Genomic DNA, 114,103 nt, shown 5'->3' with positions numbered 1-114,103 from the left:
TCCCGATCAACATGTCGGCGTTCGGCACGACGCTCCAGAATGCGGCCTGGCGCTCGAAGCCAAGTTGGGCCGTGATCGCCACCGAGGACAAGGCGTTCGATCAGGCGATGCTGATCCATATGGCAGAGCGCATCAAGGCACAGGTCACGAAGGTTTCGGCGAGCCATGCTCTCTTCATGACGCAGCCTGGCGTCGTTGCGGACACCATTGACCAGGCCGCCAAGGCCATCTCGACGAAAGTGTCACGCTGATGAACCCTGCCTCACCGGAGCAGTCGATCCTGTTCCGTTAGCGACAAGCAAGTTCTCTCAAGGGTGGCTAGGTGGGACCACGCTAAGCATGGCCGTGCAAAGTAACGCACGCCCAAAGCGAGACGTCCGACCGAGCCGCCGATCGACAATGACAATCCATCCCTCGTTCCATTCACGGAGGTCCGTCACGTGAAGCCGAAGACCTGTGACCAAAATCCATCCGATCATTCCGCCCTTTCGAACGGCGAGGTCAGCGACGTTTTCGACTTTATCGTCTGCGGCGCCGGCTCCAGCGGCTCGGTTGTCGCCGCGCGGTTGGCAGAAGATGGGTGCGCCCGCGTGCTGCTGCTCGAGGCGGGAGGAGACGACGCGGCCGAAACGGTTACGAATCCAGGGCAGTGGCCGCTCAATCTCGGCTCCAGTCGGGACTGGGGGTTCACGGGAGAGCCAGCGCCGGGACTCGACAATCGGCGTCTCCCTCTCAGCATGGGAAAAGGGCTTGGTGGAGGGTCGAGTATCAACGTCATGGTATGGGCGAGGGGGCACAAGGAAGATTGGGACCATTTTGCCGCCGAGGCCGGTGATGAGGCGTGGGGTTACCAATCCGTCCTTCGCTACTATCGCCGGATCGAAAATTGGCAGGGAGAGCCTGACCCGATCCGACGCGGCGGGGAAGGGCCAGCCTATGTTGCACAGCCTCACAAGCCCCAACCGATCGCCGAGTCTTTGTTGAGGGCAGCATCCACGATTGGAATTCCCGTCTTCGACACACCGAATGGTGAGATGATGGAGAGCCCTGGTGGTGCATCGATCGCCGAATTGCGGATTCGCGACGGCAAGCGGGAATCCATGTTCGGCTCCTATGTACGTCCCCTTCTGTCGCAACCGAACCTCACGGTTCTCACCGGTGCGCTGGTGACGCGCCTGACCTTCGATGGAAAGCGGGTGACGGGGGTAGAGGTTCTCATCGATGGCCGGCAGTTTCGCCTGATCTCCCGATGCGAGACGGTGTTGTCCCTCGGCGCGATCCATACACCGAAAGTGCTGATGCAATCAGGGATCGGGCCGGAGCAGGAGTTGCGGGCTCACGGTATTTCCATCATTCAGCATCTGCCGGGTGTCGGCCGCAATCATCAGGACCATCTCGCCTTCGGCTGCACCTGGGCCTACAAAAAGCCCGAGGGGGTCGGCGGGGGCGGATGCGAAGCCAAACTGTACTGGAAAAGCGACGCGCGGCTAACCCAGCCTGACATCCTGCAGTGTCAATTGGAGTTCGCCGTTCCTTCGCCGATCGAGACGGGACTCGATACGCCCGAACACGGCTGGACGATGTTCGCTGGCCTCGCTCAGCCCAGGAGTCGAGGTCGGATGCGGCTGTCAGGCGCGAACTCCGCAAATCCTATCTTGATCGAGCCGAATTCACTCAGCGAACCGGAAGACATGGCTGCGGCCTTGGTCGCCGTGGAATTGTGCCGCGATCTTGGGAATAGCGAAGCGTTTGCGCCCCTGGTCACAGGCGAGACGGCTCCAGGCGCGCGGGACCGAGCCGGTATGGTGGATTTTATCCGGCGATCCGCGGTTACCTACTGGCATCAGTCCTGTACAGCGAAGATGGGCAGGGATGAAATGTCGGTCGTCGATAACCAACTGAAGGTTTATGGCATCGAAGGTCTTCGCATCGCCGACTCGTCGATCATGCCCCGGATCACCACTGGGAATACAATGGCGCCCTGCGTGGTCATTGGGGAACGGGCCGCAGATTTGATTCGGGCACAGCATGGTCTAACGCCTACCCGGGAGGATTCTCAGCCCGTCTAATGACCGTTCATGCTCATCGCTGCTCAATGGTCCGCATGAGCGGGTCCTCGAGCAGCTTTCTTCAAGATCGATAGATCACGCCTTTCGACCCAGCAGGTGATGAAGACGTTGGTTCTCGGCGCGCAAGGTCTCGATTTCCTCACGTATGGGGGCGAGCATGGGCTCCAGTTCCTCTTGCGTGAAGCGTGGCGTGATGTGCTGAGGGCAGTTCCAGTCGAAAGCCTCGACCCGGATCAGCGCCGCACGCTCCCAACGCGCCGAGTACTCGGATGAAGCGAGGCTTGCAACCAGTTCGGGGTCCGCAGTCCGATCGATCATCCGCAAATGTCCGAAGATCTTGAGGCGCCGCCGATGGGCGTAGTCCATCAGGAAGAGCGAAACCCGGTCGTTCGTCGCGATGTTGCCAGCCGTTACATATTGACGGTTGCCCCGAAAGTCCGCGAAGCCAAGGGTACGATCATCCAAGACCCGCAAGAATCCTATTGGGCCACCCCGGTACTGCACATAGGGCCAGCCGGTCTCCGACACGGAGGCGAGATAAAACCCGTCGCGTCCCGCGATGAATTCTGACTCTGCGTCGCCGAACCGGTCATTTCGGACTGGCCCAGTTCGGTCCAGTGTCCCGTCCACGCGCGCATACTGGGCCGCACTGCCGTTGCGCTCACGCTCGGCCTTCACAGAAGGGGTCGAAGCGATCTCCAGCCATCTGTGTAGCATGGTCAACCTCGTCGAGAGCTAGAGGATGTGGGGTCAGTCCTGGTAAGCCCAATCCGCGACATTCCACGTCAGGCGACCTTGGTCGGACACGATCCGGCCGAGACCGGGGAAGGGCATGTGCGTGGCTGCGATGAGCACACCCTCCTCGGCCGCCCGAGGGAAGAAGCGCGCCCGCATGGCCTGAGCCGCCGGTCGATCCGCTTCCATTAGGAAATTCACGTCGGTGCCCATGGTCGGGTGCACCACGGGAAAAAGCATGTCGGAAACCATGATCAGGCTCTGTCCTCCGTCTTCGATCCGCACACCGATATGGCCTGGGGTATGTCCTGCAAGATCGACAAGCGACACGCCGCGGGCGATCTGGTGGTCGCCCTGCGTCGCCTGGAGATTTGGATACAGGCGGACGAGGTCGGCCGAGAGGCGAAAGCTAGGCTGAAGATAATCGGGCGCACCGGCCTGCTTGGCCGGATCGGTCCAATGCGCAATATCGCGCCGGTCGACATACACCTCCGCTCTCGGGAAGACACGGCGCCCGCCCGCGACAAGGCCACCAAGGTGATCCTGGTGCATATGGGTGACGATCACGGCCTCGATTTGATCCAATCTCAGCCCGCAGGCGGCGAGCGCCTGGGGGAGGCGCCCGGTTTGGCCCAACGTGCCGGCGGGTCCGGCATCGATCAAGATACGGCTGGATCCGTCCTCGACGAGATACTGATTGAACAGGAAGCGCACACCGCCCGGCCGCGCTGTGAACTGGGCCTTGGCGGCAGCTTCAACCTGCTCTGGCGTCCGGCCTGGGAAGTAGACGTAAGGCATGTCAGCATAGCCGTCCGACAAGGCCGTCACGGTGAAGCGACCAACCCTGACTTGCGCAAGCGGGGTGATAGCGGGAGCGGACTGACTGCTGGCGGCTCGCACAGGAAGGGATTGCCCGGCGGCCAAGAGACCGGCCGTTGGGAGGCCTAAGGCAAATGCGCGGCGGGAGAGCGAGAGGGGCATGGGATAAGCTCCAGCAATGGATGAGCCGGACGATCGATCTCAATCAATATCGGTGTCCGGACATAAGTGGACACTAGACCTTCCAATTTACCAGCGATATCCTGAGAATATGAGACATTGCCTCTCATCTTATGGAAGGATTGATGGATCGCTTCAATGCCATGACTGTTCTGCTCACTGTCGTAGAACAGGGCAGCCTTTCGGCTGCATCGCGACACCTGCGCGTGCCGCTAGCCACAGTGAGCCGAAGGGTGGCGGACCTGGAACGGCATCTGAGCGCCCAGCTCCTGGTGCGCACAAGCCGACAGGTGGAGCTGAGCGATGCGGGCCGCGCCTATGTTGAGGCGGCCAAGCGCATCTTGGAGCAGGTCCGGGAGGCAGAGCGCGAGGCGGCGGGCGAGTACACGGTGCTCAGGGGCGAACTCCATGTGACGGCGCCTACCATGTTCGGTCGAACGCATGTTCTCCCGGTCGCCCTCGACTTCCTGAAGGACCACCCTGACATCGACCTGCGGCTCCTGCTCAACGACCGTCAAGTGAACCTCATCGAAGATCACATCGATGTTGCCGTTCGCATCGGCCATTTGATCGATGGCGGCTTACGGGCGGCGAAGGTCGGTGCCATACGCCGCATTGCCTGCGCCAGCCCTACCTACCTAGCCCAACGCGGGTTTCCTACCACGCCTGGTGACCTCGCTGGGCATGACGGCATCACGTTCCAAGGCTTCGAACGTGCGCCCGAGTGGCGCTACCGCGGCGACAGCTCCGCATGGACCACCGAGCCGCGCACGCGCCTCGCCGTGAACTCGACGGAAGCTGCAGTCGCCGCAGCGGTTGCGGGTTTGGGGGTTGCAAGGCTCCTGTCATATCAGGTCGAGCGGGAGTTGCACTCAGGTGTCCTACTCGCCATCCTCGAGGATTTCGCCCCCGAACCCATGCCCGTAACCCTCGTTTATCCCGAACGTGGCCGCCTCGCATCTAAGGCTCGTGCTTTTATCGACTGGACGGCACCGCGGCTTCGCGCACGTCTGTCATGAAGTTGACCCTATTCGGTTCAGCTCCAACCCAATCTGTCATCGCGCGTTGGAGGGCTCACCCTTCGATCAGTTCGTTTCCAAGGTGGGCCTTAATCGGGAGGCGCGACTGCGTCGCAAACGAGAGGTTTCGTTCCTCCAGATCTGAAATTCCGCAGGTTTAACCTAGTCCCCATGTTCGGTTTCACAAAGGCTCAGCTGAGCCTGGGCATAATTCATCCGCCCTGTTTCGCGACTGTAGACGAGTGTCTCTTTCGGCCAAGCTCGACCGCCGTCACGTAGGCGATGACATGCCCGAAGGATATGGCTGCAAGTATGAGCAGAAGTGCCTTGTACCCGCCATTGAGGTCGTAGGCGTATCCCGCGATGAGGGGGCCGACAGCCATTCCGATACCTGAAGCCATGCGACAGATCCCAAGGATACGGGCAAAATCGGTCTGATGGGTCATGAGCTGGACGGTGGCGGCGAGCATGACCTGTTGTCCGCCAAAGGCGATGCTTCCTGCCAATGGGAAGATGAGCAAAGGACCCAACGCCATAAACGACGCACCGATCGTTATCGACGCAAATGTCATGATGATTGCCGTGGCAGCGATCATCATGACCCTTTCCGGCCCCCATAGATCGCAGAGATAGCCCGACCCAATGCGCCAGACGAAGAGGATCAGGCCCGCGAGAGCGACGACCCAAACAGCGAGATTTTCAGCGACACCGTAATCGTCCAGCAGGGCGACCTGTTGTGTGATAAGCCCCTGATAGGCTGCAGAACCGCAAAAATAGGCAGTAGCGATCGCAAGAAGCAGAACGAGAGGCATACCGATGGAGAGGTGTCTCGTGCTCGCTGTCTGTTGAACTCTGCGAACCGGGTCCATTGCAAGAAGATGCAGAGCTCCTCCAACGACGGCAACCAGCAACCCTAATGCCAGGTAAGCCGACCGCCATCCGGAAGTCACGATAATCCAATGAATGATAGGAAGTCCCAGGAAGGTAGCAAAGCTCGACCCCGCATCCGCGATGGCCATCGCCGTCGCAGGACGGTCGCGGAACCGGCCGGCCAGAACCGCGAAGACGGCATAAGAACTCGTGCAATGACTTCCGAGGCCGCCGATGAAACCGAATACTATCCAATAGGCGCGCGGTGTCTCCACTAATGAGAGGCCGCACAGAGCCAGGCCGAGGACAAGCGCCGCTGCAGCAAGAAGGCGGCGGCTATCCCAGCGGCTTAGGGCGTGACCGAATGCTGGAGCCGTCAACGCGTTGGTGAGCGCAAAGACACTGAAGGCCCCTGCGATCTCGACCCTCGACCAGTGGACATCTCCTTCAATGGCAACGAGAAAAAGACTGAACGACGTCCAGACGAGGCCGGAGATAGCCATGAGACCGAAGGCTGTCGCTAGGCGAACACGCTTCGCGAGGCGCACCCGCTGACTGCGGACCTTATGGCCTAACGAACTGACCTGATCGATAGACGTCACATCGGGCTCAATGCACTTGGAAGCGCTTGATCATGTCCCAGTTCAACTCAAGTCCAAATCCAGGTCCCTGAGGGACCTGAATGATGCCGTTCTTTGGATTGGGACGGTTGGCAATCATCTCTGCCCAGATAGGGTCGCGGGCCGGTTCGAAGCACTCGACACATAATCCGTTCGGAATGGCAGCGATCATATGCATGGCGATCTGGGCCTCTTCATGATGGCCGACACGAATGTCGTTGAGGTAGCATAGCGCTGCAGCCCGTCGCCACTCGGTAATGCCTCCAGCTTCCGACGCGTCAAAGTTCACGATGTCCACTGCTCCTTCCGCCACAAGACGCCGAACTCCGGCGCTGGTTGCTTCGCTCTGGCCTGCATCGATCGGGATACGCGTAGAACGGCGCACCTGCGCCATCATTCGCGCGTCATCGTGCCAGTGGCACGGCTCCTCGAACCAAGCAATGTCATACTGCTCGATCATGCGTGCGAAGCGCACCGCCTCGGAGACCGGCCAGCCGCGGTTAGCGTCGACCGCAATCATGAAGTCGTCGCCAGCCCCCTTGCGGGCGGCTTCCACACGCTCGGCATCCTTCTCAGCCGTCATGCCGCCGACCTTGACCTTGCAGCCAGCGAGCCCCGCCTCCTTGAGGCGCTCCATTTCGCGACCGAGATCCGAAAGGGTTTTGCCTTCCTCATAATACCCGCCGATGCAGATGATCGGCAGTTCTTGGCGATAGCCTCCGAGGAGCCGGCAAACATTCACGCCGGCGGCCTTGCCCATGAGATCCCAGACTGCACTGTCGATGCACGCGATCGCCTCCATGACGAGCTTGCGATCACGATTCCATTCGGCTTGCTTGAAAAGCTTTTGCCAAATGCGCTCGATGGCAAACACATCCTCCCCGATCACGAGAGGCGTCAGCTCCTTCTCGATGATCTCGACAACCTCATGCATATGATCCCGGTTGTCGCCGTTATAGACCTCGCTGATCAACCCTGCGTCCGTTTCCATGCGGGTGATGATCGTGCATCGCTTCGTGACGTTGTACCGGCTGCCACCGAAGTTCTTCGAGAGCGGAATCTCAACGGCAATGACGGTGACATTCTTGATCTTCATGATGACCTCAGGTCTAGAAAGAGCGGCGACAGTTACTCGCCCTTGGCACCGCCATCGGACAGTCCGACGACCAGTTTGCGTTGAACGAGCAGATAGAAGAGTACGACAGGAATCGTGACGAGAACGGCCCCAGCGAGCAGCATCCCCCAAGAGTAGATGTTGTCCTGCCCAATCCATGTGGCGAGACCGAGCGGCAGTGTCTTGTTCCGCTCTGAGGAAGTGAAGACAAGAGCGAAAAGAAACTCGTTCCACGCATGGTTGAAGGCAAAAACACCGACGGAGATAATGCCAGGAAGCGCGAGCGGCACTGTGACCTTGTACATGGCCTGCAGTCGTGTGCAGCCATCGATCATCGCGCTCTCTTCCAGGCTGACAGGTATGGCGTTGAAGTAGGATCGCATGAACCAGAGCGCGAGCGGAAGCGTAAATGCCGTGTTGGCGATGATGAGCGCGATCAGGGTATCGGCAAGGCCGAGTTTCACTACATAGATATAGAGCGGAAGAACGATCAGAACCTCAGGTAGCATGTAGCAGATCAGTGCCGCATTTGAGAAAGCGGCTATCCCGAAGAACTTGAATCGGCTGAGGCTATAGGCGCCGAGGCCTCCAATCACAAGCGATAGAACGGTCGCTCCTCCCGCCACGATGAGGCTATTCGCGAAGTAGGTCGGAAAGTTAGTCTGAACGAAGAGGTCTCGGTAATTCTGCAGTGTCCATTCCCGTGGTAGGAAGCTTGGGGGGGTCGCATAGAGTTCGCCACCAGGCTTAAAGGAACATAGCACCATCCAAAAGAGCGGGAATCCGACAACGGACACGGCCGTGAAAGCCAGAAGATAGACCATCATGCGCGAGGCAAGATGATGCACGTCCGCCAGCTCATGGTTACGTCGCGGTCTATCCGGAGCCGTTGCGATGGACAGGGTTGCCGATGTCATTGGTGAGCCTCCGCGCGCTTGATGAGGAGGAAGTACAGTCCGAGGAAAACGATCAGAATCGTGAAGGTCAGAATGGCGACAGCCGCTCCACGTCCAAACTCGAAATCCGAGAAAGCCTTCAGGTATACAAGGATCGGCAGCGTCGTCGTCGCGTCGAGGGGACCGCCTCCTGTCATCAGATAGATGATCTCGAACTTATGGAAGCTCCAGATGGTGCGCAGGAGCGCCGTCAGGAGGAAGACCGGCATCACATAGGGGAGGGTGATACGCCAGAACTGCTGAAAGCCACTGGCACCGTCGATTTTAGCGGCTTCGTACTGCTCCTGAGGGATCGACTGAAGGATGCCAAGAAGTGCAATGACCACGAAGGGAAAGAACTTCCAGACGCCGACGAGAATGACCGATGTCATGGCCAGGGACTGGCTGTTGAGCCATAGAAGCGGCTTGTCGATTACACCGACGGTGATAAGTCCAGCGTTGATGATGCCGACGATATCGTGGAACATGTAGCGCCAGACAAGAACGGCCACGACCGTCGGCACCAGGTATGGTGCCAGGATGACTGCGCGGGCGACGCCACGAAACAGAAATGTCTTGTTGAGAAGGAGCGCCAGTCCAAGACCGAAAATCATCTCTATCGCTACGCTTCCGAAGACCCAGACAAACGTGTTCCATAAGGCTGTGTAGAATGCTTGGCTTTCGAGAGCCCAGGCAAAATTCTCAAAGCCTACATAAGGACCGGACATGTCTCCCATGCCGACATCCTGCATGGCCGTCGCGAACACGGTGACTGTTGGAACGGCCGCAAGAAGAACCAGCAGGAAGAAACTTGGGGCCAGTGTCGCATAGGCGAGCGTGCGATCGCCATCCATTGCCGCGCGGGCGTCAGCCATGGGCAAGCCTCCGCTCGACGACTATTCCGTCAACCGGTAATGCCCTGCCGCTCGATGTTTCGAAGCGTCGTAGGTCTGCCGTGGCGACCGCGAAGGGCGTCTCCGATCCGACGACAGGGGAGTAGGAGACGCTCGACGGTATCCGGGCTATCGCCGGCGTCTCGGGCAAGCCCCCGCAGACATGACCATAGAGGAGCCGATCGCCTCCAAGATACTCCACCCTATAAACACGAAATGCGATGCGGGTAACATCGCTTCCCGACGGATAATTGCTCTCGGGCAGGAAGTTCTCCGGGCGAAAGCCCAGGGTGATATCGTCTTGCTGAATCAGGTTCATGGGCGGGGAACCCATGAAGGTCGCCACGAAGGTGTCCGCTGGATACTGATAGATCTCTTCGGGTGTGCCAATCTGTCTTACGGTCCCACCCTGCATCACGACGATCCGGTCTCCGAGACCCATGGCCTCCACTTGATCGTGGGTGACGTAGACTGACGTCACGCCAACGCGGTCTTGAAACTGACGCAATTCCTCCCGTGCCGAATGTCGCAGCTTGGCATCGAGGTTTGAGAGCGGCTCGTCCAGCAAAAAGACATCAGGGTCCCGTACAAGCGAACGCGCAAGTGCCGTCCGCTGCCTTTCGCCACCCGACATCTGACGCGGCTTGCGCTTCAGGAGACTGTCGAGCCCTACGAGACCTGCAGCCCATCTCACTTTCTCGTCGACGTTCTTTGTATTTGCCCCCCGGACGCGAAGCGGAAAGGCGATGTTCTCGTAGACTGTCAGGTGAGGGTAAAGTGCATAGTTCTGGAACACCATGGCGATGTTCCGATCCTTGGGCTGTAGTCGCGTGGCTAAACGTCCGCCGATGACGATGTCACCATAGGTTGGCAGCTCGAGCCCTGCGATCATGCGAAGCAACGTGCTCTTGCCGCAACCGGATGGGCCCAGCAGGACTAGGAATTCGCCGTCGTTCACGGTGAGGCTGACATTGGAGACCGCCGTGTGGTCCGTGAAGACCTTGCTGACCTGTCGAATTTCAAGCTGCGCCATTGAGTTAACTCACGATCTTTGATGGAGCGGTCGGACTGGAGCTGGCCACTAAGTGCCGAGCTTGGTCTTCGAGCCGCGCATCCGCATCCGCCACCCTGCGGACGATCTCGTCGACACCGTGAGAGTCTCGGTCGAGATCGCTTGTCCGTCTAGCAAGCATCTCGGCCATTCGCTCCGGCGCAGGGCCACCCGTGACGGTACGCGTTTTCAGGTTTTCGGCAGGATCGAGTGCCGTCGCAACCTTATCCTCGGAGATGTTGAGAGCGTGTCCGAACAAGGATTGAGAGGCCGCGTCAAGGTCGGACGCGGTAATATCGGTTGCGATGCGGCCTGCCTCGATCGCTTCGCGAACGACTTTACCCACGACATTGTGAGCCATGCGGAACGACAGCCCCGTCTCTCGGACGATGATGTCGGCAAGCTCTGTTGCCGTCCCGAAGCCAATCTCTGCTGAATGCAGCATGACGTCTGTGCGGACTTTCAGGGTAGAGAGAGTCCCTTCAAAGACAATAAGTGATCGGATGACGCGTTCGATGGCTTCCAATGCAGGAGCGTTGGGTGCCGAAACGCCGTCATTCACATCAGCGAGATGAGTGTTCTTGCTGCAGGCCAGTACAGTCGTGAGAGCGCCGATGGCGATCGCAGCAACACCTTTCACGTGCTCGAGCGCCTGCGGATTTTTTTTCTGCGGCATGATGCTGCTCACGCTGGAGTAGGCATCATCAAGCTCGATGAAACCAAACTCCATCGTATTCCAAGTCTGCAGATCGGTCGCCGCCCGCGAGATCCCCGTCATGAGGATGGCGACGGCGGCGGCGGTTTCGTGCACGTCGTCGCGAATGGCAACTCCGTCATATCCGACCTCGACGAGTTCCGCGAAACCCAACAGGTCGCGGGTCATGTCCCGATCGATGGGGAACCCTGTTGTCGAGAGCGCACCCGCGCCCAAGGGGCTACGATCGACATGCGACAGGGCGCCGGCGAGCCTTGCAAAGTCTCTTTCGACAAGATCGGCAGCGGCCAGGAGATAGTACCCGAAGGAGATAGGTTGAGCATGCTGGGTATGAGTGTATCCCGGCATCACGGTATCGACATGCTGACCGGCAAGACGGATCAGTGTGCGCCGAAGGTCAAGGACAACCTTCATCAGGTCCACAAGTCGTGCTCTCAGGGCAAGCCGCCACGAGGTCACGTGCATGTCATTCCGGCTTCGACCCGTATGCAGCCGCCCTCCCGTACTAGGCCCGAGACGCTCCACGATGTAGCGCTCAATATAGGAGAAAAGGTCTTCCTGTTGGTAATCGATGGTCAGCGCCGAGACGCCGACATCTCGCAAGTTCAAGAGCGTTGCGATGATTTGCGCGACCTCTGATCGATCAACGATGCCGCGCTCGGCGAGCATGAGGGCATGCGCCAGATGCACCTTCATCTCGGAGTCAAACTGGAACTTGATCCCGGCCGCGATTGCAGGGGCAAAGTAGGAGTCCACCATCGACTTTGCAGGAGGGGACTTGACGCGTTCGCGCAGGGACACGACCGGGCTGGCCGCCTGATCCTGTGGCATGGAACTTCTCCGGAGGTGTAGCCCGCGCCAAAACGCGGGCGCTGTTAGTGGATCTCGACAGCTATTTCTTGAGATCGTCGACGACCCGCTTCATGCGCTCTTGGCCCCACGCCGCAGCCTTGGCGGGATCCTCGCCCTGAAGGACGACACGCTGCACGACTTCGGCGGGTATTCCTCTGGCGACGATCGAGCCGATATAGGGGTTCACCACGCCGGAGCGTATCACTTTCCCGTCCTTAAAGACGGCTCCCGCCTCCGACTCGAAGTCAAGGGAATTCGACGTGTCGAAGGAAAGACGTCCGATATCTTCGCGACCGTTCAGAACTTGCGCCGCACCCATCTTGATAACCTTCTCCTGAACACCTTTCAGCGGAGGGATAAGGTGAGGATAGGCCGTGAGCGAGAACTGTTCGAGGCGTTCCCCTGTCACGATGAATTTCAGGAATTTGCGCGCAGCATCGACGTTCTTCGATCCTACTGCGGGAGACGAAAGTGCGAAGCTATTGGCGTTCACGAACTTGACCGCGACGCCGCTCGGCCCGGCGGGCATCGGCTTCGCGCTCGTGTTCTTGAAGATCTCCGGTGTATTCACTGCGGCATTGGCTGCCAGACGCGGAGCATAGATGTCGAGACCGATCTTGCCCGTCAGATAGACATTGATCATGTCTCCGTAGGAGTAAGAACCGATGCCGGACGGCGAATACGCAGCCATCTCCTTTAGAAAGGTCAATGCCTTGACAGTTCCTGGATTGTCGAAACTGACATTGAGATCCTTGTCAAAATAGGTGCCCCCGGCATTCCAGATCATCGCTGACAGATAGATGCTAGCCATGCGGTTCTTGCCGGCTGGGTAGATGAATCCGAAATTGCCGTCGCTGGTGAGGGCTTTTGCTGCCGTCTTCAGTTCATCCCAGTCCTTTGGTGTCTCGAGTCCCTTCGCCTTGAGCATGTCATCGCGTTGCCAGAGCACGCCGTAATTGCCTAGGGTGTAGGGAATGTCGTACGTCTTGCCTTCGACCGGCACGAGCGATCCAGGAACGTAGTCTGAAGAACCGATTTCGTTGATGACGTCATCGACGGGGACTAAATAACCTTTCCGGGCAAATTCGAACCTCTCTTCGGGAAGCAGTTTGAAAACTTCCGGCATAGTCTTCGTGTTGATAGAGGCCAGAACTTTTTGGAGACGCCCGTCGGTGCTGACGGCTTCCATCTCGATCTTGATATCCGGGTTCGCCGCCTCGAAATCCTTGATGGCCTTATTGTAGAACTCAATACTGGGTGGATCGGTCTCGTTATGTAGAAAACGCACGACCTTGGTTTGCGCGAAAGCCGATGTGGAAACGAGAACAAAGAATAGCGAGCTGGCGATTCCTGCGCCAGTCCGCGCGCGATAGCGTCCCATGCGTTCCTCCGTTTGGTGCTTTTTGGCTTCTGGGTCAATCCACGGAGGACTGCCCGAAGTCTTATATTGGAAGCATGCTAGACGTTGTTTGCGATCCGTCTAGTACATGTTAGTAATATCCGATATCCAAAATATGGATGACGTGCCGATGAATCTGGAGCATCTGCGTACATTCGCTCGGGCCGCCGAATTGGGGAGCTTCACAAAGGCTGCCATCTCGCTCGGCCTAGCTCAGCCGACGATCAGTCGGATCATCGGCGAACTGGAAGTCGAGTGGGACGGCGCATTGTTCTACCGCACCGGACGCGGAGTGGAGTTGTCGGAACTCGGACATGAGGCTTTGGCGCGAGCCCAATCCGTGCTGCGAGAGGTCGATCAGATTTCTGAAGACCTTAGAGCGTTCAACCGCCTTCCCAGCGGACACGTCTCGATCGGGCTGCCGCCCTCGCTGATCCCCTATATCATACCAAATCTGCTGAACCAGATCCGGAGCGAACGCCCGGGCATCCGTCTGCGCATTTATGAGGGATTCAGCGAGCAGATCGAACACTGGCTCGCTGAAGGCGTTGTTGAGGTTGGAATCTACAGCAAGTACAAGGAGAATGTTCTGGATTCTCGTAGCCTGATGTTCGACTCTCGGCTCGTTCTGGCAGGAAATTCAGCTGATTGGGATCTGCCCGAGGAGATCGATTTCGCGGAGCTTTCCAATGTTCCTCTCGTCCTTCCGGCACTGACCAATGGTTTGCGCGTGGCTGTCGATGCGGCGGCGAAGCGTCTGAAAATCAGCCTCACGATCGTCGCCGAAGCGGACTCGATCCTTGCCCAGAAGGAGATGACGCTCCATTGCGGCTGCTACATGGTCAAAGCCCCCCATACGATTCTGAGTGAAAAGCAGGACCGAGTGTTTGCAAGCGCTACAATTCGCAATCCTTACATCAATCGTTACGTTGTCCTCGTAACGGGGCAGAAGAAGCCATTGAGCAGGGCAGCCCGCGAGATTGCCACAAGAGCGACTTCAATCCTTCGAGGGTATTCCGGCAGCCTTTGAGCAGCGGAAGCCCGTTATCCTATAACGGCCGCAGCCTGATCGGATGAAGCTCCAATGACCGGTGGCCATCCCAATGGAAGCGGCAAACAGCACTTGAGCGACGATCTCTTGAGTTGGATCAGATCAGGAGGATGAGCCGCTTAGATTCCCTGACCAGCATCATTCAAATGGCAAGCCGAAACATGGTTGGGTGCAACTTCTTTCAGCTGTGGCGTCTCAAGTTTGCAGCGCTCGAAGGCATGAGGGCAGCGGGGATGAAAGTGACAGCCCGGCGGTGGGCTCATAGGACTCGGTAATTCGCCCTTGAGTGCTGTGAAGCGGCGTTTCGTCGTCTCCAGCCTGGGAATTTCAGCTAGGAGCGCTCGAGTATATGGATGATTGGGGTGAGAGAATATCTCTTCGACCGGCGCCTCCTCGACAACGCGCCCCAGATACATGATGATGACCCGATCCGAGATGTGCTCAACAAGGCTGAGATCGTGACTGATAAAGAGGTAGGTGAGCTGCAACTCCTGCCTCAGGTCCATGAACAGGTTGATGATTTGCGCCTGAATGGACACGTCGAGCGACGCAACGGATTCGTCGCAGACCAGGACCTCCGGTTGTACAGCCAAAGCTCGCGCGATACCGATGCGTTGCCGCTGTCCACCTGACAATTCATGCGCGTAGCGCGACTTGAGGGCAGGTGGCAGGCCGGCGCGTCGCATCTGCTCATCTATATACTCGACGCTGCTTTTGCCGCTTCGTTGGATGAAGCCATGGATGCGAGGCGCCTCACCAACGACATCTTCGATGGTCATCCTCGGATTGAGCGATGCAAACGGGTTCTGGAAAATCATCTGGACACCGAGTTTGATCTGCCGCCTTTCAGCACTGCTGAGAGAGCGAATATCGCAGCCCTGCCAGAACAGCTCACCTTCGGTGGGGTCGATGATGCCTGCGATGACGCGTCCTAGCGTGGACTTTCCGCATCCCGACTCACCCACCAAGCCAACGACTTCGCCTTTCTTAATCGTCAGATCGACACGGTCGACGGCCCGAAGCATCTTGGGAGGCTGTGCCAGTCCCGCTTTGATGAGAGCTTGGGCTACCAAGTCGGTCTTCCGCCCGAAGACCCGGGACAGGTTACGGCCTTCCAGCAAGACGTCCGGAGACCGTCCAGTGGTCGATAATGCGCCGTGTGGGGACTGCGCGGGGTTCATGAGCCGAGACCCTCCCGGGAACTGATCGGATGCCAACACCTATGGGCATGGTTGCCGTGTGTGGCCAAAGGGGGCGTCTGATGGCAGGCGTCGTCCGCGAATGAACATCTCGGGCGAAAAGCGCACCCTTGCGGCATACTGAAGATCGACGGTGCGAACCCGGATATCTGCCGCAATCTATCTCCGCGTCTGTTGCGGCTCGGAACGGAATTCAGAAGACCATCTGTATAGCGATGCCGGGGGCTTCGGATGACCTCCGCGACTGGCCCATACTCGACAATCTGACCCCCATACATCACCGCGACATTGTCCGCCAGTCCGCACACGATCGATAAATCATGAGTGATCCAAATCAGCGCCGTGCCATACTCAGACGTGAGCTTCTGCACCTCCGACAGGATCTGGGCTTGGATCGTGACATCGAGGGCTGTGGTTGGCTCATCGGCAATGATCAGATCCGGCTTATGGAGCAGCGCGATTGCGATCGCAACACGCTGGCGCATTCCCCCTGAAAACTCATGAGGGTATGCGTCGAGCCGCTCCTCCGGTCTTGGTATGCCCACCTGCCCGAGAGCATCACGGGCCCGCCGGCGCGCCTCCACCAGTGTCACATCGTCGTGAGCACGTACGGTCTCGATCATCTGCGTGCTGATCCGCAGGACCGGATTGAGAGTCATCATCGGATCCTGGAAGATCATCGCGATCCTTTTGCCGCGCAGCCGCTCCATTTCCAGGTCGGATAGTTTGGCCAAGTCGATACCATCGAAGAGGATCTGGCCGCCGCAGATGCGTCCAGGATTCTCGATGAGGCCCATGAGCGACATTCCGGTGACCGACTTTCCGGACCCGGACTCGCCGACCAAGCCGAGAACCTCTCCACGCCTCAAGGTGAACGACACATCATTGATGGCCGTGCCTTCTCCACGGTTCGTCTTGAATTTGACCTTCAGGCCACGGACGTCAAGCAGCGCCCGGCTCGAGGAATGCATCGTCTTGGGATCCGACGCAAAGCCGTTCACGCCTGCCTCCTCGGGTTGACGACGTCGCGAAGTTGATCGCCGACCAAATTGATGGCCACGATAATGACGAGAAGCATGATTCCTGGATACAAGCTGATCCAGTACTTGCCTGAAAGCATGTACTGATACCCGTTTGAAATCAGTAAGCCGAGGCTGGGTTCCGTGATTGGAACGCCGAGGCCGAGAAAGGATAAAGTGGCCTCAAGGGTAATGGAGCGTCCGACTTGGACCGTGGCAATTACGATCAGGGGAGGCAGGCAGTTTGGCAGCAGGTGCTTGAAGAGGACACGCCAGCGAGGGATAACAAGCGACTCTGCGGCCTCGATGTATTCCTTGCGACGCTCGACGAGAGCGACACCGCGCGCGGTGCGGGCATAAGTCGACCATTCGACGATTATAAGGGCCAGGATGACGTTCATCACGCCGCGTCCCATAAAGGCAAGGATCATCAACGCGACAAGAATTGTTGGAAACGAGAGCTGAAGATCGATCACCCGCATGATGAGGTTTTCTGTGCGCCCTCCAGCGTAGGCGGCGTAAATTCCTATTGATGTGCCGATCAACGCTGCAACGAGGGCTGAGATGACTCCAACGCCAAGCGATGTGCGAAGACCATAGATGATGCCGGAAAGCATGTCGCGGCCTTGGTCGTCCGTACCCAGCCAGTATGTCATGCCGGCCACGGATTGCGCGCCAGGCTCGAGCTGGCTATCCATAATGTCCAACTGCATGAGATCATAGGGATTCTGCGGGACGATAAAAGGTCCGAAAATGGCAAGAAGGCTCAGGACCGACAGCACGACTAAGCCCGAAACCGCCAACGGGGAAGCCATGAACTCCCGGACCATGCGCCGCACCGGCGTTTCAGTGATCGGAAGTTTCTCGTCCTGTTCGGAACGAGATGCGCTGCTGGCATGTGCCGACATCGGGGTATCCTTAATCACGGGAGAGTCGCACACGTGGATCGAGCGTCGTGTAGAGAATGTCCACGATCAGATTGATCGTGACGAAGATGAACACGATAATCATCAGATAGGCGACAATCATGGGTCTATCGAGCACGTTGATGCTGTCGATGATGAGCTTTCCCATCCCCGGCCAAGAGAAGATGGACTCGGTGACGACCGAAAAAGCGATCAATGAGCCGAACTCAAGGCCGATGATCGTCACGACTGGGATCATGATGTTCTTCAAAACGTGCACATAAAGCAATCTTTGCCTCGAAAGCCCTTTGGCTCTGGCAAACTTAATATACTCTTGGGGCAACACCTCGCGGACGCCAGCTCTTACCATGCGCATGATGAGCGAGATCTTGAAGATCGAGAGAGTTAGTACCGGCAGGCAGAGATGAGAGAGCCCATCCCACGTAAAGAATGACCAGCCGATCCCGAGAAAGTCCACGGTCTGGCCGCGGCCGCTTGCCGGAAGCCAACCGAGATAGACGGAAAAGAACATGATCAGGATCAGAGCCAACCAGAACAGCGGCACGGAGAATCCGAGGATCGAGCCAGCCATCATGAATTTGGCGAAGAACGAGTGGGGCCGAAGACCAGCGTAGAGCCCGAGTGGAACGCCTATCAGAACCGAAAGTAAGATCGCCGCAATCGCCAGCTCCATCGTGGCCGGCATGCGGCTCAGAATGACCTGAAGGGCCGGCATGCCGTAGACGAAGCTATTGCCGAAGTTCCCCTGAAGAGTGCCCTTCAGGAAAGAAAGGTACTGGCTCCACAAAGGCTGATCGAGACCGAACTCAGCGACGATTCTCGCGCGTTCCTGTTGATTGGCGTCAGGCGAGATCAGGATCGAGACGGGATCGCCGATCACGTTGACGCCGACGAAAACGATCGCAGTCATGACAAGCACAACGAATACCGATTGAACGAGACGCTGTGCCAACCAAGTAGTCATGAACCTGCTTTGTCCCAGTTTCTTGCATTGAACGGCTCGCGTTCGGCACCCTCGTCATGCTCCAGAGGTCGGTCTGACCTCTGGAGCAAATTCTCTCCGTGACCCTGCTATGGCGAGGGCTTGGCTTCCTGCGGAAGCGTGAGTTCATCAGCGCGCCCCTTGAACGCGATTGATTTTTTCAATGCCCAAGTGTTCTTCTGAATGTACAGCGGCAGGATCGGCATATCATTCAAGACATCGCGCATCACCTGCTGAAAGGCCTGCTCGCGCTTGGTATCGTCGATTTCGCTGACCGCTGCGGCAAGGGCCACATCATAGGCGGGGTTGCTGTAGCGCCCGCGGTTGATAGAGCCAGTGCCCTTTTCCTTGTCGAAAGTGGCAAGAGTGTTGGTCATCCCGATTCCCGGCTCCCCAGCACTGCCCCACGTGCCAAGGAAGGCGGCGAATTCCTGCTTGCTCGCCCGGCTTTGGAACGGTCCGTAAGGCATGGCGTCAACATTCGTCTTCACGCCGATGCGCGTCCACATCTGTCCAATCGCCTGCAACACGCGAGCGTCGTTGGGAAAGCGGTCATTCGACCCATGGAGGGTGATCTGGAAGCCTTGAGGGTAGCCCGCTTCAGCCAGCAATGCTCGCGCCTTCGCTGGATCTGCCGCAGGAGCCGCGATGTCGGCCGCATATCCATAGGTATCCGGGGGCATGAACTGCATGGACGGAACGGCAAGTCCATCCATGACCCTCTCTGCGAGTGCCTTTCTGTCGATAGCCAGCGACAAGGCTTGCCGCACCCGGACATCCGTCAAGGGGTTCTTCGCGAGCGGTTTGCCCGAGGCATCGGTGATGAAGACAGGGTTTTCTTTTCGCGAGTGGTCGAGGTTGATGTACATCAGTCTCAAGCCTGTCGCGTTCACCACCTCGAAGGCGTTGTTTGTTGACAGGCGCGGGACGTCGGCACTGGATACCTGGTCGATCATGTCCACGTCGCCCGACAGGAGGGCTGCCGTCCGTGCCGCATTGTTGGCGACGACCCGGTAGTCGACCGTCTCCCACGCGGCCTTCTCACCCCAATGTTGGTCGTTTCTGGCGAGCTTGACCCCTGAGATGCTGCTTCCGGAAACGTATTTGAACGGGCCAGTCCCGATCAGCGCCTTTCCAGAGTTGAAGTCCTCCGTGGTGACGTTGGCGTGTGTCTTGCTGTCCAGGATGGTGATGCGTTGCAGCATGAGAGGCAGCGTCGGCACCGGCTCGCTGGTCCTGATGCGCAGTGTCAGGGGATCGACGATCTCGGTGCGCTCGATGCCACGAAGATAGCTTGTATAAGGGCCGGGGCTGTTCGTGACTTTCGGAATGCGCTCGAACGTAAAGACGACGTCTTCGGCCGTGAAATCCTCTCCGTTGTGGAACTTCACGCCTTCGCGCAGCTTAAATTCCCACGTCAGCGGGTCAATCATCTTCCAACTCGTCGCAAGCGCTGGCTGGAGGCGGGCATTCTCGTCCGTTCCGGTCAAGCGGTCGAAAATGGTGTAGGAGAAGGCGGCATTGGGCGAGGCGCTGTGATAATGCGGGTCCAGAGACGTAATCTGCCCGCCAAGGCCCATCTTGAGATTCTGTGCGCTCGCGGCGCCTGACATCAACAGGGATGCGAAAACTAAGAGCGTTCGTGTCATCATCGAAGGGCCTCTGGTTTCAAGGGGTTATGCGTTCGTGTGGGATTCCACAAATGACCGGACGGTTCTGCAGAAAGCGTTAGGATGCTCGCGGAACACGTAATAGCCGGAGCGGTTGAAGACGCGAAGCTCGGTTTCCCGCTGCTTCGGCGCCAAAAGCTCCATCAGGTATTCCGCATTGCTGAAAGGAGCGATGGGGTCGTCGAGGCCCCAGACCACCAAAGTTGGGCAGGGTAAGCCGTTGGCATGGATGAAGCGATGCAATTCGGAGCGCCTGCGGTTCCAAGAACCCACATAGGAGCGCAGATAGCGGTCGTCGGCCTGCATGACCTCTACGGCTTCCACATTCCTGTCGCTCTTTGCGACGTCTACTGGTTCGTCAAGCCACTCTTCCGTAACCGAAAGGTGCGATGGAGAAGCTGTCTCGAACATCCAGCGCAAGCTCTGCCGGCTCATAAGCGGCACGGGCGGATTGGCCTGAACGATGTTGCGTCGGTCGACGCCTGGCGTCAGCGTATTGGCCGAGACCAGCACAAGACTGGCGACGAGCCCGGGATGTTCGACGGAGATCTGGGCCGCTACGAACGCGCCCTCGTCATGGCCCACGAGGTGGTAGGGCCCATTGCCGAACTCTCTCAGTACGGCCGCTACGTGAGCGGCGCTCGCATCGAGCGTATAATCATCAGCTGCTTTCGGGTTGTCCGTGTATCCTTGTCCGAGGCGATCGATGGCGATGACTCGAATGCCGTCTCCAAGTCTGTCGAAGATGGTCGACCAAACCGAGGCCGTCTGAACCTCGGTCGGCGAGCCCATGTGGCCACCATGCAGAAGGACGACGCAAGGGCCGCTCCCGCGCTCGAAATAGCGGGTTTTGATGCCGCCGGCGTCCATGAACTGCGCCTTGCCCATGGTCGGGATATCAAATGCCATCGTAGCACCCGTCAATGTGGTCCTTGAGGACGCGAACGAACTGAGGGAGGCGTTCGCGGTAGAGCGAATGCCCGGATTGATTGATGACATGCATCGATACCCGCGGTTGGTGCTTGGATATGAGGCGCATCAGGTTGTAGCCCATCTCGATCGGGGCAGTCGGGTCGTTGTAGGCCCAAAGAATCTGAACGCGCCGCTTGATGGGCTGAGCCTCAAGGCGCATGAACAGGTCCTCCCGGTCCGCCGTAAGGTCGGGCAGAAATCGTTTCACCCGCAACCCGCCGGCACCCATCTTGGCGATCGCCTGGCGGATTTTGTCAGTTCCGAGAATGCGCAGCTTCGTTTCTATGAGTTCCGGCGAAGTCAGAGACGGGTCGAAGGAGTAGTGCATCGTCGAAAAGCGAAGGGCTTCTCGGCTCCCTGGCGGGTGGGGGTTGCGAATGTGCAGCCCTTCATTGCGTGCTCCACCCGGAGCGACGGTGTTGCTGTCGCCGATCGTCAGGCTCTCCACGAGGTCGGGCCGCTCAAGAGTCGTCCTGGTCACGACGTAGCCGCCGCGGGAGTGGCCGACGAGGTGGTAAGGTCCCAGCCCCAATGCCTCGAGGAAGTGAATGAAGTGCCGTACCGACCCCTTCATCGTCCAGCCGTTTTCATCGTCGAGGGGCGGATTGTCGGTATATCCTTGGCCAAGCCTGTCGACTGCGATGGCTGTTTGTCTCTCCGCCATGATCGTTGCGACGGGAATGAAGTCGTCCGCGCTCGATGCCGAATTGGCGTCCCCAATCGTTCCACCGTGAACGAAAACAACCGGACGGCCTCCTGAGCCGGCTATCAGATAACGTGTGCGGATGCCTCCCACGTCGATCCAGCGTTCATGCATGCGATTTCACTCTCTGAGACAATCATTGGCAGTGTGGACTTGAAGTCAGCGTAGAACTTGAGCACTCTTTGTTTAAGGGAATTAATCGACTGAACTAAGTCTGTTCTGGAATAAATGACCTATGACACCTGACATCAGCATGCGCGATCTGGAGTCTTTCGACGCTCTGGCGAGGTTTCATAGTTACACGAACGCGTCCGAAGAGCTTGGGATGACACAATCCGCTTTGAGCAAGCGGATCAAGGAGCTCGAGGAGAAACTGGGTGTGCGGCTTTTTGATCGAACGACACGTCAGGTGTCGATGACGTCGGAAGGGCAGGAATTCCTGTCGCATGCCACGAAGCTGCTGGAGCAGTTCCGCCGTTCGGTCGAGGAGGTGCGCGAGCGCGCTGCCGGCTTCCGCGGCCGATTGTCGATCGCCGCGGCGCCGCACATGTCGGCCAACCTTCTCCCGCCTGTCATCGCGAGCTTTCTAGCCGAACACCCTGAGGTCGAGATCGAGTTCCATGATTGTCGTAGCCATGAGACGTTACGGCATATCCTGTCCGAGGAAGCCGATATCGGGCTGACCGTCACGCCGTCAGGCTATGTCGCCCATCCACAGATCGCCATTCTTCCCGTGCTTGATCGGATGGAATCGCTGACCGTCGTCTTTCGCCGCAACCACCCGCTCGAAACCCTGGAGCAGGTCACCTGGCAGACTCTGCGACCACATAGGATGGTCGTCTTGCGGCCGACGAGCGCGGCGGTGCGACTGGTCGATGTGATCCGGACACAGCAGAACATCGCCTTCGAGCACACCTTTGAGGTTTCTCTGATCGACACGGCCCTCGGAATGGCTGCAGCGGGTGTGGGCGTTGCCGTGTTCCCCCGCTACGTCACGTCCCGGTCTGGCGGCAATTCCCTCGTGTACCGGGAGATTCAGAATTCATCGATGCGCATCAGCTTCGGATTGCAGTATTTGAGAGGCCGGACGCTATCGGGACCGGCTAAAAATTTCGCCAGACACTTGCGGACGTATCTCGCCGCGATGGAGCCTGAAGGTGAAAGCGATCAAGACGGTCCGCCCGACCCGCAAGGTTCCGGCGGGCGTCCCCCACCGCCTTGAACCTGTCCCTGGCCATCCGGCGGCTGACCCCGGACGCACCGCTGCCCGCCGCATCGCGCTCCCGATCAGCTCATCGCGGGTATGGCAACTCAGGTCAAAAACAAAAAATTCCAGGAAGTTTCAAAAGGTTGGTGGAGCTGAGGGGATTCGAACCCCTGACCTCTGCAGTGCGATTGCAGCGCTCTCCCATCTGAGCTACAGCCCCGGTCCGGTCGGCAGACCAAGCGGTGAGGTTTTAGGCCCGTGGGCTTTCGTCTGTCAATCGGCCGGAAGGGGCGGGGCGCCTCCTTTTTGCGGGCCGGGCCCGAGCCTGCCGGGTGCAGGTCGGTTCCGGGTTGTTCCATCCGGCCAGGAACGCTACATGAAGCTCACCCCATCCTCGCGAGTGTTCCATGCGCGCCCTGCTCGAAGTGATCCTGCTCGTCCTGCAGATCTACACCTACCTGATCGTCGCCACGGCCGTTCTGAGCTGGCTCGTCGCCTTCAACGTCGTGAACACCCGCAACGACCTCGTGCGGGGCATCTGGCGCTTCCTGGACGCGGTGACCGAGCCGGTCCTGCGGCCGATCCGCAGCATCCTGCCCAATCTCGGCGGGGTCGACATCTCGCCCGTCATCCTGATCCTCCTCATCATGCTGATCCGGGGCTGGATCATCGATTATCTCCTACCGAGTGCCTTCTGACGGCGGGCCTGCGCCCTGGCGGACCTGCCCCGAGGGGCTGGACGTCCGGGTCCGGGCGACGCCCCGCGGTGGGCGGGACGCCATCGAGGGGATCGAGACCCTCGCGGACGGCGTGGCGGTGCTGAAGCTGCGGGTGAGGGCCGTGCCGGAGAACGGGGCCGCCAATGAATCCCTTCGGCGGCTTCTGGCCGAGCGGCTGGGGCTTCCGGCCTCCGCCGTGCGCCTCGCAGGGGGCGCCGCGGCCCGACGGAAAACCTTTGTGATCACGGGCGATGCCGAGGCCCTGGGCCGGAGGCTCGCCGCTTTGACGGGACGGGACCCATGAGCGCAGCCATCATCGACGGAAAAGCTTACGCGGCGGGCCTGCGCGGCCGCATCGCCGGGGCCGTGGCGGGCTTGGCCGGGCAGGGCGTCCGGCCGGGGCTCGCCGTGGTGCTGGTGGGCGAGGATCCGGCCAGCCAGATCTACGTGAGCAACAAGGCGCGCCAGACCGTGGAGACCGGCATGGCCTCCTTCGAGCATATTCTGCCCGCCTCCACGAGCGAAATCGAGCTCCTGCGCCTCGTCCGGCGCCTCAACGAGGACCCGTCCGTGGACGGCATCCTGGTGCAGTTGCCCCTGCCCAAGCATATCGACGCGCAGCGGGTCCTGGAGGCCATCGATCCGGCCAAGGACGTGGACGGGTTTCATCCGATCAATGCGGGCCGGCTGATGACCGGGGTGGGCGGTCTCGTGTCGTGCACGCCGCTGGGATGCCTCCTGCTGGTCCGGTCCGTGCGGCCGGACCTCGCGGGGCTCAATGCCGTGGTTCTCGGCCGCTCCAACATCGTGGGCAAGCCCATGGCGCAACTGCTGCTGGCGCAAAGCTGCACCGTCACGGTGGCCCATTCGCGCACCCGCGACCTGCCGGAGATCTGCCGTCGGGCCGACATCCTGGTGGCGGCGGTAGGCCGTCCCGAGATGGTGCGCGGCGACTGGATCAAGCCCGGCGCCACGGTGATCGACGTCGGGATCAACCGGGTGCCGAACCCGGCCGCCGGGGAGGGCAAGACCAAGGTGGTGGGCGACGTGGCCTTCCAAGAGGCGGCCGCCGTCGCTGGCGCAATCACGCCGGTTCCCGGGGGCGTCGGGCCGATGACCATCGCGTGCCTGCTGCGCAACACCCTGGAGGCCGCCTGCCTGCGCCGCGGCCTGCCGGTGCCGGCGGTGGATGCCGCCGCCTGATCAGTTCGCCGCGAAGCAGTAGAGCCGCCCGGCCCCGCCGGTGCTCTTGAGGGCATCCTGGCTGCACCCGCCCCGCGACGCGTGGGAGGCGTTCCAGGACTTGGCCGGCGGGGACTCGTCCAGGCCGGTGCGGTCGTGGTGGCCGACCATGACGGCGCCGTCCGGGCCGCTCTTGGTCCAGTTGCCGCAGGTCATGTCCTGGCCCCCCGCGAAGGTGGTGCCGTCCGGCTGCGAGCCCGTGAGGATGTCGTGCTCGTTCGGGGTGTCGCCCCGGCCGTTCACGGTCTCGCCCTTCTCGGTGAGGGCGGTCTGCTTGTTCAGGTTGTTGCCCGGGCCGTGCAGGTCGGCCACGTCCTTGGCGACCACCACACCCTTGGCGTTCTGCCACGGTCCCCGGCCGATCCTGTCCCGGGCATTGACGCCGGTCGCCCCGCCGATGGCCTGGGCCGACAGGTAGGCCCGCCACGTCTTGCCCCGAATGCCGGCGGCCTCCGCCAGGCCCTGGCACAGGCGGTCGGCCCCCTCGAGCCCGCCCAAGTCCGCGCCCTTGCCGGAGCCGGAGCTGGTGACGAAGAAGGTTGTCTCGGGGCTCTGGGCGCTGGCGCCGGCTGGCAGCAGCGCCAGCAGGCCGAAGGCGGCGATCATCGAAAGGCTACGGGTCCCAGGCATGGTTTCCTCCTTGTTGCGTCCTTGGGCGGACATCGAAGAGACACCGGGCGTGCGAAATCATTCCGGTGTCACGCCGATGTGAAGTCCAGGCTCGTCCGGTGCCTGGGATCCCTCTCTCAAATGCTCCACCAATTGGCGGGCCGAGGGGGGCAGGTCCTTCTGGGAGCGGATGCAGAGGGTCAGGTCGCGCACGGCCCAGGGGTCTTTCAGGTGGATGGCCGTGATCGCCATGGTGCGGGCGGCGCGCCGAGCCGTGGTCTCGGGCACGATGCCCAGGCCGACCCCCGCCTCCACCATGCGGCAGACCGCGTCGAAGCTGCGCAGCTGCACCCGCAGGCGTAAGGGCCGCCCGATGCGGCCCGCCTTGTCGGCTAGAAAGCGCTGGAGGGCGCTCGCGCGGTCGAGGCCGACGAAGTCGTGGCCCAGAACCTCTACGAGGGAGACCTCGCTCCGGGCCGCCAGCTCATGACCCTCCGGCACGACCAGCACGAAGCGGTCGCTGCGGAACGGGTAGGTTTCCAGGTGGCCCGTATCGACGGTGCCGGCCACGATGCCGATATCGCCCACGCCCTCCGCGATCAGGCCCACGATCTCGTCGCTGAGGCGCTCCTCCAGGTCGATGCTCACCTGGGGATGCTGCGCCAGGAAAGCGCTCAAGGATTCCGGCAGGAATTCGGTCAGGGCGTTGGTGTTGGACAGGATCCGGATCTGGCCCGCCAGCCCGCCCGTGAAGGCTCCAAGATCCTCCCGCAGGCGCTCGGCCTGGGCCAGAAGGGTGCGGGCATGCTGCAGCAGGGTGCGACCGGCCGGAGTGGGCACCACGCCCTGGCGGTTGCGCCGCAGGAGGGGCGCCCCGAGGGATTTCTCCATGTTGCGGATGCGGGTGCTGGCCGCCGCCAGGGCCAGATGCGACCGCTCCGCCCCGTGAGTGATGCTGCCAGCCTCCACCACGTGGCGGAAGAGGCTGAGATCCGTCAGGTCGAACTGCACGACGCCCTCCGGGCAAAAGTCCCGCATCCTTCGCCTATCGCGAAGGATGATAAGAATTATTACAAATTGTGAGGGGGCCACCATAGCGCTAACTTCGCGTCTGGCGAAGTGTGGCCTTTCTTTCGAACGCCTTTCACGAGGTGCATTGCGATGTTGAGGCGCTTCCGATACGAACCCTTCTAAAGTGCGGCGGGCGGAACCGCCGGCAGGCCCGGATCTTGTGGGCTGGAGCGAACCAGGAGCGACGACATGGCTGAGGCGAAAGTGGCCCCGCGGCCCTTATCCCCGCATCTTCAGATCTACCGCATGACGTGGACCATGGTGATGTCGGTGGTCCATCGCATCACGGGCCTGGCCCTCTACGGCGGCATCGCGCTGTTCGCGATCTGGCTCGTGGCCCTAGCGTCCGGGCCGCGATACTTCGACGGGGTCCAGTGGTTCTTCGGCTCGCCGGTCGGGATCCTTCTCCTGTTCGTCTATACCTGGATCCTGATGCACCACATGCTGGGCGGCGTCCGCCACCTCGTATGGGATTTCGGCCACGGCATGGAGCCGGGCCAGCGCTACAACATGGCCCGCTTCACCCTCGTCGGCTCCGTTTCCCTGACGCTCCTGATCTGGATCGTCGCCTTCATCGCGTTCTGAGGATCCTCCCATGGCCGACAACAGAGCCGATACCCGCGTGTCCATGCGCACCCCGCTCGCCCGCGTGAAGGGGCTCGGTGCCTCCGGGCACGGGGTCGAGCATTGGTGGCTCCACCGCCTTACGGCGGTGTCCAACGTTCCTCTGGTGATCGCCTTCGTGATCATCGTGGCGGCGCTCGCCGCGAGTCCGTCCTACGAGGGCGCGGTCTCGGTCGTGTCGCATCCCCTGGTGGCGATCATCCTGATCCTGGCGCTGATCTCGGTCACGAACCACATGCGGCTGGGCATGCAGATCGTGGTGGAGGACTACATCCACCACAAGGGCCAGAAGATCGCCCTGACCATGCTCAACAATTTCTACTCCGTCATCATCGCCGTCGCGGGCATCTTCGCGATCCTCAAGATCAGCCTCGGCCGGATCCTGCTGTAAGGAAAAGACTCATGGCTCAAGCAACGAACGCCAACGGCAAGGCCTACAATATCATCGATCACACCTTCGACGTGGTGGTGGTGGGCGCGGGCGGCGCGGGCCTTCGCGCCACCGTCGGCTGCTCCCAGGCGGGCCTTCGCACCGCCTGCATCACCAAGGTGTTTCCCACCCGCTCGCACACCGTGGCGGCTCAAGGGGGCATCTCGGCCTCGCTCGGCAATATGGGCCCAGACGACTGGCGCTGGCACATGTACGACACCGTGAAGGGGTCGGACTGGCTCGGCGACCAGGATGCCATCGAGTACCTGTGCCGCAACGCGCCCGCCGCCGTCTACGAGCTGGAGCATTGGGGCGTGCCCTTCTCCCGCACGGACGAGGGCAAGATCTACCAGCGTCCCTTCGGCGGCATGACCACCGATTACGGCAAGGGCACCGCCCAGCGCACCTGCGCGGCCGCCGACCGCACGGGTCACGCCATCCTGCACACCCTCTACGGCCAGGCGGTGCGCAACCAGACCAACTTCTTCATCGAATACTTCGCCCTCGACCTGATGATGGACGATTCCGGCCGCTGCATCGGCGTCGTGGCCCTCAACCAGTCCACGGGCGAGATCCACCGCTTCCGCGCCCACATGACCATCCTGGCGACCGGCGGCTACGGACGCGCGTATTTCTCGGCGACCTCCGCCCATACCTGCACGGGCGACGGCAACGCCATGGTGCTGCGGGCCGGCCTGCCGCTGCAGGACATGGAGTTCGTGCAGTTCCACCCCACCGGCATCTATGGGGCGGGCTGCCTCATCACCGAGGGCGCGCGCGGCGAGGGCGGCTACCTCACGAACTCGGAGGGTGAGCGCTTCATGGAGCGCTACGCGCCGTCCGCCAAGGACCTCGCCTCCCGGGACGTGGTGTCCCGCGCCATGACCATGGAGATTCGCGCCGGGCGAGGCGTGGGCCGCAACAAGGACCATATCTACCTGCACCTGGACCATCTCGATCCCAAGATCCTGCACGAGCGCCTGCCGGGCATCTCCGAGAGCGCCAAGATCTTCGCGGGCGTGGACGTCACCAAGGAGCCGATCCCGGTTCTGCCGACCGTGCACTACAACATGGGCGGCATCCCGACGAACTATCACGGCGAGGTGCTGACCCTGAAGAACGGCAACCCCGACACGGTGGTGCCCGGCCTCATGGCCCTGGGCGAGGCCGCCTGCGTGTCCGTGCACGGCGCGAACCGGCTGGGCTCCAACTCGCTCATCGACCTCGTGGTGTTCGGCCGCGCGGCGGGCCTGCGCTGCGCCGAGATCATGACGCCCAACGAGAAGCACGCGGACCTGCCCAAGGGCGCGGACGACCTCGCGCTCTCGCGCCTCGACAAGTTCCGCTACGCCAACGGCTCCACGCCCACGGCGCAGCTCCGGCTCGAGATGCAGAAGACCATGCAGAACAACTGCGCGGTGTTCCGCACCGGCGACGTGCTGGCGGAGGGCAAGGACCTCATCCACAAGGTCTGGAACGCCGCCGCCGACATCAAGGTCACGGACCGCTCGCTGATCTGGAACACCGATCTCCTGGAGACCCTGGAGTTCGACAACCTGATCGGACAGGCCGTGGTCACGATGGAGGGCGCGCTGAATCGCCAGGAATCCCGCGGCGCCCATGCCCGCGAGGATTTCGCCGACCGCGACGACAAGACCTGGATGAAGCATACGCTCGCCTGGCTCGACGACACGTCCCACCGCGTGACGCTCGATTACCGGCCGGTGCACACCTACACCATGTCGAACGAGATCCAGTACATCGAGCCGAAGGCTCGCGTGTACTAACGCCTTCATGGCCGGGCTCGCTCCCGGCCATTTTCGTCTTCCACGTTTCCTGGAGTCCAGGCGTCCAACCCGATCGAAGCCGGGGGCGTCGCTCAGAGGCAAAACCGAATGGCCCAGTTCCAACTTCCCAAGAACTCCCGCTACACCGAGGGCAAGAGCTGGCCCAAGCCGGCCAATTCCAACCGGATGCAGGAATTCCGCATCTATCGCTGGAATCCCGACGACGGCCAGAACCCGAAGATCGACACCTATTACGTCGACCGGGACGATTGCGGCCCGATGGTTCTCGACGCGCTGATCTGGATCAAGAACAACGTCGACCCGACGCTCACCTTCCGGCGTTCGTGCCGCGAGGGCATCTGCGGGTCCTGCGCCATGAACATCATGGGCGTGAACACGCTCGCCTGCACGCTGGGCATCGACGATTGCCAGACCGACAGCGTGAAGATCTATCCGCTGCCGCACATGCCGGTGCTGAAGGATCTCGTGCCGGATCTGACGAGCTTCTTCGCCCAGCACGCCTCCATCGAGCCCTGGCTCCAGACCGAGACGGCGGAACCGGAGCGGGAGTGGCGCCAGACGCCCGAGGAGCGCCAGAAGCTCGACGGCCTCTACGAGTGCATCCTCTGTGCCTGCTGCACCACCTCCTGCCCGAGCTATTGGTGGAACGGCGACCGCTTCCTGGGCCCGGCCGCCCTGCTCCAGGCCTATCGCTGGCTCATCGATTCCCGCGACGAGAACACCGGCGAGCGCCTGGATAACCTGCACGACCCGTTCCGGCTCTATCGCTGCCACACGATCATGAACTGCGCCAATACCTGCCCGAAGGGCTTGAATCCCGCCAAGGCCATCGCAGAAATCAAGAAGATGATGGTGGCGCGGGTCATCTGATCGCCAAAGCCTGAGGCCCGGAATCGTTCAGGGCCTCCGGCCGTGTCGCGCAAAACCCGACGAAGACAGCGGACACGGTCAAGCAACTTCGTTGCAGTGAAATAAAGAATCGATATAACGTGCCCGAAGACCGTTCTTTTCGGGTATCTATATGGCGACCGTCATCCTGCTCATGAGCCTTAGCGCCGCCGCAGCGGCCTACGCTCATTGGCGCCTCCTGCAGAGCGACCGGCCCGACCACGCCTCACGCGCCGCAATGACAAGCAAGGAGGATGCCGGCCCAGCTTGACACCGTCCACAAGGTTGCCATTTCACGCTCAGCAAACGGAAAACGCGGCCTCGTCCGGCCGCCAGACATTGAGGTTGGAATGAGCCGTCGCATTTATGCCCTTGCCGTCCTCTCCTGCGCCACCCTGGCCCTCGGGGCCTGCTCGTCGGCGCGGCTCGGCGGCGCGCCGATCCGGAGCGCGGCGGCCGCCCCGGTCATGACCCCGGCGCCCGTGGAGCCGATGCCGGCCGGCCCCATCGAGACCGCCCCCTTGGCTCCCGTCGAAAGTCAGCCGCTTCCCCCGGTCGTCGGCGCGCCCGTCGCGCCGGGCGGTACCGACATCGCCGCACTTCCGCCGCCCGCCGCCGCCCCCGCGGCTCCGGCCGCACCGGCGAGCCGCAGCTCGCTCGTCGGAGCCTGGACCGCGCAGGTTACGGGGAGCGCCTGCCGCCTGCAGCTCTCCAGCGCGCCCGCCCTCGATCTCTATCGCGCCTCCAGCACGGGCTGCGCCAACCAGGACCTGTCCCGGGTCAACGCCTGGGATTATCGCAACGGAGAGATTTATCTCTACCAGACCGGCGGTGCGGTCGTGGCCCGGGTGCGAGGCTCCTCGGCCTCGCTGAGCGGCGCGCTCACGAAATCCGGCGGCCCGATCTCCCTCGTGCGATAAGGCGTTTGCCCTGAGGCTTGCGGGAGGGTATCGCTCGGAACCGTGACCGATACCCTCCTGCCACCCCCCACCATCGCGGCCCGCTACGACGCCCTCGTGGCCTCGGGAGCCATCGAGCGCGATCCCGCGCAACTGGCCCTGATCCGGCGGCTCGACGTCTTGGCCGAGGCTCTGGCAGGCTACCGGCTCGCCCGGAAATCCAGCGCCCTGGGGTGGTTGTTCGGCAAGCGCAACCCCGCTCCGCCCAAAGGTCTCTACGTCTGGGGCTCGGTCGGACGCGGTAAGACCATGCTCATGGACCTGTTCTTCGATGCGCTCGCCGTCAAGCGAAAGCGCCGGGTCCATTTCCACGCCTTCATGGCCGACGTGCACGAGCGCATCCATCTCTGGCGCGAGAAGCTGAAGGCGGGAGCCGTCAAGGGGGACGACCCGATCCGCCCCGTGGCAGATTCCCTCGCCGACGAAGCCTGGGTCCTGTGCTTCGACGAGTTCACGGTCACCGACATCGCCGACGCCATGATCCTCGGGCGCCTGTTCGCGGCGCTCTACCAGCGTGGCGTCGTGGTGGTCGCGACCTCCAACGTGGAGCCGGACCGGCTCTATGAAGGTGGCCTCAACCGGACATTGTTCCTGCCCTTCATCGGTCTTTTGAAAGACAGGATGGAGGTCGTGCGTCTCGATGCCCGCACGGATTTCCGGCTCGAAAAGCTGGCGGGCAGCCCCGTCTATTACAGCCCGGCCGATGCGGCCGCCCGGCAGGCTCTCGACCTCGCCTTTCAACGTCTCACGGGCCGCAACCAGGGCGAGCCGGTCACGCTCACCGTCAAGGGCCATCCGGTCGAGGTGCCCCAGGCGGCGGGAGGCGTCGCCCGCTTCGATTTTCGGGACCTGTGCTCCAAGCCTTTAGGTGCCTCCGACTTCCTGAGTGTCGCCCAGCACTTTCACACGGTGATCCTGGAGAACATTCCGCGTCTCACCTTCGACCGGCGCAACGAGGCCAAGCGATTCATCATCCTGATCGATGCCCTCTACGATGCCCATGTGAAGCTCCTGGCCTCCGCCGACGCCGAGGCCCACGCGCTCTACGAGGCCGAGAGCGGCCGCGAGGCCTTCGAGTTCGACCGTACGGTTTCACGCCTCATCGAGATGCGGTCCGAGGAGTATCTCTCCCTGCCTCACGGCGCGGCGGATTCCCAGGATTCAGGACAGAGTACGGGATTGGTGGAGACATGAAGGCCCCGCGCCCCGGCACCCGCGTTCCGGTGGCTGACGGTCCCGCCGACGCCAGGCTCCTGACGGTGGCGTCCGACTATCTCAAGCGCTTCGGCTTCAAGGGGCTTACCGTCGTGGCCGTCGCGGATGCGGCCGGGATGACCCACGCCAACGTCTACCGCTACTTTCCCTCCAAGGCGGCCCTCATCGACGCGGTGGCGGGCCAGTGGCTGCGCAAGTTGGAGGCCCTCATCGCCGGGATTGCCGACGCGCCCGACCCGGCCGACGACAAGCTGGAGCGCCTGCTCCAGGCCTGGGCCGGAGCCCAGCGCGACCTGCTGGTGGAGGACCGCCATCTCTTCGATGTCTACGTGACGGCGACCGAGACCTCCCGGCCCCTCGTCCGCCGGCACAAGGCGCGGATGCGCCAGCTTCTGGAGCGGGTGATCGACGAGGGGGTCGCCACCGCCAAATTCGACCCCAGGGACCGGGAGCGGGCCTTGTCCTTCATCACGGACACCACCTACCGCTTCATCAATCCGGTGGCGATCCGGCTCGACCAGGACGTGCCGCCCGACATCCTCGACCAGCGGCTTGCCACGGCCATCCGGATCATCCTGCGGGCCCTGGCGTTCGGCAACGTCTAGGCGAATGACAAAATCAGAAAATTGTAACAGAAATTTCGGCGGGACTAGGGTTCAGCTACGTCTTTGAAACTAAAGCCTAAATCGAAACATGTTAACGTCAGCTTAAGCTCAAAGGGGCGCAAAGCCTTACGACAGAACCTTTTGGACGCTTGAAGCGGGCCCATGTCTCATGGCAAACAGCGCCACCTCTCGAGGTTTTTGCCTTACCCACAATCCAAGGACATCTTCATGGCCCGTCACAAGATCGCGCTCATCGGCGCCGGCCAGATCGGCGGTACGCTCGCCCATCTCGCCGGCCTGAAGGAACTCGGCGACATCGTTCTGTTCGACATCGCCGAAGGCGTTCCCCAGGGCAAAGGCCTCGACATCGCCGAGTCGGCGCCGGTCGATGGGTTCGACGCCAAGTACAAGGGCGCGAATGACTACGCGGACATCAAGGACGCGGACGTGATCATCGTGACCGCCGGCGTGCCCCGCAAGCCCGGCATGAGCCGCGACGACCTGCTCGGCATCAACCTCAAGGTCATGGAAGCAGTCGGCAACGGGATCAAGCAATACGCCCCGAACGCCTTCGTAATCTGCATCACCAACCCCCTCGACGCCATGGTGTGGGCACTCCAGAAATTCTCAGGGCTCAAGCCTGAGAAGATCGTCGGCATGGCCGGCGTGCTGGATTCGTCCCGCTTCCGCCACTTCCTGGCCGAGGAATTCAACGTCTCCGTCAAGGACGTAACCGCCTTCGTGCTCGGTGGTCACGGCGACGACATGGTGCCGCTGGTGCGCTACTCCACGGTCGCGGGCGTGCCGCTGCCGGATCTGGTCAAGATGGGCTGGACCACGCAAGCCAAGCTCGACGCCATGGTCGAGCGCACCCGTAAAGGCGGCGGCGAGATCGTCAACCTGCTCAAGACCGGCTCGGCCTTCTATGCGCCCGCAGCCTCCGCCATCGCCATGGCCGAGAGCTACCTCAAGGACAAGAAGCGCGTCCTGCCCTGCGCGGCCCATCTCAACGGCCAGTACGGCGTGAAGGACATGTTCGTGGGCGTTCCGATCGTGATCGGCGCCGGCGGCGTGGAGCGCATCCTCGAGGTCGAGTTCTCGGGAGACGAGAAGGGCATGTTCGAGAAGTCGGTGGCCTCCGTGCAGGGTCTCGTCGACGCCTGCAAGCAGATCAACCCGGCGCTCGCCTAAAGGATCGACGTCATCCCGGTCGAAGCGCAGCGCAGAACCGGGATCGCAGGACGAGTGAAACACGGCTCACGATCCCGGATCGCCTCTGGCGTCCGGGATGACGGAAGAGAAAACACATGAACATCCATGAATATCAGGGCAAGGCCGTCCTGAAAGAGTTCGGCCTCCCGGTTTCCAAGGGCAAGGCCATCTTCTCCGCCGACGAGGCGGAGGCCGCCGCCAAGGAGCTCGGCGGTCCGCTTTGGGTCGTGAAGTCCCAGATCCATGCGGGCGGCCGCGGCAAGGGCAAGTTCAAGGAAGCGGCCGCCGGCGAGAAGGGCGGCGTGCGCCTCGCCAAGTCGGTCGAAGAGGTCAAGCAATTCGCCGGCCAGATGCTCGGCAACACCCTCGTGACGATCCAGACGGGCGAAGCCGGCAAGCAGGTCAACCGTCTGTATATCGAGGACGGCTCCGACATCGAAAGCGAGTTCTACCTCTCCATGCTGGTGGACCGCGCCACCGGCCGCATCGCCTTCGTGGTCTCCACGGAAGGCGGCATGGATATCGAGCAGGTCGCCCACGACACCCCTGAAAAGATCCTCACCTTCGCGATCGACCCCGCCACCGGCGTCATGCCCCACCATGGCCGCACGGTCGCCAAGGCACTGGGCTTGAAGGGTCCGCTCGCCAAGGAAGCCGAGGACGTGACGGCGAAGCTCTACAAGGCCTTCGTGTCGAAGGACATGGAGATGCTGGAGATCAACCCGCTGATCGTGACCAAGGACGGGCACCTCAAGTGCCTCGACGCCAAGATCTCGTTCGACGGCAATGCCCTCTACCGCCACCCGGACATCGTCGAACTGCGCGACCTCACGGAAGAGGACCAGAAGGAGATCGACGCGTCCAAGTACGATCTCGCCTATATCGCCCTCGACGGCACCATCGGCTGCATGGTCAACGGCGCCGGTCTTGCCATGGCGACGCTCGACATCATCAAGCTCTACGGCGAGGAGCCCGCGAACTTCCTCGATGTCGGCGGCGGCGCGTCCGAGGAGAAAGTGACGGCGGCGTTCAAGATCATCACGGCCGACCCGAACGTGAAGGGCATCCTGGTCAACATCTTCGGCGGCATCATGAAGTGCGACGTCATCGCGCGCGGCGTGATCGCGGCCGTGAAAGCCGTCGGCCTCCAGGTTCCCCTGGTGGTGCGGCTTGAGGGCACCAACGTCGAGGAGGGCAAGCAGATCATCCGCGAGTCCGGCCTCAACGTGATCCCGGCCGACGACCTCGACGACGCCGCCCAGAAGATCGTGAACGCGGTTCGCGGAAAGTAAGAGGCCCCGATGTCCATCCTCATCGACAAGAACACCAAGGTCATCTGCCAGGGCTTCACCGGCAAGAACGGGACCTTCCATTCCGAGCAGGCCATCGCCTACGGCACCAAGATGGTCGGCGGCACCTCGCCCGGCAAAGGCGGCTCCACGCACCTGAACCTGCCCGTCTTCGACACGGTCATGGAAGCGCGCGAGAAGACCGGCGCGGACGCCTCGGTCGTGTACGTGCCGCCTCCGGGCGCAGCCGATGCGATCTGCGAGGCCATCCAGGCCGAGATCCCGCTCATCGTATGCATCACGGAAGGCATTCCGGTGCTCGACATGGTGCGGGTGAAGCGTTCGCTCCAGGGCTCCAAGTCGCGCCTCATCGGCCCCAACTGCCCCGGCATCGTGACGGCGGGCGAGTCGAAGATCGGCATCATGCCGGCCAACATCTTCAAGCCCGGCTCGGTGGGCATCGTGTCCCGCTCCGGCACGCTCACCTACGAGGCCGTGTTCCAGACCACCAATGAAGGCCTGGGCCAGACCTCGGCGGTCGGCATCGGCGGCGACCCGGTCAAGGGCACCGAGTTCATCGACGTGCTCGACATGTTCCTGTCCGACCCCAAGACCGAGTCGATCGTCATGATCGGCGAGATCGGCGGCTCGGCCGAGGAAGAGGCCGCCGAGTTCATCGCCCGCGAGGCCGCGAAAGGCCGCAAGAAGCCGATGGTCGGCTTCATCGCGGGCCGCACGGCTCCTCCCGGTCGCCGCATGGGCCATGCGGGCGCCATCATCTCCGGCGGCAAGGGCGGTGCGGAAGACAAGATCGCCGCCATGGAGGCCGCGGGCATCCGCGTGTCGCCGTCGCCGGCCCGCCTTGGAAAGACCTTGGTTGAGGTCTTGAAGGGCTGACCCCGATAATGCCGTCCCGGACGACCGGGGCGGCACCCGTCATTTTGGATCGATATTGCCATGGCACGCCAGGACGCCAACGAAACCTTCCTCAACACAGCCTTCCTCTATGGGGCCAACGCACCCTATATCGAGGACCTCTACGCCCGCTATGAACAGGACCCGTCCTCGGTGGATGCCGAGTGGCAAGCGTTCTTCGGTGCCTTGAGGGACGACAGGCAGGCGGTCGAGAAGAGCGCCAAGGGCGCGTCCTGGAAGAGGCCGAACTGGCCCGTTCCGGCCAACGGCGAACTCGTCTCCGCACTCGACGGCAATTGGGCCCAGGTCGAGAAGGCCATGGGCGACAAGATCCAGGCCAAGGCGCAGGCCAAGAGCCCCGAGATCAGCCAGGCCGAGGTTCTGCAGGCGACCCGCGACTCGGTGCGCGCCATCATGCTGATCCGTGCCTACCGGGTGCGCGGCCATCTCCATGCCAAGCTCGATCCGCTGGGCCTCAACAACCGTCCCGACGACGCGGAGCTGCATCCCTCTCATTACGGCTTCACCGACGCCGATTGGGACCGCAAGATCTTCCTCGACAACGTGCTCGGCCTCGAATTCGCGACCATCCGCGAGATCGTGGCCATTCTGGAGCGCACCTATTGCCAGACGCTCGGCGTCGAGTTCATGCACATCTCCGATCCGACCGAGAAGGCCTGGATCCAGGAGCGCATCGAGGGGCCGGACAAGGAGATCAGCTTCACCAAGGAAGGCAAGCGCGCCATCCTGAACAAGCTGGTGGAGGCGGAAGGGTTCGAGAAGTTCCTCGACCTGAAATACACCGGCACGAAGCGCTTCGGCCTCGACGGCAGCGAGTCGCTGATCCCGGCCCTGGAGCAGATCATCAAGCGCGGCGGCAATCTCGGCGTGAAGGAGATCGTGTTCGGCATGGCCCATCGCGGCCGCCTGAACGTGCTGACCCAAGTGATGGGCAAGCCGCACCGCGCCCTGTTCCACGAGTTCAAGGGCGGCTCGTTCGCGCCTGACGACGTGGAAGGCTCGGGCGACGTGAAATACCATCTGGGCGCTTCCTCCGACCGCAACTTCGACGGCAACAACGTCCACCTGTCGCTCACGGCCAACCCGTCGCACCTCGAGATCGTCGATCCGGTCGTGCTCGGCAAGGTACGGGCCAAGCAGGACCAGCACGGCTGCACCCCGGACAACCGGGTTGCCGTCATGCCGCTGCTGATCCACGGCGACGCCGCCTTCGCGGGCCAGGGCGTGGTGGCGGAGTGCCTCGGCCTGTCAGGCCTGCGCGGCCACCGCACCGGCGGCTCGATCCACTTCATCATCAACAACCAGATCGGCTTCACCACCGATCCGCGCTTCTCGCGCTCGTCCCCGTATCCGTCGGACGTGGCCAAGATGGTCGAGGCGCCGATCTTCCACGTGAACGGCGACGATCCGGAGGCGGTGGTGTTCGCCGCCAAGGTGGCGACCGAGTACCGGCAGAAGTTCCAGAAGCCTGTCGTGGTCGACATGTTCTGCTACCGCCGCTTCGGCCATAACGAAGGCGACGAGCCGGCCTTCACCCAGCCGCTCATGTACCGCAAGATTCGCGCTCACGAGTCGATTCTGGAGATCTATTCCAAGAAGCTCGTGGCCGAGGGGACGGTCACGGCAGCCGAGGTCGACGAGATCAAGAACGCCTGGCGGTCCAAGCTCGACACCGAGCTCGACATCGCCCAGGCCTACAAGCCCAACAAGGCGGATTGGCTCGACGGACGCTGGGCCGGCCTCAAGGCCGTGCGCGAGGATTCCGACGATCCGCGCCGGGGCCAGACGGGCGTTCCCGTCGAGACCCTGCAGGAGATCGCCACGGCGCTGACCACCGTGCCGGAGGGCTTCCATGTCCACCGCACGATCCAGCGCTTCCTCGACAACCGCAAGAAGATGATGGAAACCGGCCAGGGCATCGACTGGGCCATGGCCGAGGCGCTCGCTTTCGGGTCGCTCCTGCTGGAAGGCCACCGGGTCCGCCTGTCGGGCCAGGACGTGGAGCGCGGTACCTTCTCATCGCGTCACTCGGTTCTCACCGACCAGGAGAACGAGGAGCGTTACACGCCCCTCAACAATATCCAGGAAGGCCAGTCCCGCTACGAGGTCATCAACTCGATGCTCTCGGAGGAGGCCGTGCTCGGCTTCGAGTACGGCTACACCCTCTCCGAGCCCAACGCGCTGACCCTGTGGGAAGCCCAGTTCGGCGACTTCGCCAACGGCGCCCAGGTGGTGTTCGACCAGTTCATCTCGTCGGGCGAGCGCAAGTGGCTGCGCATGTCGGGCCTCGTCTGCCTGCTGCCGCACGGCTACGAAGGCCAGGGTCCGGAGCATTCCTCCGCCCGTCTGGAGCGCTATCTGCAGATGTGCGCCGAGGACAACATGCAGGTGGCCTATTGCTCGACCCCGTCGAACTACTTCCACATCCTGCGCCGTCAGCTGAAGCGCGACTTCCGCAAGCCGCTCATCCTCATGACGCCCAAAAGCCTGCTGCGCCACAAGCGCTGCGTCTCGACGCTCGCTGACATCTCGGAGGGGACATCCTTCCACCGGGTGCTGCACGACGACGCGCAATATGCGACCGACGGCGTCAAGCTGGTGAAGGACGAGAAGATCCGGCGCGTCGTGATCTGCACCGGCAAGGTCTATTACGACCTCCTGGAGGAGCGGGAGAAGCGCGGGATCGACGACGTTTACCTGATGCGCGTCGAGCAGCTCTATCCGTTCCCGGCCAAGTCGCTGGCGGCGGAGCTCTCCCGCTTCAAGAAGGCCGACGTGGTGTGGTGCCAGGAAGAGCCCAAGAACATGGGCTCCTGGACCTTCGTCGAGCCTTATCTCGAATGGGTGCTCAAGACCGCAGGCTCGAAGGCAGGCCGTCCGCGCTATGTCGGACGCTCGGCCTCCGCCGCCACCGCCACCGGCCTGATGTCCAAGCATCTGAGCCAGCTCCAGGCCTTCCTCGACGAGGCCTTCGCGGCTTGATGCCGCGAAGCGCCTTCCCGTTCCACGGCCCCACGGCCTCAAACAGCGAATTATGACCATGGCGACCGAAATCCGCGTACCGACACTCGGTGAATCCGTCTCAGAGGCCACCATCGGCCGCTGGTTCAAGAAGCCCGGCGACGCCGTAAAGGCGGACGAGCCGGTTCTCGAACTCGAGACCGACAAGGTGACCCTGGAGGTCAACGCGCCGACGAGCGGCATCCTGGGCGACATCATCGCCAAGGACGGCGAGACGGTGACGCCCGGCGCGGTGCTCGGCTCGATCACGGAAGGTGCTGCCGGCGCTGCTCCGGCGCCGGCTCCCAAAGCCGAAGCTCCCAAGGCCGAGCCTCCGAAGGCCGCTCCGGCACCCGCGGCCGCTCCGGCCGCCGCCCCTGCTGCTGCGGCGTCCCGCGACAACGGCCCAGCCGTCGGTCGCCTTGCCGCCGAGAGCGGCGTGAGCCCCGCGAACGTCGCCGGGTCCGGCAAGGACGGCCGGGTCACCAAGGGCGACATGCTGGCCGCCATCGCGACCGGCGGCGCGGCGGCCCCGGCGCCTGCCGCACCCGTTCAGGTGCGGGCCCCCTCCGCGCCGGACGACGCCTCCCGCGAGGAGCGCGTGAAGATGACCAAGCTGCGCCAGACCATCGCGCGCCGCCTCAAGGATGCACAGAACTCCGCCGCCATGCTCACCACGTTCAACGACGTGGACATGAGCGCGGTGATGCACCTGCGCAGCCAGTACAAGGACGTGTTCGAGAAGAAGCACGGCACCAAGCTCGGCTTCATGGGCTTCTTCACCAAGGCGGTCATCCAGGCCCTCAAGGACGTGCCAGCGGTGAATGCCGAGATCGACGGCGGGGAGCTGGTCTACAAGAACTACTACCACGTCGGCATCGCGGTCGGCACCGAGAAGGGCCTCGTGGTTCCGGTGGTGCGGGACGCGGACCAACTCTCGGTCGCCGGCATCGAGAAGAAGATCGCCGAGTTCGGCAAGCGCGCTCGCGACGGCAAGCTCTCCATCGACGAGATGCAGGGCGGCACATTCACGATCACCAACGGTGGCATCTACGGCTCGCTCATGTCGACGCCGATCCTCAACGCCCCGCAATCCGGCATCCTCGGCATGCACCGCATCGAGGAGCGTCCCGTGGTGAAGAACGGCCAGATCGTCGCCCGCCCGATGATGTATCTCGCGCTCTCCTACGATCACCGCATCGTGGACGGCAAGGAGGCCGTGACCTTCCTGGTGCGCGTGAAGGAAGCCTTGGAAGATCCGGCGCGCCTCGTGCTCGATCTGTAAGAAGTTCACATCCAGCGTCATGGCGAGATGACCTTCCCGCCAGCCACGCCTTCAACGTAAAGACGTGGATGCCCGGCTTGAGGCCGGGCATGACGTTCAGTGGAGACGACAATGTCCTACGATCTCATCGTCATCGGCACCGGCCCCGGCGGCTATGTGTGCGCCATCCGGGCGGCTCAGCTTGGTTTGAAGACCGCCGTAGTCGAGAAGCGCAAGACCCATGGGGGCACCTGCCTCAATGTGGGCTGCATTCCGTCCAAGGCCCTGCTCCATGCCTCGCATTCCTTCGAGGATGCGGCAGACCATTTCGCCGCCATGGGAATCACGGTGTCGGCCCCCACCCTCGATCTCGCGAAGATGCACGCCTTCAAGCAGGAGGGCATCGACGGCAACACCAAGGGCGTCGAGTTCCTGCTGAAGAAGAACAAGATCGATGCCTTCATCGGCACGGCGCGCATCGCCGCCGCCGGCCAGGTCGAGGTGACGGGCGAGGACGGCTCGAACCAGGTTCTCGCAACCAAGAACATCGTCATCGCCACGGGTTCGGACGTCACGCGCCTGCCGGGCGTCGAGATCGACGAGAAGGTGGTGGTCTCGTCCACGGGCGCCCTGGACCTGCCGGCCGTTCCCAAGCACCTCGTCGTGATCGGTGCGGGGGTGATCGGCCTTGAGCTCGGCTCCGTCTGGCGCCGTCTCGGCTCCCAGGTCACGGTGGTGGAATATCTCGACCGCATCCTGCCCGGCATGGACGGCGAGGTCGCCAAGAACTTCCAGCGCATCCTCGGCAAGCAGGGCTTCCAGTTCAAGCTCGGCTCCAAGGTGACCGGCGTCGCGAACAACGGCAACGGAGCAACCGTCACGGTCGAGCCGGCCGCCGGCGGCACGCCTGAGACCATCGAGGCCGACGCGGTGCTGGTGGCCATCGGCCGGGTACCCTACACGACGGGCCTGGGTCTCGAATCCATCGGCGTGCAGCTCGACAACCGAGGCCGCATCCTGACCGACGCGCATTTCTCCACCAACGTCACCGGCATTTACGCCATCGGCGACGTGATCGCGGGTCCGATGCTCGCCCATAAGGCCGAGGACGAGGGCGTTGCCGTCGCCGAGATCCTCGCCGGCAAGGCCGGGCACGTGAACTACGACGTGATCCCGAGCGTGGTCTACACCTTCCCGGAGGTCGCCTCCGTCGGTAAGTCCGAGGAAGAGCTGAAGGCTGCGGGCATCGCCTACAATGTGGGCAAGTTCCCGTTCACGGCCAATGGCCGCGCCAAGGTCAACCACACCACGGACGGCTTCGTGAAGATCCTGGCCGATGCTTCGACCGATAAGGTACTCGGTGCCCACATCATCGGTGCGGAGGCCGGCAACCTGATTCACGAGGTGGCCGTCGCCATGGAGTTCGGCGCCTCCTCCGAGGACATCGCCCGCACCTGCCACGCGCATCCGACTCTCGCGGAAGCCGTCAAGGAAGCCGCGATGGCGGTCGAGAAGCGCGCCATCCATATGTGATGTCTCAAAAGCCCTCTCCCCTCTGCGGGAGAGGGTGGGTTGCGGAGCAAGCCGGGAGAGGGGACGAATTCGCTATGTCCTGCTTTTGCTCATGCGCAACGGCATGAACCGAGTCGCGCAATCCAACGCATCCCGGGTTTCCTGACGCCCCTCTCCCGACCCTCGCTGACGCGAGGGCCACCCTCTCCCGCAGAGGGGAGAGGGATAAGAACGCACAGCCAAAGCCTATTTCACCCGCGCCCTTGGATGTGCGGCATCGAACGCATCCATCAGCCGGGCGGCGTCCACCTTCGTGTAGAGCTGCGTGGTCGAGAGCGAGGCGTGGCCGAGCAGTTCCTGGATGCCGCGCAGGTCGCCGCCACGGGCCAGAAGATGCGTCGCGAAGGAATGGCGCAGGGCATGGGGCGTGGCGCTGTCAGGTAGGCCTAGCGCACCCCGCAGCTCCTCCACGGCGAGCTGAATGATGCGGGGGGACAAGGGCCCACCCCTGGCGCCCACGAAAAGAGGGCCTTCCGGCTTCAGCGCATACGGACAGAGGCTCACATACTCCTCCACTGCGGCCTGGATCGCCGGGATCACCGGCACGCCCCGCATCTTGCCGCCCTTGCCGGTCACCGTGACCGAATCGATGCCGTGGATCGGCGCGTCCCGCCGCTGGATCCCCAAGGCCTCCGAGATACGCAGGCCCGCCCCGTAGAGCAGGGACAATACGGCGGCGTCGCGGGCCAGGATCCAGGGCTTTCGATCGCCGCCCGACCGGGTCTCTGCCTCGGTCACCGCGACCGCCGTGGCGGCGGTGAGCGGACGGGGCAGATTCTTTTCCACCTTCGGCGTGCGAATCGCCGCGAAAGCCGAGGCGGTGCCGTAGCCCTCCCGTTCCAGGTGGCGGGCGAAGGAGCGCAGGGCTGCGAGCTGGCGCATGAGGGACCGGCTCTGCACCGATCCCATGCGGCGGGCCGCCAGGAAGGAGCGGATGTCGAGGGGCTTGAGGCTCAAGATGGCCTTGATGTCCGGCGCCCCGCCGAGGTGGACCGTCAGGAAAACGAGGAACTGGCGCAGGTCCCGTCCGTAGGCTTCCACGGTCTTCGGCGATAGACGACGTTCCTTGGCAAGCCCGGCCAGCCATTGCGCCGCCTCCTGGCGGGTGTCCGCCGCACCCGGGACGGCAAGGTCGGGGGCATGATTCGAATCGCTCTCAGACATGTTCCTGCTTTGTGCCGAGCCGCTCCCTATATAAGAGGGATCTGGTTAACTCCATCCGAACGACCATCAACCCCATTCTCCACGGACCCACCGAAGATCCATGAGCCATCAGGTTGCCGACATCCTCATCCCGCTGGCGCTGGACACCACGTACAGCTACGCCGTGCCGGAGGGGCTCACCCTGAAGGAGGGGGACGTCGTCCAGGTGCCGCTCGCGACCCGCGAGGTGGTGGGCGTGGTCTGGGAGCTGCGCCAGGGGGCGGCGGCGAACTTCAAGAAAGTCACGGGGGTGGTCGACACGCCTTCCCTGTCGCCCAACATGCGCAAGTTCCTGGAGTGGATCGCCTGGTATACCCTCGCGCCCAAGGGCTCGGCACTGTCCATGGGGCTTCGTCTCGTGGACGAGACCCGTATCGAGGTCACGCGCGTGGGCGTGCGGCTGACGGGATCGCAACCCAAGCGCATGACGCCAGCTCGCCAGAAAGTGATCGAGGCCGCAAGGGAGGGCACGATCTATCTCAAGCGCGAACTCGCCGACGCGGCGGGCGTGAGCGTGGGTGTCATCGACGGTCTGGTGGACGAGGGCACTCTCGAAGCCGTTGCCCTGGCGGCCGAACCGGTGGCGGGAACGCCGGATCCCGGCTTCATCGCCACGAACCTGTCGGACGGCCAGCGTGAGGCCGCCGAGCGGCTGATCGAAACCTTGTCCGAAGACCCGGCTCCCGCGACCTTACTTGAAGGCGTCACAGGCGCCGGTAAGACGGAGGTCTATTTCGAGGCCGTGGCCGAGACGATCCGTCAGGGACGGCAGGCCCTGATCCTCATGCCCGAGATCGCGCTGACGGCGCAGTTTCTGGACCGCTTCGAAGCCCGGTTCGGCGTCAAGCCGGCTTGCTGGCATTCGGGCGTCTCCGGCCGCAAACGCGAACGCCTCTTCGCCGCCATCGCGGCTGGAGACGTGAAGGTCGTGGCGGGCGCTCGCTCGGCTCTGTTCCTGCCCTATCCGGATCTCGGCCTCATCGTGGTCGATGAGGAGCACGAGACCGCCTACAAGCAGGAGGATGGGGTCCACTATCATGCCCGTGACATGGCTGTGGTCAGGGGCCGGATCGAGGGCGCTCCGGTGATTCTCGCCTCCGCGACCCCGTCCATCGAGAGCCGGGTCAATGTGGAGCGGGGTCGCTATCATCATGTGCGGCTCCCGGAGCGCTTTGGTGGCCGGTCCCTGCCGCAGATCCGCGCCATCGACCTGCGCAAGGAAGCGATTCCGAAAGGCCGCTGGCTCTCGCCGAGCCTCGTGGCCGCCATGGAGGAGAATGCCGCGCGGGGCGAGCAGTCGCTCCTGTTCCTCAACCGGCGAGGTTATGCGCCGCTTACCCTGTGCCGCGCCTGCGCCCACCGCTACGAGTGCCCGAACTGCTCCGCATGGCTTGTGGAGCACCGCTTCCGCCGAGCGCTGGTGTGCCACCATTGCGGTCATGTGGAGCGGACCCCGCAGGCCTGCGTGTCCTGCGGCAGCGTCGATTCGCTGGTGCCCTGCGGGCCGGGGGTCGAGCGAATCGCCGAGGAGGTGGCCGAGCTGTTCCCGGACAAGCGCTCCGTGGTCCTCTCCAGCGACTTTCCGGGAGGGACCGAGCGCCTTAAGGCGGAGTTGGCCGCCGTGGCGGCAGGCGAGGTCGACATCGTGATCGGCACCCAACTCGTGGCCAAAGGGCACAACTTTCCGCTCCTGACCCTGGTGGGCGTCCTGGACGCCGATATCGGCCTGACTTCCGGCGATCCCCGCGCCGCCGAGCGCACCTTTCAGATGCTTCAGCAGGTGACGGGACGGGCGGGGCGCGGCGAGAAGCCGGGCCGGGGCCTGGTCCAGACCTGGCAGCCGGACCATCCCGTCATTGCCGCTCTGGTGTCGGGGGACGCCGAGCGATTCTACCGGGAGGAGACCCACGTGCGCGAGGTCGCGGGACTGCCGCCCTTCGGGCGACTGGCCGCCCTCGTCGTCTCGGCCGCCGAGCGAGAGGCCGCGGAGGCCCATGCCCGCGCCATGGCCAAGGTGGCGAGCCCGCCGCCCGGCGTTACCGTGCTCGGCCCCGCCGAGGCCCCGCTCGCCCTCATCCGGGGCCGCTACCGCTACCGCATCCTCGTCAAGACGGAACGGGAGGTCGACCTCCAGGCCTACCTCCGCGATTGGCTCACCCGCTGCCCAAAGGTAAGGGGCAACACCAAGGTGTCCATCGACGTCGACCCTCAGAGCTTCCTTTAGACCCCAACCCCCTGGAATCATGTCCAAGATCGTTCATTGCATCCGCCACGGCCAGTCGACCTTCAATGCGCATTATGCGGAATTCGGGGTCGATCCGAACCATTTCGACGCGCTCCTGACCGAACTCGGCCACCGGCAGGTGGCCGAGCGCGCGGAGGATTTGCGCCGTCACCCCTATGAACTTGTCGTGACCTCGCCCCTGACCCGGGCGATCCAGACCACCATGGGCCTGTTCAAGGATCACCCGGCGGCGCCCCCGATCCAGATCGAATGCCTGCACCGGGAGCACCTGGGCAGCAGTTGCGACGTGGGCCGGGCCCCGGCGCTCCTGCGGGCGGAGTTTCCCCATCTGACCTTCGACCATCTCGACGAGATCTGGTGGCACAACGAGGGCGAACCCGGCGAAAACGGGTTCGTGGTCGAGCCCGCGCCGGTCCTCGAGGAGCGGGTCGGCCGGTTTCGGGACTGGCTGTCGGCCCGGCCCGAGAGCCTCATCGCCGTCGTGGGGCACGGAACGTTCTTCCACCACCTGACGGGCCAGATGCTGCGCAACTGCGAAGTCGCAATACTGGAGCTTTGAGGTTTACCTTAAAAAGCTTCCATTTTTTCCCGCGCGGCTCAAGCGCTTGGTCAGCTTGCGCTCCTGGAAAACCCATGTTAGTGCACCCCCGCCTGAGGGGTGGAGACGCCTCCCGCCCAAGGCTCCCTTTTTACCGACCTGACGGGTTTTCCGGGCGCCGACCATCACTGATGCCGGACCGGTCCCGTGAGACCTGAGAGAGACGTTACGTGGCGCAAAGCGGTTCGCAAGAAGGACCCCTCCTGTCGGGTGTGGCTACACGCTACGCCTCGGCGCTGTTCGAACTCGCTCACGAAGCGAAGTCCGTGGACGCCGTCGCGGGCGACCTAGAGCGCTTCAATGGCCTGATCCAGGGCAGCGAAGACCTGCAGCGCCTCATCCGCAATCCGGTCTTCACGGCCGAGGAGCAATCGGCGGCGGTGGGGGCTCTCCTGGACAAGGCCGGCATTTCCGGGCTTGCGGGAAATTTCATCCGTCTCGTGGCGGCCAAGCGCCGCCTCTTCGCCCTTCCTGACATGATCCGGTCCTTCCGGGACCTCGTGTCGGACGCGAAGGGCATCGTTCGGGCCCAGGTCACCCTGGCGGAGGAGCCCTCCGACAAGGTGCTCAACGACATCAAGGCGGCGTTGCGCGACGTCGCCAAGGCTGACGTCTCCCTCGACGTCAAGATTGACCCGAGCCTCATCGGCGGCCTCATCGTGAAGGTGGGCTCCCGCATGGTGGACGCTTCGGTGCGCACCAAACTCAATTCCATTCGTCTAGCGATGAAAGAGGTCCACTGATGGACATTCGAGCCGCTGAGATCTCCGCGATCCTCAAAGAGCAGATCAAGAACTTCGGCACCGAGGCTGAAGTCACCGAAGTCGGCCAGGTTCTGTCCGTCGGTGACGGCATCGCCCGCTGCTACGGCCTCGACAAGGTTCAGGCCGGCGAGATGGTGCAGTTCGAGAGCGGCGTGCAGGGCATGGCGCTGAACCTCGAATCCGACAACGTCGGCGTCGTGATCTTCGGTTCCGACCGCGAGATCGCCGAAGGCCAGACCGTGAAGCGCACGGGCTCCATCGTGGACGTGCCGGTCGGCAAGGGCCTGCTCGGCCGCGTCGTGGACGCGCTTGGCAACCCCATCGACGGCAAGGGCCCGATCCAGTTCACCGAGCGCCGCCGCGTGGACGTGAAGGCGCCGGGCATTATTCCGCGCAAGTCGGTGCACGAGCCGATGGCGACGGGCCTCAAGTCGATCGACGCCCTGATCCCGGTCGGCCGCGGCCAGCGCGAGCTGATCATCGGCGACCGCCAGACCGGCAAGACCGCGATCGCCCTCGACACGATCCTGAACCAGAAGCCTCTGAACCAGGGCAACGACGAATCGCAGAAGCTGTACTGCGTGTACGTCGCCATCGGCCAGAAGCGCTCGACGGTCGCCCAGTTCGTGAAGGTTCTCGAAGAGAACGGCGCGCTGGAATACTCGATCATCGTGGCGGCCACCGCTTCCGATCCGGCCCCGATGCAGTTCCTGGCGCCCTTCGCCGGCTGCGCCATGGGCGAGTTCTTCCGCGACAACGGCATGCACGCCGTGATCACCTACGACGATCTGTCCAAGCAGGCCGTCGCCTACCGCCAGATGTCGCTCCTTCTGCGCCGCCCGCCGGGCCGCGAGGCCTATCCGGGCGACGTGTTCTACCTTCACTCGCGCCTCCTCGAGCGCGCCGCGAAGCTGAACGACAGCGAGGGCGCAGGTTCGCTCACGGCTCTGCCGGTGATCGAGACGCAGGCCAACGACGTGTCGGCCTACATCCCCACCAACGTGATCTCGATCACGGACGGCCAGATCTTCCTGGAGACGGATCTGTTCTACCAGGGCATCCGCCCGGCCGTGAACGTCGGTCTGTCCGTGTCCCGCGTGGGCTCGGCCGCACAGACGAAGGCGATGAAGAAGGTCGCCGGCAAGATCAAGGGCGAGCTGGCCCAGTACCGCGAGATGGCGGCCTTCGCCCAGTTCGGCTCCGACCTCGATGCCACGACGCAGCGCCTGCTGAACCGCGGCTCGCGCCTGACGGAACTCCTGAAGCAGCCGCAATTCTCGCCGCTGAAGATGGAAGAGCAGGTCGTGACGATCTATGCCGGCGTCAACGGCTACCTCGATGCGCTGCCGCTCAACCGCGTGCGCGGCTTCGAGGACGGTCTTCTGTCGCTGGTTCGCAGCAAGCACCCCGAGATCCTGGAGTCGATCCGCTCCAGCAAGGATCTGTCGAGCGATACGGAAGCGAAGCTCAAGGACGCCGTCCAGTCCTTCGCCAAGTCTTTCTCGTAAAAACCGGTCGCGTCATCACGAACCGGACATCCGGACAGGGGTAGGGACGCTCGATGCCGAGCTTGAAAGACCTTCGAAACCGCATCGCCTCCGTCAAGGCGACGCAGAAGATCACCAAGGCCATGCAGATGGTGGCCGCCGCGAAGCTGCGCCGGGCGCAGATGGCGGCGGAAGCCGCGCGTCCTTATGCCCAGCGCATGTCGGCGGTCCTCGGCAACATCGCGTCCGGCGTCACCGTCGGACCCGACACGCCGCGTCTGCTGGCTGGAACCGGGGGCGACCAGGTTCACCTCCTGGTCGTCTGCACGGCGGAACGCGGCCTGTGCGGCGCGTTCAACTCGTCGATCGCGCGTCTCGCCCGCGATCATGCCAATCGCCTATTGCGCGAGGGCAAGACGGTCAAGATCATCTGCGTCGGCAAGAAGGGCTACGACATCCTGCGTCGCCAGTTCGCCGCGCAGATCATCGATCTCGTCGACCTACGCTCCGTTCGCACCCTCGGATTCGAGCAGGGCGACCAGATCGCCCAGAAGGTGCTCGCGCTCTTCGAGGCGGGCGAGTTCGACGTCGCGACCCTGTTCTACTCGCGCTTCCAGTCGGTGATCGCCCAGATCCCGACCGCGCAGCAGATCATTCCGGCCCAAATCGAAGCCGGCGGCGTCTCCACGGATGCCGTCTACGACTACGAGCCGGACGAGGGCGAGATTCTCGCGACCCTCCTGCCGCGCAACCTCACCATCCAGATCTTCCGCGCTCTCCTGGAGAACGCGGCCTCTGAACAGGGCGCCCGCATGAGCGCCATGGACAGCGCGACCCGCAACGCGGGCGAGATGATCAAGAAGCAGACGATGACCTACAACCGGTCCCGTCAGGCGATGATCACCAAGGAACTGATCGAAATCATTTCGGGCGCCGAAGCGCTCTGACCCGTATCCGAGAGGAGCCAACGATGGCCAACACCGCCACCACCGCCGGCAAGACCGGCCAGATCACGCAGGTCATCGGCGCCGTCGTCGACGTGCAGTTCGACGGCCACCTGCCGGAAATTCTCAACGCCCTGGAGACCACGAACGGCGGCAACCGCCTCGTGCTCGAAGTGGCTCAGCAGCTCGGCGAGAACACCGTGCGCTGCATCGCCATGGACACCTCCGAGGGTCTCGTGCGCGGCCAGCCCGTCACCGACACCGGCGCCCCGATCTCGGTGCCGGTCGGCGCCGGCACGCTCGGCCGCATCATGAACGTCATCGGCGAGCCCGTGGACGAAGCCGGCCCGATCCCGTCGGAAGGCATCCGCGCCATCCACCAGCCCGCTCCGTCCTATGCCGAACAGTCCACCGAGGGCCAGATCCTCGTGACGGGCATCAAGGTCGTGGATCTGCTGGCTCCCTACGCGAAGGGCGGCAAGATCGGCCTCTTCGGCGGCGCCGGCGTGGGCAAGACCGTGCTCATCATGGAGCTCATCAACAACGTCGCGAAGGCGCACGGCGGCTATTCCGTGTTCGCCGGCGTCGGCGAGCGCACCCGCGAGGGCAACGATCTCTACCACGAGATGATCGAGTCCGGCGTGAACAAGCACGGCGGCGGCGAGGGCTCCAAGTGCGCTCTCGTGTACGGCCAGATGAACGAGCCTCCGGGCGCCCGCGCCCGCGTCGCGCTCACCGGCCTCACCGTCGCCGAGAACTTCCGCGACCAGGGCCAGGACGTGCTGTTCTTCGTGGACAACATCTTCCGCTTCACGCAGGCGGGCTCCGAGGTGTCGGCGCTTCTCGGCCGTATTCCTTCGGCCGTGGGCTATCAGCCGACCCTGGCGACCGACATGGGCGCCCTGCAGGAGCGCATCACCACCACCACCAAGGGCTCGATCACTTCGGTGCAGGCCATCTACGTGCCGGCCGACGATCTGACCGACCCGGCTCCAGCCGCTTCGTTCGCCCACCTGGACGCCACGACCGTTCTGTCCCGCTCCATCGCCGAGAAGGGCATCTACCCGGCCGTGGATCCGCTCGACTCGACCTCGCGCATGCTCTCCGCCGCCATCCTGGGCGAGGAGCACTACAACGTGGCCCGTCAGGTTCAGCAGATCCTGCAGCGCTATAAGTCGCTCCAGGACATCATCGCGATCCTGGGCATGGACGAGCTGTCCGAAGAGGACAAGATGACGGTGGCCCGCGCCCGCAAGATCGAGCGCTTCCTGTCGCAGCCGTTCTTCGTGGCCGAAGTCTTCACGGGCTCGCCCGGCAAGCTCGTGGCCCTCGAGGACACGATCAAGGGCTTCAAGGGACTGGTGAACGGCGACTACGACCACCTGCCGGAGGCCGCCTTCTACATGGTCGGCTCCATCGAGGAGGCGGTCGAGAAGGCCCAGCGCCTGGCTGCCGAAGCCGCTTAAATCCGAACACGTTTGAATCCGGGCCGCGCGTCGCGTGGCCCGGGCCACGCCTTCAGAACATTCTCCCGAAACGATCCGGCTTTCAGCCGCGCTTCCCGGGGACGATACGGAGCAGGCTTTGATGGCCCCCTTCACCTTTGAACTGGTTTCTCCCGAGCGGGTGCTGTTCTCCGGCTCCGTCGAGGCCGTCGTCCTGCCCGCCGTCGAAGGCGACATGACGGTTCTGGCCGGCCACGCACCCATGATGACGGCGCTCAAGACGGGCTTCCTCGTCGTCACGGACAACCCCGGCAACGGCAAGCGCATCCTGATCCGCGGCGGCTTCGCCGACATCAACCAGAACGGTCTCACCGTCCTGGCCGAGCGGGCCCTTCCGGCGGAGGAGCTCACCACCGACGTTCTCGATCACGAGATCCTCCAGGCCGAGATGGCGTATGACGCCACCAACGACCCGGCGGCCAAGCATGTCGCCGAGGCCACCATCGCGCAGTTGCGCGAGGCCAAGGAAGCTCTTTCATTCTAGGTTTCGAAGGCCGGCGCTCAGCCGGCCTTTTCGTTGATGCACCCCCCCAATCCCCTCATCCTGACCCTGGACCTCGATGAGGCCTCGTTCAGGTTCTTCGACGACCAGCGCAAGGCGTATTTCCCCCAGGAGCGGAACTTTATCCCCGCTCACGTGACGCTCTTCCATCACCTGCCTGGCTCCGAACGGCGCAGGATCGACAGTGATGTCCAGCCGCATTGCCGGCGCCCTGTTATCGCCATGCGGGCGACCGGCCTGCGCTCGCTGGGCCGAGGCGTCGCCTATGCGTTGGAGAGCCCCGAGGTCGATGCCCTTCGCGCCAGCCTCGCGACATCCTGGGCCGACTGGCTGACGCCGCAGGATCGTCAGAAGCCCCGCCTGCATGTGACGGTCCAGAACAAGGTCTCGCCGGACGCGGCGCGCACGCTGCTGGACCGGCTCAATACTGGCTTCGAGCCCTTCACGGCCACCGCCACGGGCTTGCTGCTCTGGTCCTACGAGGGCGGGCCGTGGCGTTTCCTGGCACGCTTTCCGTTCCGGGGATGAAACCTGGCGGGACCCGGCCTATGCTCGCCCTGGCTGTCCGAGCAGGCGCGACCCGGGCACCGTCCAGCCGCTTCACGCGCCGGGGCTTTGCCCATGCATCCCACCTTCGCCCGCCTGCGCGGCATCGTTCCGAGCCTGAACACGCCCTTCGACCTCGACGGCAGAGTCGATGAGGCCGGGGTGCGAGGGGTTGTCGAAGCCTCCCTCGACGCGCGCTGCGCCGGCCTCCTGATCCTGGCAGTCGCCGCCGAGAACCGCAGCCTCAGCCTCCAGGAACGGGACCGGATCGGGTCCATCATCGCCGAAGTGATCGCGGGACGCGTGCCGTTGATCGTCAATGTGACCGGGCCGGACCTGGACGCGTCGCTCATCCTCGCGCGTCAGGCGAAACGCATCGGGGCGGATGCGTCGTGCTATCAGGTCGACCCGCGCAAAAAGCTGTCCGAGCTCCGGTCCGAACTGGAGCGCCTCACCGAGACCGGACCGGACCTGATCGTCGTGCAAGACCTCGACTGGACGGGTCACGGGCTGCCCCTCGGCGTCATCGAAGGACTCGCGCGCCATTGCCCGGGCTTCCAGGCCATCAAGATCGAGAGCGTCCTGGCGGGCCCGAAATACTCGCAGGTCCTGGGAGCTTTCGGGGGCGATTTTCACGTTTCGGGCGGGTGGGCGGCCGGGCAGATGATGGAGGCCCTGCAGCGGGGCGTGCATGCCTTCATGCCAACCGCGATGGATCATCCTTACGGCCGGGTCTACGACCTGTTCCGCGATGGGCAAGCCGATGCGGCGCGGGATGCGTTCGAGCGCATGTTGCCGATCCTCGCCTTCACGCAGCAGCACATCGATATCAGCATCGCATTCTTCAAAATGCTCCGGCGTGCTCAAGGGATTTTTGCAACGGATGTGCATCGCTGCGAGCTGAGGCTCGATCCGGTCCAGAAGCAGATCGCGGGCGCGCTGGTGCGGCGCGCCCTGGATCTCGATGCGAGGGCTAAAGGGGAGCGAACCGCTACTCGCCCATCGCGATGAGGTTGGCGTTGCCGCCCGCCGCTGCCGTGTTGATCGTGACGGTCTGCTCCGTCGCGAAGCGCAGGAGGTAATGCGGCCCGCCCGCCTTGGGGCCCGTACCGGACAGACCGTGGCCGCCGAAAGGCTGCACGCCCACTACCGCCCCGATCATGTTGCGGTTTACATAGACGTTGCCCACCGAGAGCGTATCGGCGATCCGGTTGACGGTGGCGTCGATGCGCGAATGCACGCCGAGCGTCAGGCCGTAGCCGGTCTCCTCGATGGCCTCGATCACCTCGTTCAAGCGCCCTGCCTTGTAGCGAACCACGTGCAGGACAGGGCCGAACACCTCCTCGGCGAGATCCGCAGGCCGCTTCAGTTCGAAGACGTGAGGCGCCACATAGGTCCCGGCCGGAGCGCTGCCCGCGTAATGCACCTTCGATTCCTTTGTCATGCGGGCGATATGGCCGTCCAACTTCTCCTTGGCGTCATGGTCGATCACGGGGCCGATCTGAGTTGCGACCTCGCGAGGGTCGCCCACTTTCAATTCCTTGGCGCTCCCGGCGATCATCTCGATCATCCGGTCGGCTACGTCCTCCTGCACGCAGAGGAGCCGCAGGGCGGAGCAGCGCTGGCCCGCCGAGCGGAAAGCCGAGGTCGCAACATCATCCGCCACCTGCTCCGGCAGGGCCGTCGCGTCCACGATCATGGCGTTGATGCCGCCGGTCTCCGCGATGAGCGGCACAATCGCGCCGTCCTTGTTCGCGAGCGTGCGGTTGATGAGACGGGCGACCTCCGTCGAGCCCGTGAACACCACGCCCGCCACGTGCCGGTGCTCCACGAGGCGCGCGCCCACGCGCCCGTCACCGGGCACCAGATGCAGGGCCGAGGCCGGGACGCCCGCCTCGTGCAGGAAGCTCACGGCGAGCGCGGCGATCAGGGGCGTCTGTTCGGCGGGTTTGGCCACCACGGCGTTGCCGGCCATGAGGGCGGCCGTCACCTGCCCGAGGAAGATGGCGAGCGGAAAGTTCCAGGGCGAGATCGCCACGAAGACGCCACGACCCCGCAGGCGCAGTACGTTGCTCTCGCCCGTCGGGCCCGGCATGGCCTCGCCGGTGCCGAACAAGGTTCTGCCTTGTGCGGCGTAGTAGCGGCAGAAGTCGATGGCCTCGCGAACCTCCGACAGGGCATCGTCGATGGTCTTCCCGGCCTCTGCTTGGAGAAGGTAGAGCATCTCGCCGCGCCGCTCTTCGAGCAGATCGGCCACGCGGTCGAGCGCCGTCGCGCGGGCCGCCGCAACCGTCCGGCTCCAGGCCGCGAAACCGGCACGGGCCGCCGTCATGGCGCGGTCCGCCGTCTCCGGCGCGGCCTCCGTCACCTCGCCCACGACGAGCCTGCCGTCGATGGGGCTGAGCACCGGACGCGTGGTGCCGGATGCGGCCTTGCCGTCGACCAGCGGGAGGGCTTTGTAGGCTTGGCCCGCATGGGGCCGGATTTCGTCCGCCAACGCGGCCAGGGACGTCCTGTGGCCCAACTCGACGCCCCGCGAGTTGGCGCGGCCGGGCCCGTAAAGGTCGCGGGGCAGGGGCAGCTTCGGGTGCCGGGCCTTGTCGGGAGACCCGATGATGTCGGCGGGCCGCACCAGCAGGTTCGCGATCGGGATGTCGTCGTCCGCCGCGACCGACACGAAGGACGAGTTGGCGCCGTTCTCCAAAAGGCGCCGTACCAGATAGGCCAGGAGGTCCCGGTGGCCGCCCACCGGCGCATAGGTGCGGCAGGCCAGGCCCGGCTCGTCGTCCAGGAGCTTGCCGTAGACCGCCTCGCCCATGCCGTGCAGGCGCTGGAACTCGTAACCCTCCGTGCCGCCCGCCCGCTCCAGGATGGACGAGACGGTCAGCGCGTTGTGGGTGGCGAATTGCGGATAGATGCGCGGGCGCAGCGCCAGAAGCTTCTCGGCGCAGGCCACGTAGTTCAGGTCCGTCATCGCCTTCCGGGTGAAGACCGGATAATCGTCGAGACCGCGTTCCTGGGCCCGCTTCACCTCCGTGTCCCAGTAGGCGCCCTTGACGAGGCGCACCATCATGCGCCGGTCGTAGCGCTCTGCCATGGTGGCGATGGCGTCAATGACTGCGCCAGCACGCTTCTGGTAGCCCTGGATGGCGAGCCCGAACCCGCTCCAGCCAGCCAGTGACGGGTCGGACAGGACGGCCTCGATGACCTCCAGGGACAATTCCAGCCGGTCGGCCTCCTCGGCGTCGATCGTGAAGTTCAGGTCATAGGCCTTGGCCTTTTGGGCGAGCTCGATCACCAGCGGCACGAGTTCCGCCAGGACGCGCTCGCGGCTCGTGGCCTCGTAGCGCGGGTGGAGGGCGGAGAGCTTCACCGAAATGCCGGGCCGGTTCGGCAGCGGCTCGTTTCCGGCGGAGCGGCCGATGGCCTCGATGGCGTCCGCATAGGACTGCCAATAGCGCCGGGCGTCGTCCGCCGTGCGGGCGCCTTCGCCCAGCATGTCGAACGAATAGCGATAGAGGCGGCCCTTGCCGGATCCGGCCCGCTTCAGGGCGTCCTCGATGGTCTGGCCCAGTACGAAGTGGTTGCCCATCACCCGCATGGCTTGCCGGGTGGCCGTGCGCACGGCGGGCAGGCCGATGCGCTTGGCGGCCTGGCGCAGGATGCCCTCCGGGGTCTCGCCGGGCTGGATGATTCGGGCCGTGATGCCGAGCGCCCAGGACGAGGCCGAGATCAGGAAGGCGTCGGACTTGGCCTCGCGACCCGCAAAATCGCCCTGGCCGAGCTTGTCCTCGATCAGCCGGTCGGCGGTGGCCGCATCCGGCACCCGCAGCAGCGCCTCGGCCAGCACCATCAGGGCAAGACCCTCCTTGGTGGAGAGCGCGTATTCCCGCAGCATGTCCTCGACGCCGCCGAGACCGCCGCCCTTGGCCCGGATCGCCTCGATGAGCCCCGTCGTGCGCCGGTCGACGCGCCCCTCACGCTCCGGGGTCAGGCGTGCGCTCGCGAGAAGGCGGCCCGCGATGGCCCGGTCGTCTTCCGCATAGGGTGGGTTGAAGGCAAGGGCGATGGGGAGGGAGTGAGTCATGGATGTCCTTTAGACGCTGGCCGGAGAATACAGGCGCTCGCGCCGTGTTTCGATGGCGTAATTTCGCCATGTGCCGTATAAAGTTCGGTTCTTGAGCTTTATGGGCGTTAGAATGACGGATATCGACCGGATCGACCGCAGGATCCTGAAACAGCTCCAGGCCGACGGCCGGATCAGCGCCGTGGAACTGGCCGACAAGATCGGGTTGTCGCCCACCTCTACCGGCGAGCGCATGAAGCGCCTGCAGCGGGACGGCTACATCGCGGGCTTCGGGGCACGGCTGGATCCGCATCGCCTGGGCCTCGGGCTGCTGGTCTTCGTGGAGGTCTCCCTCGACAAGACGACGCCGGACGTGTTCGAAAAGTTCGCACAGGCCGTGAAGCGTGCGCCCGAGGTCCTGGAATGCCACATGGTGGCGGGCGGCTTCGATTACCTCGTCAAGACCCGCGTCGCCGACATGGCCGCCTACCGGCATTTCCTGGGCGAAATCCTTCTCGCCCTTCCGGGCGTCAAGGAAACCCGCACCTATGCGGTCATGGAGGAGGTGAAGAGCGACGGGATGCTGCCGGTCTGACGCCCGGGTGTTGCCGGTCGGACGGCTTTGCCCAAGGAAGAGGCAGATCACGCATTGTTGTTCGGCACCCCTCCCTTGCGGGCCGCGCCGCATTTTGATTGCATGCTGCCTCCGAAGGCAGGGCGGTTGGCTGCCTGTCGAAGACACATGCTTGCGCAAGGGAGGAATTTTCGATGTCGCGTTCTTCGTCCTTCATGAGAGGGACGTCTGTCCGGTCCTGGATCATGAAAGCCGGTCTCGGGCTTGCTGCCCTGATGGCCTCCCAGTCGGCTTTTGCCCAAACCCCCGTGCGGTTCAGCCTCGACTGGCGCTGGGAGGGACCGGCCGCTCCCTTCGCGGTGGCGCTCGACAAGGGCTACTTCAAGGCCGAGGGCCTCGACGTGACCATCGATCCGGCGGCGGGCTCCCGGGAGCCGATCTCCCGCGTGGCCTCGGGCACCTACGACGCGGGCTTCGGGGACGTGAACTCCCTGGTGCGGTTCCGCGACGAGAATCCCGGTACGGACATCAAGGCCGTGATGGTGATGTACGACAAGCCGCCCTTCGCCATCATCGGGCGCAAGAGCCGGGGCATCTCGGCCGAGGTATCGAGCCTCCAGGGCAAGAAGTTCGGCGCGCCCGCAGCGGACGGCGCCTACGCGCAATGGCCGATCTTCAAATCCGTCAACAAGATCGACGACTCGACCATGAAGTTCGAGAATGTGGGCTTCCCCGTCCGCGAGCCCATGCTGGCGCAGGGCGAGGTCGACGCGGTCTTCGGCTTCTCCATGTCGTCCTTCATCAACCTGAAGTCCCGGGGCGTTCCGGCCGAGGACATCGTGGTGATGCTCATGAGCGATTACGGCGTGGACCTCTACGGCAACACCATCCTGATCTCGCCCAAATTCGCGGCCGAGAAGCCGGAGGCCGTGAAAGGCCTGTTGCGGGCGATCATGAAGGGCGTGCAGGACACCATCAAGGACCCGTCGGCGGCGGTCGATTCCGTGATCAAACGCAACGACGTGGCCAAGAAGGACGTGGAGCTTGAGCGCCTGAAAATGGTGCTCGACCAGAACATGCTGACCCCCTGGGTCAAGGCCAACGGCTTCGGCGGCATCGACAAGGACCGCTTCGCCCGCGCCCTCGACCAGATCGGCCTCACTTTCACCTACAAGGCCAAGCCCAAGGTCGAGGACGTGTTCTCGGACGCGTTCCTGCCCGCGAGCGATGCCCGGAAGGTGAACTGACGCCTCAGACCCTCCCCTTGAGGGGGAGGGTCGCGAGCACCGCGAGCGGGGTGGGGTGGAACCACCGCGCTCTGTGAGGTCGCGTTTCCCACCCCACCCCGGAGCGCTGTCGCGCCCCGACCCTCCCCCTCAAGGGGAGGGTAGTTTCCGGAGCCTCTCTTGCCCGCCTTCGTCGACATCCATGACGTGACCCACGTCTATGCCCGCGCCGAGGACGGCGCGCCCGCCGTGCAGGGGCTCGACCTGAGGGTTCAGGAGGGCGAGTTCGCGGCCATCGTGGGGCCGTCGGGCTGCGGCAAGTCCACGCTCATGAAGCTGGCGACGGGGCTGCAGTTTCCCAAGCAGGGCACCGTCATCGTCGACGGCCAGCAGGTGGGTGCGCCCGTGAAGCTCGCCGGGATGGCGTTCCAGAACCCCACCATGCTGCCCTGGCGCACCACCCTGGACAATATCCTGCTGCCCCTCGAGATCGTGGAGCCGCACCGCTCGCGCCTCAAGCGCCACAAGGCCGAATACGTGGCCAAGGCTCAGGCGCTGCTGGCGCAGGTGGGCCTGAGGGGGCAGGGCGAGAAGTTTCCCTGGCAACTCTCCGGCGGCATGCAGCAGCGCGCCTCGCTCTGCCGCGCGCTGATCCACGAGCCGAAGCTGCTCATGCTCGACGAGCCTTTCGGGGCGCTCGACGCCTTCACCCGCGAGGAGCTGTGGTGCGTGATCCGCGACCTGCACGCGGCCCAAAAATTCACCGTGATCCTCGTGACCCACGACCTGCGCGAGGCCACCTTCCTGGCCGACCGGATCTTCTGCATGAGCGCCCGTCCCGGCCGCATCGTGGCCGAGCGCGAGGTGAGTTTCCCGCGCCCGCGCGATCTCGAGATCACCTACACGCCGGAATTCAGCGCCGTCGTGCACGACCTGCGCGGTCACATCGCCCACGCGCGGAGCGCAGCGTGAGACGAATGTCCGAAGCAGGGCCACAACTTCATCCTGAGGGCCCGCGCAGCGGGCGTCTCGAAGGATGGTCCAGCCAGCACCGGAACCACTTCGCTAGAGCCCTCCTTCGAGACGGGCCTTTGGCCTTCCTCAGGATGAGGTGGAGTGTGAACGACCCCCAGCTTGCGAGTTTGCTCCGATGACCGTCACCAAGCGCTCCCTCATGCTCGCGCCCTGGATTTTCACCATCGGGTTCTTCGCCCTCTGGGAGATCGTGTGCCGGGTCTTCGGCGTGTCGAGCTTCGTGCTGCCCGCGCCGTCGACGATCCTCGCGGCGATCTGGGAATACCGCAGCCAGCTCACCTACCACGCCTTTTTCACCCTCTGGATGACCTTGGCGGGGTTCGGCCTCGCGGTCGTCTTCGGGTTGCTGCTCGGCATGATGCTGGGCTCCTCGCGCCTCATCAATGCGGGCACCTATCCGCTGCTCGTCGGGTTCAACTCGATCCCCAAGGTGGCCGTGGTGCCCATCCTGGTGTTCTGGTTCGGCGTCGGCTGGGTGCCGCCGGTGATGACGGCGTTCCTGATCTCGTTTTTTCCCATCGTGGTGAATGTCGCCACCGGCATCTCCACCGTCGAGCCCGAGATGGAGGACGTGCTGCGGGCGCTCGGCGCGTCCAAGCGCGACATCGTCATGAAGGTGGGCCTGCCCCGCGCGATGCCGTATTTCTTCGGCTCGCTGAAGGTAGCGATCACGCTGGCTTATGTAGGCTCGGTGATCGGCGAGCAGAACGCCTCGAACGTGGGCATCGGCAACCTGCTCACCCGCGCGTCCGCCGCCTTCGAGGTGCCGCTCGTCTGGGCCGCGCTGGTGGTGCTCGCGATCCTCGGCGTGATCATGTACGCGATCACGGCCGCCATCGAGCAATCGATGACGGGCTGGGCGCAACGCTCGCAAATGGCGGCTTGATCTGTATCGAGCATGACCTCGTCCTGATGAGCGACAAGGCCATTCGTCTCAGAGCCTCATCCTGAGGGAATTGCGTGGCAATTCGTCTCGAAGTGTCATCCTGAGGGCCCGCGTAGCGGGTGTCTCGAAGGATGATCCAGGGTGCACGGGAAACACTCCGCTGAAGCATCCTTCGAGACGAGCCTCCGGCTCTCATCAGGATGAGGTTGAGATCGGCAGAAACGGGCTAACGCCGCAGCGACAAAGGATTGTCCCCCAGCGCCGCTGCATCCGGTTGGTCTATTCCCGGCTTGCCCAGGAACGCGTTCCACAACCTCTCGACCTCGTCCCGGTCGACGCCGTCCACGATGAACACGATGCGCGTGCGCCGGTCGTCGCTGGGCCAGCGCGGCAGGATCGCCGGGACGTGGATCACGTGCTGGACGCCGTGAATCACCACCGGACGGTCCGGATCCTCGGCGAGGGCCACGAGGCCCTTCACACGGAGAAGCCTCGATCCTTGCGCGGAGCGCAGGAGGTCGAGAAACATGTCGAGCGCGCCCTGGCGCACCGGCGCGTCGCTCGTGAGGCAGAAGGCCCGAATGCTCGCATCGTGCCGGTTCACGTCGTGGTGGTGGCCGTGATCGTGATGGCCGTGCTGGTGGGCGTGGCTGCGGTGCTCCGCTTCCTCGACGGCCTCCGCCTTCAGCCACTCGCCCACATCGGCGATCTTGCCGTCGAGCCCGAACAGGCCGCCCGACAGAATGTCGGTGACAGACGCATCCGCGTCGAGGATCGCGGCGCCGGGATTGAGCGCGTGGAGGCGCTCTCGAAGCCCGGACAGGCTGGCGGCATCGGCCAGATCAGCCTTGGCGAGAACGATCCGCTCGGCCACCGCCACCTGCTTGACGGCCTCGTGATGCGCGTCGAGGGTTCCCGGGCCGTTCACCGCGTCCACCACGGTCACGACGCCCTCCAGGGCATAGCGCATGGACAGGTAGGGGTGGTAGAGCACCGCGTGCAGGATCGGGGCGGGATCTGCCAGGCCGGTGGTCTCGATGACCACGCGCCGGAACGGCGTGATGCGGCCGTTGTCGCGCTTGCGCAGCAGGTCTTCCAGGGTGGCGATCAAATCGCCCCGCACGGTGCAGCACAGGCAGCCCGCTCCCAGCAGGATCATGCCCTCGTCCACCGTCTCGACGAGGAGATGGTCGAGGCCGATCTCGCCGAACTCGTTGATGATCACGACCGTATCGGCCAGGGCCGGGTCCTGCAGCATCCGGTTGAGCAGGGTGGTCTTGCCGGCGCCCAGGAACCCGGTGAGGATCGTGAGCGGGATCGGCGGCAGGGGGCCGGCTGGACGGGAGGACATCGGTTCAATCCGTGGGAACGAGGGGCGTCTTGCGGGAGCGCTCCAGGATAATGTTGGCCACGATGGCGGCCAGCACAAGCAGCCCGCCCGCAGCTTGGACGGGGGTGAGGGCCTCCCCCAGTACCGCGACGGAGATCAGGGCCGCCACCACGGGCTCCAGGCAATAGATGATTCCGGCCGCCACGGGGGCGATGCGGGCCAGCGCCGCGATCTGGAGCAGGAAGCCGACCACGTAGCCCGCCACCGTCACGAACACGGCGAAGGGCGCCAGCGCCAGCATGGCCGGGCCGCCGAGCTGCCCCGTCACGACGCCCACGAGGAGGGCGGTGGGCAGCACGATCACGTGGCCCCAGAACACCTTGGCGAGGGGATCGGTCCGTGGGGTCCGGGCCGCCACGAAGAACTGCACCGCGCAGGCGATCGCCGCCCCGAAGGCCATGGCGACCCCACGCCAGTCGAGGCCGTCGAAGACGGGCCCCACCACCAGCACCACGCCGGTCAGGGCGGCCAGCACCACGGCCATCAGGGGCAGGGTCAGGCGGGTCTTCTCCACGAACGGGCTCGCGAGCACGATCAGGACCGGATAGGCATAGAAGATCACTGCCGCCACTGTGACGGGGATGAAGGCCACCGACGACACGTAGCAGAGGCCGAGCATCGCCGTGGACAGGCCGAAGACCACGATGGGAAACCCTTCGCCCCGTGCCACCGCCAGGGGGCGGCGCAGGAAGCCAAGCGCCACGCCCATGAGGGCGAGCATCAGCAGCACCCGGTAGACCACGATGGTCGGCCCGTTGGCACCCTCCAGGGCGGCCACGCGGGCAAACACGATGTTGAGGCCGTAGAGCGCCGCGGAACCGAGGGCGAACAGGGAGCCGGCGGGAGACAGGGGAGAGGAGGGCTTGGTCACGCGCCTCCGTTCGCGCGGATCGGGCCCAAATGCAAGGTGGCGAAGCCGGGTTTGGATGAGCGCGGGGCCGTTTCCTCACCCTTGTGGTGAGGGCAGGCCCGAAGGGCTCGGGTGGAGGTGGGGCGACCCGGTGAGCGATGACATCGCTCCCACCGCCGTCATGGCCGGGCTTGACCCGGCCGCCCACGTCTAGCGACGTGGGGCGTGGATACCCGGCTCAAGGCCGGGCATGACGGTAGAAGCGAATGCGCTCCAATGACGGACGGAAGACTTCGACTTTTCGACCCCCACCCCGGTCGCTCACGCGACGCGATCCTCGCCGCAGGCAAGTCGGGCGTTCCCGACTTGCTTCACAGGAGGCGGATATCGAGCAGGCCCGATATTCGTGGGAATGGCATCGGGCGCGGCCCTCAGCCCTCGGTGGCGGCCTTCGGCTTGTCCTTCTGGGCCGCCGGGCGCTTGGGCGGCGTCTTGGCGGCCGGTTTGGCGTCGGCCTTCGCGTCGGCTTTGGGCTCCGCCTTGGTGTCGGCGGCGGCCTGCGGCTTGGCCGGGGTCTTCTTCGTGTCGGCGGCCTTGGTGTCCACCTTCTTGGCGGCGTCGCTCACGGGCTTGAGGGAGACGCTGGCGCGGCTCTTGTCCTTCTTGACCTCCGGGGCGTCCGCATCGTCGGCCTTGTCGGCGGTTTTCGCGTCAGTGGCCTTGGCGGGCTTTTTGGCGGTCTTGGACGCCTTCTTGGCCTGACGGGCCTTCTCGGCCGCATCTTCCTCCGCCGCCTGGGCCGCGAGGTCCTTCTCGGATGGCGGGTTCAGGCCGATCCAGACCGGCACCGGCTGAACCGCCGCGCGGGGTCCCAGGGTCGTGCGCAGGGGCTGGGCGTTGCCGCCCGCGAAAGCGAAGACGTTGGACGAGGGGCTGAGCAGGTTCGGGGTGGCGTTGTCCTCCGCCACGGTGGTCTGGCTGTCCTCGCCCACGGGGCCGCGGCGGTCGCAGATGACGGAGCGCATGTCCGGCGGGGCCGTAGAGGCGGAATCCGGCAGGTTCTCGAGGGAATAGGCCGCGAGGCTCGGCGACGAGCCGAAGCCGCGGTCGAAGAGCTCGGCGGCCTTCATGGTGCGCTCATTGGCCGAGGGCGCTCCCAGCACGACGGTGATGAGCTGGCGGCCGTTGCGGGTGGCCGTGGCCACCACGTTGAAGCCCGACGCGCAGATGAAGCCCGTCTTCATGCCGTCGGCGCCCGGATAGCGGCCGATGAGCCCGTTGGTGTTGCGCATGACCCGGCGGCCGTACTGGATGGCGCCGATATGGAACAGGTCGTTGTATTCCGGGAACTGGGTCAGCAGGGTGCGGGCCAGGATCGCCATGTCGCGGGCGGAGGTCTGGTTGCGCTCGTCGGGCAGGCCGTGCGGGTTGGCGAACCGGCTCTCGTGCATGCCGATTTCCCGCGCCTTCTGGTTCATCAGGGCCGCGAATCCGTCGATGGAGCCGCCGAGATTCTCCGCGATGGTGGCGGCCACGTCGTTGGCCGACTTCACCATGATGATCTTCAGCGCGTTGTCGAGGCGGATCTGGGTGCCGGGCTTGAAGGCCATCTTGGACGGCGGCAGGGCTGCGGCGGCATCCGTCACGGTGAGCAGCGTCTCCATGCTCACCTGGCCCCGCCGGGCCATGTCGAGGGCCACATAGGTGGTCATCAGCTTGGTGATGGAGGCCGGGAACCACGGATCCGTGGCCCGGTCGGCGTGGAGGACGCGGCCGCTCTGGAGATCGACCACGAGGGACGGAGCGCCCGCGAAGGCCGAACCGCTCAACAGGGCAGCGATGGCGAGAACGGATAAGCGGAGGGCTCGGCTGGCACCCATCAATACGGCTCCATACAAAACATGCATATGCGACGCGAAGCTGATAGCCCTGCCTCAAGCAGCTTGGCCATTGGTAGCCTCAAACGGACAACTTGACTAGGTTGGGATTCCCCCGAAGCCCCTTAGGTCGAATTCCTTCATAGCGAATTCCGTGGCAAGAGCATGGCGAGATGCAAGGTTTTCAAGAACGTCCATGAATTCTCTGTACTTATGGGTTCCGATCACGCTCATCGCCGCCGCCGCCCAGACTGGGCGGAACGCCACCCAGCGGCGCCTGACGGAGATGATCGGCACCGTGGGCGCGACCCAGGTCCGGTTTCTCTACGGGTTTCCGTTCGCGCTCCTGGCACTCATTTTCGTGTGGATCGTCACGGGAGAGAGGATCCCCGGCCCGAGCGGCGCCTTTCTGATCTCTGTGGCGGCTGGTGCGGCGGTGCAGATCCTGGCCACGGCCCTCATGCTCGCCGCCATGCGCGAGCGCGCCTTCTCGGTGGTCACGGCCTACACGAAAACCGAGCCCGTGCAGGTAGCCCTGTTCGGCCTCGTGCTGCTGGGCGACACCCTGACGCCGATGATCGGGCTCGCGATCCTGATCGCCACCGCCGGCGTCGTGCTCATGTCCGTGAAGCCGGGCACGAACCTGGCGTCGGCGGGATGGAAGCCCGTAGTGTTCGGCATCGGGTCCGGGGCGTTCTTCGCCCTGGCGGCGATCGGGTTCCGGGGCGCGATCCTGAGCCTGGAGGACGGCTCCTACCTGGTCCGCGCCACCACGACGCTCGCCTGGAGCCTGGGGGTCCAGACCCTGATCCTGGTCGCGTGGCTCGGCCTGTTCGACCGGCCCGCGCTCCTCGCGAGCTTCCGGGTCTGGCGCACGTCCCTCGGGGCGGGCTTCCTCGGCGCCCTGGCCTCGCAGTTCTGGTTCCTGGGCTTTGCCCTCACCACCGCCGCCAACGTGCGCACGCTCGCCCTTGTGGAGGTGCTCATGGCGCAGGCGGTGTCCCATCGGTTCATGGCCCAGAGAACCACGCGGCGGGAGATCCTCGGCATGGCCCTCATCCTCGGCGGCGTCGGGCTGCTGCTGTTCACGCAAAGGTAGGTTGCGCGGCCTCGCGGCGTCGGTCTAGAAAAGCGTAACACTCTTACGTTATGGAAGGAACCGCGATGTCCGCCGCCACCGCCGCCGCCACGAAACCCGCCTACCGCTCTCTCCAGGCGGGCGATCCGGCGCCGTGGTTCCATCAGGCCTGCACCAGCAACCCGAATTTCGCCTTCGATACGGTGGCGGGGCGTTACATCGTGCTGTGCTTCTACGGCACGGCGTCGGACGAGCCGGGCCGGGCGGCCCTTGAGGCGATCCAGGCCGGGCAGGGCTCGCTCTTCGACGATGACAAGCTCGCCCTGTTCGGAATCAGCTTCGATCCGGCGGACCAGTCCGAGGGCCGGGCCCGCGAGATGCTGCCGGGCATCCGGCATTTCTGGGACTTCGACGGCAAGGTCGGACAACTCTATGGGGCGCTGCCGCAGGGGCAGGAGAGCGGTTCGGTGGCGGCCCGGCGGTTCTGGATGGTGCTCAACCCCACCCTGCGCGTTCGCGCCGTGTTTCCGTTCCGGGAGGATGGCAGCGACCGGGACGAGGTGATGGCCTATCTGCGCGCCCTGCCGCCGATCGACCGTTTCGCGGGGTTCGAAATCCAGGCCCCGATCCTCATCGTGCCGGACGTGTTCGAGGAAGGCTTCCGCAAGCACCTCATCGGCCTCTACGAGGAGCATGGCGGCACCGAGTCGGGCTACATGCGCGAGGTCGACGGCAAGACGGTGGCGGTGCACAACCCCAACCACAAGCGCCGCAAGGACTACACGATCACGGACCCGAACCTGATCCGGCAGGTGCAGAACCGCGTCATCCGGCGCATCAACACCGAGATCGAGAAGGTCCATTGCTTCAAGCCGACCCGGATGGAGCGCTACATCGTGTCCTGCTACGCGGCGGAGGACGGGGGGCATTTCCGGGCGCATCGGGACAACACCACCAAGGGCACGGCCCACCGGCGCTTCGCGGTCTCGATCAACCTCAACGCGGAGTTCGAGGGCGGCGAGGTCGGGTTTCCGGAATACGGGCCGCGCACCTACAAGGCTCCGGCGGGCGGCGCGGTGGTGTTCTCGTGCTCGCTCCTGCACTCGGTCTCGAAGGTGACGGAGGGCCGCCGCTACGCCTTCCTGCCGTTCATCTACGACGACGAGGCGGCCCGCATCCGCGAGGCCAACAACGCCTATCTGGGCGAGGGCGTGGGCGGCTACAGGGCGTGATGCAGGCCTTGTGAAACCCGCACTTCAGGGCCATTCTCCCGGACAACATACGTTCGGGAGACAACATCCATGACAGCCTGCATCGTCGGCTGGGCCCATACGCCCTTCGGCAAACTCGACTCCGAGACCGTCGAGAGCCTGATCGTTCGCGTCACGAACGAGGCGCTGGAGCATGCGGGGATCGGGCCCGAGGATGTGGACGAGGTCGTGCTCGGCCATTTCAACGCGGGCTTCTCGCCCCAGGATTTCACCGCCTCCCTGGTCTTCCAGGCCAGCGACAAGTTCCGCTTCAAGCCCGCCACCCGGGTGGAAAATGCCTGCGCGACCGGCTCCGCCGCGATCAACCAGGCCATCAAGACCATCGAGGCCAAGCGCGCCAAGACCGTGCTGGTGGTGGGCGTCGAGCAGATGACCCGCACCCCCGGCCCGGAGATCGGCGCCAACCTGCTGAAAGCCTCCTACCTGCCGGAGGACGGCCAGACCAAGGGCGGCTTCGCGGGCGTGTTCGGCGAGATCGCAGGCCGCTACTTCCAGCGCTACGGCGACCAGTCGGACGCCCTGGCCATGATCGCGGCCAAGAACCACAAGAACGGGGTCGACAACCCCTATGCGCAGATGCGCAAGGATCTGGGCTTCGATTTCTGCCGCGCCGAGAGCGAGAAGAATCCCTTCGTGGCCGGTCCCCTCAAGCGCACGGATTGCTCCCTCGTCTCCGACGGGGCGGCCGCCATCGTGCTGGCCGATACGGAAACGGCGCTCGGCATGAAGCGCGCGGTGGCGTTCCGGGCGAATGTGCACGCGCAGGATTTCCTGCCCATGTCGAAGCGGGACATCGTGTCCTTCGAGGGCTGCGCGGAAGCCTGGCGGCGGGCCCTCGACGGAGCCCGGATCGAGCTTTCCGACCTGTCCTTCGTGGAGACCCACGATTGCTTCACCATCGCGGAGCTCATCGAATACGAGGCCATGGGCCTCACCGCGCCGGGTCAGGGCGCCACCGCCGTGAAGGAAGGCTGGACGAATCGGGACGGCCGGCTGCCCGTGAACCCGTCCGGCGGCCTCAAGGCCAAGGGCCATCCCATCGGGGCGACCGGCGTGTCCATGCATGCGCTGTCCGCGATGCAGCTCTGCGAGGAGGCCGGGGGCATCCAGGTCAGGAACCCGAAGCTCGGCGGCATCTTCAACATGGGCGGCGCCGCCGTGGCGAACTACGTGAGCGTGCTCGAGCGGATCAAGTAGAGTGGATTGAACCGGGAGCCCCGCCCTGAGCAAACCCGGAGGCTCATCTCGAAGGCCTCATCCTGAGGGAGCCGAAGGCTCGTCTCGAAGGATGGTCCAGTTTGCACCGGAAACACGCCGCTGGAGCCCTCCTTCGAGATGCCGCTAAAGCGGCTCCTCAGGATGAGGTTGAAAAAGCGCGAAAGCCCTACTCCCCCGGCGCCTTGGCCTGGATCGCCAGGGCGTGCAGCCCCCGGTCGAAGGCGCCCCTCATGGCCTCGTTGACGAGGCGGTGGCGGTCCACCCGGGTCTTGCCGGAAAAGGCTTCCGACACGATATAAAGACGGAAGTGAGTTTCCCCGCCCTCACGCCACCCCGCATGGCCATGATGCTTGTCCGATTCGTCGGTAACGGTGAGTTCGGAGGGCTGAAACCTGTCGCGCAGGGCCTGCTCGATCCAGGCCGCCATGGGAATTGTCGGCTGATGGGCGTCGGGTTGCGTTGTCATATCGTCCTGTAAACTCTTTTGAAGAGGTCTGCGGCCAAAAGTGCCGGGGCCTTGGCTCCCGGCTGCTAGCCCCTCATAATCGCTGAATCATGGATCTCAACTCGCCTCTTTTCGACCGCATCCGCATCAAGCCCTCCGCCGATGAACCGCGCGAGGCCGAAGGGCCCTCGTGCGAGCATCCCGGCTGCAAGGCCTTGGGCGAGTTCCGCGCCCCGATGGGCCGGGACCGGGAGGGCCAGTATTTCCGGTTCTGCCTCAACCACGTGCGCGAGTACAACGCATCCTACAACTATTTCAACGGGATGTCCGACACCGCCGTGGCCGCTTACCAGAAGGACGCCATCATCGGCCACCGTCCCACCTGGACCATGGGCATGAACTCGTCCGCCAAGCCGGGAGCGAGCCCGGAGGCGCCCAAGCGCGACTGGAGCTACGTGGACCCGCTCGGGGTTCTCAACGGGCATGACTTCACCCAGGCCCGCCAGCGCCAGGCCCCCGAGCCGAAGCGCCCCCGCTATACGGGCGCGGTTCGGCGGGCGCTCGACGTGCTCGGCCTCGACGACGGAGTGGACGGGCCGGCCATCAAGGCCCAGTACAAGACTCTCGTGAAGCGGTTCCACCCGGACGCCAACGGAGGCGATCGCTCCTACGAGGCCCGCCTGCGCGACATCATCAAGGCGCACGACACCCTCAAATCCGCCGGGCTCTGCTGATCGCAAAACGACCGCCCGCGTTGCGTTCGCGGCATTTGCGCCTCGCCTGCGAGGCCTATAAGAAGTCTGACGCATCCCTTTGAATCACGACGGCAATCCGACCGAGAGGCCCCCATGAAGGCAGACACCGAAACAGCAGCCCTTACCCCGGACATGAAGGTGTCCGTGCGTCAGGTCTTCGGGATCGACTCGGATCTGGAAGTGCCCGCCTTCTCGCAGTCCGAAGAGCATGTGCCCGACCTCGACCCGGATTACCTGTTCGACCGGGAGACCACGCTGGCCATCCTGGCGGGCTTCGCGCGCAACCGGCGCGTGATGATCACGGGCTATCACGGCACCGGCAAGTCGACCCATATCGAGCAGGTGGCGGCCCGCCTCAACTGGCCCTGCGTGCGCGTGAACCTCGACAGCCACGTGTCCCGCATCGACCTCGTGGGCAAGGACGCCATCGTGCTCAAGGAAGGCCAGCAGGTCACGGCCTTCCAGGACGGCATCCTGCCCTGGGCGCTGCAGAACAACGTGGCTCTGGTCTTCGACGAGTACGATGCGGGCCGCCCGGACGTGATGTTCGTGATCCAGCGCGTGCTGGAGCAGTCCGGCAAGCTCACGCTCCTCGACCAGAAGCGGGTGATCAAGCCGCATCCGTCCTTCCGGCTCTTCGCCACCGCCAACACGGTGGGCCTCGGCGACACGTCGGGCCTCTATCACGGCACGCAGCAGATCAACCAGGGCCAGATGGACCGCTGGTCCATCGTCACCACCCTGAACTACCTGCCCCACGACCGGGAGGTCGACATCGTCCTGTCGAAGGCGAAGCACTACCAGGAAGACCCGCAAGGGCGGGATATCGTCAACAAGATGGTGCGCGTGGCCGATCTCACCCGCAGCGCCTTCATGAACGGCGATCTCTCCACCGTCATGAGCCCCCGCACGGTCATCACCTGGGCCGAGAACGCCGAGATCTTCGGCGATACGGGCTTCGCGTTCCGGGTCACGTTCCTGAACAAGTGCGACGAGCTCGAGCGCACCCTCGTGGCCGAGTTCTACCAGCGCTCCTTCGGCAAGGACCTGCCGGAGAGCGCGGTGAATATCGCGCTGAGCTAAGACAAAGCGTCATCCCGGACGCGCTCTGCGCGATCCGGGATCGCATGCAAATTTCGCTGGTTTTCGCGATCCCGGCTCGCCGCTCCGCTTTGGCCGGGATGACGGTATAAGGAATCCGATGTCCATCTCGAACCGCAAACCGGGTGAGAAGAAGGAAGCGCCGTCGGAGCCGCTCAAGCGCTCGATCGCCGGCTGCATGAAGGCGATCGCCCGCAAGCAGGACCTCGAGGTGACCTTCGCGTCCGATCGTCCCGCGCTCATGGGTGACAAGGCGCGCCTGCCGGAACCGCCCCGCAAGCTCAACGCCGGCGACGTGGCGATCCTGCGCGGCCACTCCGATTCCATGGCCCTGCGCCTCGCCTGCCACGACGCCACCCTGCACCGCCGCCTCGCGCCTGACGGCCAGGCTGCCCGCGCCGTCTACGACGCGGTCGAGCAGGCGCGCGTGGAATCCATCGGCTCGCGCCGCATGAGCGGCGTGTCGTCCAACATCAACGCCATGCTGGAAGACCGCTACCATCGCGGCGGCAAGTACGAGGACATCACCGACCGGGCCGACGCCCCCCTGGAGGATGCCATCGCCCTCATGGTGCGCGAGCGCCTGACGGGCCAGAAGCCGCCTCCGGCCGCCGCCAAGATCGTGGACCTGTGGCGCGACTTCATCGAGGACAAGGCGGGCCAGGACCTGAACGGCCTTCTCAAGAGCATCGAGAGCCAGCGGGAATTCGCCCGGGGCGTGCGCGACCTGCTCGCCTCCCTCGACATGGCCGACGAGGCCGCCCTCGATCCCGAGGACGAGGAGAGCGAGGACGAGAATCAGTCCGACCAAGAGCAGCAGCAGGGCGAGGGCCAGTCCGAGCAGGAATCGCAGGGCGACCGGGCCGAGATGGAAACCAGCGCGGACTCGGACGACGACCTGGAGGAGGGCGCGTCCGAGGAGGCCGATGGCCCCTCCGGCGAGATGCCCGAGGAAATGGACGAGGCCGATTCGGAGAACGCCTCCGAATCCTGGCGCCCGCCGTCACGCCACAACGAGGCGCGGGGGCCGGACTACAAGGCCTATACGACGAAGTTCGACGAGGTCATCCTCGCCGAGGACCTGTGCGACGCCGACGAGCTGACGCGGCTTCGCGCCTATCTGGACAAGCAGCTCGCCCATCTCCAGGGCGTGGTCGGCCGCCTCGCCAACCGCCTCCAGCGCCGCCTGCTCGCGCAGCAGAACCGGGCCTGGGAGTTCGACCTAGAGGAGGGGATGCTCGATCCGGTGCGCCTGCCTCGTATCATCATGGATCCGTTCCAGCCCCTCTCGTTCAAGCGAGAGCAGGACACCAATTTCCGCGACACGGTAGTGACGCTCCTGCTCGACAATTCCGGCTCCATGCGGGGGCGCCCCATCACGGTGGCGGCGACCTGCGCGGACATCCTGGCCCGGACGCTCGAGCGCTGCGGCGTCAAGGTCGAGATCCTCGGCTTCACGACCCGGGCCTGGAAGGGCGGGCAGTCGCGGGAATCCTGGCTGCAGGGCGGCAAGCCCGGCAATCCGGGGCGCCTCAACGACCTGCGTCACATCATCTACAAGTCGGCGGATGCGCCCTGGCGCCGGGCGCGCAAGAATCTCGGCCTGATGATGCGGGAGGGCCTGCTCAAGGAGAACATCGACGGCGAGGCGCTGGACTGGGCGCACAAGCGCCTTCTCGCGCGCCCCGAGCAGCGCCGCATCCTGATGGTCATCTCCGACGGAGCGCCGGTGGACGACTCGACCCTGTCGGTCAATCCCGGCAACTACCTGGAGCGCCACCTGCGCCATATCATCGAGGAGATCGAAACCCGCTCGCCCGTGGAGCTCATCGCCATCGGCATCGGGCACGACGTGACCCGCTACTACCGCCGCGCTGTCACCATCGTGGACGCGGAGGAACTCGGTGGCGTCATGACCGAGAAGCTAGCGGAGCTGTTCGAGGAGAACCCGCCGCAGGCCTCCTTCGCCCCCCGGCGCAAGCTTCACGCCTGACGGGCCCACTGGCGCAAAGGAGCTATCTCCCCGCCAGCCCCCGTTTCCGGTAGGCTTGATACCCGCCGGATTCTCCCACCGCGCCGTTCAGGAGCCGCCCTCATGCGTGTCACGACCCTCGCCGCCGCATGAACCTGAACCGGCGCCATTTCCTCGTCGGCGGCGGCGTCCTGGCGGGCGCGGCCTTCCTCGGACGGCCGGGCTCGGCGCGGCCCCGCGCCGCCAGCGCCCTCAAGCCCATCGACATCCAGGCGCGGGCCATCTCCTACCTGTCCGTTCTCGAACCCGAGCGCACCCGTTTCGACGGCCTCGTCTTCCGCTCCGGGCTCGAACTGCGCTGCGCGGACGAGCGCTTCGGCGGCTTCTCGGGCCTCTGGCGATCCCCTGACGGCGCAAAGCTCGTGGCCCTCGCGGACAACGCCCAATGGCTGACGGCCGACGTGGAGACCCGGGACGGCAAGCTTGCCGGCCTGTCCGAGGCTGTCCTGGCCCCTGTCCTCAACGAGGCGGGCAAGCGGCTCAGTACAACACCCTATTACGATACGGAAAGCTTTGCGGTCGGCCCGGACGGCACGGCCTATATCGGCATCGAGCGCCGTCATGCGGTCATGCGCCTCGACTGGGGGCGCCAAGGCGTCCTGGCCCGGGCGAGGCTCCTCCCGCTCCCGGAAGACCTGGCCGAGCAGATCAAGGACCTGCCCAACAACAGCGGCCTGGAGGCCCTCGGCGTCGCGCCGCCCCGCTCCCCCCTGGCCGGCGCGGTCGTGGCCGTGGCCGAGCATGCCTATCGGGGCGACAGCCCCAACACCCTGGGGTTCATCCTGACGGGACCGCAGCGGGGCACGTTCCTGGTCGAGCGCTCCGGCGGCTACGATGTGAGCGACATGGCATTCCTGCCCGACGGCGATCTCCTGCTCCTGGAGCGGCAGTTCGGCCTGTTCACGGGCTTTCGCATCCGCATCCGCCGGGTCGCGGGTTCGTCCCTGCGGCCCGACGCGTCCGTGTCGGGCTCCGTCCTGTTCGAGAGCGGGCCGACGCACCAGATCGACAACATGGAGGGTCTCGCCGTCTTCCGCCGGGGCGGCGACATCATCCTGACCCTCATCTCGGACGACAATTTCAGCCGCCTGCAAAGGACCCTGCTCCTGGAATTCGCTCTTCCGGGCTAGCACCCGTCCCGATGCCTGCCCGCCGTTGGGCCGCGTGATGCCATTCTGGGCATATGCTGCCTTTTGGCTAGGCAGGGAGGACTTGTGCGGGCGTTGGGCCGGCCTCTAAGCTTCCGGGCGAGCATGCAACGGAACAGGTCCCTGGCGGTCGGGGCACCGACGAGGACGGGTTTAGGGCTTCAGTGGCGGACAGATCGATCTTCGACGAGATGAACGGGCAGGACGGGCAAGGCCGCGCCGCCTACGACGTGCTCCAGGACTGGCTGAAATCCGCTCCCACCGAATTGCTGGAACGCCGCCGCGCCGAGGCCGAGCTCCTGTTCCGGAAAGTGGGCATCACATTCGCGGTCTATGGCAATGCGGAGGCCGAGGAGCGCCTCATTCCCTTCGACATCATTCCCCGCATCCTGTCCGGGCGCGAGTGGTCGCGGCTCTCGCAGGGCCTGGAGCAGCGCGTCACGGCGCTGAACATGTTCCTCAAGGACATCTACGGCGCGCGCGAGATCCTGCGCGCCGGGATCGTGCCGGAAGAACTCGTCTACCAGAACCCCTATTACCGTCCGCAGATGAACGGGCTGTCCCTGCGCGGCGGGGTCTACGTGCAGGTGGCGGGCGTCGACGTCGTGCGGGTGGACGACGAGGACTTCTACGTCCTGGAGGACAACCTGCGCACGCCCTCGGGGGTCTCCTACATGCTGGAGAACCGGGAGGTCATGCTGCGGCTCTTCCCGGACCTCATGGCAATGCAGCGCATCCGGCCCATCGAGAACTACGTCAACGAGTTGCTGGCCACCCTCAAATCCGTGGCGCCCGAGGGCTCGAACCGGCCCACCGTGGTGGTGCTCACGCCGGGCTCGCTCAACAGCGCCTATTACGAGCACAGCTTCCTGGCCGACCGCATGGGCGTCGAACTGGTGGAGGGCCGCGACCTCTTCGTGCGCGACGAGGTGGTCTACATGCGCACGACGCAGGGGCCGAAGCGGGTCGACGTCATCTACAGCCGCATCGACGACGACTTCCTCGACCCCCTGGTGTTCCGCTCGGACTCGGCCCTCGGCGTTCCAGGGCTGATCGCGGCCTACCGCGCCGGCAACGTCACCATCGCCAACGCTCCCGGCACGGGCGTGGCCGACGACAAGGCCATGTACTCCTACGTGCCCGACATCGTGCGCTTCTACACGGGCGAGGAGCCGATCCTGAAGAACGTGCCGACCTGGCGCTGCCGCGAGCCCGACGCCCTGAAATACGTGACCGATAACCTGCATGAGCTCGTCGTCAAGGAGGTCAACGGCTCGGGCGGCTACGGCATGCTGGTGGGCCCGCACGCCACCCGCGAGGCCCGGGACGAGTTCCGCCGGCGCGTCCTCGACCGGCCCGACAATTATATCGCCCAACCCACCCTGGCGCTGTCCACCAGCCCCATCTTCACCCAGAACGGCCTGGCCCCCCGGCACGTGGACCTGCGCCCCTTCGTGCTCTCGGGCGCCGATCGGGTGCGGCTCGTTCCCGGCGGCCTGACCCGCGTGGCGCTGACGGAGGGCTCCCTCGTGGTCAATTCGAGCCAGGGCGGCGGGACCAAGGACACCTGGGTGCTGAGCGAATGAGCGGCAGGACGAACAGAAGGCGGCCCGCATGCTGAGCCGCGACGCCGACAGCCTCTACTGGCTCTCCCGCTACGTGGAGCGGGCCGAGAACACCGCCCGCATCCTCGACGTGGCCTACCGGATGGCCTCGATGCCGATCTCCTATAACGGGGTCGACACCAACGAGTGGGAATCGGCCCTCATCACGGCCAGCGCCCTCCAGGGCTTCCGGGCGCTGTACGACGAGGTGACGCCGGAGAACGTGATCGACTACCTGGCCTTCTCGGAGGCGAACCCGTCCAGCATCCAGGGCTGTTTCGACACGGCTCGCCAGAACGCCCGCTCCGTGCGCGGAGCGCTCACCTCGGAGATGTGGGAATCGATCAACTCGGCCTGGCTCGACCTGCGCCGCTTCAAGTCCCAGACCCTGCAGGTGGAAGACCTGCCGCGCTTCCTGAACCTCGTGAAGGAGACCTCGCTTCGCTACGACGGTTCGGCGCTGCGCACGATGCTGCGCAACGACGCCTATTGGTTCTCGCGGCTCGGCGTCTATATCGAGCGCGCCGACAACACCGCCCGTGTGCTGGACGTCAAGTACCACGTGCTCCTTCCCAAGGATTCGGAGGTGGGCGGCGGCATCGACTACTATCAGTGGGCCGCGATCCTGCGGTCCGTTTCGGCGCTGGTGAGCTATCAATGGGTCTATCACCAGAACCTGCGCCCCTGGCTCGTGGCGGATCTCCTGATCCTGCGGGAGGAGATGCCCCGCTCCCTCGCCGCCTGCTACGCGGCGCTGTCCCGCCATCTCGACGACATCTCGGAGCGTTACGGCACATCGGGCAATGCCCAGCGCATGGCGCGCGCCGCCCATGCACGGCTGACGAACAGGACGATCGAGGACATCTTCCAGCACGGCCTGCACGAGTTCCTGGAGGACTTCATCACGGAGAACAGCCGCCTCGGGGTCGCGATCACGAACCAATATCTCGGCTGAGCCATGCGCATTCGCATCACCCATGAGACGACCTACCGCTACGACGATCCGGTCAAGTCGACGATGCAGATGCTGCGCCTCACACCGCGGGGCCACGAGGGCCAGACCATCCTGAAATGGTCCCTCGACACGGACGCCGATGCCCGGCTGATCCGGCGGGAGGACTGGTACGGCAACATCATGCACACCCTCTACGCCCAGGGGCCCGTGGAGGAAATCCGCCTCAAGGTTTCAGGGGAGATCGAGACCACGGACACGGCCGGCATCACCCGGGGCTGCGCCGAGCGTTTCCCGGTCCCGTTCTTCCTGCGGCAAACCCGGCTGACGCATGCCGATCCGGCGATTCGCGCCTTCGCGGAGGACACCGCCGGACGCCTGTCCAATCCCCTCGACCGGGCCCATGCGATCACGGCCGCGCTCCACGGGCGGCTGCTCTTCGACACGCAAGCCACCGATACGGCCACGGCCGCCGAGGAGGCCTTCGCGGCGGGCCATGGGGTCTGCCAGGATTTCACCCACGTGTTCCTGGCCGCCGCCCGCCACCTGGGCATTCCGGCCCGTTATGTGTCGGGCTACCTGCACCGTCCGGATCAGGTCGTCCAGGACGCAGGACATGCCTGGGCCGAGGCCCATATCGAGGGCCTGGGCTGGGTGAGTTTCGACGGCGCCAACTCGACCTCCGCCACCGAACATTATATACGCGTCGCCATTGGATTGGATTATTTGGAGGCCGCACCCGTGCGCGGTGCGTTTTACGGCGCGTCTCAGGAAGACCTGGGCGTCAATCTTACGATAGAAAGCGCGCGCCAGGCTCAGGGGTAAAGCCCGCGCCTCAAGGCGGGACGGCGCGTCCCAGGGGAGAAACCATGACCTATTGCGTCGGCGTCCTCGTGAAGGAGGGCCTCGTGATGATCGCCGACACCCGCACCAATGCGGGCGTCGACAACATCGCCACCTTCCGCAAGCTGCACACTTTCGAGGTGCCCGGCGACCGCGTCATCAGCCTGGCGACGGCCGGAAACCTCTCGGTGAGCCAGACGGCTTTCTCCCTCCTGACCGAGGGGATCGAGGATACCGAGACGGGCCGCATGGAAACGCTCCTGACGGTGCCGACCATGTCCAAGGCGGCGCATCTCGTGGGCAACGCGATCCGGCAGGTTTATGCCATCGACGGGATCGAGATGGAAAAGCACAACATGTCGTTCGACGTGACGATGCTTCTGGGCGGACAGATCGGGCATGCGCCGATGCGGCTCTACCAGGTCTATTCCGCCGGCAACGCCATCGAGGCCACGGTCGACACGCCCTTCCTGCAGATCGGCGAGCCGAAATACGGCAAGCCCATCCTCGACCGCGCGGTCACGTATGGGACCTCGCTGGTGGAGGCCCTGAAGCTCGGGCTCATTTCCATGGACTCGACCCTCAAGTCCAACCTCGGCGTGGGACTGCCCATCGACATCCTGGTATCCAAGCGCGATTCGCTCGCGGCCGGCGTCAATTACCGCATCCAGGACGACGAGCCCTATTTTCGGGACCTGCGCGAGAGCTGGTCGGCGGCCTTGCGGGCGGCCCACCAAGCCATCCCGCACCCGCCTTACACGGACGGTTTCCTGTAAGGCCGGTCAGGCGGCCTGCTGGGTCATGCGTGGTCGGATGAAGCGCAGGACGGCCCCATAGGGCGCAAGGGCGAGCGCCGCGAGACCGAGCTTGACCAGGTAATCGGCCAGCGCGAGGCTGGTCCAGGGCAGGACCACGCATTCGTCGGCGATGCCTGCGCTGCCGAGCAGGCCCGAAATCGTGGTTTGGAAGCCCGGAATGTCGCCGCAATAGAACGCGATCGAGAAGAAGATCGCGGTGTCCAGCGCCGAGGAAATCACCGAGGACACGAAGGGGGGCAGCCACCAGGCCTTGTCCCGCAAGGCCGAGAAGATCCGGATGTCGAGAAGCTGGGCCACCAGGAAGGCGGAGCCGGACGCGATGGCGATCCGGGGCGTCGCCAGGATGACCGACAGCACGACGGCCAGGACGAAGCCCACATAGACGATCCGCCGGGCGCCCGCATTGCCGAAGCGGCGGTTGGCCAGGTCCGTGATCAGGAACGAGAACGGGTAGGTGAAGGCGCCCCAGGTCAGGTAATCGCCCAGGCCCGCATGGGCGAAGGGGTACTGGACCAGGATGTTGGAGGCCAGGACCACCAGGGTGATGGCGGCGAGCGCGATGCCGAAGTCGCGGCGGTCGAGGGCGGTCATGGGGCCGGTTCCGAACATGGGGGTTCCCTTCGGGGCTTCCAATTCAGGCTTTGCGATTCAGGCTCTGCAACGCAAACGGGCGGCAAAAGCCGCCCGCTGCCAAACCGTGTGAGGCGAGACGCTCAGCTCGCGGCGGCGAGCTTCTTCTCGATCTCGCGCTTGATCGTCAGGGCGTTCGAGGACAGCTCCTCACCCTTGGCCTTGGCCAGGAACGCATCGAGGCCGCCGCGATGCTCCACGGAGCGCAGGGCGTTGGCCGAGATGCGCAGGCGCACGGAGCGCTGCAGGGTGTCGGACTGGAGGGTGACGTTGCAGAGGTTCGGCAGGAACTTCCGCTTCGTCTTGCGGTTCGAGTGGCTCACCAGGTGGCCACTCAGCACGGCCTTGCCGGTCAGTTCGCAACGGCGCGACATGGTTCTATCCTATTCGTCTATAAAGGGGCCACGGCTTGGACTGTCGCGGGTTTGCTTCAACGCAGATCCCACGCCGCCGGACACCAAAAGTCCTTGGAAGTGGGGAGCCTATAGGCCAAGACCCGACCCCGCGTCAAGAATAGCAGGCGCCGCACCTCGATTTTTTGCAACATCGTGGTCACGATTTCTTCTGATTCGTGTGGGATAGCCTTAACCAAGTTTTCAGAGAAAGCCCGATGCATCCCTTTTTTCTCGGTTTCATGGCCTTGAGCGCGGCCGGTCTCGGCTCGCTTGCCCAGACCCAGCCTCTGGGCGCCCAGACCCTCAAGGCGGATTACGACGTGACCCTGGCGGGGATCCCGCTCGGCACCGCTGACCTGTCCTCGACCTTCGAGGGCCAGAAATACACCATGCAGTTCGCCGTCAAGCTGTCGGGCCTCGCCCGAATGCTCACCGGCGGCAAGGGCGCCGCCACGGCCTCCGGGTCCCTGGTGGGCGCCCAGCCTCAGCCTGCTGCCTTCGCGGTCACGTCCCGGTCCTCCAGCGACGAGCGGACGGTGCGCATGGGGCTCGCGGGCGGCAACGTCTCCGCCGTGGAGGTCAACCCGCCCGTGGACGAGAAGCCCGACCGGGTCGCCCTGAAGGATTCCGACAAGCGCGGCGTCATCGACCCCCTCAGCGCCCTCCTGATGCCCGTGGCGTCCGGAAAGGGGCCGGCCGATCCAGCCAATTGCAACCGCACCCTGCCGGTCTTCGACGGCGCGGCGCGCTTCAATGTGGTCCTGTCCTACGGGGAGACCCGCAACGCCGAGACCGGGGGGTACAAGGGGAAGGTCCTGGTCTGCAACGCCCGATACGTGCCGATCGCGGGTCACCGCGCCCTGCGTCCGGCCACTAAGTTCATGGAGAGCAACAAGGACATGTCGATCTGGCTGGCCCCGGTCGAAGGCCAGAAGGTGCTCGTCCCGGTGCGGATCGCCGTGCGGACCATGGTGGGCATGAGCGTGGTCGAGGCCTCGACCTTCAGCATCGATTCCGGCGCCCGGGTCACGCCGATCTCCGGCCGGGCGACACTCGCCGAGTGATACGAAAGTTCGGTGCAGGCGCGCCCGGAGCGGTGGCGGATCGGCCCTGCAACACCATATAAGAAGGGCGCCCAGACGGGCCGACATCGTCCGCAAACCCTATCCAAGGCGTCCGCGCCCTGGATCGTCCGGCCCCGAGGCCGGGACCGAGGCCCGAGATCTGATCCCATCCATGGCCCGCCGTTCCCTTCCACCGCAGCAGCGCGCCCGCGGCGTCACCGCCGTGCTCGGGCCGACCAACACGGGCAAGACCCACCTGGCCATCGAGCGGATGCTCGGCCACGAGAGCGGCATGATCGGGCTGCCCCTGCGGCTGCTGGCCCGCGAGGTCTACCAGCGGGTGGTGGAAAAGGCGGGCGAGCACAACGTGGCCCTCGTGACCGGCGAGGAGAAGATCAAGCCCGACAAGGCCCGCTACTGGATCTCCACCGTGGAGGCGATGCCCCGCGACCTGGACGTGTCCTTCGTGGCCGTGGACGAGATCCAGCTCGCGGCCGATCTTGACCGGGGGCACGTCTTCACCGACCGACTCCTGAACCAGCGCGGGCGCTCCGAGACCCTTCTCATCGGCTCGAGCACCATGCGGCCGCTCGTCGAGGCACTGATTCCCGGCGTCCACGTCACCACCCGGCCGCGCCTGTCGAAGCTCACCTTCGCGGGGGAGAAAAAGGTCTCGCGCCTGCCCCGGCGTTCCGCCATCGTGGCGTTCTCGGCCGAGGAGGTCTACGCCATCGCGGAGCTGATCCGCCGCCAGAGCGGCGGCGCGGCCGTGGTGCTGGGAGCCCTCTCGCCCCGCACCCGCAACGCCCAGGTCGAGCTCTACCAGAACGGGGACGTGGACTACCTCATCGCCACCGACGCCATCGGCATGGGCCTGAACCTGGACGTCGACCACGTGGCCTTCGCGTCGGACAAGAAGTTCGATGGCTTCCGCTTCCGCAAGCTCTATCCGTCCGAACTGGCCCAGATCGCGGGCCGGGCCGGCCGCTACATGCGGGATGGCACCTTCGGCACCACGGCGCGCTGCCCGGCTTTCGACGCCGAGACCGTGGAAGCGCTGGAGAATCACACCTTCGATCCGCAGCGCGTGTTGCAGTGGCGCAACCCTGATCTGGATTTCTCCTCCCTCGCACGATTGCGTGACAGCCTGGCGATCCAGCCCCGCGAGCACGGCCTGGCGCGCGCGCCCATGGGCGAGGACGTAGCGGCCCTCGAGCTCCTGGCCCGTGACGACGACATCCAGGGCTACGCCCGCGGCCCGGCGGCGGTGGAGCGCCTGTGGCAGGTCTGCCAAGTGCCTGATTACAGGAAGGTTTCGCCCCACACCCATGCGGACATGATCGGCCAGATTTATGGCTTCCTGTCGAAGGACCGAGCCGTTCCGGCGGATTGGTACGCCCGCCACGTGGGGGCTCTGGACCGCACGGACGGCGACATCGACACCCTGTCGAACCGCATCGCCCAGGTGCGCACCTGGACCTTCGTCGCCAATCGTCCCGACTGGTTGAAGGACCCGGAGCATTGGCAGGGTGTTGCGCGTCAGGTAGAGGACAAGTTATCGGACGCGCTTCATGAACGTCTCGCTCAGCGCTTTATCGACCGGCGCACGAGCGTTCTCATGCGGCGCTTGAGAGAGAACACGATGCTCGAAGCGGAAATCACGACCTCCGGCGACGTTACCGTCGAAGGCCAGCACATCGGCCACCTGCACGGCTTCCATTTCGTCCCCGATCCCCAGGCGGACACCACGGAGGCCAAGACCTTGCGCAATGCGGCCGGCAAGGCCCTGGCGGGCGAGATCGAGGCGCGGGCGGACCGCTTCGCCGAGACCCCCGACACGACCCTGGTCCTGTCCAATGACGGCACGATCCGGTGGATGGGCGATCCCGTCGCCAGGATGGAGACGGGCGACAAGCTCTTCGAGCCGCGCCTGCGGGTCCTGTCGGACGAGCAATTGACCGGCGCTGCCCGGGACAAGGTCGAGAACCGCCTGCGCGCCTGGCTCAAGGCCTATATCGTGCGCCTGCTCGGGCCCGTGATGCAGCTCGAGGACAACGCGGAGCTGACGGGCTTGGCCCGGGGCATCGCGTTCCAGGTGGGCGAGGCCCTGGGAGTGCTCGAGCGCGCCAAGGTGCTCAACGAGGTGCGCAGCCTCGACCAGGACGCCCGGGCCGCCCTGCGCAAGGCGGGCCTGCGCTTCGGCGCCTATCACCTCTATCTGCCGGCCCTCCTCAAGCCCGCGCCCCGCACCCTCGCGGCCCAGCTCTGGGCCCTGCGGAACGGCGGGCTGGAGCAGCGCGGCATCGACGAGATCGCCCATCTGGCCCAGTCCGGCCGCACCTCGATCCCGGTGGATGCCGAGATCGCTCCGGGCCTTTATCGCGCCGCGGGCTTCCGCGTCTGCGGCGGACGGGCCGTGCGCGTGGACATCCTGGAACGCCTCGCCGACCTCATCCGCCCGGCCATCGCCTACCGGCCCGGCATCACCCCGGGTGAAGCCCCGGCGGGCGCCGCCGACGGCGAGGGCTTCGTGCCAACGGTCGCGATGACGTCCCTGGTCGGCTGCGCCGGCGAGGATTTTGCCACGATCCTGAAGTCACTGGGCTATGTCTCGGAGAGCCGTCCGGGCCCGGCCATCACGGTTCCGCTCGTTGAGGCTCCCCGCGCGATCGAGCCTGCCGGGCAGGCCGGGAGCCCGGAGCCCGGCGCGGAGGCTTCCTCGGAAGCGCCCATGCCTGAGGCCGAATCCGCCCAGGCCGAGCTGGGCCAAGGGGAACCTGACACAGCGGAACCGGATCAGGCGGAACCAGCCCGAGCCGAACCGGCTGAAGCGCAGCCCGTCGCCGCCGCCTCTCCCGAGACGGAAGCTGCTGCCGAGATGCCCGTGGTCGACGAGGCGCCCGCTGCGGCCCCGGCCGATTCCAACGAGCCCATGGCCGCGTCGGAGGATGGATCGACTCCCGCCGGATCCGCCACGGAGGCTCCCGCCGAGCCCGTTCTGATCGAGGTCTGGCGCCAGGGCCGGCGTCAGCACGAGGGCGGCCGCCACCACGGGCGCGGAGAGCCGGGAGACAAGCGCTCCCGTCAGGGCCGCAGGCCGGGTGGGGATCGGAACCAGGGCGCCAGAAACCAGGGTGATAGGAGCCAGGGCGAGCCTCGCTCCTTCGGGGATCGCCCGCCCCGTCAGGACCGCCGTCAGGACGAGCGCCGCGCGGATCGCCGGGACGGGCAGGGGGAGGGCGGGCGCTCTCAGAACCGGCCGCCCCGCGGTCCGGGACGGCAGGACGACCGGCGCGGACCGCGTCCGGACCAGCGCTTCGAGGGCCGCCGCGACGAGCGGCGCGAGAAGCAGCCCGATCCCAATTCGCCCTTCGCCAAGCTTCTGGCCCTCAAGTCCCAGCTTGAGGACAGCAAGAAGTGAGACCCTGAGCGCATGCGCGAGGACCGTCAGCGGCTGGACAAGTGGCTGTGGTTCGCGCGCTTTGCCAAATCCCGCACGCTCGCGGCCAAGCTGGTCGCGAGCGGCTTCATCCGGGTAAACGGGCAGCGGACCGAGAACCCCGCCAAGGCCATCGCCCTCAACGACGTCATCACCCTCGCGCTCAGCCGCACGACCCTGGTGATCCGGGTGGCGGATCTCGGCGCTAGGCGGGGCCCTGCAACGGAAGCAAGGCAGCTCTACATCAGCATCGAGACAGCAGGGGAGCCGCTTGCCAGCGAAGATGACAGCCGCTAGAGCATCGGACCCGAAAGTGGGCCCAGTCCTGGGCTCGATGCTCCGCTCTCCCGAAGGGCGCAACGCTCGTGCGGAAAACCGGGTCCACTTTTCCGCAGGATGCGCCGGAGCGGCCCGGATCACCTCGCAGATGAGCCCCCGAAGGATCGTTCATGCCCTACGTCGTCACTGAGAACTGCATCAAGTGCAAGTACATGGACTGCGTGGAAGTGTGTCCGGTCGACTGCTTCTACGAGGGCGAGAATATGCTCGTCATCCATCCCGACGAATGCATCGATTGCGGGGTGTGCGAGCCGGAATGTCCTGCCGAGGCCATCAAGCCGGACGTGGAGCCGGGCCTCGAGCAATGGCTCAAGATCAACGCCGATATGGCGCGCAGCTGGCCGAACATCACGCAGAAGAAGGACGCGCCCGCGGACGCCAAGGAGTTCGACGGGGTCGATGGCAAGCTGGAGAAGTATTTCAGCCCCAATCCTGGCGAGGGCGATTGAGCCATGGGAAGCCCGATGCTTGCCCCGTTGCAAGCGTGGCCATAAACGCAACGTCTTAACAGTGTTTCTGAAATATTTTTGCTTTTTTGCACGGACTATGATAGGGTCCGTCTATTGCCGTCGCTTGCGCCTGACGTGCATCCACCCCGCACCACGAGCGGTTCATCGACTATGAAATTGGGTAGCACATGCATGACCATCGGTAGCTTCAGCTGCCGTGCGTCATGAATCATAGGCGCTTTCTAGCCACTGGCGAACAGGGAGACAAGCGAAACCGCAACGGTTCGCGATCAATCATTATTGTTCCCCCGGGTCCCTGCCCGGTGGAACCTGCTCCCGCCGCAAGGCGCGAGCCATGCAAGGAGGCCTCTCTCGCATGACGACAGCCAAGAAGTCTGCCCAGCGCTTGGGTTTCAAGACCGGTGAAGCGATCGTTTATCCGGCTCACGGGGTCGGCCGTATCACGGCCGTCGAGGAGCAGGAGGTTGCCGGCTTCAAGCTGGAGCTGTTCGTGGTCTCCTTCGACAAGGACAAGATGGTGCTGCGCGTTCCGACCGGGAAAGCGTCCAGCGTCGGCATGCGCAAGCTCGCCGAGCCCGCCCTTGTGCAGAAGGCCTTGGATGTCCTCACGGGCCGCGCCCGGGTCAAGCGCACCATGTGGTCGCGCCGCGCGCAGGAATACGAGGCGAAGATCAATTCGGGCGACCTGATCTCCGTGACCGAGGTGGTTCGCGACCTGTACCGCTCCGAGGCGCAGCCCGAGCAGTCCTACAGCGAGCGCCAGCTCTACGAATCCGCTCTCGACCGCGTGGTGCGCGAGATCGGTGCCGTGAACAGGATCACCGATACGGAAGCCCTGAAGCTCATCGAGCAGAGCCTTGCGAAGTCTCCGCGCCGGGCCGCCAAGGGTGCCGAAGGTGAGGCCGACGAGGCCGACGACCTTCAGGAAGAGGCCGCCTGAAACGTTTTCGCTTCCACGGGAGCGACGGGAAGCCCGGCCTCGTGCCGGGCTTTTTTGCATGCGAATCCCTTGCCTTCCAGGCCTGCAAGACTATCTGTGCAAAATTGCTAACCTTGCCGTGAACTTTTCCGCGCGTGACCCGTTGTGCATATGCGCAAGGGGAGAACGCGAATGGGAGAAATCTCAGGGGTCCGTCGCAAGTTCGTTCGCGCCGCGATGAATGCTCCTTTCCTGGAACGTCAGGAAGAGCATCTGCTCGCAGTGCGGTGGAAAGAGAACAAGGATGAAACGGCCCTACACCAACTGACCGCTGCGCATATGCGCCTCGTCATCGCCTTGGCGGCCCGTTTCCGCCATTACGGCCTGCCCATGGCCGATCTGGTCCAGGAAGGCCATGTCGGACTTCTCGAAGCCGCCGCCCGGTTCGAGCCCGAGCGCGAGGTTCGCTTCTCGACCTACGCCACCTGGTGGATCCGCGCCTCGGTCCAGGACTATATCCTGCGCAATTGGTCCATCGTTCGCGGCGGGACGAGCTCGGCCCAGAAGGCTCTCTTCTTCAACCTCCGACGGCTGCGGGCCCGCCTGACCCGGAACGGTGACGACCACATCCCGTCCGAGGTTCACGGCAAGATCGCGGAGGCCATCGGCGTCTCCCGGGCCGACGTGGCGATGATGGACGCCCGCCTCTCGGCTCCCGACACCTCCCTCAACGCTCCGGTGCTCGACGCCGACTCATCGAATTCGGCGGAGCGGATGGAGTTTCTGGTGGATACCAGCCCGCTTCCCGACGAGAGCGTCAGCGAAGTGCTGGACAGCGAGCGCCGGGTTCGCTGGCTGCAGCAGGCCTTGGAGGTGCTCAACGAGCGCGAGCTTCGCATTCTCAGGGCCCGCCGCCTCAACGAGGAGCAGGTGACCCTCGAATTCCTGGGCGACCGCCTCGGGATCTCCAAGGAGCGCGTGCGTCAGATCGAGAACCGGGCTCTGGAGAAGCTGAAGCGCGCCCTGATGGACAAGTATCCACAGGCGTCCGGCGCCTTCGTCTGATCCACCGCCTCCGACCTTTCAAAGCCGCGTCGGCTCGAATCCGGCGCGGCTTTTTCTATTCGACGACGATCTTGTAGCGCTGTCCGGGCTCCAGGGGAGCGGCGCGGTCCAGCCCGTTGAGCTGGAGGAAGCGCTCCAGGGGACGATCCGCCACCGTCATTCGGGCCGCCATGGTCTCGGCCGTATCGCCCGCCTGGGCCGTGACCACGTCTAGGTGCAGGGGCTGGATCGTGCGCGCCTCTTCGGGCGAGACCTGCCGGACGCTCGCCAGCGTTTGGCGGAACATGCCGTCGAGGTCGCCTGCGCCCACCTTCATGGCCATGATCAGGCGATAGGTGGTCTGACCGATGCGGATGGCCGAAACCCGGAAATTCCATTCCTTGCCCTTGGACAACCCGATGACCACGGGCAGCCCGTTGATGGTCGTGGTCTCCAGGCTGCCGGGCTCGATCGTGTCGTTCCAGGTCGAGCGCAGCACCTCCTCGAGGCTCTGGCCGTCCGGCGTCTCGGCCGCGTCGAAGAGCAGGCGCCGGCTGCCATCCGGAGAGGACCCGAGCACCGCCTGGGACGTGTTCTCCAAGGTGAACCCGTCCGGCGCCTCGAAGGCCACGCCGAGCCGGGCATGAATGAAGCGGTGGCCCCGCACCACCCCGTCCGCGGGATCGTCCCCGTAGGGCAGCCGGTCCACCACCGCGAGATACTCCGTGCGGTTGGCCTCGCCGATCCCGGGCGCGCTGGCGCGCCGGGCCGCCTGGGTGGCGGCCTGGATGCGCTCGTTGGTGCTGGGATGGGTGGACATCATGTCGGCAGGTCCGCTGCGGCTCGCATCGGCGCCGCCCGCCGCCCGGCCGAGGGCCGTGAGGAAGCGGGGCGCCCCGAAGGGGTCGAAGCCCGCCCGGGCGAGCACCTTCACGCCGACCTGATCCGCCTCGAGTTCCTGGGACCGCGAGAAGCCCGCGAGCGTGTTGCGGGACCGGTCGCGCACGGCCGCGGCCTCGGAGGCGTTCTTCAGCACGTTCTCGGTCACGCGGGTGATGAGAGTCGAGCGCGCCTGCATCTCGCTGCGCTGGGATGCGTGCCGCAAGGTCACATGCGCGATCTCGTGGGACAGCACGGCCGCGATCTCGGACGTGTCGCTGGCGAGCGCCAGCAATCCGCGCGTGACGTAGAGCCTCCCGTTGGGCAGCGCGAAGGCATTCACCACCGGCGAGTTCAGGATCGTGACCCGGAAAGTCTCGTCCGGGCGGTCCGTGGCCGGCACGAGCCGGGCCACGATGTCGTTGAGAAGCTTCTGGGCCTGGGGGGCGCGCACCTCGCCGCCGAAGGCGGCCACGAGCCGGGCATGGTCGCGGTCGCTCTGGGTCTCCACGATGGTGCGCGGGGCGGCGGCCGGCAGCTGGACGTCCGTCTGGGTTCCGGCGCAGCCGGCCAGCGCCAACGCGAGGAGCGTCACGGCCGACAGGAGAGAGGGGATGCGGGAGGGGGCGCTCGTTGTCATCTCAGCGTCCGGACGGGTCTTCGATCCGCTCGATCATCTCCGGCACCCGGACCGTGAGGGCGGTGCCCTGCCAATCCTCCAGAATGCCTCTGGCCCGGATTCGGCTGCCCTTCAAGGATGCGGCCGTGACGCCGCGCTCCGCCATGCGGGTCCAGGTCTTCCTGGAGATGACGATCGTGAAATCCTCTGCCCATGCTCCCCCGAAGTTGAGATAGGTCCGCTCGCGCCGTTCGCCGACGCTGCGCACCCGTCCTTCCACAAGCGCGAAAGCACCGGCTCGCTCGCGCAAGCTCTCTCGTTGCATCGCATCAAGCGGTTTATAGCGATCTTGCGCCCAGATACCAAGGCTCTGACGCCGCGCATCGGCCTCAAGCCGCAGCAAGTCAGGCGCACAATGCGTTTCGGCCACACCCGCATCGACCAGCGCGAGCCCATTCGTCACCAGTTCGGCGGCCAGATGGGCGGACGAAGAACCGCTCGGAGCTGCGCTCTCCACCATGGCGGACAGGCGGCCCCAGCGGTCCAAGGCGCCTGGCGCTCGCACGAGGACGGCCTTGTCGCCCTGCATCCTCAGAAAGGCGAGGGCCTGTTCCCTCTGGGGACCGCTTTCGGGCAGGCGGATGCCGGACAGACGCGCGATCCGGCCCGAGGCTAGGGAGAGGTCGCCCTCCGCCGAGACGCCCGTGATTCGGTCCTGTTCTGCCGTTCCGCCGCACGGCGGGGCGCCCCGGGCCTGACCCCAGGCGGATGCGGTCAGGCAAAGGGTCCCGGCGAGGAGGGCGGCGAGACGCCAGGCGTGGATCATGGGGGCGCTGCCGTCATCGCAACGATCTTACAGGAAACGTCCCGGCCGCAAAGCCTCGTGTCGGGATTCGCCGGGTCGGTTGGCGGTTGCGCGCCGCGGCGAGGCGCACTAAAGGTGTGACCTCACGAGTTTGTCCGCGTAGCTCAGCAGGATAGAGCGAAGGTTTCCTAAAAATTGGGGGTTGCGGTTCGGAAACGCCGCAATCGATCTGCTCAAAGTCGGGGAAAGCTGCGCCGCCACCGCGGCATGCCAATCCCGAGCCAAGCCCCGCCAGGGGAAGGTGTAGAGACTGGACGGGCAGCACCTAAGGGCTCCGGCCTAGGGTGAAGGGACAGTCCAGACCACGAACGCCCGGGGCGCACCCGGGCGGCGGCGAAAGCCGAAGTGGGATGAAACCTTAGGTCGGGGGTTCGAATCCCTCCGCGGACGCCACTCCTCGGCTGCCACTCTTCGGCCGCTTGGGTCCGGGCCTCGAGAGGCCTGGAACCGTCGCGTGGCCTCTCCCCTCATTCGGCGATGTGGACGAGCGTTCCCCGCTGCCGGCCCCGCAGCCGGATCTCGCGGGCCGTGTGGAACCGTCCGGTCCAATCCCCGGCGCCCGCCGCCTGCAGGCAATCCTCCGACGCCACGATGGATCCGCCGACCTCGCGGGTGACTTCCTCCAGCCGGCTCGCCACGTTCACGACGTCGCCCACCACGGTGAACTCGACGCGTTCCCGGCCCCCGAGATTGCCCACCGTCACCGGGCCGCAATGGATCCCGACGGAGACCCGTAGGGGATCGGCCCCTCGGCCGGACCGCTTCCGGCTCCAGCGTTCGATCTCCTGCTGGAGTTCGAATGCGCAGGCGAGGGCGCGGGCGGATGCGTCCGGCCGCAGGTCGAGGGCCCCGAAGGTGGCCATGAAGCCGTCGCCCAGATACTTGTCCAGCGTGCCGCCATGCTTGAAGACGATGGCGCAGCTCCGCTCCTGGAAGCTGCGCAGGAGCGCGAAGGTCCGCTCCGGCGAGAGCGGCTCGGTCAGCTTGGTGAACCCCACGATGTCCGCGAACAGGACGGCCACGGTTCGGGTGGACGGATCGCCGAACCCGCTGGCGCCGCGTTTGGCCAGGGCCTCGGCCACGTCCGGCGAGACGTAGCGGGCCAGGTCCGCCCGCACGACCTCCGCCTCCACCTGACTCAGGAGCGTCCGCCGGCCGCGCCAGACCGTCAGGGTCAGGAGCAGGGTGAACAGGGCGGTGGCCACGAGCTGAGTGTACCACGCCGTGAGACCCACGAAGGTCGGTCGCAGGATGATGTCGAGCACCGAAGTCGACGCGAGCGCGCCCTCGGCCGCGACGTCGTTGAAGCGGGTCGTGTCCGGCAGGGAGTAGATCGTCATGACCCCGGCCGACCAGGCGATCCCGATCCACAGGCCCGTCCAGACCACCCGCCGGGGCGAATAGGTGAGGGCGGCTTCCGCGAGGAGCAGAAGCAGGTACAGGAATTCCTGGCCGCGCAGCCGGGTCTGGACGGGCCATTCGGCCACGGACGCCACCGGCGGCGGCAGCAGGATCGCGACGGTCACCAGGGCCACGTCCAGCACGATGAACCCGAGCTTGATCGTCTCCCCGTAGGCGTGATGCCGCAGCCGGTAAGGGATATAGCCCAGGAGGAAGAACGCGAACGCGTAGGCCCCATAATAGAGGTCGCGGGGCCAGGGCACGATCCAGAACAGCCAGACCGTCACGATGACGATGGCGGTCAGCCGGGCGAAGAACGCGAACTGAAGCCCGGCGAGTTCGGCCCGCCGGGTGCTGGCCTGCAGGCGCCCTTTCGCGTCGCCCGCTCCCGGAGGCGGGCGCAGGCCGCTCGCGACCCTGCCGCCGAGGCTGACGATCCGGCTCTTCAGGTCGGACATGCGCCAGCCTCGCTCACGGTAGGGACTCCGTCCCGGACCTCTTACCATGGGGAGGACGATCGTGCACGGCGGGAATGCACGCGGCCGGCCCGCCACCGGCCTCGCCCAGGCGTGTCTCGATCCGGGCCGCCTCCTGTTTCAGAAGGGAAGCGACCTCCCGCTGGCGGGCTGGGCTGAGGCGGCTTTCGATCGCCGCGATGGAGAGCGCGCCGATGGGCCGGCCGTCCGCGGCCCGGATCGGCACGCCAACGCCCCAGGAGCCGGGCAACAGCATGCCGGGATTGAGCGCATAGCCCTTCGCCCGGGTCTCCCGGATGAGCCCCAGGAGGACGGATGGGGGATGGTGCGGGTATCTCTCGGCCAGCAGCGCCGCGTTCGCGGCCAGGACCTCGTCCACGTCGGGATCGGGCAGGGCCGCGAGCAGCGCGAGGCTCCCGGCCCCGACCCCGAGGGGATGGCGGTCCCCGGCGTGGAGCGCGTGGATGCGGATCGGATAGGAGCCCTCCTCGCGGTGGACGCAGATGGAATGGACGCCCCGCGGAACCGACAGGAAGGCCGTATCGCCGGTCTCCTGGCTGAGCCGCGCGAGGGAGCGGAGCGAGATCGGGTGGATGCCGAAGCGCGTGCTCGCGAGGGTGCCCAGAACGTAGATCTCCGGCCCGAGGTAATAGCGCCGCGAGACCGGGTCCTGGTCGAGGAGGCCCGCCCGCACGAGGGCGAGGAGCATCCGGCGGACGGTGGGCTTGGACAGGTCGCATTGCGCGACGAGATCGGACAGGCGGGCGCCGGACGGGCCCGCCCGTCCGACCAGGAGCAGGAGCGTTGCCGCCCGGTCGATGCTCTGCGCGCCGCCGGCCGCGGCGTCGCCCATCACCTGCACGGCGATCCTGGCCGACGAACTCTTGGGATGTTCCAGCATATGGACCCTCTTGGGCCCACGCGACGGCGCGTTCCCTGTGGGCACATTGAGGGTTTGACAAAACGATTTCCAGTGCTCTTCTAATCGGAAGGCCTCCGAGAAGGTCCACAAGATGGACCCCAGAGGTTCGAGGAAACGCAAAGGGTCCTGCGGGATCCGACCAGGAGGATGAGATGATCATTTCCCGCCGCCGCCTGCTCGTGGCCGGCTCCACTGCCTTCGCGGGCGGCCTCGTGGGGGCGCCTTTCGTCGCCCGTGCCCAGCAGGCCGAGTTCACCTATAAATACGCCAACAACCTGCCGGCCGCCCACCCCATGAACGTGCGGGCCCAGGAGATGGCCGCGGCCATCAAGGCCGAGACCAACGGCCGTGTCGAGATCCAGATCTTTCCGAGCAGCCAGCTCGGATCCGACACCGACACCCTGAGCCAGGTGCGCTCGGGTGGCGTCGAGTTCTTCACGCTGTCCGGCCTGATCCTGTCGACCCTCGTGCCGGCGGCCTCCATCAACGGCGTCGGCTTCGCGTTCCCGGACTACGCGTCGGTCTGGAAGGCGATGGACGGGGACCTGGGCGCCTATGTCCGCCAGCAGATCGCCAAGGCCAACCTGGTGGCCATGGACAAGATCTGGGACAACGGCTTCCGCCAGACCACCTCCTCGACGAAGCCCATCGCGACGCCGGACGACCTGAAGGGGTTCAAGATCCGCGTGCCGGTCTCGCCCCTGTGGACCTCCATGTACAAGGCCTTCGAGGCTTCTCCGACCTCCATCAACTTCAACGAGGTCTACACGGCCCTCCAGACCAAGGTGGTGGACGGACAGGAGAACCCCCTGGCCATCGTGTCGACCGCCAAGCTGTTCGAGGTCCAGAAGAACCTGTCGATGACGAACCACATGTGGGACGGCTTCTGGTTCCTGGCCAACCGCCGGGCCTGGGAACGCCTGCCGGAGGACGTGCGCGCCGTCGTGGCCAAGCACATCAACGCCGCCGCCATGAAGGAGCGGGAGGATGTCGCCAAGCTCAATGCCGGCCTCCAGCAGGGACTGGCCGCGAAGGGCATGGCCGTGAACCAGCCCGACGCCGCCCCGTTCCGCGACAAGCTGCGCAAGGCCGGCTTCTACGCGGAGTGGAAGGGCAAGTACGGCGACGAGGCGTGGGCGATCCTCGAGAAATCCGTCGGCTCCCTGGCCTGACGGACCGGGCCGATCGGCCTCTCGTCCGGTCGGCCTCGACCCCTCCGTCGTCAGGTCCCGCCCTTCCGGCGGGACCGACCGCCCGATGCGATCCCCGGCCGTTCGAGAGGAAGGGAAGGGCATGACATCCTCCGCACACGTCCTCGCCGCGCCCGAATCGGTGCCCGTCGCCGAGAGCGACGTCCGGCCGGGTTCCCGTCTCCTCAAACCCTTCGAGGTCGTCGCCTCCGCCCTGCTGGTCGCCATCGTGCTCCTGCTGCTGGCGGGGGTGACCTCACGCTATGTCTTCTCGCTCTCCGTGGTGTGGATCGACGAGGTCGCGTCCCTGTGCTTCCTGTGGCTCGCCATGCTCGGCTCCGCCATCGCGCTCGACCGCAACGAGCATCTCAGGCTGACGCTGTTCCTGTACATGATGCCGGCGCGAACGCGGCGGCTCGTGCAGACGTTCGGGCTCCTGGTGGCCGCCACGTTCCTGGCGTCGCTGATCCCGCCGGCCTTCGACTACGCGCTGGAGGAATGGTCCATCACGACCCCGGCGCTGGAGATCCCCAACACCGCCCGCGCTGCCGCGATTCCGTTCGGCATGCTGTCGATGCTGGGCATCGTGGCCGCCTATGCGCTCAAGACGTCGGCGCGGCGCGACCTCATCGTCTCGGCCCTCGTCATCGCGGCCATCGCGGCCCTTCTGTGGTACGCCTCTCCGTCGCTCGTGCGGTTCGGGAACGGCAAGATTGTCCTGTTCCTCGTCGTCTTCGTGGCCGCGTGCCTCGTCGCGGGCGTTCCCATCGCGTTCTGCTTCGGCATCGGCACCCTGAGCTACCTGGCCTTCGCCACGCGGGTTCCGATCTTCGTCATGATCGGCCGCATGGACGAGGGCATGTCGGGCATCATCCTGCTGTCCGTTCCGATCTTCGTGTTCCTGGGCTGCATCCTGGATGCCACCGGCATGGGGAAGGCCATCATCGACTTTCTCGCCTCGCTCATCGGGCACGTGCGTGCGGGCATGTCCTACGTGCTGCTGGGGTCCCTCTTCGTGGTCTCGGGCATTTCGGGCTCCAAGGTGTCCGACATGGCCACCGTCGCGCCCGCTCTCTTCCCGGAAATGAAGCGGCGCGGCCACAGCCCGCGCGAGATGATCGCGCTGCTCGCCACGGGCGCCGCCATGGCCGACACGGTACCGCCCTCCATCGTGCTCATCGTGCTGGGCTCGGTAGCGGGCGTGTCGATCGCGGGCCTGTTCACCAGTGGGATCGTGGTCGCCATGGTGCTGCTCGCCGTGCTCGCCATCCTGGCGCGCTGGAAAGCGCGGGGCGAGGACATGACGAAGGTGCGCCGGGCCCCCGTCTCCCTCATGGGCCGCACGCTCCTCGTGGCCGCGCCCGCGCTCGTCCTGCCGTTCCTGATCCGGAGCACCGTGGCGGGCGGCGTGGCGACCGCCACGGAGGTGTCCACCATCGCGGTCCTTTACGCGCTGGTCATCGGCATGGTGCTCTACGGCGGCATCGGCTGGCGCACGTTCTACCGCATGCTCGTCGAGACGGCGGCCCTGACCGGGTCCATCCTGATGATCCTCGGCACGGCGCTCGCCATGGCGTGGGCCATCACGCAGGCGGGCGTCGCCCAGAGCATCGCGGGCTTCATGACGGGGCTGCCGGGCGGATGGCTCTCCTTCATGGGCGTGACCATCGTGGTCTTCCTGATCCTCGGCAGCGTGCTCGAGGGCCTGCCCGCCATCGTGCTCATGGCGCCGCTCATGTTCCCCATCGCGAAGACCCTCGGGATCAACGACATCCACTACGCGATGGTGATCGTGACGGCGATGAATATCGGCCTCATGGCGCCGCCCATCGGCGTCGGCTTCTATCTGGCCTGCAAGATCGGCAACGTGCCGCCCGACGAGGCCATCGGGGCCATCTGGCCCTACCTCGTGGCGCTCATCGTCGGCCTCGTCATCATCGCGGTGGTGCCCTGGATCTCGACGGGCTTCCTGTGACGCCTCGCGCCGGCATCGGAAGCCTCGTCCCGGCCCCTGAACGGAAGGAATTGCGAACATGCCACATGCTTGCATCGCGTCGACCCTTCGGTCGAGTTCGGCTCACAGGCCTCCCAAGGGGCCGGGGCCTTGCGGCGCCGGGACCCTGAGGGAGCATCGCCGGTGACGGACGATTTCGAACACGCTCCCGTGGGCGGCGTCGCGCCCATCTCCAAGCGGGTCATGAACCTCTCCCACATGCTGCGCCAGGCCGCGCGCCGGTTCGGGGACGAGATCGGGTTCGTCCGGGGAGAGGAGGCCTGGACCTGGACCGAACTCGACCGCAGGGTTGATGCGATGGCGGCGGCGCTCTCCGCGCGGGGCGTGCGCAAGGGCGACCGCGTCCTGGTGCAGTCCAAGAACTGTCACCAGATGTTCGAGTCGATGTTCGCCTGCTTCCGGATCGGCGCCGTCTGGGTGCCGACGAATTACCGTCTGACACCCGCCGAAGTGGCCTATCTGGCCCAGTCCAGCGGCGCCTGCGCGATGATCTGCCATGGCGATTTTCCCGACCATGCCAGGGCCGCCCGGGAGGCTGCGCCCGCGATCCGCTTCGTTATCGCGATCGGGGATGCGGATTTCGGCGAATCGTACGACGCCCTCGTGGCCCGACACGCCGGGCAGCCCGTACCGGCCGCGGCCGTCGCGTACGACGATCCGTGCTGGTTCTTCTACACCTCCGGCACGACGGGCAGGCCCAAGGCGGCCGTTCTGACCCACGGCCAGATGGCCTTCGTGATCACGAACCATCTCTGCGACCTGATGCCCGGCACCACGCCCCGCGACGCGTCCCTGGTCCTGGCCCCGCTCTCCCACGGGGCGGGGGTCCATCAGCTCGTGCAGGTGGCGCGTGGGGTCAAGACCGTTCTGTTGAGCAGCGACCGGTTCGACCCGGACGAGGCCTGGGGCCTCGTGGAGCGGTGGCGCATCACCAACATGTTCACGGTGCCCACCATCGTGAAGCTGCTGACCGAGCACCCGTCCGTCGACGCGCACGACCGCTCGTCGCTGCGGTACGTGATCTATGCGGGCGCGCCCATGTACCGGGAGGACCAGAAGCACGCGCTGAGAAAGCTCGGCAAGGTCCTGGTCCAGTATTTCGGCCTGGGCGAGGTCACGGGCAACATCACCGTCCTGCCGCCCGCCCTTCACGAGGTCGAGGACGGCCCGGACGTCAAGGTGGGCTCCTGCGGCTACGAGCGCACGGGCATGCAGATCTCCATTCAGGACGATGCGGGACGCGAGCTCGGTCCCGGCGAGACGGGGGAGATCTGCGTCTGCGGGCCTGCGGTGTTCGCGGGCTATTACGACAACCCGGACGCGAACGCGAAGGCGTTCCGGGACGGCTGGTTCCGCACCGGCGACCTGGGCCATCTCGACAGGGAGGGTTTCCTCTACATCACGGGGCGGGCCTCCGACATGTACATATCGGGCGGCTCGAACGTCTACCCGCGCGAGACCGAGGAAAAGATCCTGACCCATTCGGCCGTGGCCGAGGTCGCGATCCTCGGCGTTCCGGACGCGACCTGGGGCGAGGTCGGCGTGGCGGTCTGCGTCCTGCGGCCGGGCGCGGCCCTCGATGAGCCGGAGCTGCTGGCATGGCTCGACGGCCAGGTCGCCCGCTACAAGCTCCCCAAGCGCGTCATCTTCTGGGAGGCGCTGCCCAGGTCGGCCTACGGCAAGATCACCAAGAAGGACATCCGGGCCGAGCTCATCGCGCGGGGAGACCTTCCGCCCGACCGGCCCCTGCAAGCCCAGGCATGAGATCAAGCAGGTCCGTTCGGACCCGGCGGGGCATCGGCCCGCTCAAGGAGGCTCACATGGACCCACAACGGACGGTGCTCGTGACCGGAGGCGCCTCGGGGATCGGCCTCGCGGTCGTGGAGGCGGTGCTGGCGGAGGGCTGGCGCGCCGTAGTGGCGGACCTGGACCCGGGCAATCTCGACCGCTGCCGGGACAGGTTCGGGTCGCAGGACGGCCGTGTGAGGTACCGGTCCCTGGATGTCGCCGACGAGGACGCGGTCGTGGAGGCCGTCGCAGGCATCGAGGCGGAGTTCGGCGCCCTGACGGGGATCGTCAATTCGGCGGGGATCGGTCGCGACGTGCCGGCCCTCGACACCAGCGCCGACCTCTTCCGGCGGATGCTGGAGGTCAACCTGATCGGAAGCTTCGTGGTGTCCCGGGAGGCCGCCCGGCACATGCGGGCCCGCGGGGCGGGTTCGATCGTCAACATCGCGTCCGTGTCCGGCATCGCGGGCAATAAGGGCCGCGTCGCCTACGGAGCCTCCAAGGGGGGCGTTCTCACCATGACGAAGGTCATGGCTGTCGAGCTGGCGCCCCTGGGCATCCGGGTGAACGCCATCGCGCCGGGCCCGATCGAGACGCCGCTCGTGCAGGAGGTCCACACGCCGGAGGTCCGGGCGGCCTGGATGGCAACCGTGCCCCAGCGCCGCTACGGTTCCCCGGCCGAGATCGCGGGCGCGGCCGTCTTCCTCCTCGACGATCGCCGGTCGAGCTACGTCACCGGGCAGACGATCTGCGTCGATGGCGGGTTCACGGCCGCGGGCATCATCGGCGATCCGCCCGCGAGCCGCGCCCGGTCCGAGCCGCCACCGGGGCCGCGAGCATGACGGGAGGGCGTTCGCGCCGCCCATACGACATCCGCCGGCCACGGGCCCGGCACAAGGGAGGTTTTTCATGGTCGATCGCCTGAAGGGCAGGACCGCCATCGTGTTCGGAGCCGGGTCCTCGGGACCCGGCTGGGGCAACGGCAAGGCGGCCGCCGTCGCCTATGCGCGGGAGGGAGCACGCGTCGCCTGCATCGACCTGTCCCAGGAGGCCGCGGACGAGACCGCCTCGATCATCGTGGGCGAAGACGGCGAGGCGATCGCCGTCGCGGCGGACGTGACCGACACGGATTCGGTCGGACGCGCGGTCGCATCCGTCATGGACCGCTTCGGGCGGATCGACATCCTGCACAACAACGTGGGCGCGACCCATATGGGCGGGCCGGTCGAGCTCACCGAGGCGCAGTTCGAGGCCGCCCTGCAGCTGAACATCGGGCCGGTCTACCGCACCGCCAAGGCCGTCATCCCGCACATGCTGGACCAGGGCGGCGGAGTCATCGTCAACATCTCGTCCCTCGCGGCGATCCGTTGGACGGGCTATCCGTACTTTGCCTATTACGCCGCCAAGGCCGCCGTGAATCAGGCAACGGTGGCCTTGGCCATGCAATATGCCCGCCAGGGCATCCGGGCCAACTGCATCATGCCGGGCCTCATCGACACGCCGTTGATCTACCGCCAGATCTCCGGACAATATGCATCCGTCGACGAGATGGTGGCGGCCCGCAACGCCGCCGTTCCGATCGGCCGGATGGGAACGGCCTGGGACATCGCCCACGCGGCCGTGTTCCTGGCATCCGACGAGGCAAAGTTCATCACGGGCGTGTGCCTGCCCGTGGACGGCGGACAAAGCTGCGCCGTCTCGGAATTCCGCTGAAAGAGGGACGACATGGCTTTTGCGACCACAGGCGACGGGGTGCGGCTGTTCTACGAGTCCGACGGGCAGGGCACGCCGGTCGTGTTCGCTCACGAGTTCGGCGGCAACCATTGGAGCTGGGAGCCCCAGGTCGCGTATTTTTCGCGCCGGCACCGATGCGTCACCTACGCGGCCCGGGGCTATGCGCCCTCCGACATTCCCGAGAGCCTGGAGAGCTATGCGCAGTCGCGTGCCGCCGACGACATCGTCGACGTGATGGACGCGGCCGGCATCGACAAGGCCCACATCGTGGGCTTGTCCATGGGAGCCTTCGCGTGCCTCCACGCGGCCCTTCGCCATCCGGCCCGCGTGCTGTCGGCCGTCGTCGCGGGCGCAGGCTACGGCTCCGAGCCGGAGCACCAGGAGGATTTCCGCCGGAACGCCGAGCAGGTCGCGAGAGGGTTCGAGGAGCGCGGCGCGGACGGCTTCGCTCCCATCTACGCCGAAAGCGCGTCCCGCGTTCAGTTCCAGGACAAGGATCCTCGCGGCTGGAAGCTGTTTTCCGAGAGGCTCGCGAGGCACTCGGTGCGGGGAGCCGCCAACACCATGCGGGGCGTGCAGATGCGGCGGCCCTCCCTCTACGACCTGAAGGATTCGTTGAGCGCCATGGACGTTCCGCTGCTCGTGATCGTCGGCGACGAGGACGATCATGCGATCCAGCCCGGCATCTTCCTGAAGCGCACCGTTCCGCGCTCGGGGCTCGCCATGTTTCCGAAATCGGGCCACACCCTCAATCTGGAGGAGCCGGCCCTGTTCAACCGGATGGTGGCCGAATTCATCGCCGGGGTCGAGGCCGGCCGGTGGCAGCGCCGGGATCCGCGAAGCGATCCCGCGCAGATCATGCGAGCGGATTGAAGGGCCCAGGACGACGACATGCGACAGATCCAACATCCAGGGCCGCCTTTTCCCGAGCGCGTGACGGCGGTCCCCGGCGCGCCGGTTCCGCTGCGCTTCAGCTTGGAGGCGGGCCTTTCGGTCGATGTGGCCATCGCCCGAGGCTTTGCGGCCGCGGGATGCCTCGGCGGGTACGTCGTGCTGCGGGGTGGGCGGTGCGAGCCTTTCAGGTTCGTCATGCCGGCCGCGTCGCCGGACGATGCCCACGCGGCCTGGTACAGCGACACCTTCGCGCCCGAGGGTTCGGTGCGCATCGAGCGGGCCGGAGCGATCGTGGGCGAGCGGGACGGCAGATTTTTCATCCATTGCCACGGCCTTTGGGAGACGCCGGAGGGACGGCGGATGGGCCATATGCTGGCTCCCGACACCGTCGTGACGGAGCCGGTCGAGGCCGTGGGGATCGGCTTCCGGGACGCCACCTTCATGGCCGCGCCCGACCCCGAGACCCACTTCACGCTCTTCGGGCCCGTGAGCCGCGTCCAGGGCGGCGAAGAGCCGGTGGGCCCGCGCGTGCTGCTGGCGCGGGTGCGGCCCAACGAGGATATCGGCACCGCCATCGAATCCCTGTGCGGCCGTTGGGGGATCGCGCGGGCGAACGTGCACGGCATCGGCAGCCTGAACGGCGTGCGCTTCGCCGACGGCCGCCGCGTCGAGGCCCACGCGACGGAGGTCCTGATCCATGAGGGGCGGACCGGCCCGGACGGCGTCATGCGAATCGACGTGGTCGACATGGATGGGCACATCCACAGCGGCCCGATCGTCGAAGGCGACAACCCCGTCTGCGTAACCTTCGAGCTGCTCATCGAGGAAATCCCCGGGCCGTAGCAACGAGGCGGCTCGGGGCATTGCGAAAAGGCCTTCCAGCGTGATCAAGACCAAACGATCCATCGAAGCGCGCCGCTCCTGGCTCTTCCTGCCGGGGGCCGAGTGTGACGTTCTCGCGGCGGCGCCAGGCTGCGGCGCGGACGTGCTGATCCAGGAGCTGGAGGACTTCACGCCGCCGGAGCGGCGCCCGGAAGCCCGCTCCATGAGCCCGCGCATCCTCGCAGGCTGGAACGCGTCCCCGTGCCTGTCGGCGGTCAGGATCAACCCGCTGGAGGATGGCGGCCTCGAAGACCTCGAGGCCGTCATGCAGGGGCGGCCCGCCATCGTCATGATGGCGATGGTGACGTCGGCCGGTCAGGTCCGAGGCCTGGAGAACGCGGTGGGCCGGCTCGAGCGGCAGATCGGAATTCCGGAGGGCGCAACCGAGATCGTGCCCAATATCGAAACCGCCAGGGGCCTGACACGAATCGCCGACATCGCGGCCGCCTCCCGCCGGGTCTCGGCTCTCCTGCTGGCGGCGGAGGACATGGCCGCCGACCTCGGCGCCGAGAGAACGCCCGAGGGCCACGAACTGGCCTATGTCCGTTCGCGCTTTCTCGTGGAATGCGTGGCCGCCGGCGTGCTGGCGATCGACTGCCCCTACACCTACGCCGACCCGCGTCACCTGCACGACGACATCCGCTTCGCGCGCCGCATCGGCTACAAGGCCAAAAGCGTCGTCAACCGCGATCAGGTCGGAACGGTCAACGACCTCCTGACGCCCTCCGCCGACGAGGTCGCGCGGGCCCGGACGCTCGTGGAGGCGTTCGAGGCCGCCCGGGCCAAGGGGCTGGATCGCGTCGATGTCGAAGGGCTGATGGTCGAGGTCCCCACCTACCGATCCGCGAAACGGCTCCTGGCGCGGCACGCGGGGTTGAGCGGCCAGGATGCCCCGGGATAGCGCCCTCCGGCGGGCCTGCGATCGGTGCGGCCCGCTCCGGTAAGCGCATCCTGGCGGCGCCTTGGCGGCCCCTGGCGTCAGGATTGCCGACGGGGCCCGACCAGCGCGAACATCGCGCCCTGGGGGTCGAGGCATTGCACGATCCAGGCGTCGCCCGGAACCTCCATCGGGCCGTTGATGACCTTGCCGCCGCCCGCCGTCACGCGCTCCGATGCCTCGTCGATGCCATCGGTCATGAAGTAGTAGAGCCAGAACGGCGCCGGTGCCTGCGGGGGCTTGTTCATCATGCCGCCCAGGGCCTCGCCGCGATGCGCGAAGATCTGGTAGACGCCCATTGGGCCCATGTCGAAGGCGTGGTCCTTCGTCCAGCCGAACTGTTTGGCGTAGAAGTCGAACAGGGCGGCCTGATCGAAGGTCACGAGCTCGTGCCAGCCCACATGCCCGAGAGGCTTCTTCATGAGCGGCACCGGCTCCGCGCCGTCCGCGTTCCGGGACTTGAACAGGCAGAGCGCATTGCCCTGCGGATCGGCCACGACGGCGAAGCGGCCGATATCGGGGATGTCGTCGGGAGCCCGCAGGACCGTGCCGCCGTCACGCTCGAAGGCGGCCGCGCTCCCGTCCACGTCGTCGACCCCCACATAGCCCATCCAGCCCGGCTGGGCGCCGGCGTCGCAGGCCTCCCCGGGCATTCCCATCAGGCCGCCCACATCCGTTCCGCCTCCGCTGAGGATCGTGTAGGTCATGCCGGGCACCTGGATGTCCTTGAGGTCCCAGCCCACCAGGTGGCCGTAGAACGCCTTCGCGCCCGCGGGATCGGTGGTCATGAGTTCGTACCAGACAAAGCTGCCTTGGGATGGCGACATCGGCGTTCTCTTTTCGCTGTGGATGGGAATAGGGGGCGCTCAGGAGGCGCAGCAGCCGGCGGCCTTCGGGCGGCTCTCGTACTCGTCGTGGCGGCGCACGAAGCTCATGGTCGATGTCTCGTTGCGGCCCTTGGGGGCGCGGTCCAGGATCATCAGCGTGCCGATGAACTCCTCGATGCCGCGGGCATAGCTCGAATAGGTATGGAACACGCGGCCCCCCTCGTCCCTGTAGAACGCGCTCACGCCCGGCAATTCGTCATGGGCCTGCTCCGACGGCGTCTCGGAGAAGTTGTAGTTCACCTGGCCCTTGGCGAGGTCGTCCTGGGTGAAGGACACATGGAAATCGTAGTTGAAATCGCTGCCGAAGGACGACACCCACGGAAAGCGCCAGCCCATGCGGGCCTTGTAGGCCTCGATTTCGGACAGCGGGGCCCGGGACACGGCCTTGAGGGTCACGTCGTGATGTTCGAGATGGGGCACCGCGCCGTCGAAATGGTCGGACAGGAAGGAGCAGCCGACGCATCCCGCCTCCCAGCCCGGCGCCAGCATGAAGTGATAGATGATGAGCTGGCTGCGCCCGTCGAACAGCTCCGAGAGCGTCTTGGGCCCGTCGGGCGCTTGGAACAGGTAGGGTTTGTCGACCTCGACCCAGGGCAGGGCGCGGCGCTGGGCATTGACCCGATCGCGCAGGTGAACGGCTTCCTTCTCGGCGGCCAGGAGGGCCCGGCGGGCGCTCAGCCACTCGTCCCGGGACACGATTCGGTTGGGCTGCATCGGCATTTCCCTTGCTGCGACGTTGAGCTCGCTTGACAGACAAGGTTGATATCAACATTAATGGGCCATGTCAAAGCCCCTGACCCGCGATCCGGGTTCCTCGACCGTCCCCTACGACATCACGCTCCTGGTGCGCGACACCTGCCTGTGCCTGCATGTTCAGCGGGCCGCCAGGGCCCTCGGGCGGCGGTTCGACGAGGCCCTGCGGCCCCTCGGGCTCACCAACGGCCAGTTCTCCCTGCTCATGTCCCTGAACCGCCCGGAGCCGCCTTCCATGGGATCGGTGGCCGGGCTTCTCGCCATGGACCGCACGACCCTGACGGCGGCGCTCAAGCCCCTGGAGCGGCGCGGACTCGTGAGCGTGGCGCCGGACCCCGGGGACAAACGCGCCCGCCGCCTCGCCCTGACCCCGGACGGGAGGGCGCTTCTGGCCCGGGCCGTGCCGGTCTGGAAGCACGCCCACGGCCTCGTCGAGACCGGCCTGCCGGGCGGGGATATCGAGCGGCTGCTGGCGGACCTGCACGCCCTCTCGGTCTGAGCGCCCCGCCGAGACCTTCGCCGAGACCCTGGCTGTATCCTGTTTACCATAGCGCCCGGCAACCTGCCCCTCGGCTTGGCAATCGCGGCCGCGAAGGGTATCCCTCCCGGCCGCATATCCGTAAGGTGCCGCAACGTCATCTTCGGCGGCGAGCCCCATCCGGGGCCCGGACACCGGACCGATCCCGGGGTCTGACCGCGGACCGAACCGCAACAGGAAGTGCCATGCGCCTGACCCATTCCCTCGCCCTCGGAACCCTCCTGGCCTGCGGGGCGCTTGCCGGAACCGCTCAGGCGGCGGATCCCCTGTTCGGCGCGCCTCCGGCGGCCGCGCCCACGGGCGGCTGGATCGCCACCGTGAAGGGCAACCTGAAGGTCGGCCCCTCTTATCCGGGCGCGGACGATTACAGCTTCGTGGGCTTCCCGTCGGTCAGTTTCCGCCGGGCCGGTACGCCGCAGCGTTTTTCGGCGCCCGATGACGGCCTGAGCTTCTCGCTGCTGGAGGACAGCTCGGCCCTGCGGTTCGGCATCGTGGGCCGCTTCCAGGGCGGGCGCTACCTGCAGGACGACCGGCGCCTCTTCGGCCTGTCCAAGGTCGATTGGGCGGTGGAGCCCGGCCTGTTCGTGGAGTTCTGGCCCGTGGAGTTCCTGCGCGCCCGCGCGGAGATCCGCCGCGGCTTCAACGGCCACGAGGGCTTCGTGGGCGATCTCGGCCTCGACTTCGTGCAGCGCTACGGCGCGTTCACGTTCTCGGCCGGTCCGCGCGTGGGCCTCGGCGACAGCGAGTTTACCAAGACCTATTTCGGCGTGACCCCCTACGAGGCCTCCCTCAACGGCCTGGTGACGCCTTACAATCCGTCCGGCGGCTTCACGACCGTCGGCGCCACCACGGCGCTCACCTACGATTGGTCCGAGCAATGGTCGACCACGGCCTACGTGACCTACAAGCGCCTCGTGAGCGACGCGGCCGACAGCCCCATCGTCAAGCGCTTCGGCAACGAGAACCAGATCGGCCTCGGCCTGACCGTGTCCTATTCGTTCGACACGGGCTATTACTAGGCCGCCCGTCCGGGACACCATGCGAAAGGGCTCCCTCGGGAGCCCTTTTTGCTGCGCGGCGGGGGCAACCTGGTCCGGCGGTCAGCGGCCTCCCGGCGGGAGGCGCAGCTCCTCAGCGATCTCGACCGTGCCGGCGGCCTCCGCGAGAGATGAGCCGCCCACGAAGACCTCGATCGCGCCGGGCTCGACCAGGTAGGTCCCGTCGTCGAGATGAAAGCCCAGCGACGTGAGGGGCACCGAGAGCGTCACGCGCCGGGCTTCGCCGGGCTGCAGCATGACCTTCTCGAAGGCCTTCAGCTCACGCAAGGGACGGCTGCGGCTGGCATAGGGATCGCGGATGTAGAGCTGCGCCACCTCCTGGCCGGCGCGGCTGCCCCGGTTGGCGACCGTGACCGTCACGTCCAGCCTGTCCGACCTCTCCAGCCGGGTCTTGGCGATGGCCGGGTCCGTATAGGCGAAGCCCGAATAGCCCAGGCCCCAGCCGAACGGGTAGAGCGGCAGGTGCGACTCGTCGAGATATTGCAGGGTGAAGCGGTTCGCCAGCAGGGTGGGGCGGCCGCTCGGGAGCGCGTTGTAGTAGAGGGGCAGCTGGCCGATGCTGCGGGGCCAGCTCACGGGCAGCTTGCCGCTCGGGTTCTCGTCGCCGAAGAGCACGTCCGCCACCGCGTGGCCGCCCTCCGTGCCCGGATACCAGGCCATGAGGATCGAGGCCATGCGGTCGTTGAGCGGGCCCAGCTCCTGCGGCCGTCCGCCGATGATCACGAGCACCACGGGCTTGCCCGTCTCGGCGAGCTTCTCCAGGATCTCGGCCTGCCGGCCCGGCAGCGTCAGGCGCGTGCGCGAGGCGGCCTCGCCGGACATTTCCTGCGGCTCGCCGAATACCGCCACCACCAAGTCGGATTTTTGCGCGGCGTCGAGCGCCGCCGGCAGGCCGTCCGTGGTGCGGCAGAACAGGTCCCACACGCGGGCATGCTCGCGCTTGAGGGGAGCGACGGGCTCGTCCACGAGGTTGCAGCCCGGCGCGTAATTCACCGCGATCCCGGCCGTCGACGCGCGCGCGCGGATGCCCTGGAGCAGCGTGACGCTGTCCTCCGCATGACCGCGCGCCGCATGGGGGCCGAGCTGGTCGCGCGGCGCATCCGCGAGCGGGCCCACCACCGCGATGGAGCGCACGTTCGACCCGACCGGCAGCGCGCCGGAGCCGTTCTTCAGGAGCACGAGGGTTTCGCGGGCGACCTCGCGGGCCACCTGCCGGGATTCAGGCGACGGGAACGCGGCGTCCACGTGCGACGGGTCGATGTCGGGCCGGTCGAACAGGCCCATGCGCATCTTGGAGCGCAGCACCCGGCGCACGGATTCGTCCACGGTGCTCATCGGCACGCGGCCCGCCCGCACCTCGTCCGGCAGGTGCTTGACATAGAGCTGGCCCATCATGTCCATATCGACGCCCGCCAGGATCGCCTTGCGGGCCGCCTCCGCGCCGTCCCGCGCGACGCCGTGGCCCAGCAATTCATGGATGCCCGCCCAATCCGACGTGACGAAGCCGCCAAAGCCCCACTGGCCGCGCAGCACGTCCGTGAGCAGCCACGGATTGGCCGTGGACGGCACGCCGTTATTGGCGTTGAAGGCCGCCATCAGGCTCACGGTTCCGGCCTCCACGGCGGCTTTGAACGGCGGCAGGTAGATGTCGTACATCTCGGCGGGCGGGATGAACGTGGTATCGTAGTCGCGCCCGCCCTGCGGGGCGCCGTAGCCCGCGAAATGCTTGGCCGCCGTGGCGAGCCCGCCGTCGCGAAAGCCCCGCACGCGGGCGGCGGTGAGCACGGCGCCCAGATGGGGATCCTCCCCGAAGCCCTCCACGATGCGGCCCCAGCGGATGTCCCGCGACAGATCCGCCATGGGCGCGAAGGTCCAGTTCACGCCCACGTAAGCCGCCTCGCGGGCCGCCCATTCGGAGGCCTTGCGGGAGAGCTCCGGGTTGAAGGCTGCGGCCTCCCCCAGGGGCAGCGGGAACTGGGTGCGGAAGCCGTGCAGCACGTCGAGGCCGAAGAGCGGCGGGATCTTCAGGCGCGACTCGCGGGCGAGCCGCTGCGCGCGCAGGACGTCGGGAGCGTTGTTGAAGTTGAGGAACGCGCCCGCCCGCCCGGTCCTGATGTCATCCCAGTTCAGCGGCGGGCCGTGGGAGATGAGGTTGAGCTGGCCGAGCTTCTCCTCGAGGGTCATCTGCCCGACGAGGTCGTCGACCCGCCGCTCGACGCTGTCCTGGGTGGGCGCGGGACTTTGCGCGCCGGGGGCATCCTGCGCCCGCGGAGCCTCCTGCGCCTGAACCGGCGCGAGGCCGAAGGACAGGAGCGCCAGCGCGGCCGGCAGGAGGGCGAGACGGGACGAAAACGTGAGCCGCAAGGGATCTTCCTCATGGGGCGGACGAGCCGCCGGAACGCGCGAACGGGCGGGCAACCGATTGCCCGCCCTGCTCATGGGGCGGGCGGGGCTCGCGGTCAATCGGCTGAACGGCTTTCCCGCCAAGGGAAAGGTCAAGGAATCGGTCACGTCTGTGTTGGCAGCGAGCCGCCCGTCCCGCGTCAGGAGGATCTAGCCGGTCGAACCTGAACGGGGCCTGCACCAGAGCTTCGCCGCCGCTCTTCGGCAAGGCTTCTATGTCATACCGTAATGTCGAAATGCAGGTTCTGTAGAGAGGGAAGAAGCCGTGGGCAGCCGCCTCTGATCGTCCCGGCGTTCAGCCAGAGACAGGCGGAAACCGGCTGAGATGATTTTCGTTCAACATAGACTATGGATATTCTTGATATTTTCTTCATTATTGCGTCAATAAACTCATTATTATCGGTCATGCCGAATATAAATTCGATTTTATGTAATTACTCGATTGTGTGTCATCAAAAATTTACATTGCGAATAATGACCGCTCTGCCCTTGCGAGCGCAGGTCTCGGAGGCGCTCGCGATGACGCTCTCCGGCACTGAGGGCTTAGAAGCCCTCGGGGGAACTTGTCGTTGGGGAATTTAAGTTATATGATAATATATCACATGATTTTTTTGAGGATCATATGTTCAGAGTCGGCGCGGAAACGAAGGTTAATACCATCACCCTAGGAAATCAGACGCAGCCGGCCATGACGGCCTTGCGTGATGGCGGGTGGGTTGTCGCGTGGCAGAGCCAGGAGGCCGGCTCTCCCATGAACGAAATCTTCATGCAGCGTTACGACAGCCTCGGGCGTCCGTTCTTTCAGGCCGGCGGAAATCCTGCCGACGTCCTCGTCAATGCCTTCCCGGATAAAGATCAATTCTCGCCGAGTGTCGCCTCGCTGGCCGATGGCGGCTGGGTTGTCACGTGGGGATCGGACGGGCAGGACGGCTCGGGCAGCGGCGTCTTTCAGCAGCGCTACGACAGCCTCGGACAGCCATTCTTCAAGGATGGCGGCAGGGCTGTCGACAAGCGCGTCAACGACGTGACAGCAGGACCACAAGACGATGCGAAGGTCGCAGGGTTGCCGGACGGAGGCTGGGTGGTCGTTTGGTCTTCACAGGGGCAGGATGGCCGCGACAGCAGCTTTGGCATTTTTCAGCGCCGCTACGACAAGGCGGGAGTCTCGACAGAGGGTGACAAGCTCGTCAATGTCGAGACGAATGGCAGCCAGACCCAAGCGGATGTGGCCGTGCTGGCTGACGGAGGATGGGTCGTTACCTGGCAGTCGTATGGACAGGATGGCGACGGAGCAGGCGTTTTTCAGCGCCGGTACGATCGCCTTGGCAACGAGGTCGAAAGCGAGAAAATCGTCAATGCGTACACGGCAGGGGATCAATCCTCGGCGCGTATCGCTCCGTTGGCCGATGGCGGCTGGGTCATTACGTGGACATCGTACGAACAGGACGGTTACCATTACGGTGTCTATCAGCAACGGTACGATGCGAATGGGCAGGCGTTGTCGACAACTGACATGCCGGTCAACATCTTCACCGATTTCAGCCAAAGATACTCCGACGTGACGCCCCTTCCCGACGGAGGATGGGTCACGTCATGGCAATCCCTCAATCAGGACGGCGATTTCGAGGGTGTCTATCAGAGACAATTCTACGCGAACGGCAACCCGCACACATCCTACGATGTCCCTGTGAACGCTTTTGTGAAAGGCAATCAGAAGGATCCGGAAGCCGCGACCTTGGCGGATGGTCGGGTAGTCCTGTCGTGGCAGTCGTCCCCGCTGACGGGAGAAGGCCAGGACGGTTCGCTCAGCGGCATCTTCATGCAGCAGTTCATGCCGAGCCAAGCACCAACGTCCGTGACCCTCTCTCACACTGCAGTATCCGAGGGCGCGGCCAACGGCACCCTCGTGGGAGCTCTTTCGGCATCGGATGCTAACCTGGCCTATGGTGACAGCCTCACCTACGCGCTTCTCGACAATGCGGGTGGCCGCTTCGCTCTCTCGGGCAGCAATTTGGTCGTAGCCGACGGCGCCCGCATTGATTTCGAGCAGGTTCGCTCTCATGCCGTAACGGTACGCGCCATCGACAGCAGAGGCCTGACCAAGGATGCCGTCTTCACCATCTCGGTCGCCGATGTCCTCAATGAGAGCTTTGGAACGATCGGTCTTCCGGAAGGAACGCCTGTAAATCTATCAGGGGGGCCTGGCCAGGATGTGTTCAAAGGCGGTTCGGGTAACGACACGCTCAGCGGCGGCGGCGGCAGAGACCGGCTCCAGGGCGGCAAGGGCCGGGACGTGCTCACGGGCGGGCCCGGCAAGGATGTGTTCGTGTTCGACGCTAAGCCCGACAAGGCCAAGACCCACGTGGATACGATCACCGATTTCGTGGTGCGGGACGATACCATATGGCTCGACAACGCGGTGTTCCGGAAACTCGGCAAGGGCAAGGAGGCCAAGCCCGGAAAGCTCGACAAGGCCTATTTCACGATCAGCAAGGCTGCCGCCGACGGCAATGACTATCTGATCTACGACCCGAGAAAGAAGGCCCTGATGTACGATGCGGATGGCGAGGGCGGCAAGGCGGCATTGACGATCGCGACCTTCACCAAGCTCAAAGGAACCCTGACTTTCAAGGATTTCATGATCATCTAGAAGGGAAGCGATCCGGCTCGGACCCCTCACACCGCCAGGGCCGCCTCCGGGGCGTGGGCCAGCCGTTCATCCGCGGCCTGGACGAGGGCCTCGAACAGGCGGTTCTGCGGCGCTTTCCAGAACAGGAGCTCCGGGTGCCACTGCACCCCGAGCAGGAATGGCGCCGTAGTGCTCTCGATCGCCTGCACGATGCCGCTCTCGTCCTGGGCCACCACGCGCAGACCGGTCCCGAGCCGGTCCACGGATTGATGGTGCAGGGCGTTCACCCGGCAGGGATTGCAGCGCAGGATGCGGTCGAGGCGGCTGCCGGACACGACCCGCACGGTCTTCTTCGGCAGCACCGTGCGCATCCTGGGCGCCTCCACGTAGACGCGGTGGATGTCCGTGTAGAGCGTGCCGCCGAGGCTTACATTGATCATCTGCGACCCCCGGCAGATCCCGAGCACCGGTAGGCCGACGGGTAGCGCGAGCTGCAGGAGGTCGAGCTCCATCCGGTCCCGGTCCGGGTCGATGCGCACGTCGGGCAGCACCTCGCCGCCGTAGATCTCGGCTCCGATGTCGTCGCCGCCGCCGATGACGAGGCCGTGCAGCTTCTCGTCCGGGCTGGGCTCGCCCGGCACGAGGCGTACGGCGCGCGCGCCCGCCCGCGACAGGGCCCAGCGGTGCATGAGATAGCTGCGCCAGCCGCCACGCTTCGAGGTGGTAACGCCGATGAGGGGACGCGTCATGAATGCACGATCCCGTCCGCCACGTCGGCCCAGCTTTTCTCTTCTCCGGCAAAGCCGAGATAGGCCTGGCCCGCCGCCATCAGCCGGTCGCGGTCGCAGGCCAGGCGCTCCACGCTCACCCAGCGGTTCCAGTCCGGCGCGAGGCTCCAGCCCGGATCGCTCACCCGCGCGTCCGGCAGGCGGTAGTGGAAGGTCGGACGGGCGTTGATCTTCTCGTTGGGCAGGGCGCGCCGGACCCGGTCCGGGTCGAGATGGAGCAGGAGCGGCAGAAGGTCGAGATCCCGGTTGCGGGTCGGATTGGCGGCCAGATAATCGTCGATGAAGGTCGTGAGATCCGGCCAGTAATCCGGCGCCACCAGATGCCGGGTATAGGCCGCCGGGAACGGGTCGGCGAAGCCCAGCACGCTGCGGGTCGCATCCGGTGCCACCTGCCGACGCAGCCATGCGTTGAGCAGCACGAAGCTTTTGAGGTGGGCCACCACCGTGGCGGCATCCTCCGCCGGCACCTGCGGGTTGAAGTGCAGCCCGAAGGCATAGAGCGCGCCGTCCTGCGTGCCCTTGGCGCCGAGGCCGCGCAGCACATCGAGCACGCGCTCGGCTTCGTGAAGGCGGTTGAGCGGCAGCGGCGCCGTCACGATCTCGCAGGGGATGAGCACCCGCGCGGCCGACCCGAACCAGGCCGCGATCCGAGGCAGGATCGCGCCGCCCTTTCCGGTTTTGGCGGGATGCACCATGCGGCTGTCGAGCTCCACGCTCATGTCGCCGATGGACGAGCCCATGAGCCGGAACGCGTGCGGGTCGTTCTCCCGCACCGCGCCGCCGAAGGCGGCCCGCAGGGCTCGGGCCGTCTCGGCCGCCGTGGGACCGGTGAACTCGATCTCGATCCCAACCGTGCGCCAGCGGCCCCGCCGGTCATGGGTTACGGGCGGCATCATGAACGGGATGACGGTCGCAGGCGGCGCGGGATGCGCCATGGCGGGCCTCTCCGGCTGGTCTGCGCCGCGCGAGAAATACTGGTCCATGCGGCTGGTTCTGGTGTTGACGTTTGCGTGAACGAAGGGGTGAACGGGAAGGGACCGTCCCGGTTCCGTTCTAGGCCCGGCATCCTGCCCATGAATTGGGCAGGCAGGCTGGAAGCCGGCCCCGAACCGGGCTACAAGCCGGCCCATGGAAACGCCGCATCACCCGACCCGACGGTCCGCCTGGACGGCGGAACTGGCCGCCACGCTCGCATTGAGCTGGCCGCTCGTGCTCACCAACCTGGCGCAGCACGGCCTCATGGCGTCCGACGTGATCCTGATCGGACGCATTGGGCCGGAGGCGCTCGCGGCGGGTGCTCTGGGCACCAACATCTATTTCGCCTTCCTGATCTTCGGCATCGGCCTCGTGAGCGCGGTCTCGCCCCTCGTGGCCGAGGAGCTCGGCCGGCGCCGTCACTCCGTGCGCGAGGTGCGGCGCACGGTCCGGCAGGGCCTGTGGGCCTCCGTGACGGTGACGGTGCCGATCTGGATCGTGCTGTGGAACGGAGAGGCGATCCTCAACGCCGTCGGCCAGGACCCGACCCTGGCGCGGGATGCGGGGCATTACATCCGGGCCCTGCAATGGAGCGTGCTGCCCTTCCTGATCTATCTCGTGCTGCGTTCCTACCTGGCGGCCCTCGAGCGCCCGGGCTGGGCGCTTCTCATCAGCATCCTCGGCATTCCGGTGAATTTCGGCGTCGCCTGGGCGCTGATCTTCGGCGAGATGGGCTTGCCCGCCCTGGGGCTGGTGGGCGCGGGCTACGCCACGCTGGTGGCGACCACCTTCATGTGCCTGTGCCTCGGGCTCGTGATCGGCCTCGACCGGCAGCTGAAGCGCTACCACCTGTTCGGACGGGTCTGGCGCCCCGACTGGCTGCGCTTCCGGGCCTTGTGGCGCATCGGCGTGCCCATCGGCCTGACCCTGGCCTTCGAGGTCACGATCTTCAACGCCGCCGCCCTGCTCATGGGCCGGATCGGGATCTACGAGCTCGCGGCCCACAACGTGGTGCTGCAGATCGCATCCCTGTGCTTCATGGTGCCCCTCGGCGTCGGCCAGGCCGTCACGGTGCGGGTCGGCCGCGCCTACGGGGCGGGCGACCGTGAGGGCGTCACCCGCGCGGGCTGGATCGCCTTCGGGCTCGGCGTCGGCTTCATGGTGGTCACGGCGTCCCTCATGCTGGCGGCACCCCATTTCCTCATCAGCGCCTTCCTGGACTTGAACGATCCCAGGAACGCCGCCGTCATCGGGTTCGCCCTGTCGTTCCTGGTGCTGGCCGCCGTCTTCCAGCTCGCGGACGGCGCGCAGGCGGTGGGGGCCGGGATGCTGCGCGGGCTCCAGGATACGCGGGTGCCGATGCTCTTCGCGGCCGTGGGGTACTGGGGCGTCGGGCTGCCCCTGGGCATCGGGCTCGCCTTTTTCACGAGCCTGCGCGGCGTCGGGATCTGGATCGGCCTCGCCACGGGGCTCGCGGTCGTGGCCTGCCTCATGCTGTGGCGCTGGATGCGCCGCGACCGCCTCGGCCTCGTGGCCGGTGCGCCCCAGCCCGTGCGGCACCAGCCGGCCTTCGTGGCGGGAGCCTGATCCCTAGGGGTGGACCCGCGCTGCGGCCGCGAGGTGCTCGATCAGGTCGACCACGCTCCGCCGCACCCCAGGGTCCCGGATGGTCAGGTAGGCCTGCGCCAGGGCGATGCCGTCCCGGGACGCGAAGAGCTGCTGCAATTCCTCCGGCGCCTCCCCCCGGTCCTGGGATGCGGGGCCGCCAGGCGCGCCCTCGAAGAAGAAGGCGGCCGGCACGTCCAGGATCCGGGCGATCTCGAGCAGCCGTCCCGCCCCGATCCGGTTGGTGCCCTTCTCGTATTTTTGCACCTGCTGAAACGTCAGTCCGAGAGCCGCCGCCAGCTTCTCCTGGCTCAGGCCGATCTGGAGGCGCCGCGTGCGGAGGCGGGCTCCGATGTGATGATCGGCCAGGCTCGCTGCTTTGGGGCTCTCAGCCATCGGGGCGCCTGTTCAAAGGTGTAAAGTTGTAATATTATAGATCCATTGCGATTCCGAGGTCGAGAGGGTGCTTGCCAATATCCGAGCTTCAGGTCCGGCAATTCACCTTTGACTGCGTCGAGCGTCTCGGCAGCCTGACCACCATCGACGACATCTCCGCGGAGCTCCGCCGGGCCGGGGCCGCGCTCGGTTTCGAGAGCTTCTGCATCTCCGGCTTGCCTTCGGCCGGGGAGAGGCTCGATCCCTACGTGCTCCTGTCGGGCTGGCCGGATGCCTGGCTCGAGCGCTACGCCCGGGAGGGCTACGTTCACCGGGATCCCGTCATCCGGAAAGTGCGCCAGACGACGATGCCCTTCGCCTGGAGCGAGGCCCCCCTCGACCCGGACGACCGCGAGGGCGCCCGGATCATGAGGGAGGCGCCGCAATTCGGGCTCGTGGACGGGCTCGCGGTGCCGATCTACACGACGCACGGGTTCCAGGCGATCGTCACCTTCGGGGCGCACGCCCTCTCCCTGAGCAAGGACGAGCGCGCGGGCCTCCATCTCATCGCGATCTACGCCCACGGCCAGGCCCGCAACCTCCTGACCCGCAGGGAGGCGGGACGTTCGCCGTCCCCGAGTCACCTGTCGCAACGGGAGATCGACTGCCTGCGCTGGGCGGCGTCGGGCAAGTCCGCCTGGGACATCGGCACCATCCTGGGACTGTCGCAGAGAACCATCGAGGAATACCTCTCCAACGCCGCCATGAAGCTTGGCGCCGTCAACCGCGTTCAGTGCGTCGCCGAGGCCATTCGGCGCAAGATCATTCCCTAACGGCGCATCAACGCCGTATGCCGCTGCCGGCTTCGGGGCCGCTGCGGTCAGGCGCGCGGGCACGAGGCCGTCCGCCGCCCGCCCCGTATTTTTACGGGATGGACCAGTTCCGTCCGATCATCTGAATTCTCCGCCCTACGGAGGATGCCATGATCCTTTTGATCAACAAGGCCAACGCGGCGCGCCATGCGCCGCTGCTCGATCAGGTTTACCGGTTTCGGCACAGGTTCTTCGTCGACCGCCTCGGCTGGACGGCGCTGCGGCGGCCCGACGGGCGCGAGATCGATCAGTTCGACACGGATGCCTGCGTCCATCTCGTGGGCGTCGAAGGCGGGTCCGTGGTGTCGTACACCCGGCTGCTGCCGACGACGGAGCCGCACCTGCTGAGCGACGTGTATCCCGAGATGCTCCAGGGCGGCACGGCGCCCACCGGGCCCGACATCTGGGAGTGGACCCGTTGCGCGGTGGCTCCCGAGAAACGGGAGAGGCACAAGGGCGTCGATGCGACGACGGCCCACATGTTCCTGGGCGTCGCCGAAGCCTGCCTCCACCTGGGACTGCGCGCGCTGCTGGTGCAGACCCATCCTCTCCTCATGAGCCGGATCATCGAGCTCGGGTGGAAGGCGCGCCCCCTCGCGCTGCCCCGCGAATACGACGGCCAGCCGGTCGTTCCGATCTATGCCGGGGTGACCCGGGAAACCCTGCAGGCGTCGCGCGAGGTGTATGGCATCCGGCATCCGGTGCTGCTCGTCGAGGGCGAGGACCTTCATCCATCAGACGACGTCGTTCAGGACCATCCCTATGCTGATGCCGTTTGACGACTGGCCCGAGAAGGATCGCTCCGACATCGTGATTCTCCGGGCTCTCCTGTGTGTTCTCGACCTGCGGCGGGAGCTTCCGGCGGAGGTGATCGCCAACCTGCCGTCCCTGTCCCGGTTGATCGCCACGGCCG

102 protein-coding genes and 1 tRNA gene (2 of these 103 cut by a window edge) are annotated in these 114,103 nt (G+C 65.4%); 66 read left to right on the top strand and 37 right to left on the bottom strand.

Annotated features, from left to right (window positions below):
* Both ILT42_RS06210 and ILT42_RS06205 read left to right on the top strand, forming a co-directional pair.
* Window positions 1–251 carry the final stretch of an alpha/beta fold hydrolase gene (locus ILT42_RS06210; protein ID WP_204214562.1) on the top strand. It extends 547 nt beyond the left edge of the window, so only the last 251 of its 798 coding nucleotides appear in the window; its start codon lies beyond the left edge, outside the window; it ends in the stop codon at window positions 249–251.
* Between the two features lie 189 nt (window positions 252–440).
* A complete protein-coding gene (locus ILT42_RS06205) occupies window positions 441–2,069 on the top strand; it encodes a GMC family oxidoreductase (protein ID WP_204214561.1) in 1,629 nt (542 codons plus the stop codon).
* A gap of 75 nt (window positions 2,070–2,144) precedes the next feature.
* Here ILT42_RS06205 and ILT42_RS06200 read toward each other — a convergent pair whose 3' ends face one another.
* The gene (locus ILT42_RS06200; RefSeq protein ID WP_204214560.1) at window positions 2,145–2,786 is read right to left on the bottom strand and encodes a pyridoxamine 5'-phosphate oxidase family protein; all 642 of its coding nucleotides are present in this window, start codon (window positions 2,784–2,786) and stop codon (window positions 2,145–2,147) included.
* A gap of 33 nt (window positions 2,787–2,819) precedes the next feature.
* Window positions 2,820–3,785 carry an MBL fold metallo-hydrolase gene (locus ILT42_RS06195; protein WP_229428354.1) on the bottom strand — a complete coding sequence of 322 codons (966 nt, stop codon included), beginning with the start codon at window positions 3,783–3,785 and terminating at the stop codon, window positions 2,820–2,822.
* Window positions 3,786–3,928: 143 nt separating this feature from the next.
* On the opposite strand from ILT42_RS06195, the gene ILT42_RS06190 reads away from it, so the two are divergent.
* A complete protein-coding gene (locus tag ILT42_RS06190; RefSeq protein WP_204214558.1) occupies window positions 3,929–4,822 on the top strand; it encodes a LysR family transcriptional regulator in 894 nt (297 codons plus the stop codon).
* A gap of 212 nt (window positions 4,823–5,034) precedes the next feature.
* On the opposite strand, the gene ILT42_RS06185 is transcribed toward ILT42_RS06190, so the two are convergent.
* The 7 genes from ILT42_RS06185 to ILT42_RS06155 form a co-directional block, all read right to left on the bottom strand.
* Window positions 5,035–6,294: an MFS transporter gene (locus tag ILT42_RS06185; protein ID WP_204214557.1), complete on the bottom strand. Its 1,260-nt coding sequence runs from the start codon at window positions 6,292–6,294 to the stop codon at window positions 5,035–5,037.
* A gap of 7 nt (window positions 6,295–6,301) precedes the next feature.
* A complete protein-coding gene (locus tag ILT42_RS06180) occupies window positions 6,302–7,408 on the bottom strand; it encodes a mandelate racemase/muconate lactonizing enzyme family protein (RefSeq protein ID WP_204214556.1) in 1,107 nt (368 codons plus the stop codon).
* 32 nt (window positions 7,409–7,440) lie between these two features.
* Window positions 7,441–8,343 (bottom strand): carbohydrate ABC transporter permease, encoded by a 903-nt coding sequence (locus ILT42_RS06175; RefSeq protein ID WP_204214555.1) that lies wholly within the window; start codon window positions 8,341–8,343, stop codon window positions 7,441–7,443.
* Window positions 8,340–9,236: a carbohydrate ABC transporter permease gene (locus ILT42_RS06170; RefSeq protein ID WP_204214554.1), complete on the bottom strand. Its 897-nt coding sequence runs from the start codon at window positions 9,234–9,236 to the stop codon at window positions 8,340–8,342. Before ILT42_RS06170 ends, ILT42_RS06175 begins: the two co-directional genes overlap by 4 nt.
* A complete protein-coding gene (locus tag ILT42_RS06165; RefSeq protein ID WP_204214553.1) occupies window positions 9,229–10,287 on the bottom strand; it encodes an ABC transporter ATP-binding protein in 1,059 nt (352 codons plus the stop codon). The genes ILT42_RS06170 and ILT42_RS06165 overlap by 8 nt, the downstream gene beginning before the upstream one ends.
* A gap of 4 nt (window positions 10,288–10,291) precedes the next feature.
* The gene (gene argH / locus ILT42_RS06160; protein WP_204214552.1) at window positions 10,292–11,851 is read right to left on the bottom strand and encodes an argininosuccinate lyase; all 1,560 of its coding nucleotides are present in this window, start codon (window positions 11,849–11,851) and stop codon (window positions 10,292–10,294) included.
* 61 nt (window positions 11,852–11,912) lie between these two features.
* Entirely contained in the window at window positions 11,913–13,253 is a 1,341-nt protein-coding gene (locus ILT42_RS06155; protein ID WP_204214551.1) for an ABC transporter substrate-binding protein, read from the bottom strand.
* Window positions 13,254–13,386: 133 nt separating this feature from the next.
* Here ILT42_RS06155 and ILT42_RS06150 point away from each other — a divergent pair, with 133 nt between their 5' ends.
* On the top strand, window positions 13,387–14,301 hold the full coding sequence (locus ILT42_RS06150) for a LysR family transcriptional regulator (protein ID WP_204214550.1): 915 nt from the start codon (window positions 13,387–13,389) through the stop codon (window positions 14,299–14,301).
* Between the two features lie 140 nt (window positions 14,302–14,441).
* On the opposite strand, the gene ILT42_RS06145 is transcribed toward ILT42_RS06150, so the two are convergent.
* The 7 genes from ILT42_RS06145 to ILT42_RS06115 all read right to left on the bottom strand — a co-directional run bounded on the left by ILT42_RS06145 (window position 14,442) and on the right by ILT42_RS06115 (window position 21,907).
* Window positions 14,442–15,503 (bottom strand): ABC transporter ATP-binding protein, encoded by a 1,062-nt coding sequence (locus ILT42_RS06145; RefSeq protein WP_204214549.1) that lies wholly within the window; start codon window positions 15,501–15,503, stop codon window positions 14,442–14,444.
* Complete coding sequence (locus ILT42_RS06140; protein ID WP_229428497.1) at window positions 15,500–16,492, bottom strand: ABC transporter ATP-binding protein; 993 nt, start codon at window positions 16,490–16,492, stop codon at window positions 15,500–15,502. The genes ILT42_RS06145 and ILT42_RS06140 overlap by 4 nt, the downstream gene beginning before the upstream one ends.
* 26 nt (window positions 16,493–16,518) lie before the next feature.
* Window positions 16,519–17,448: an ABC transporter permease gene (locus ILT42_RS06135; RefSeq protein ID WP_204214547.1), complete on the bottom strand. Its 930-nt coding sequence runs from the start codon at window positions 17,446–17,448 to the stop codon at window positions 16,519–16,521.
* Between the two features lie 10 nt (window positions 17,449–17,458).
* Entirely contained in the window at window positions 17,459–18,430 is a 972-nt protein-coding gene (locus tag ILT42_RS06130; RefSeq protein WP_204214546.1) for an ABC transporter permease, read from the bottom strand.
* Window positions 18,431–18,537: 107 nt separating this feature from the next.
* Window positions 18,538–20,100, bottom strand: coding sequence for an ABC transporter substrate-binding protein (locus ILT42_RS06125; protein ID WP_204214545.1), 1,563 nt, complete (start codon window positions 20,098–20,100; stop codon window positions 18,538–18,540).
* Between the two features lie 24 nt (window positions 20,101–20,124).
* A complete protein-coding gene (locus ILT42_RS06120; RefSeq protein ID WP_204214544.1) occupies window positions 20,125–21,117 on the bottom strand; it encodes an alpha/beta fold hydrolase in 993 nt (330 codons plus the stop codon).
* The gene (locus tag ILT42_RS06115) at window positions 21,017–21,907 is read right to left on the bottom strand and encodes an alpha/beta fold hydrolase (RefSeq protein ID WP_204214543.1); all 891 of its coding nucleotides are present in this window, start codon (window positions 21,905–21,907) and stop codon (window positions 21,017–21,019) included. The genes ILT42_RS06120 and ILT42_RS06115 overlap by 101 nt, the downstream gene beginning before the upstream one ends.
* A gap of 121 nt (window positions 21,908–22,028) precedes the next feature.
* On the opposite strand from ILT42_RS06115, the gene ILT42_RS06110 reads away from it, so the two are divergent.
* Window positions 22,029–23,015: a LysR family transcriptional regulator gene (locus tag ILT42_RS06110; RefSeq protein WP_324617700.1), complete on the top strand. Its 987-nt coding sequence runs from the start codon at window positions 22,029–22,031 to the stop codon at window positions 23,013–23,015.
* Window positions 23,016–23,144: 129 nt separating this feature from the next.
* Here ILT42_RS06110 and ILT42_RS06105 read toward each other — a convergent pair.
* Window positions 23,145–23,220: transfer RNA gene (locus ILT42_RS06105), tRNA-Ala, on the bottom strand.
* Between the two features lie 187 nt (window positions 23,221–23,407).
* On the opposite strand from ILT42_RS06105, the gene ILT42_RS06100 reads away from it, so the two are divergent.
* Genes ILT42_RS06100 through folD form a run of 3 tightly spaced genes read left to right on the top strand, consistent with a single transcriptional unit; the run spans window position 23,408 to window position 24,922 of the window.
* Entirely contained in the window at window positions 23,408–23,698 is a 291-nt protein-coding gene (locus tag ILT42_RS06100; protein WP_204214541.1) for a YggT family protein, read from the top strand.
* Window positions 23,688–24,023 carry a DUF167 family protein gene (locus ILT42_RS06095; RefSeq protein WP_204214540.1) on the top strand — a complete coding sequence of 112 codons (336 nt, stop codon included), beginning with the start codon at window positions 23,688–23,690 and terminating at the stop codon, window positions 24,021–24,023. The genes ILT42_RS06100 and ILT42_RS06095 overlap by 11 nt, the downstream gene beginning before the upstream one ends.
* The gene (gene folD / locus ILT42_RS06090) at window positions 24,020–24,922 is read left to right on the top strand and encodes a bifunctional methylenetetrahydrofolate dehydrogenase/methenyltetrahydrofolate cyclohydrolase FolD (protein ID WP_204214539.1); all 903 of its coding nucleotides are present in this window, start codon (window positions 24,020–24,022) and stop codon (window positions 24,920–24,922) included. The genes ILT42_RS06095 and folD overlap by 4 nt, the downstream gene beginning before the upstream one ends.
* On the opposite strand, the gene ILT42_RS06085 is transcribed toward folD, so the two are convergent.
* Entirely contained in the window at window positions 24,923–25,591 is a 669-nt protein-coding gene (locus tag ILT42_RS06085) for a hypothetical protein (protein WP_204214538.1), read from the bottom strand. It lies immediately after the preceding gene.
* Window positions 25,592–25,648: 57 nt separating this feature from the next.
* The gene (locus ILT42_RS06080) at window positions 25,649–26,581 is read right to left on the bottom strand and encodes a LysR family transcriptional regulator (RefSeq protein ID WP_324617719.1); all 933 of its coding nucleotides are present in this window, start codon (window positions 26,579–26,581) and stop codon (window positions 25,649–25,651) included.
* Window positions 26,582–26,830: 249 nt separating this feature from the next.
* Here ILT42_RS06080 and sdhC point away from each other — a divergent pair, with 249 nt between their 5' ends.
* From sdhC to lpdA, 13 genes are all read left to right on the top strand, one after another.
* Entirely contained in the window at window positions 26,831–27,226 is a 396-nt protein-coding gene (sdhC, locus tag ILT42_RS06075) for a succinate dehydrogenase, cytochrome b556 subunit (protein WP_204214536.1), read from the top strand.
* A 10-nt stretch (window positions 27,227–27,236) separates the two neighbouring features.
* On the top strand, window positions 27,237–27,656 hold the full coding sequence (gene sdhD / locus ILT42_RS06070) for a succinate dehydrogenase, hydrophobic membrane anchor protein (protein ID WP_204214535.1): 420 nt from the start codon (window positions 27,237–27,239) through the stop codon (window positions 27,654–27,656).
* A gap of 11 nt (window positions 27,657–27,667) precedes the next feature.
* A complete protein-coding gene (sdhA, locus tag ILT42_RS06065) occupies window positions 27,668–29,482 on the top strand; it encodes a succinate dehydrogenase flavoprotein subunit (RefSeq protein WP_204214534.1) in 1,815 nt (604 codons plus the stop codon).
* A 108-nt stretch (window positions 29,483–29,590) separates the two neighbouring features.
* Window positions 29,591–30,373, top strand: coding sequence for a succinate dehydrogenase iron-sulfur subunit (locus tag ILT42_RS06060; protein ID WP_204214533.1), 783 nt, complete (start codon window positions 29,591–29,593; stop codon window positions 30,371–30,373).
* 368 nt (window positions 30,374–30,741) lie between these two features.
* Complete coding sequence (locus ILT42_RS06055) at window positions 30,742–31,311, top strand: AprI/Inh family metalloprotease inhibitor (protein WP_204214532.1); 570 nt, start codon at window positions 30,742–30,744, stop codon at window positions 31,309–31,311.
* A gap of 42 nt (window positions 31,312–31,353) precedes the next feature.
* Window positions 31,354–32,544 carry a cell division protein ZapE gene (zapE, locus tag ILT42_RS06050; RefSeq protein WP_204214531.1) on the top strand — a complete coding sequence of 397 codons (1,191 nt, stop codon included), beginning with the start codon at window positions 31,354–31,356 and terminating at the stop codon, window positions 32,542–32,544.
* Window positions 32,541–33,170, top strand: coding sequence for a TetR/AcrR family transcriptional regulator (locus tag ILT42_RS06045; protein ID WP_204214530.1), 630 nt, complete (start codon window positions 32,541–32,543; stop codon window positions 33,168–33,170). Before zapE ends, ILT42_RS06045 begins: the two co-directional genes overlap by 4 nt.
* Window positions 33,171–33,398: 228 nt before the next feature.
* On the top strand, window positions 33,399–34,361 hold the full coding sequence (gene mdh / locus ILT42_RS06040; RefSeq protein WP_204214529.1) for a malate dehydrogenase: 963 nt from the start codon (window positions 33,399–33,401) through the stop codon (window positions 34,359–34,361).
* A 116-nt stretch (window positions 34,362–34,477) separates the two neighbouring features.
* A complete protein-coding gene (gene sucC, locus ILT42_RS06035) occupies window positions 34,478–35,674 on the top strand; it encodes an ADP-forming succinate--CoA ligase subunit beta (protein ID WP_204214528.1) in 1,197 nt (398 codons plus the stop codon).
* Between the two features lie 9 nt (window positions 35,675–35,683).
* Window positions 35,684–36,568, top strand: coding sequence for a succinate--CoA ligase subunit alpha (gene sucD / locus ILT42_RS06030; protein ID WP_204214527.1), 885 nt, complete (start codon window positions 35,684–35,686; stop codon window positions 36,566–36,568).
* Window positions 36,569–36,628: 60 nt separating this feature from the next.
* Entirely contained in the window at window positions 36,629–39,589 is a 2,961-nt protein-coding gene (locus tag ILT42_RS06025) for a 2-oxoglutarate dehydrogenase E1 component (protein ID WP_204214526.1), read from the top strand.
* 58 nt (window positions 39,590–39,647) lie between these two features.
* On the top strand, window positions 39,648–40,892 hold the full coding sequence (gene odhB / locus ILT42_RS06020; protein ID WP_204214524.1) for a 2-oxoglutarate dehydrogenase complex dihydrolipoyllysine-residue succinyltransferase: 1,245 nt from the start codon (window positions 39,648–39,650) through the stop codon (window positions 40,890–40,892).
* Between the two features lie 111 nt (window positions 40,893–41,003).
* Window positions 41,004–42,404, top strand: coding sequence for a dihydrolipoyl dehydrogenase (gene lpdA / locus ILT42_RS06015; RefSeq protein WP_204214522.1), 1,401 nt, complete (start codon window positions 41,004–41,006; stop codon window positions 42,402–42,404).
* Window positions 42,405–42,629: 225 nt separating this feature from the next.
* Here lpdA and ILT42_RS06010 read toward each other — a convergent pair whose 3' ends face one another.
* The gene (locus ILT42_RS06010; protein ID WP_204214520.1) at window positions 42,630–43,607 is read right to left on the bottom strand and encodes a tyrosine recombinase XerC; all 978 of its coding nucleotides are present in this window, start codon (window positions 43,605–43,607) and stop codon (window positions 42,630–42,632) included.
* A 100-nt stretch (window positions 43,608–43,707) separates the two neighbouring features.
* Between ILT42_RS06010 and ILT42_RS06005 the strand changes: the two genes are divergently transcribed.
* From ILT42_RS06005 to ILT42_RS05965, 9 genes are all read left to right on the top strand, one after another.
* A complete protein-coding gene (locus ILT42_RS06005; RefSeq protein WP_204214517.1) occupies window positions 43,708–45,870 on the top strand; it encodes a primosomal protein N' in 2,163 nt (720 codons plus the stop codon).
* Between the two features lie 19 nt (window positions 45,871–45,889).
* On the top strand, window positions 45,890–46,450 hold the full coding sequence (locus tag ILT42_RS06000; RefSeq protein ID WP_204214516.1) for a histidine phosphatase family protein: 561 nt from the start codon (window positions 45,890–45,892) through the stop codon (window positions 46,448–46,450).
* 209 nt (window positions 46,451–46,659) lie between these two features.
* Entirely contained in the window at window positions 46,660–47,232 is a 573-nt protein-coding gene (locus ILT42_RS05995) for a F0F1 ATP synthase subunit delta (RefSeq protein WP_324617699.1), read from the top strand.
* Complete coding sequence (gene atpA / locus ILT42_RS05990) at window positions 47,232–48,761, top strand: F0F1 ATP synthase subunit alpha (RefSeq protein ID WP_204214513.1); 1,530 nt, start codon at window positions 47,232–47,234, stop codon at window positions 48,759–48,761. The genes ILT42_RS05995 and atpA overlap by 1 nt, the downstream gene beginning before the upstream one ends.
* Window positions 48,762–48,814: 53 nt before the next feature.
* Window positions 48,815–49,687 (top strand): F0F1 ATP synthase subunit gamma, encoded by an 873-nt coding sequence (locus ILT42_RS05985; RefSeq protein WP_204214511.1) that lies wholly within the window; start codon window positions 48,815–48,817, stop codon window positions 49,685–49,687.
* 23 nt (window positions 49,688–49,710) lie between these two features.
* Entirely contained in the window at window positions 49,711–51,150 is a 1,440-nt protein-coding gene (gene atpD / locus ILT42_RS05980; RefSeq protein ID WP_204214509.1) for a F0F1 ATP synthase subunit beta, read from the top strand.
* 121 nt (window positions 51,151–51,271) lie between these two features.
* Window positions 51,272–51,673 (top strand): F0F1 ATP synthase subunit epsilon, encoded by a 402-nt coding sequence (locus ILT42_RS05975; RefSeq protein ID WP_204214506.1) that lies wholly within the window; start codon window positions 51,272–51,274, stop codon window positions 51,671–51,673.
* 36 nt (window positions 51,674–51,709) lie between these two features.
* The gene (locus ILT42_RS05970; protein WP_204214504.1) at window positions 51,710–52,219 is read left to right on the top strand and encodes a 2'-5' RNA ligase family protein; all 510 of its coding nucleotides are present in this window, start codon (window positions 51,710–51,712) and stop codon (window positions 52,217–52,219) included.
* Between the two features lie 93 nt (window positions 52,220–52,312).
* Window positions 52,313–53,248 (top strand): dihydrodipicolinate synthase family protein, encoded by a 936-nt coding sequence (locus ILT42_RS05965; protein ID WP_204214502.1) that lies wholly within the window; start codon window positions 52,313–52,315, stop codon window positions 53,246–53,248.
* Here the strand turns inward: ILT42_RS05965 and putA are convergent.
* The gene (putA, locus tag ILT42_RS05960) at window positions 53,229–56,324 is read right to left on the bottom strand and encodes a bifunctional proline dehydrogenase/L-glutamate gamma-semialdehyde dehydrogenase PutA (RefSeq protein ID WP_204214500.1); all 3,096 of its coding nucleotides are present in this window, start codon (window positions 56,322–56,324) and stop codon (window positions 53,229–53,231) included. The genes ILT42_RS05965 and putA overlap by 20 nt on opposite strands.
* Window positions 56,325–56,436: 112 nt before the next feature.
* On the opposite strand from putA, the gene ILT42_RS05955 reads away from it, so the two are divergent.
* From ILT42_RS05955 to ILT42_RS05940, 4 genes are all read left to right on the top strand, one after another.
* On the top strand, window positions 56,437–56,898 hold the full coding sequence (locus ILT42_RS05955) for an Lrp/AsnC ligand binding domain-containing protein (protein WP_204214499.1): 462 nt from the start codon (window positions 56,437–56,439) through the stop codon (window positions 56,896–56,898).
* 173 nt (window positions 56,899–57,071) lie between these two features.
* Window positions 57,072–58,124: an ABC transporter substrate-binding protein gene (locus ILT42_RS05950; protein WP_204214496.1), complete on the top strand. Its 1,053-nt coding sequence runs from the start codon at window positions 57,072–57,074 to the stop codon at window positions 58,122–58,124.
* Window positions 58,125–58,283: 159 nt separating this feature from the next.
* On the top strand, window positions 58,284–59,075 hold the full coding sequence (locus tag ILT42_RS05945; protein ID WP_204214494.1) for an ABC transporter ATP-binding protein: 792 nt from the start codon (window positions 58,284–58,286) through the stop codon (window positions 59,073–59,075).
* 178 nt (window positions 59,076–59,253) lie between these two features.
* On the top strand, window positions 59,254–60,024 hold the full coding sequence (locus ILT42_RS05940) for an ABC transporter permease (protein ID WP_204214492.1): 771 nt from the start codon (window positions 59,254–59,256) through the stop codon (window positions 60,022–60,024).
* Between the two features lie 226 nt (window positions 60,025–60,250).
* Here ILT42_RS05940 and ILT42_RS05935 read toward each other — a convergent pair whose 3' ends face one another.
* The 3 genes from ILT42_RS05935 to ILT42_RS05925 all read right to left on the bottom strand — a co-directional run bounded on the left by ILT42_RS05935 (window position 60,251) and on the right by ILT42_RS05925 (window position 64,144).
* Window positions 60,251–61,375: a CobW family GTP-binding protein gene (locus ILT42_RS05935; RefSeq protein ID WP_204214490.1), complete on the bottom strand. Its 1,125-nt coding sequence runs from the start codon at window positions 61,373–61,375 to the stop codon at window positions 60,251–60,253.
* Between the two features lie 4 nt (window positions 61,376–61,379).
* Window positions 61,380–62,285 carry an EamA family transporter gene (locus ILT42_RS05930; protein ID WP_204214487.1) on the bottom strand — a complete coding sequence of 302 codons (906 nt, stop codon included), beginning with the start codon at window positions 62,283–62,285 and terminating at the stop codon, window positions 61,380–61,382.
* Window positions 62,286–62,695: 410 nt separating this feature from the next.
* The gene (locus ILT42_RS05925; RefSeq protein WP_204214484.1) at window positions 62,696–64,144 is read right to left on the bottom strand and encodes a D-alanyl-D-alanine carboxypeptidase family protein; all 1,449 of its coding nucleotides are present in this window, start codon (window positions 64,142–64,144) and stop codon (window positions 62,696–62,698) included.
* A gap of 193 nt (window positions 64,145–64,337) precedes the next feature.
* Between ILT42_RS05925 and ILT42_RS05920 the strand changes: the two genes are divergently transcribed.
* The 3 genes from ILT42_RS05920 (at window position 64,338) to ILT42_RS05910 (ending at window position 67,687) form a co-directional block, all read left to right on the top strand.
* The gene (locus ILT42_RS05920; RefSeq protein WP_204214482.1) at window positions 64,338–65,240 is read left to right on the top strand and encodes a DMT family transporter; all 903 of its coding nucleotides are present in this window, start codon (window positions 64,338–64,340) and stop codon (window positions 65,238–65,240) included.
* 65 nt (window positions 65,241–65,305) lie between these two features.
* Window positions 65,306–66,451 (top strand): 2OG-Fe(II) oxygenase, encoded by a 1,146-nt coding sequence (locus ILT42_RS05915; protein WP_204214480.1) that lies wholly within the window; start codon window positions 65,306–65,308, stop codon window positions 66,449–66,451.
* A 69-nt stretch (window positions 66,452–66,520) separates the two neighbouring features.
* A complete protein-coding gene (locus ILT42_RS05910) occupies window positions 66,521–67,687 on the top strand; it encodes an acetyl-CoA acetyltransferase (protein WP_204214479.1) in 1,167 nt (388 codons plus the stop codon).
* A 187-nt stretch (window positions 67,688–67,874) separates the two neighbouring features.
* Here the strand turns inward: ILT42_RS05910 and ILT42_RS05905 are convergent, their stop codons facing one another.
* On the bottom strand, window positions 67,875–68,174 hold the full coding sequence (locus tag ILT42_RS05905; protein ID WP_204214477.1) for a BolA family protein: 300 nt from the start codon (window positions 68,172–68,174) through the stop codon (window positions 67,875–67,877).
* An 89-nt stretch (window positions 68,175–68,263) separates the two neighbouring features.
* Between ILT42_RS05905 and ILT42_RS05900 the strand changes: the two genes are divergently transcribed.
* From ILT42_RS05900 to ILT42_RS05865, 8 genes are all read left to right on the top strand, one after another.
* Window positions 68,264–68,887 (top strand): J domain-containing protein, encoded by a 624-nt coding sequence (locus tag ILT42_RS05900; protein ID WP_204214476.1) that lies wholly within the window; start codon window positions 68,264–68,266, stop codon window positions 68,885–68,887.
* A 114-nt stretch (window positions 68,888–69,001) separates the two neighbouring features.
* Window positions 69,002–69,991 (top strand): cobaltochelatase subunit CobS, encoded by a 990-nt coding sequence (gene cobS, locus ILT42_RS05895; protein WP_204214475.1) that lies wholly within the window; start codon window positions 69,002–69,004, stop codon window positions 69,989–69,991.
* A gap of 118 nt (window positions 69,992–70,109) precedes the next feature.
* Window positions 70,110–72,002, top strand: coding sequence for a cobaltochelatase subunit CobT (gene cobT / locus ILT42_RS05890; protein WP_204214472.1), 1,893 nt, complete (start codon window positions 70,110–70,112; stop codon window positions 72,000–72,002).
* Window positions 72,003–72,130: 128 nt separating this feature from the next.
* Entirely contained in the window at window positions 72,131–73,171 is a 1,041-nt protein-coding gene (locus tag ILT42_RS05885; RefSeq protein ID WP_204214467.1) for an esterase-like activity of phytase family protein, read from the top strand.
* 209 nt (window positions 73,172–73,380) lie between these two features.
* Window positions 73,381–74,775 carry a circularly permuted type 2 ATP-grasp protein gene (locus ILT42_RS05880; RefSeq protein WP_204215121.1) on the top strand — a complete coding sequence of 465 codons (1,395 nt, stop codon included), beginning with the start codon at window positions 73,381–73,383 and terminating at the stop codon, window positions 74,773–74,775.
* 28 nt (window positions 74,776–74,803) lie between these two features.
* Window positions 74,804–75,748, top strand: a complete 945-nt coding sequence (locus ILT42_RS05875; RefSeq protein WP_204214465.1) for an alpha-E domain-containing protein — start codon at window positions 74,804–74,806, stop codon at window positions 75,746–75,748.
* A gap of 3 nt (window positions 75,749–75,751) precedes the next feature.
* A complete protein-coding gene (locus ILT42_RS05870; RefSeq protein WP_204214464.1) occupies window positions 75,752–76,570 on the top strand; it encodes a transglutaminase family protein in 819 nt (272 codons plus the stop codon).
* A 44-nt stretch (window positions 76,571–76,614) separates the two neighbouring features.
* Window positions 76,615–77,364, top strand: a complete 750-nt coding sequence (locus ILT42_RS05865) for a hypothetical protein (protein ID WP_204214462.1) — start codon at window positions 76,615–76,617, stop codon at window positions 77,362–77,364.
* Between the two features lie 6 nt (window positions 77,365–77,370).
* Here ILT42_RS05865 and ILT42_RS05860 read toward each other — a convergent pair whose 3' ends face one another.
* Window positions 77,371–77,997 (bottom strand): queuosine precursor transporter, encoded by a 627-nt coding sequence (locus ILT42_RS05860; RefSeq protein ID WP_204214460.1) that lies wholly within the window; start codon window positions 77,995–77,997, stop codon window positions 77,371–77,373.
* 122 nt (window positions 77,998–78,119) lie between these two features.
* On the bottom strand, window positions 78,120–78,410 hold the full coding sequence (rpmB, locus tag ILT42_RS05855) for a 50S ribosomal protein L28 (RefSeq protein ID WP_204214458.1): 291 nt from the start codon (window positions 78,408–78,410) through the stop codon (window positions 78,120–78,122).
* A gap of 236 nt (window positions 78,411–78,646) precedes the next feature.
* Between rpmB and ILT42_RS05850 the strand changes: the two genes are divergently transcribed.
* From ILT42_RS05850 to ILT42_RS05825, 6 genes are all read left to right on the top strand, one after another.
* Window positions 78,647–79,495, top strand: a complete 849-nt coding sequence (locus tag ILT42_RS05850; protein WP_204214456.1) for a DUF3108 domain-containing protein — start codon at window positions 78,647–78,649, stop codon at window positions 79,493–79,495.
* 172 nt (window positions 79,496–79,667) lie between these two features.
* On the top strand, window positions 79,668–82,916 hold the full coding sequence (locus ILT42_RS05845) for a helicase-related protein (RefSeq protein ID WP_204214454.1): 3,249 nt from the start codon (window positions 79,668–79,670) through the stop codon (window positions 82,914–82,916).
* A 12-nt stretch (window positions 82,917–82,928) separates the two neighbouring features.
* Window positions 82,929–83,231 carry an RNA-binding S4 domain-containing protein gene (locus ILT42_RS05840; protein ID WP_204214452.1) on the top strand — a complete coding sequence of 101 codons (303 nt, stop codon included), beginning with the start codon at window positions 82,929–82,931 and terminating at the stop codon, window positions 83,229–83,231.
* A gap of 152 nt (window positions 83,232–83,383) precedes the next feature.
* Window positions 83,384–83,722 carry a ferredoxin FdxA gene (gene fdxA, locus ILT42_RS05835; protein ID WP_204214450.1) on the top strand — a complete coding sequence of 113 codons (339 nt, stop codon included), beginning with the start codon at window positions 83,384–83,386 and terminating at the stop codon, window positions 83,720–83,722.
* A 376-nt stretch (window positions 83,723–84,098) separates the two neighbouring features.
* Complete coding sequence (locus ILT42_RS05830) at window positions 84,099–84,683, top strand: CarD family transcriptional regulator (RefSeq protein WP_204214448.1); 585 nt, start codon at window positions 84,099–84,101, stop codon at window positions 84,681–84,683.
* A gap of 171 nt (window positions 84,684–84,854) precedes the next feature.
* A complete protein-coding gene (locus tag ILT42_RS05825) occupies window positions 84,855–85,727 on the top strand; it encodes an RNA polymerase factor sigma-32 (protein ID WP_204214447.1) in 873 nt (290 codons plus the stop codon).
* A 55-nt stretch (window positions 85,728–85,782) separates the two neighbouring features.
* On the opposite strand, the gene ILT42_RS05820 is transcribed toward ILT42_RS05825, so the two are convergent.
* From ILT42_RS05820 to ILT42_RS05805, 4 genes are all read right to left on the bottom strand, one after another.
* Window positions 85,783–87,225: a M48 family metalloprotease gene (locus tag ILT42_RS05820; protein ID WP_204214446.1), complete on the bottom strand. Its 1,443-nt coding sequence runs from the start codon at window positions 87,223–87,225 to the stop codon at window positions 85,783–85,785.
* A gap of 1 nt (window position 87,226) precedes the next feature.
* Window positions 87,227–88,030: a thermonuclease family protein gene (locus ILT42_RS05815; protein WP_204214445.1), complete on the bottom strand. Its 804-nt coding sequence runs from the start codon at window positions 88,028–88,030 to the stop codon at window positions 87,227–87,229.
* Between the two features lie 506 nt (window positions 88,031–88,536).
* Complete coding sequence (locus ILT42_RS05810) at window positions 88,537–89,928, bottom strand: adenylate/guanylate cyclase domain-containing protein (RefSeq protein ID WP_204214444.1); 1,392 nt, start codon at window positions 89,926–89,928, stop codon at window positions 88,537–88,539.
* Between the two features lie 13 nt (window positions 89,929–89,941).
* Window positions 89,942–90,847 (bottom strand): IclR family transcriptional regulator, encoded by a 906-nt coding sequence (locus ILT42_RS05805; protein WP_204214443.1) that lies wholly within the window; start codon window positions 90,845–90,847, stop codon window positions 89,942–89,944.
* 173 nt (window positions 90,848–91,020) lie between these two features.
* Here ILT42_RS05805 and ILT42_RS05800 point away from each other — a divergent pair, with 173 nt between their 5' ends.
* From ILT42_RS05800 to ILT42_RS05765, 8 genes are all read left to right on the top strand, one after another.
* Window positions 91,021–92,040, top strand: coding sequence for a TRAP transporter substrate-binding protein (locus ILT42_RS05800; protein WP_204214442.1), 1,020 nt, complete (start codon window positions 91,021–91,023; stop codon window positions 92,038–92,040).
* 121 nt (window positions 92,041–92,161) lie between these two features.
* Window positions 92,162–94,033 (top strand): TRAP transporter large permease, encoded by a 1,872-nt coding sequence (locus tag ILT42_RS05795; protein ID WP_204214440.1) that lies wholly within the window; start codon window positions 92,162–92,164, stop codon window positions 94,031–94,033.
* A gap of 162 nt (window positions 94,034–94,195) precedes the next feature.
* Window positions 94,196–95,836, top strand: coding sequence for an acyl-CoA synthetase (locus ILT42_RS05790; RefSeq protein ID WP_204214439.1), 1,641 nt, complete (start codon window positions 94,196–94,198; stop codon window positions 95,834–95,836).
* A 56-nt stretch (window positions 95,837–95,892) separates the two neighbouring features.
* The gene (locus tag ILT42_RS05785; RefSeq protein WP_204214437.1) at window positions 95,893–96,702 is read left to right on the top strand and encodes an SDR family NAD(P)-dependent oxidoreductase; all 810 of its coding nucleotides are present in this window, start codon (window positions 95,893–95,895) and stop codon (window positions 96,700–96,702) included.
* Between the two features lie 67 nt (window positions 96,703–96,769).
* Window positions 96,770–97,573, top strand: coding sequence for an SDR family NAD(P)-dependent oxidoreductase (locus ILT42_RS05780; RefSeq protein WP_204214434.1), 804 nt, complete (start codon window positions 96,770–96,772; stop codon window positions 97,571–97,573).
* 12 nt (window positions 97,574–97,585) lie between these two features.
* Entirely contained in the window at window positions 97,586–98,467 is an 882-nt protein-coding gene (locus tag ILT42_RS05775) for an alpha/beta fold hydrolase (RefSeq protein WP_204214432.1), read from the top strand.
* A gap of 18 nt (window positions 98,468–98,485) precedes the next feature.
* Entirely contained in the window at window positions 98,486–99,331 is an 846-nt protein-coding gene (locus ILT42_RS05770; protein WP_204214430.1) for a PCC domain-containing protein, read from the top strand.
* A 40-nt stretch (window positions 99,332–99,371) separates the two neighbouring features.
* Window positions 99,372–100,271, top strand: coding sequence for an HpcH/HpaI aldolase/citrate lyase family protein (locus tag ILT42_RS05765; protein WP_204214428.1), 900 nt, complete (start codon window positions 99,372–99,374; stop codon window positions 100,269–100,271).
* A 77-nt stretch (window positions 100,272–100,348) separates the two neighbouring features.
* Here the strand turns inward: ILT42_RS05765 and ILT42_RS05760 are convergent, their stop codons facing one another.
* A complete protein-coding gene (locus ILT42_RS05760; protein WP_204214426.1) occupies window positions 100,349–101,134 on the bottom strand; it encodes a VOC family protein in 786 nt (261 codons plus the stop codon).
* A 39-nt stretch (window positions 101,135–101,173) separates the two neighbouring features.
* Window positions 101,174–101,908, bottom strand: coding sequence for a DUF899 domain-containing protein (locus ILT42_RS05755; RefSeq protein WP_204214424.1), 735 nt, complete (start codon window positions 101,906–101,908; stop codon window positions 101,174–101,176).
* 67 nt (window positions 101,909–101,975) lie between these two features.
* Between ILT42_RS05755 and ILT42_RS05750 the strand changes: the two genes are divergently transcribed.
* Window positions 101,976–102,446, top strand: a complete 471-nt coding sequence (locus ILT42_RS05750) for a MarR family winged helix-turn-helix transcriptional regulator (RefSeq protein ID WP_204214422.1) — start codon at window positions 101,976–101,978, stop codon at window positions 102,444–102,446.
* 224 nt (window positions 102,447–102,670) lie between these two features.
* On the top strand, window positions 102,671–103,504 hold the full coding sequence (locus ILT42_RS05745) for a MipA/OmpV family protein (RefSeq protein ID WP_204214420.1): 834 nt from the start codon (window positions 102,671–102,673) through the stop codon (window positions 103,502–103,504).
* Window positions 103,505–103,585: 81 nt separating this feature from the next.
* Here ILT42_RS05745 and bglX read toward each other — a convergent pair whose 3' ends face one another.
* On the bottom strand, window positions 103,586–105,907 hold the full coding sequence (gene bglX / locus ILT42_RS05740) for a beta-glucosidase BglX (protein ID WP_204214418.1): 2,322 nt from the start codon (window positions 105,905–105,907) through the stop codon (window positions 103,586–103,588).
* Window positions 105,908–106,697: 790 nt separating this feature from the next.
* Between bglX and ILT42_RS05735 the strand changes: the two genes are divergently transcribed.
* Window positions 106,698–108,596: a cadherin domain-containing protein gene (locus ILT42_RS05735; RefSeq protein ID WP_204214416.1), complete on the top strand. Its 1,899-nt coding sequence runs from the start codon at window positions 106,698–106,700 to the stop codon at window positions 108,594–108,596.
* Window positions 108,597–108,622: 26 nt separating this feature from the next.
* Here ILT42_RS05735 and ILT42_RS05730 read toward each other — a convergent pair whose 3' ends face one another.
* Window positions 108,623–109,324 (bottom strand): gamma-glutamyl-gamma-aminobutyrate hydrolase family protein, encoded by a 702-nt coding sequence (locus ILT42_RS05730; protein WP_204214414.1) that lies wholly within the window; start codon window positions 109,322–109,324, stop codon window positions 108,623–108,625.
* Entirely contained in the window at window positions 109,321–110,346 is a 1,026-nt protein-coding gene (locus tag ILT42_RS05725; RefSeq protein WP_204214412.1) for an amidoligase family protein, read from the bottom strand. Before ILT42_RS05725 ends, ILT42_RS05730 begins: the two co-directional genes overlap by 4 nt.
* A 145-nt stretch (window positions 110,347–110,491) precedes the next feature.
* Here ILT42_RS05725 and ILT42_RS05720 point away from each other — a divergent pair, with 145 nt between their 5' ends.
* Window positions 110,492–111,925 (top strand): MATE family efflux transporter, encoded by a 1,434-nt coding sequence (locus ILT42_RS05720; RefSeq protein ID WP_204214410.1) that lies wholly within the window; start codon window positions 110,492–110,494, stop codon window positions 111,923–111,925.
* Between the two features lie 3 nt (window positions 111,926–111,928).
* On the opposite strand, the gene ILT42_RS05715 is transcribed toward ILT42_RS05720, so the two are convergent.
* Window positions 111,929–112,339, bottom strand: a complete 411-nt coding sequence (locus ILT42_RS05715) for a helix-turn-helix domain-containing protein (protein WP_204214408.1) — start codon at window positions 112,337–112,339, stop codon at window positions 111,929–111,931.
* A gap of 71 nt (window positions 112,340–112,410) precedes the next feature.
* Between ILT42_RS05715 and ILT42_RS05710 the strand changes: the two genes are divergently transcribed.
* The 3 genes from ILT42_RS05710 to ILT42_RS05700 form a co-directional block, all read left to right on the top strand.
* A complete protein-coding gene (locus ILT42_RS05710; protein ID WP_204214406.1) occupies window positions 112,411–113,151 on the top strand; it encodes a LuxR family transcriptional regulator in 741 nt (246 codons plus the stop codon).
* 149 nt (window positions 113,152–113,300) lie between these two features.
* The gene (locus ILT42_RS05705) at window positions 113,301–113,969 is read left to right on the top strand and encodes an acyl-homoserine-lactone synthase (protein WP_204214405.1); all 669 of its coding nucleotides are present in this window, start codon (window positions 113,301–113,303) and stop codon (window positions 113,967–113,969) included.
* On the top strand, window positions 113,953–114,103 hold the 5' portion of the coding sequence (locus tag ILT42_RS05700; protein ID WP_204214403.1) for a hypothetical protein. Its footprint extends 50 nt past the window's final position; the window shows 151 of its 201 coding nt (coding positions 1–151); its start codon is at window positions 113,953–113,955; its stop codon lies off the right edge, out of view. The genes ILT42_RS05705 and ILT42_RS05700 overlap by 17 nt, the downstream gene beginning before the upstream one ends.

This window comes from Microvirga pudoricolor (assembly GCF_016892705.1).
Lineage (GTDB): Bacteria > Pseudomonadota > Alphaproteobacteria > Rhizobiales > Beijerinckiaceae > Microvirga > Microvirga pudoricolor.
Note: the sequence above shows the minus strand (reverse complement) of the source record. Positions and strands in the feature narration are given on the sequence as shown.

Excerpts from the sequence above, each read along its gene's own strand:
- ILT42_RS06200 (WP_204214560.1), bottom strand. The coding sequence starts at position 2,786 with ATGCTACACAGATGGCTGGAGATCGCTTCGACCCCTTCTGTGAAGGCC.
- ILT42_RS06195 (WP_229428354.1), bottom strand. The coding sequence starts at position 3,785 with ATGCCCCTCTCGCTCTCCCGCCGCGCATTTGCCTTAGGCCTCCCAACG.
- ILT42_RS06190 (WP_204214558.1), top strand. The coding sequence starts at position 3,929 with ATGGATCGCTTCAATGCCATGACTGTTCTGCTCACTGTCGTAGAACAG.
- ILT42_RS06180 (WP_204214556.1), bottom strand. The coding sequence starts at position 7,408 with ATGAAGATCAAGAATGTCACCGTCATTGCCGTTGAGATTCCGCTCTCG.
- ILT42_RS06175 (WP_204214555.1), bottom strand. The coding sequence starts at position 8,343 with ATGACATCGGCAACCCTGTCCATCGCAACGGCTCCGGATAGACCGCGA.
- ILT42_RS06170 (WP_204214554.1), bottom strand. The coding sequence starts at position 9,236 with ATGGCTGACGCCCGCGCGGCAATGGATGGCGATCGCACGCTCGCCTAT.
- ILT42_RS06165 (WP_204214553.1), bottom strand. The coding sequence starts at position 10,287 with ATGGCGCAGCTTGAAATTCGACAGGTCAGCAAGGTCTTCACGGACCAC.
- argH (WP_204214552.1), bottom strand. The coding sequence starts at position 11,851 with ATGCCACAGGATCAGGCGGCCAGCCCGGTCGTGTCCCTGCGCGAACGC.
- ILT42_RS06155 (WP_204214551.1), bottom strand. The coding sequence starts at position 13,253 with ATGGGACGCTATCGCGCGCGGACTGGCGCAGGAATCGCCAGCTCGCTA.
- ILT42_RS06150 (WP_204214550.1), top strand. The coding sequence starts at position 13,387 with ATGGATGACGTGCCGATGAATCTGGAGCATCTGCGTACATTCGCTCGG.
- ILT42_RS06145 (WP_204214549.1), bottom strand. The coding sequence starts at position 15,503 with ATGAACCCCGCGCAGTCCCCACACGGCGCATTATCGACCACTGGACGG.
- ILT42_RS06140 (WP_229428497.1), bottom strand. The coding sequence starts at position 16,492 with ATGCATTCCTCGAGCCGGGCGCTGCTTGACGTCCGTGGCCTGAAGGTC.
- ILT42_RS06135 (WP_204214547.1), bottom strand. The coding sequence starts at position 17,448 with ATGTCGGCACATGCCAGCAGCGCATCTCGTTCCGAACAGGACGAGAAA.
- ILT42_RS06130 (WP_204214546.1), bottom strand. The coding sequence starts at position 18,430 with ATGACTACTTGGTTGGCACAGCGTCTCGTTCAATCGGTATTCGTTGTG.
- ILT42_RS06125 (WP_204214545.1), bottom strand. The coding sequence starts at position 20,100 with ATGATGACACGAACGCTCTTAGTTTTCGCATCCCTGTTGATGTCAGGC.
- ILT42_RS06120 (WP_204214544.1), bottom strand. The coding sequence starts at position 21,117 with ATGTCATCAATCAATCCGGGCATTCGCTCTACCGCGAACGCCTCCCTC.
- ILT42_RS06115 (WP_204214543.1), bottom strand. The coding sequence starts at position 21,907 with ATGCATGAACGCTGGATCGACGTGGGAGGCATCCGCACACGTTATCTG.
- ILT42_RS06110 (WP_324617700.1), top strand. The coding sequence starts at position 22,029 with ATGACACCTGACATCAGCATGCGCGATCTGGAGTCTTTCGACGCTCTG.
- ILT42_RS06100 (WP_204214541.1), top strand. The coding sequence starts at position 23,408 with ATGCGCGCCCTGCTCGAAGTGATCCTGCTCGTCCTGCAGATCTACACC.
- folD (WP_204214539.1), top strand. The coding sequence starts at position 24,020 with ATGAGCGCAGCCATCATCGACGGAAAAGCTTACGCGGCGGGCCTGCGC.
- ILT42_RS06085 (WP_204214538.1), bottom strand. The coding sequence starts at position 25,591 with ATGCCTGGGACCCGTAGCCTTTCGATGATCGCCGCCTTCGGCCTGCTG.
- sdhC (WP_204214536.1), top strand. The coding sequence starts at position 26,831 with ATGGCTGAGGCGAAAGTGGCCCCGCGGCCCTTATCCCCGCATCTTCAG.
- sdhD (WP_204214535.1), top strand. The coding sequence starts at position 27,237 with ATGGCCGACAACAGAGCCGATACCCGCGTGTCCATGCGCACCCCGCTC.
- sdhA (WP_204214534.1), top strand. The coding sequence starts at position 27,668 with ATGGCTCAAGCAACGAACGCCAACGGCAAGGCCTACAATATCATCGAT.
- ILT42_RS06060 (WP_204214533.1), top strand. The coding sequence starts at position 29,591 with ATGGCCCAGTTCCAACTTCCCAAGAACTCCCGCTACACCGAGGGCAAG.
- ILT42_RS06055 (WP_204214532.1), top strand. The coding sequence starts at position 30,742 with ATGAGCCGTCGCATTTATGCCCTTGCCGTCCTCTCCTGCGCCACCCTG.
- ILT42_RS06045 (WP_204214530.1), top strand. The coding sequence starts at position 32,541 with ATGAAGGCCCCGCGCCCCGGCACCCGCGTTCCGGTGGCTGACGGTCCC.
- mdh (WP_204214529.1), top strand. The coding sequence starts at position 33,399 with ATGGCCCGTCACAAGATCGCGCTCATCGGCGCCGGCCAGATCGGCGGT.
- sucC (WP_204214528.1), top strand. The coding sequence starts at position 34,478 with ATGAACATCCATGAATATCAGGGCAAGGCCGTCCTGAAAGAGTTCGGC.
- sucD (WP_204214527.1), top strand. The coding sequence starts at position 35,684 with ATGTCCATCCTCATCGACAAGAACACCAAGGTCATCTGCCAGGGCTTC.
- ILT42_RS06025 (WP_204214526.1), top strand. The coding sequence starts at position 36,629 with ATGGCACGCCAGGACGCCAACGAAACCTTCCTCAACACAGCCTTCCTC.
- odhB (WP_204214524.1), top strand. The coding sequence starts at position 39,648 with ATGGCGACCGAAATCCGCGTACCGACACTCGGTGAATCCGTCTCAGAG.
- lpdA (WP_204214522.1), top strand. The coding sequence starts at position 41,004 with ATGTCCTACGATCTCATCGTCATCGGCACCGGCCCCGGCGGCTATGTG.
- ILT42_RS06010 (WP_204214520.1), bottom strand. The coding sequence starts at position 43,607 with ATGTCTGAGAGCGATTCGAATCATGCCCCCGACCTTGCCGTCCCGGGT.
- ILT42_RS06005 (WP_204214517.1), top strand. The coding sequence starts at position 43,708 with ATGAGCCATCAGGTTGCCGACATCCTCATCCCGCTGGCGCTGGACACC.
- ILT42_RS06000 (WP_204214516.1), top strand. The coding sequence starts at position 45,890 with ATGTCCAAGATCGTTCATTGCATCCGCCACGGCCAGTCGACCTTCAAT.
- atpA (WP_204214513.1), top strand. The coding sequence starts at position 47,232 with ATGGACATTCGAGCCGCTGAGATCTCCGCGATCCTCAAAGAGCAGATC.
- ILT42_RS05985 (WP_204214511.1), top strand. The coding sequence starts at position 48,815 with ATGCCGAGCTTGAAAGACCTTCGAAACCGCATCGCCTCCGTCAAGGCG.
- atpD (WP_204214509.1), top strand. The coding sequence starts at position 49,711 with ATGGCCAACACCGCCACCACCGCCGGCAAGACCGGCCAGATCACGCAG.
- ILT42_RS05975 (WP_204214506.1), top strand. The coding sequence starts at position 51,272 with ATGGCCCCCTTCACCTTTGAACTGGTTTCTCCCGAGCGGGTGCTGTTC.
- ILT42_RS05970 (WP_204214504.1), top strand. The coding sequence starts at position 51,710 with ATGCACCCCCCCAATCCCCTCATCCTGACCCTGGACCTCGATGAGGCC.
- ILT42_RS05965 (WP_204214502.1), top strand. The coding sequence starts at position 52,313 with ATGCATCCCACCTTCGCCCGCCTGCGCGGCATCGTTCCGAGCCTGAAC.
- putA (WP_204214500.1), bottom strand. The coding sequence starts at position 56,324 with ATGACTCACTCCCTCCCCATCGCCCTTGCCTTCAACCCACCCTATGCG.
- ILT42_RS05955 (WP_204214499.1), top strand. The coding sequence starts at position 56,437 with ATGACGGATATCGACCGGATCGACCGCAGGATCCTGAAACAGCTCCAG.
- ILT42_RS05950 (WP_204214496.1), top strand. The coding sequence starts at position 57,072 with ATGTCGCGTTCTTCGTCCTTCATGAGAGGGACGTCTGTCCGGTCCTGG.
- ILT42_RS05940 (WP_204214492.1), top strand. The coding sequence starts at position 59,254 with ATGACCGTCACCAAGCGCTCCCTCATGCTCGCGCCCTGGATTTTCACC.
- ILT42_RS05935 (WP_204214490.1), bottom strand. The coding sequence starts at position 61,375 with ATGTCCTCCCGTCCAGCCGGCCCCCTGCCGCCGATCCCGCTCACGATC.
- ILT42_RS05925 (WP_204214484.1), bottom strand. The coding sequence starts at position 64,144 with ATGGGTGCCAGCCGAGCCCTCCGCTTATCCGTTCTCGCCATCGCTGCC.
- ILT42_RS05920 (WP_204214482.1), top strand. The coding sequence starts at position 64,338 with ATGAATTCTCTGTACTTATGGGTTCCGATCACGCTCATCGCCGCCGCC.
- ILT42_RS05915 (WP_204214480.1), top strand. The coding sequence starts at position 65,306 with ATGTCCGCCGCCACCGCCGCCGCCACGAAACCCGCCTACCGCTCTCTC.
- ILT42_RS05910 (WP_204214479.1), top strand. The coding sequence starts at position 66,521 with ATGACAGCCTGCATCGTCGGCTGGGCCCATACGCCCTTCGGCAAACTC.
- ILT42_RS05905 (WP_204214477.1), bottom strand. The coding sequence starts at position 68,174 with ATGACAACGCAACCCGACGCCCATCAGCCGACAATTCCCATGGCGGCC.
- ILT42_RS05900 (WP_204214476.1), top strand. The coding sequence starts at position 68,264 with ATGGATCTCAACTCGCCTCTTTTCGACCGCATCCGCATCAAGCCCTCC.
- cobS (WP_204214475.1), top strand. The coding sequence starts at position 69,002 with ATGAAGGCAGACACCGAAACAGCAGCCCTTACCCCGGACATGAAGGTG.
- cobT (WP_204214472.1), top strand. The coding sequence starts at position 70,110 with ATGTCCATCTCGAACCGCAAACCGGGTGAGAAGAAGGAAGCGCCGTCG.
- ILT42_RS05885 (WP_204214467.1), top strand. The coding sequence starts at position 72,131 with ATGAACCTGAACCGGCGCCATTTCCTCGTCGGCGGCGGCGTCCTGGCG.
- ILT42_RS05880 (WP_204215121.1), top strand. The coding sequence starts at position 73,381 with ATGAACGGGCAGGACGGGCAAGGCCGCGCCGCCTACGACGTGCTCCAG.
- ILT42_RS05875 (WP_204214465.1), top strand. The coding sequence starts at position 74,804 with ATGCTGAGCCGCGACGCCGACAGCCTCTACTGGCTCTCCCGCTACGTG.
- ILT42_RS05870 (WP_204214464.1), top strand. The coding sequence starts at position 75,752 with ATGCGCATTCGCATCACCCATGAGACGACCTACCGCTACGACGATCCG.
- ILT42_RS05865 (WP_204214462.1), top strand. The coding sequence starts at position 76,615 with ATGACCTATTGCGTCGGCGTCCTCGTGAAGGAGGGCCTCGTGATGATC.
- ILT42_RS05860 (WP_204214460.1), bottom strand. The coding sequence starts at position 77,997 with ATGACCGCCCTCGACCGCCGCGACTTCGGCATCGCGCTCGCCGCCATC.
- rpmB (WP_204214458.1), bottom strand. The coding sequence starts at position 78,410 with ATGTCGCGCCGTTGCGAACTGACCGGCAAGGCCGTGCTGAGTGGCCAC.
- ILT42_RS05850 (WP_204214456.1), top strand. The coding sequence starts at position 78,647 with ATGCATCCCTTTTTTCTCGGTTTCATGGCCTTGAGCGCGGCCGGTCTC.
- ILT42_RS05845 (WP_204214454.1), top strand. The coding sequence starts at position 79,668 with ATGGCCCGCCGTTCCCTTCCACCGCAGCAGCGCGCCCGCGGCGTCACC.
- ILT42_RS05840 (WP_204214452.1), top strand. The coding sequence starts at position 82,929 with ATGCGCGAGGACCGTCAGCGGCTGGACAAGTGGCTGTGGTTCGCGCGC.
- fdxA (WP_204214450.1), top strand. The coding sequence starts at position 83,384 with ATGCCCTACGTCGTCACTGAGAACTGCATCAAGTGCAAGTACATGGAC.
- ILT42_RS05830 (WP_204214448.1), top strand. The coding sequence starts at position 84,099 with ATGACGACAGCCAAGAAGTCTGCCCAGCGCTTGGGTTTCAAGACCGGT.
- ILT42_RS05825 (WP_204214447.1), top strand. The coding sequence starts at position 84,855 with ATGGGAGAAATCTCAGGGGTCCGTCGCAAGTTCGTTCGCGCCGCGATG.
- ILT42_RS05820 (WP_204214446.1), bottom strand. The coding sequence starts at position 87,225 with ATGACAACGAGCGCCCCCTCCCGCATCCCCTCTCTCCTGTCGGCCGTG.
- ILT42_RS05815 (WP_204214445.1), bottom strand. The coding sequence starts at position 88,030 with ATGATCCACGCCTGGCGTCTCGCCGCCCTCCTCGCCGGGACCCTTTGC.
- ILT42_RS05810 (WP_204214444.1), bottom strand. The coding sequence starts at position 89,928 with ATGTCCGACCTGAAGAGCCGGATCGTCAGCCTCGGCGGCAGGGTCGCG.
- ILT42_RS05805 (WP_204214443.1), bottom strand. The coding sequence starts at position 90,847 with ATGCTGGAACATCCCAAGAGTTCGTCGGCCAGGATCGCCGTGCAGGTG.
- ILT42_RS05800 (WP_204214442.1), top strand. The coding sequence starts at position 91,021 with ATGATCATTTCCCGCCGCCGCCTGCTCGTGGCCGGCTCCACTGCCTTC.
- ILT42_RS05795 (WP_204214440.1), top strand. The coding sequence starts at position 92,162 with ATGACATCCTCCGCACACGTCCTCGCCGCGCCCGAATCGGTGCCCGTC.
- ILT42_RS05785 (WP_204214437.1), top strand. The coding sequence starts at position 95,893 with ATGGACCCACAACGGACGGTGCTCGTGACCGGAGGCGCCTCGGGGATC.
- ILT42_RS05780 (WP_204214434.1), top strand. The coding sequence starts at position 96,770 with ATGGTCGATCGCCTGAAGGGCAGGACCGCCATCGTGTTCGGAGCCGGG.
- ILT42_RS05775 (WP_204214432.1), top strand. The coding sequence starts at position 97,586 with ATGGCTTTTGCGACCACAGGCGACGGGGTGCGGCTGTTCTACGAGTCC.
- ILT42_RS05770 (WP_204214430.1), top strand. The coding sequence starts at position 98,486 with ATGCGACAGATCCAACATCCAGGGCCGCCTTTTCCCGAGCGCGTGACG.
- ILT42_RS05760 (WP_204214426.1), bottom strand. The coding sequence starts at position 101,134 with ATGTCGCCATCCCAAGGCAGCTTTGTCTGGTACGAACTCATGACCACC.
- ILT42_RS05755 (WP_204214424.1), bottom strand. The coding sequence starts at position 101,908 with ATGCAGCCCAACCGAATCGTGTCCCGGGACGAGTGGCTGAGCGCCCGC.
- ILT42_RS05750 (WP_204214422.1), top strand. The coding sequence starts at position 101,976 with ATGTCAAAGCCCCTGACCCGCGATCCGGGTTCCTCGACCGTCCCCTAC.
- ILT42_RS05745 (WP_204214420.1), top strand. The coding sequence starts at position 102,671 with ATGCGCCTGACCCATTCCCTCGCCCTCGGAACCCTCCTGGCCTGCGGG.
- ILT42_RS05735 (WP_204214416.1), top strand. The coding sequence starts at position 106,698 with ATGAACGAAATCTTCATGCAGCGTTACGACAGCCTCGGGCGTCCGTTC.
- ILT42_RS05730 (WP_204214414.1), bottom strand. The coding sequence starts at position 109,324 with ATGACGCGTCCCCTCATCGGCGTTACCACCTCGAAGCGTGGCGGCTGG.
- ILT42_RS05725 (WP_204214412.1), bottom strand. The coding sequence starts at position 110,346 with ATGGACCAGTATTTCTCGCGCGGCGCAGACCAGCCGGAGAGGCCCGCC.
- ILT42_RS05720 (WP_204214410.1), top strand. The coding sequence starts at position 110,492 with ATGGAAACGCCGCATCACCCGACCCGACGGTCCGCCTGGACGGCGGAA.
- ILT42_RS05715 (WP_204214408.1), bottom strand. The coding sequence starts at position 112,339 with ATGGCTGAGAGCCCCAAAGCAGCGAGCCTGGCCGATCATCACATCGGA.
- ILT42_RS05705 (WP_204214405.1), top strand. The coding sequence starts at position 113,301 with ATGATCCTTTTGATCAACAAGGCCAACGCGGCGCGCCATGCGCCGCTG.